This is a genomic window from Aeribacillus sp. JST-2, from assembly GCF_056032925.1.
The window spans coordinates 1-113,627 of sequence record NZ_JBVVUU010000010.1 but is presented as its reverse complement, the minus strand read 5'-3'; the positions used below and the strand labels follow the sequence as shown (position 1 = coordinate 113,627).

General features: G+C 41.2%; 114 protein-coding genes, 4 pseudogenes and 1 riboswitch. Of the genes and pseudogenes, 85 read left to right on the top strand and 33 right to left on the bottom strand.

Annotated features, from left to right (window positions below; all coding sequences use genetic code 11):
- The first annotated feature begins 122 nt into the window (after positions 1-122).
- The 13 genes from AC0KTX_RS07770 (at position 123) to AC0KTX_RS07710 (ending at position 18,363) form a co-directional block, all read left to right on the top strand.
- Positions 123-755 (top strand): SGNH/GDSL hydrolase family protein, encoded by a 633-nt coding sequence (locus tag AC0KTX_RS07770; RefSeq protein ID WP_474251644.1) that lies wholly within the window; start codon positions 123-125, stop codon positions 753-755.
- 352 nt (positions 756-1,107) lie between these two features.
- Positions 1,108-3,567, top strand: a complete 2,460-nt coding sequence (locus AC0KTX_RS07765) for a beta-mannosidase (RefSeq protein WP_474251643.1) — start codon at positions 1,108-1,110, stop codon at positions 3,565-3,567.
- A 14-nt stretch (positions 3,568-3,581) separates the two neighbouring features.
- Complete coding sequence (locus tag AC0KTX_RS07760) at positions 3,582-4,652, top strand: LacI family DNA-binding transcriptional regulator (protein ID WP_474251642.1); 1,071 nt, start codon at positions 3,582-3,584, stop codon at positions 4,650-4,652.
- A 533-nt stretch (positions 4,653-5,185) separates the two neighbouring features.
- Positions 5,186-6,070, top strand: a complete 885-nt coding sequence (locus tag AC0KTX_RS07755; RefSeq protein WP_474251641.1) for a carbohydrate ABC transporter permease — start codon at positions 5,186-5,188, stop codon at positions 6,068-6,070.
- Positions 6,071-6,160: 90 nt separating this feature from the next.
- On the top strand, positions 6,161-6,976 hold the full coding sequence (locus tag AC0KTX_RS07750) for a carbohydrate ABC transporter permease (protein WP_474251640.1): 816 nt from the start codon (positions 6,161-6,163) through the stop codon (positions 6,974-6,976).
- 46 nt (positions 6,977-7,022) lie between these two features.
- Positions 7,023-8,312: an ABC transporter substrate-binding protein gene (locus AC0KTX_RS07745; protein WP_474251639.1), complete on the top strand. Its 1,290-nt coding sequence runs from the start codon at positions 7,023-7,025 to the stop codon at positions 8,310-8,312.
- Between the two features lie 475 nt (positions 8,313-8,787).
- Complete coding sequence (locus AC0KTX_RS07740) at positions 8,788-11,793, top strand: EAL domain-containing protein (protein ID WP_474251638.1); 3,006 nt, start codon at positions 8,788-8,790, stop codon at positions 11,791-11,793.
- Positions 11,790-12,002, top strand: coding sequence for a hypothetical protein (locus AC0KTX_RS07735; RefSeq protein ID WP_474251637.1), 213 nt, complete (start codon positions 11,790-11,792; stop codon positions 12,000-12,002). The genes AC0KTX_RS07740 and AC0KTX_RS07735 overlap by 4 nt, the downstream gene beginning before the upstream one ends.
- A 245-nt stretch (positions 12,003-12,247) precedes the next feature.
- Positions 12,248-13,519: an ABC transporter substrate-binding protein gene (locus AC0KTX_RS07730; protein WP_474251636.1), complete on the top strand. Its 1,272-nt coding sequence runs from the start codon at positions 12,248-12,250 to the stop codon at positions 13,517-13,519.
- 82 nt (positions 13,520-13,601) lie between these two features.
- The gene (locus AC0KTX_RS07725) at positions 13,602-14,453 is read left to right on the top strand and encodes a carbohydrate ABC transporter permease (protein WP_474251635.1); all 852 of its coding nucleotides are present in this window, start codon (positions 13,602-13,604) and stop codon (positions 14,451-14,453) included.
- A gap of 38 nt (positions 14,454-14,491) precedes the next feature.
- Positions 14,492-15,298, top strand: a complete 807-nt coding sequence (locus AC0KTX_RS07720) for a carbohydrate ABC transporter permease (protein WP_474251634.1) — start codon at positions 14,492-14,494, stop codon at positions 15,296-15,298.
- Between the two features lie 72 nt (positions 15,299-15,370).
- The gene (locus AC0KTX_RS07715) at positions 15,371-17,446 is read left to right on the top strand and encodes a beta-galactosidase (protein ID WP_474251633.1); all 2,076 of its coding nucleotides are present in this window, start codon (positions 15,371-15,373) and stop codon (positions 17,444-17,446) included.
- An 86-nt stretch (positions 17,447-17,532) separates the two neighbouring features.
- A complete protein-coding gene (locus AC0KTX_RS07710; RefSeq protein ID WP_474251632.1) occupies positions 17,533-18,363 on the top strand; it encodes an AraC family transcriptional regulator in 831 nt (276 codons plus the stop codon).
- A 40-nt stretch (positions 18,364-18,403) separates the two neighbouring features.
- On the opposite strand, the gene AC0KTX_RS07705 is transcribed toward AC0KTX_RS07710, so the two are convergent.
- The 4 genes from AC0KTX_RS07705 to AC0KTX_RS07690 form a co-directional block, all read right to left on the bottom strand.
- Positions 18,404-18,739, bottom strand: a complete 336-nt coding sequence (locus AC0KTX_RS07705) for a hypothetical protein (protein WP_474251631.1) — start codon at positions 18,737-18,739, stop codon at positions 18,404-18,406.
- Positions 18,740-18,901: 162 nt separating this feature from the next.
- The gene (locus AC0KTX_RS07700) at positions 18,902-19,633 is read right to left on the bottom strand and encodes an amino acid ABC transporter ATP-binding protein (RefSeq protein WP_474251648.1); all 732 of its coding nucleotides are present in this window, start codon (positions 19,631-19,633) and stop codon (positions 18,902-18,904) included.
- A complete protein-coding gene (locus tag AC0KTX_RS07695) occupies positions 19,624-20,280 on the bottom strand; it encodes an amino acid ABC transporter permease (RefSeq protein ID WP_340882388.1) in 657 nt (218 codons plus the stop codon). Before AC0KTX_RS07695 ends, AC0KTX_RS07700 begins: the two co-directional genes overlap by 10 nt.
- 58 nt (positions 20,281-20,338) lie before the next feature.
- Entirely contained in the window at positions 20,339-21,160 is an 822-nt protein-coding gene (locus AC0KTX_RS07690; RefSeq protein ID WP_474251630.1) for a basic amino acid ABC transporter substrate-binding protein, read from the bottom strand.
- A gap of 305 nt (positions 21,161-21,465) precedes the next feature.
- Between AC0KTX_RS07690 and thiM the strand changes: the two genes are divergently transcribed.
- Both thiM and thiE read left to right on the top strand, forming a co-directional pair.
- Positions 21,466-22,272 (top strand): hydroxyethylthiazole kinase, encoded by an 807-nt coding sequence (thiM, locus tag AC0KTX_RS07685; RefSeq protein WP_339198067.1) that lies wholly within the window; start codon positions 21,466-21,468, stop codon positions 22,270-22,272.
- A 56-nt stretch (positions 22,273-22,328) separates the two neighbouring features.
- Positions 22,329-22,988, top strand: coding sequence for a thiamine phosphate synthase (thiE, locus tag AC0KTX_RS07680; RefSeq protein ID WP_474251629.1), 660 nt, complete (start codon positions 22,329-22,331; stop codon positions 22,986-22,988).
- 203 nt (positions 22,989-23,191) lie between these two features.
- On the opposite strand, the gene metE is transcribed toward thiE, so the two are convergent.
- Entirely contained in the window at positions 23,192-25,474 is a 2,283-nt protein-coding gene (gene metE / locus AC0KTX_RS07675) for a 5-methyltetrahydropteroyltriglutamate--homocysteine S-methyltransferase (RefSeq protein WP_474251628.1), read from the bottom strand.
- A 151-nt stretch (positions 25,475-25,625) separates the two neighbouring features.
- Positions 25,626-25,824, bottom strand: a riboswitch (cobalamin riboswitch).
- A 186-nt stretch (positions 25,825-26,010) separates the two neighbouring features.
- A complete protein-coding gene (locus AC0KTX_RS07670) occupies positions 26,011-27,597 on the bottom strand; it encodes a BCCT family transporter (RefSeq protein WP_339193631.1) in 1,587 nt (528 codons plus the stop codon).
- Between the two features lie 262 nt (positions 27,598-27,859).
- On the opposite strand from AC0KTX_RS07670, the gene nfsA reads away from it, so the two are divergent.
- From nfsA to AC0KTX_RS07640, 6 genes are all read left to right on the top strand, one after another.
- On the top strand, positions 27,860-28,609 hold the full coding sequence (gene nfsA, locus AC0KTX_RS07665) for an oxygen-insensitive NADPH nitroreductase (protein ID WP_339193629.1): 750 nt from the start codon (positions 27,860-27,862) through the stop codon (positions 28,607-28,609).
- A gap of 465 nt (positions 28,610-29,074) precedes the next feature.
- A complete protein-coding gene (gene qoxA / locus AC0KTX_RS07660; RefSeq protein WP_474251627.1) occupies positions 29,075-30,049 on the top strand; it encodes a cytochrome aa3 quinol oxidase subunit II in 975 nt (324 codons plus the stop codon).
- Between the two features lie 23 nt (positions 30,050-30,072).
- Complete coding sequence (gene qoxB, locus AC0KTX_RS07655) at positions 30,073-32,010, top strand: cytochrome aa3 quinol oxidase subunit I (protein ID WP_474251626.1); 1,938 nt, start codon at positions 30,073-30,075, stop codon at positions 32,008-32,010.
- 2 nt (positions 32,011-32,012) lie between these two features.
- On the top strand, positions 32,013-32,627 hold the full coding sequence (gene qoxC, locus AC0KTX_RS07650; RefSeq protein WP_474251625.1) for a cytochrome aa3 quinol oxidase subunit III: 615 nt from the start codon (positions 32,013-32,015) through the stop codon (positions 32,625-32,627).
- 1 nt (position 32,628) lies between these two features.
- Positions 32,629-32,940 carry a cytochrome aa3 quinol oxidase subunit IV gene (qoxD, locus tag AC0KTX_RS07645; RefSeq protein ID WP_474251624.1) on the top strand — a complete coding sequence of 104 codons (312 nt, stop codon included), beginning with the start codon at positions 32,629-32,631 and terminating at the stop codon, positions 32,938-32,940.
- 563 nt (positions 32,941-33,503) lie between these two features.
- A complete protein-coding gene (locus tag AC0KTX_RS07640) occupies positions 33,504-34,208 on the top strand; it encodes a TrmH family RNA methyltransferase (RefSeq protein WP_474251647.1) in 705 nt (234 codons plus the stop codon).
- 32 nt (positions 34,209-34,240) lie between these two features.
- Here the strand turns inward: AC0KTX_RS07640 and AC0KTX_RS07635 are convergent, their stop codons facing one another.
- Complete coding sequence (locus AC0KTX_RS07635) at positions 34,241-34,522, bottom strand: biotin/lipoyl attachment domain-containing protein (protein WP_474251623.1); 282 nt, start codon at positions 34,520-34,522, stop codon at positions 34,241-34,243.
- Positions 34,523-34,814: 292 nt separating this feature from the next.
- Between AC0KTX_RS07635 and AC0KTX_RS07630 the strand changes: the two genes are divergently transcribed.
- The 3 genes from AC0KTX_RS07630 to AC0KTX_RS07620 all read left to right on the top strand — a co-directional run bounded on the left by AC0KTX_RS07630 (position 34,815) and on the right by AC0KTX_RS07620 (position 37,895).
- Positions 34,815-35,615 carry a glycerophosphodiester phosphodiesterase gene (locus tag AC0KTX_RS07630; protein ID WP_474251622.1) on the top strand — a complete coding sequence of 267 codons (801 nt, stop codon included), beginning with the start codon at positions 34,815-34,817 and terminating at the stop codon, positions 35,613-35,615.
- A gap of 241 nt (positions 35,616-35,856) precedes the next feature.
- Entirely contained in the window at positions 35,857-36,408 is a 552-nt protein-coding gene (locus AC0KTX_RS07625; RefSeq protein ID WP_474251621.1) for a cysteine hydrolase family protein, read from the top strand.
- A 20-nt stretch (positions 36,409-36,428) separates the two neighbouring features.
- Positions 36,429-37,895: a nicotinate phosphoribosyltransferase gene (locus AC0KTX_RS07620; protein WP_474251620.1), complete on the top strand. Its 1,467-nt coding sequence runs from the start codon at positions 36,429-36,431 to the stop codon at positions 37,893-37,895.
- 53 nt (positions 37,896-37,948) lie between these two features.
- Here the strand turns inward: AC0KTX_RS07620 and AC0KTX_RS07615 are convergent, their stop codons facing one another.
- Positions 37,949-38,758: a bifunctional hydroxymethylpyrimidine kinase/phosphomethylpyrimidine kinase gene (locus AC0KTX_RS07615; protein WP_474251619.1), complete on the bottom strand. Its 810-nt coding sequence runs from the start codon at positions 38,756-38,758 to the stop codon at positions 37,949-37,951.
- A 165-nt stretch (positions 38,759-38,923) separates the two neighbouring features.
- Here AC0KTX_RS07615 and AC0KTX_RS07610 point away from each other — a divergent pair, with 165 nt between their 5' ends.
- Together AC0KTX_RS07610 and AC0KTX_RS07605 are read left to right on the top strand one after the other, a co-directional pair.
- Positions 38,924-39,496 carry a TetR/AcrR family transcriptional regulator gene (locus AC0KTX_RS07610; RefSeq protein ID WP_474251618.1) on the top strand — a complete coding sequence of 191 codons (573 nt, stop codon included), beginning with the start codon at positions 38,924-38,926 and terminating at the stop codon, positions 39,494-39,496.
- Positions 39,497-39,583: 87 nt separating this feature from the next.
- Positions 39,584-40,525: an NAD(P)H-binding protein gene (locus AC0KTX_RS07605; RefSeq protein WP_474251617.1), complete on the top strand. Its 942-nt coding sequence runs from the start codon at positions 39,584-39,586 to the stop codon at positions 40,523-40,525.
- 22 nt (positions 40,526-40,547) lie between these two features.
- On the opposite strand, the gene AC0KTX_RS07600 is transcribed toward AC0KTX_RS07605, so the two are convergent.
- Positions 40,548-41,171, bottom strand: coding sequence for a L,D-transpeptidase (locus AC0KTX_RS07600; protein WP_474251616.1), 624 nt, complete (start codon positions 41,169-41,171; stop codon positions 40,548-40,550).
- A 135-nt stretch (positions 41,172-41,306) separates the two neighbouring features.
- Between AC0KTX_RS07600 and AC0KTX_RS07595 the strand changes: the two genes are divergently transcribed.
- Positions 41,307-41,561, top strand: coding sequence for a hypothetical protein (locus AC0KTX_RS07595; protein ID WP_474251615.1), 255 nt, complete (start codon positions 41,307-41,309; stop codon positions 41,559-41,561).
- Positions 41,562-41,580: 19 nt separating this feature from the next.
- Here the strand turns inward: AC0KTX_RS07595 and AC0KTX_RS07590 are convergent, their stop codons facing one another.
- On the bottom strand, positions 41,581-42,459 hold the full coding sequence (locus tag AC0KTX_RS07590; RefSeq protein ID WP_474251614.1) for a helix-turn-helix domain-containing protein: 879 nt from the start codon (positions 42,457-42,459) through the stop codon (positions 41,581-41,583).
- Positions 42,460-42,678: 219 nt separating this feature from the next.
- Between AC0KTX_RS07590 and AC0KTX_RS07585 the strand changes: the two genes are divergently transcribed.
- The 4 genes from AC0KTX_RS07585 to AC0KTX_RS07570 all read left to right on the top strand — a co-directional run bounded on the left by AC0KTX_RS07585 (position 42,679) and on the right by AC0KTX_RS07570 (position 47,239).
- Entirely contained in the window at positions 42,679-43,857 is a 1,179-nt protein-coding gene (locus AC0KTX_RS07585; RefSeq protein ID WP_474251613.1) for a galactokinase, read from the top strand.
- Positions 43,858-43,859: 2 nt separating this feature from the next.
- A complete protein-coding gene (gene galE, locus AC0KTX_RS07580) occupies positions 43,860-44,852 on the top strand; it encodes a UDP-glucose 4-epimerase GalE (protein WP_474251612.1) in 993 nt (330 codons plus the stop codon).
- Between the two features lie 14 nt (positions 44,853-44,866).
- Complete coding sequence (gene galT / locus AC0KTX_RS07575) at positions 44,867-46,384, top strand: UDP-glucose--hexose-1-phosphate uridylyltransferase (protein WP_474251611.1); 1,518 nt, start codon at positions 44,867-44,869, stop codon at positions 46,382-46,384.
- A 171-nt stretch (positions 46,385-46,555) separates the two neighbouring features.
- Positions 46,556-47,239, top strand: coding sequence for a uracil-DNA glycosylase (locus tag AC0KTX_RS07570; protein ID WP_474251610.1), 684 nt, complete (start codon positions 46,556-46,558; stop codon positions 47,237-47,239).
- 64 nt (positions 47,240-47,303) lie between these two features.
- Here AC0KTX_RS07570 and speE (AC0KTX_RS07565) read toward each other — a convergent pair whose 3' ends face one another.
- Positions 47,304-48,152 carry a polyamine aminopropyltransferase gene (gene speE / locus AC0KTX_RS07565; RefSeq protein ID WP_474251609.1) on the bottom strand — a complete coding sequence of 283 codons (849 nt, stop codon included), beginning with the start codon at positions 48,150-48,152 and terminating at the stop codon, positions 47,304-47,306.
- Between the two features lie 145 nt (positions 48,153-48,297).
- On the opposite strand from speE (AC0KTX_RS07565), the gene AC0KTX_RS07560 reads away from it, so the two are divergent.
- The 5 genes from AC0KTX_RS07560 (at position 48,298) to AC0KTX_RS07540 (ending at position 51,543) form a co-directional block, all read left to right on the top strand.
- Positions 48,298-48,612 carry a YwdI family protein gene (locus tag AC0KTX_RS07560; RefSeq protein WP_474251608.1) on the top strand — a complete coding sequence of 105 codons (315 nt, stop codon included), beginning with the start codon at positions 48,298-48,300 and terminating at the stop codon, positions 48,610-48,612.
- A 117-nt stretch (positions 48,613-48,729) separates the two neighbouring features.
- Positions 48,730-49,101, top strand: a complete 372-nt coding sequence (locus AC0KTX_RS07555) for a DUF423 domain-containing protein (protein ID WP_474251607.1) — start codon at positions 48,730-48,732, stop codon at positions 49,099-49,101.
- A 172-nt stretch (positions 49,102-49,273) separates the two neighbouring features.
- Positions 49,274-49,417 carry a cytochrome c oxidase subunit 2A gene (locus AC0KTX_RS07550; RefSeq protein ID WP_474251606.1) on the top strand — a complete coding sequence of 48 codons (144 nt, stop codon included), beginning with the start codon at positions 49,274-49,276 and terminating at the stop codon, positions 49,415-49,417.
- A gap of 15 nt (positions 49,418-49,432) precedes the next feature.
- The gene (locus AC0KTX_RS07545; RefSeq protein WP_474251605.1) at positions 49,433-49,906 is read left to right on the top strand and encodes a cytochrome c oxidase subunit II; all 474 of its coding nucleotides are present in this window, start codon (positions 49,433-49,435) and stop codon (positions 49,904-49,906) included.
- The gene (locus AC0KTX_RS07540) at positions 49,903-51,543 is read left to right on the top strand and encodes a b(o/a)3-type cytochrome-c oxidase subunit 1 (RefSeq protein ID WP_474251604.1); all 1,641 of its coding nucleotides are present in this window, start codon (positions 49,903-49,905) and stop codon (positions 51,541-51,543) included. The genes AC0KTX_RS07545 and AC0KTX_RS07540 overlap by 4 nt, the downstream gene beginning before the upstream one ends.
- A 52-nt stretch (positions 51,544-51,595) precedes the next feature.
- Here the strand turns inward: AC0KTX_RS07540 and AC0KTX_RS07535 are convergent.
- A pseudogene (locus AC0KTX_RS07535) lies at positions 51,596-51,838 on the bottom strand (P-loop NTPase family protein); the annotation flags it as partial.
- Between the two features lie 313 nt (positions 51,839-52,151).
- Between AC0KTX_RS07535 and AC0KTX_RS07530 the strand changes: the two are divergent.
- Both AC0KTX_RS07530 and lepB read left to right on the top strand, forming a co-directional pair.
- On the top strand, positions 52,152-52,532 hold the full coding sequence (locus AC0KTX_RS07530; RefSeq protein ID WP_474251603.1) for an MmcQ/YjbR family DNA-binding protein: 381 nt from the start codon (positions 52,152-52,154) through the stop codon (positions 52,530-52,532).
- Positions 52,533-52,573: 41 nt separating this feature from the next.
- Positions 52,574-53,112: pseudogene (lepB, locus tag AC0KTX_RS07525) on the top strand (signal peptidase I).
- Between the two features lie 228 nt (positions 53,113-53,340).
- On the opposite strand, the gene AC0KTX_RS07520 reads toward lepB, so the two are convergent.
- From AC0KTX_RS07520 to hemQ, 4 genes are all read right to left on the bottom strand, one after another.
- The gene (locus tag AC0KTX_RS07520) at positions 53,341-54,288 is read right to left on the bottom strand and encodes an L-lactate dehydrogenase (protein WP_474251602.1); all 948 of its coding nucleotides are present in this window, start codon (positions 54,286-54,288) and stop codon (positions 53,341-53,343) included.
- A gap of 116 nt (positions 54,289-54,404) precedes the next feature.
- Entirely contained in the window at positions 54,405-54,848 is a 444-nt protein-coding gene (gene gerQ, locus AC0KTX_RS07515) for a spore coat protein GerQ (protein WP_474251601.1), read from the bottom strand.
- 12 nt (positions 54,849-54,860) lie between these two features.
- Positions 54,861-55,298: a cell wall hydrolase gene (locus tag AC0KTX_RS07510; RefSeq protein WP_474251600.1), complete on the bottom strand. Its 438-nt coding sequence runs from the start codon at positions 55,296-55,298 to the stop codon at positions 54,861-54,863.
- A 445-nt stretch (positions 55,299-55,743) separates the two neighbouring features.
- The gene (gene hemQ, locus AC0KTX_RS07505; RefSeq protein ID WP_474251599.1) at positions 55,744-56,511 is read right to left on the bottom strand and encodes a hydrogen peroxide-dependent heme synthase; all 768 of its coding nucleotides are present in this window, start codon (positions 56,509-56,511) and stop codon (positions 55,744-55,746) included.
- A gap of 219 nt (positions 56,512-56,730) precedes the next feature.
- Here hemQ and pta point away from each other — a divergent pair, with 219 nt between their 5' ends.
- Positions 56,731-57,705, top strand: a complete 975-nt coding sequence (gene pta / locus AC0KTX_RS07500; protein WP_474251598.1) for a phosphate acetyltransferase — start codon at positions 56,731-56,733, stop codon at positions 57,703-57,705.
- Between the two features lie 288 nt (positions 57,706-57,993).
- Here the strand turns inward: pta and AC0KTX_RS07495 are convergent, their stop codons facing one another.
- Both AC0KTX_RS07495 and AC0KTX_RS07490 read right to left on the bottom strand, forming a co-directional pair.
- Positions 57,994-58,515, bottom strand: a complete 522-nt coding sequence (locus tag AC0KTX_RS07495) for a YwhD family protein (protein WP_474251597.1) — start codon at positions 58,513-58,515, stop codon at positions 57,994-57,996.
- Between the two features lie 15 nt (positions 58,516-58,530).
- Positions 58,531-59,193: a site-2 protease family protein gene (locus AC0KTX_RS07490; RefSeq protein ID WP_474251596.1), complete on the bottom strand. Its 663-nt coding sequence runs from the start codon at positions 59,191-59,193 to the stop codon at positions 58,531-58,533.
- Positions 59,194-59,285: 92 nt separating this feature from the next.
- Between AC0KTX_RS07490 and AC0KTX_RS07485 the strand changes: the two genes are divergently transcribed.
- Positions 59,286-59,471 carry a 2-hydroxymuconate tautomerase gene (locus AC0KTX_RS07485; RefSeq protein WP_474251595.1) on the top strand — a complete coding sequence of 62 codons (186 nt, stop codon included), beginning with the start codon at positions 59,286-59,288 and terminating at the stop codon, positions 59,469-59,471.
- A 156-nt stretch (positions 59,472-59,627) separates the two neighbouring features.
- Here AC0KTX_RS07485 and AC0KTX_RS07480 read toward each other — a convergent pair whose 3' ends face one another.
- From AC0KTX_RS07480 to AC0KTX_RS07470, 3 genes are all read right to left on the bottom strand, one after another.
- Positions 59,628-60,137: a YwgA family protein gene (locus tag AC0KTX_RS07480; protein WP_474251594.1), complete on the bottom strand. Its 510-nt coding sequence runs from the start codon at positions 60,135-60,137 to the stop codon at positions 59,628-59,630.
- A gap of 13 nt (positions 60,138-60,150) precedes the next feature.
- On the bottom strand, positions 60,151-61,467 hold the full coding sequence (locus tag AC0KTX_RS07475) for an HD domain-containing protein (protein ID WP_474251593.1): 1,317 nt from the start codon (positions 61,465-61,467) through the stop codon (positions 60,151-60,153).
- Between the two features lie 129 nt (positions 61,468-61,596).
- Positions 61,597-61,821 (bottom strand): YuzB family protein, encoded by a 225-nt coding sequence (locus AC0KTX_RS07470; protein ID WP_474251592.1) that lies wholly within the window; start codon positions 61,819-61,821, stop codon positions 61,597-61,599.
- 311 nt (positions 61,822-62,132) lie between these two features.
- Here AC0KTX_RS07470 and AC0KTX_RS07465 point away from each other — a divergent pair, with 311 nt between their 5' ends.
- Positions 62,133-62,804: an RsfA family transcriptional regulator gene (locus AC0KTX_RS07465; RefSeq protein WP_474251591.1), complete on the top strand. Its 672-nt coding sequence runs from the start codon at positions 62,133-62,135 to the stop codon at positions 62,802-62,804.
- A 172-nt stretch (positions 62,805-62,976) separates the two neighbouring features.
- Here AC0KTX_RS07465 and AC0KTX_RS07460 read toward each other — a convergent pair.
- The 4 genes and pseudogenes from AC0KTX_RS07460 to AC0KTX_RS07445 form a co-directional block, all read right to left on the bottom strand.
- Positions 62,977-63,549: pseudogene (locus tag AC0KTX_RS07460) on the bottom strand (PH domain-containing protein).
- A 15-nt stretch (positions 63,550-63,564) separates the two neighbouring features.
- Complete coding sequence (gene lipL, locus AC0KTX_RS07455) at positions 63,565-64,401, bottom strand: octanoyl-[GcvH]:protein N-octanoyltransferase (protein WP_474251590.1); 837 nt, start codon at positions 64,399-64,401, stop codon at positions 63,565-63,567.
- Positions 64,402-64,434: 33 nt separating this feature from the next.
- Positions 64,435-64,563: a hypothetical protein gene (locus AC0KTX_RS07450; RefSeq protein WP_474251589.1), complete on the bottom strand. Its 129-nt coding sequence runs from the start codon at positions 64,561-64,563 to the stop codon at positions 64,435-64,437.
- On the bottom strand, positions 64,554-66,623 hold the full coding sequence (locus tag AC0KTX_RS07445) for a transglycosylase domain-containing protein (RefSeq protein ID WP_474251588.1): 2,070 nt from the start codon (positions 66,621-66,623) through the stop codon (positions 64,554-64,556). The genes AC0KTX_RS07450 and AC0KTX_RS07445 overlap by 10 nt, the downstream gene beginning before the upstream one ends.
- Positions 66,624-66,821: 198 nt before the next feature.
- On the opposite strand from AC0KTX_RS07445, the gene speE (AC0KTX_RS07440) reads away from it, so the two are divergent.
- The 4 genes from speE (AC0KTX_RS07440) (at position 66,822) to argS (ending at position 70,827) form a co-directional block, all read left to right on the top strand.
- Positions 66,822-67,652: a spermidine synthase gene (gene speE, locus AC0KTX_RS07440; RefSeq protein WP_474251587.1), complete on the top strand. Its 831-nt coding sequence runs from the start codon at positions 66,822-66,824 to the stop codon at positions 67,650-67,652.
- 27 nt (positions 67,653-67,679) lie between these two features.
- Positions 67,680-68,561, top strand: a complete 882-nt coding sequence (gene speB, locus AC0KTX_RS07435; RefSeq protein ID WP_474251586.1) for an agmatinase — start codon at positions 67,680-67,682, stop codon at positions 68,559-68,561.
- 168 nt (positions 68,562-68,729) lie between these two features.
- On the top strand, positions 68,730-69,173 hold the full coding sequence (locus AC0KTX_RS07430) for a YwiB family protein (protein WP_474251585.1): 444 nt from the start codon (positions 68,730-68,732) through the stop codon (positions 69,171-69,173).
- Positions 69,157-70,827, top strand: a complete 1,671-nt coding sequence (argS, locus tag AC0KTX_RS07425; RefSeq protein ID WP_474251584.1) for an arginine--tRNA ligase — start codon at positions 69,157-69,159, stop codon at positions 70,825-70,827. Before AC0KTX_RS07430 ends, argS begins: the two co-directional genes overlap by 17 nt.
- A gap of 62 nt (positions 70,828-70,889) precedes the next feature.
- Here the strand turns inward: argS and AC0KTX_RS07420 are convergent.
- Positions 70,890-71,084, bottom strand: a pseudogene (locus tag AC0KTX_RS07420) (IS3 family transposase); the annotation flags it as partial.
- A gap of 97 nt (positions 71,085-71,181) precedes the next feature.
- Here AC0KTX_RS07420 and AC0KTX_RS07415 point away from each other — a divergent pair.
- The gene (locus AC0KTX_RS07415; RefSeq protein ID WP_474251583.1) at positions 71,182-71,703 is read left to right on the top strand and encodes a peptidoglycan-binding domain-containing protein; all 522 of its coding nucleotides are present in this window, start codon (positions 71,182-71,184) and stop codon (positions 71,701-71,703) included.
- A 14-nt stretch (positions 71,704-71,717) separates the two neighbouring features.
- On the opposite strand, the gene AC0KTX_RS07410 is transcribed toward AC0KTX_RS07415, so the two are convergent.
- Together AC0KTX_RS07410 and AC0KTX_RS07405 are read right to left on the bottom strand one after the other, a co-directional pair.
- The gene (locus AC0KTX_RS07410; protein WP_474251582.1) at positions 71,718-72,596 is read right to left on the bottom strand and encodes a hypothetical protein; all 879 of its coding nucleotides are present in this window, start codon (positions 72,594-72,596) and stop codon (positions 71,718-71,720) included.
- On the bottom strand, positions 72,586-73,110 hold the full coding sequence (locus AC0KTX_RS07405; RefSeq protein WP_474251581.1) for an RNA polymerase sigma factor: 525 nt from the start codon (positions 73,108-73,110) through the stop codon (positions 72,586-72,588). The genes AC0KTX_RS07410 and AC0KTX_RS07405 overlap by 11 nt, the downstream gene beginning before the upstream one ends.
- Positions 73,111-73,339: 229 nt before the next feature.
- On the opposite strand from AC0KTX_RS07405, the gene AC0KTX_RS07400 reads away from it, so the two are divergent.
- The 3 genes from AC0KTX_RS07400 to AC0KTX_RS07390 all read left to right on the top strand — a co-directional run bounded on the left by AC0KTX_RS07400 (position 73,340) and on the right by AC0KTX_RS07390 (position 78,099).
- Complete coding sequence (locus AC0KTX_RS07400; protein ID WP_474251580.1) at positions 73,340-75,454, top strand: (Fe-S)-binding protein; 2,115 nt, start codon at positions 73,340-73,342, stop codon at positions 75,452-75,454.
- A 266-nt stretch (positions 75,455-75,720) separates the two neighbouring features.
- Positions 75,721-76,272 carry a DNA-directed RNA polymerase subunit delta gene (gene rpoE / locus AC0KTX_RS07395; RefSeq protein ID WP_474251579.1) on the top strand — a complete coding sequence of 184 codons (552 nt, stop codon included), beginning with the start codon at positions 75,721-75,723 and terminating at the stop codon, positions 76,270-76,272.
- A 225-nt stretch (positions 76,273-76,497) separates the two neighbouring features.
- Positions 76,498-78,099 carry a CTP synthase gene (locus tag AC0KTX_RS07390; protein WP_474251578.1) on the top strand — a complete coding sequence of 534 codons (1,602 nt, stop codon included), beginning with the start codon at positions 76,498-76,500 and terminating at the stop codon, positions 78,097-78,099.
- 217 nt (positions 78,100-78,316) lie between these two features.
- Here the strand turns inward: AC0KTX_RS07390 and AC0KTX_RS07385 are convergent, their stop codons facing one another.
- A complete protein-coding gene (locus tag AC0KTX_RS07385) occupies positions 78,317-78,841 on the bottom strand; it encodes a DUF2529 domain-containing protein (RefSeq protein WP_474251577.1) in 525 nt (174 codons plus the stop codon).
- 155 nt (positions 78,842-78,996) lie between these two features.
- On the opposite strand from AC0KTX_RS07385, the gene AC0KTX_RS07380 reads away from it, so the two are divergent.
- The 9 genes from AC0KTX_RS07380 (at position 78,997) to AC0KTX_RS07340 (ending at position 86,825) form a co-directional block, all read left to right on the top strand.
- Complete coding sequence (locus AC0KTX_RS07380; RefSeq protein ID WP_474251576.1) at positions 78,997-79,371, top strand: response regulator; 375 nt, start codon at positions 78,997-78,999, stop codon at positions 79,369-79,371.
- A 165-nt stretch (positions 79,372-79,536) separates the two neighbouring features.
- On the top strand, positions 79,537-80,397 hold the full coding sequence (locus tag AC0KTX_RS07375; protein ID WP_474251575.1) for a class II fructose-bisphosphate aldolase: 861 nt from the start codon (positions 79,537-79,539) through the stop codon (positions 80,395-80,397).
- A gap of 99 nt (positions 80,398-80,496) precedes the next feature.
- Entirely contained in the window at positions 80,497-81,138 is a 642-nt protein-coding gene (gene fsa, locus AC0KTX_RS07370) for a fructose-6-phosphate aldolase (protein ID WP_474251574.1), read from the top strand.
- Positions 81,139-81,349: 211 nt separating this feature from the next.
- Positions 81,350-82,639 (top strand): UDP-N-acetylglucosamine 1-carboxyvinyltransferase, encoded by a 1,290-nt coding sequence (locus AC0KTX_RS07365; protein ID WP_474251573.1) that lies wholly within the window; start codon positions 81,350-81,352, stop codon positions 82,637-82,639.
- Between the two features lie 31 nt (positions 82,640-82,670).
- The gene (gene glpX, locus AC0KTX_RS07360; RefSeq protein ID WP_474251572.1) at positions 82,671-83,636 is read left to right on the top strand and encodes a class II fructose-bisphosphatase; all 966 of its coding nucleotides are present in this window, start codon (positions 82,671-82,673) and stop codon (positions 83,634-83,636) included.
- A gap of 349 nt (positions 83,637-83,985) precedes the next feature.
- On the top strand, positions 83,986-85,263 hold the full coding sequence (gene rho / locus AC0KTX_RS07355) for a transcription termination factor Rho (RefSeq protein ID WP_474251571.1): 1,278 nt from the start codon (positions 83,986-83,988) through the stop codon (positions 85,261-85,263).
- Positions 85,264-85,406: 143 nt separating this feature from the next.
- Positions 85,407-85,607 carry a 50S ribosomal protein L31 gene (rpmE, locus tag AC0KTX_RS07350; protein ID WP_474251570.1) on the top strand — a complete coding sequence of 67 codons (201 nt, stop codon included), beginning with the start codon at positions 85,407-85,409 and terminating at the stop codon, positions 85,605-85,607.
- Between the two features lie 98 nt (positions 85,608-85,705).
- Positions 85,706-86,278: a thymidine kinase gene (locus AC0KTX_RS07345; RefSeq protein WP_474251569.1), complete on the top strand. Its 573-nt coding sequence runs from the start codon at positions 85,706-85,708 to the stop codon at positions 86,276-86,278.
- Positions 86,279-86,402: 124 nt separating this feature from the next.
- Positions 86,403-86,825 (top strand): hypothetical protein, encoded by a 423-nt coding sequence (locus tag AC0KTX_RS07340; RefSeq protein WP_474251568.1) that lies wholly within the window; start codon positions 86,403-86,405, stop codon positions 86,823-86,825.
- A gap of 25 nt (positions 86,826-86,850) precedes the next feature.
- Here the strand turns inward: AC0KTX_RS07340 and AC0KTX_RS07335 are convergent, their stop codons facing one another.
- Both AC0KTX_RS07335 and gloA2 read right to left on the bottom strand, forming a co-directional pair.
- Positions 86,851-87,357 (bottom strand): MerR family transcriptional regulator, encoded by a 507-nt coding sequence (locus tag AC0KTX_RS07335; RefSeq protein ID WP_474251567.1) that lies wholly within the window; start codon positions 87,355-87,357, stop codon positions 86,851-86,853.
- Between the two features lie 199 nt (positions 87,358-87,556).
- Positions 87,557-87,946: an SMU1112c/YaeR family gloxylase I-like metalloprotein gene (gene gloA2 / locus AC0KTX_RS07330; RefSeq protein ID WP_474251566.1), complete on the bottom strand. Its 390-nt coding sequence runs from the start codon at positions 87,944-87,946 to the stop codon at positions 87,557-87,559.
- Positions 87,947-88,130: 184 nt separating this feature from the next.
- Here gloA2 and prfA point away from each other — a divergent pair, with 184 nt between their 5' ends.
- The 25 genes from prfA to AC0KTX_RS07205 all read left to right on the top strand — a co-directional run bounded on the left by prfA (position 88,131) and on the right by AC0KTX_RS07205 (position 109,252).
- Positions 88,131-89,201: a peptide chain release factor 1 gene (gene prfA / locus AC0KTX_RS07325; protein ID WP_474251565.1), complete on the top strand. Its 1,071-nt coding sequence runs from the start codon at positions 88,131-88,133 to the stop codon at positions 89,199-89,201.
- 3 nt (positions 89,202-89,204) lie between these two features.
- Positions 89,205-90,065 carry a peptide chain release factor N(5)-glutamine methyltransferase gene (gene prmC, locus AC0KTX_RS07320; protein WP_474251564.1) on the top strand — a complete coding sequence of 287 codons (861 nt, stop codon included), beginning with the start codon at positions 89,205-89,207 and terminating at the stop codon, positions 90,063-90,065.
- 115 nt (positions 90,066-90,180) lie between these two features.
- The gene (gene spoIIR / locus AC0KTX_RS07315; protein WP_474251563.1) at positions 90,181-90,816 is read left to right on the top strand and encodes a stage II sporulation protein R; all 636 of its coding nucleotides are present in this window, start codon (positions 90,181-90,183) and stop codon (positions 90,814-90,816) included.
- 408 nt (positions 90,817-91,224) lie between these two features.
- Complete coding sequence (locus tag AC0KTX_RS07310) at positions 91,225-92,265, top strand: L-threonylcarbamoyladenylate synthase (RefSeq protein ID WP_474251562.1); 1,041 nt, start codon at positions 91,225-91,227, stop codon at positions 92,263-92,265.
- 213 nt (positions 92,266-92,478) lie between these two features.
- On the top strand, positions 92,479-93,024 hold the full coding sequence (locus AC0KTX_RS07305) for a manganese efflux pump MntP (RefSeq protein WP_474251561.1): 546 nt from the start codon (positions 92,479-92,481) through the stop codon (positions 93,022-93,024).
- Positions 93,025-93,180: 156 nt separating this feature from the next.
- A complete protein-coding gene (locus tag AC0KTX_RS07300) occupies positions 93,181-93,639 on the top strand; it encodes a low molecular weight protein arginine phosphatase (RefSeq protein ID WP_474251560.1) in 459 nt (152 codons plus the stop codon).
- Positions 93,640-93,657: 18 nt separating this feature from the next.
- A complete protein-coding gene (locus AC0KTX_RS07295; protein ID WP_474251559.1) occupies positions 93,658-94,953 on the top strand; it encodes a methyl-accepting chemotaxis protein in 1,296 nt (431 codons plus the stop codon).
- Positions 94,954-94,968: 15 nt separating this feature from the next.
- Positions 94,969-95,415, top strand: coding sequence for a ribose 5-phosphate isomerase B (gene rpiB, locus AC0KTX_RS07290; protein WP_474251558.1), 447 nt, complete (start codon positions 94,969-94,971; stop codon positions 95,413-95,415).
- A gap of 11 nt (positions 95,416-95,426) precedes the next feature.
- Positions 95,427-95,975 (top strand): TIGR01440 family protein, encoded by a 549-nt coding sequence (locus AC0KTX_RS07285; protein ID WP_474251557.1) that lies wholly within the window; start codon positions 95,427-95,429, stop codon positions 95,973-95,975.
- Positions 95,976-96,447: 472 nt separating this feature from the next.
- Entirely contained in the window at positions 96,448-97,695 is a 1,248-nt protein-coding gene (locus AC0KTX_RS07280) for a serine hydroxymethyltransferase (RefSeq protein ID WP_474251556.1), read from the top strand.
- A 213-nt stretch (positions 97,696-97,908) separates the two neighbouring features.
- Positions 97,909-98,538, top strand: a complete 630-nt coding sequence (gene upp, locus AC0KTX_RS07275) for a uracil phosphoribosyltransferase (protein WP_474251555.1) — start codon at positions 97,909-97,911, stop codon at positions 98,536-98,538.
- A 266-nt stretch (positions 98,539-98,804) separates the two neighbouring features.
- Entirely contained in the window at positions 98,805-99,026 is a 222-nt protein-coding gene (locus AC0KTX_RS07270) for an AtpZ/AtpI family protein (protein ID WP_474251554.1), read from the top strand.
- Between the two features lie 9 nt (positions 99,027-99,035).
- The gene (locus AC0KTX_RS07265; RefSeq protein WP_474251553.1) at positions 99,036-99,419 is read left to right on the top strand and encodes an ATP synthase subunit I; all 384 of its coding nucleotides are present in this window, start codon (positions 99,036-99,038) and stop codon (positions 99,417-99,419) included.
- Between the two features lie 6 nt (positions 99,420-99,425).
- On the top strand, positions 99,426-100,136 hold the full coding sequence (atpB, locus tag AC0KTX_RS07260) for a F0F1 ATP synthase subunit A (protein ID WP_474251552.1): 711 nt from the start codon (positions 99,426-99,428) through the stop codon (positions 100,134-100,136).
- Positions 100,137-100,204: 68 nt separating this feature from the next.
- Positions 100,205-100,411, top strand: a complete 207-nt coding sequence (gene atpE, locus AC0KTX_RS07255) for a F0F1 ATP synthase subunit C (protein WP_474251551.1) — start codon at positions 100,205-100,207, stop codon at positions 100,409-100,411.
- 235 nt (positions 100,412-100,646) lie between these two features.
- Entirely contained in the window at positions 100,647-101,111 is a 465-nt protein-coding gene (atpF, locus tag AC0KTX_RS07250; RefSeq protein ID WP_474251646.1) for a F0F1 ATP synthase subunit B, read from the top strand.
- Positions 101,108-101,647 (top strand): F0F1 ATP synthase subunit delta, encoded by a 540-nt coding sequence (locus AC0KTX_RS07245; RefSeq protein ID WP_474251550.1) that lies wholly within the window; start codon positions 101,108-101,110, stop codon positions 101,645-101,647. Before atpF ends, AC0KTX_RS07245 begins: the two co-directional genes overlap by 4 nt.
- Positions 101,648-101,662: 15 nt before the next feature.
- A complete protein-coding gene (atpA, locus tag AC0KTX_RS07240; RefSeq protein ID WP_474251549.1) occupies positions 101,663-103,171 on the top strand; it encodes a F0F1 ATP synthase subunit alpha in 1,509 nt (502 codons plus the stop codon).
- Between the two features lie 77 nt (positions 103,172-103,248).
- Positions 103,249-104,106, top strand: a complete 858-nt coding sequence (gene atpG, locus AC0KTX_RS07235) for an ATP synthase F1 subunit gamma (RefSeq protein ID WP_474251548.1) — start codon at positions 103,249-103,251, stop codon at positions 104,104-104,106.
- 36 nt (positions 104,107-104,142) lie between these two features.
- Positions 104,143-105,561 carry a F0F1 ATP synthase subunit beta gene (gene atpD / locus AC0KTX_RS07230; protein ID WP_474251547.1) on the top strand — a complete coding sequence of 473 codons (1,419 nt, stop codon included), beginning with the start codon at positions 104,143-104,145 and terminating at the stop codon, positions 105,559-105,561.
- Between the two features lie 25 nt (positions 105,562-105,586).
- The gene (locus AC0KTX_RS07225; protein ID WP_474251546.1) at positions 105,587-105,994 is read left to right on the top strand and encodes a F0F1 ATP synthase subunit epsilon; all 408 of its coding nucleotides are present in this window, start codon (positions 105,587-105,589) and stop codon (positions 105,992-105,994) included.
- A gap of 306 nt (positions 105,995-106,300) precedes the next feature.
- Positions 106,301-106,534 (top strand): DUF1146 family protein, encoded by a 234-nt coding sequence (locus tag AC0KTX_RS07220; RefSeq protein ID WP_474251545.1) that lies wholly within the window; start codon positions 106,301-106,303, stop codon positions 106,532-106,534.
- 139 nt (positions 106,535-106,673) lie between these two features.
- Positions 106,674-107,402, top strand: a complete 729-nt coding sequence (locus tag AC0KTX_RS07215) for a YwmB family TATA-box binding protein (RefSeq protein ID WP_474251544.1) — start codon at positions 106,674-106,676, stop codon at positions 107,400-107,402.
- 32 nt (positions 107,403-107,434) lie between these two features.
- On the top strand, positions 107,435-108,745 hold the full coding sequence (gene murA / locus AC0KTX_RS07210; RefSeq protein ID WP_474251543.1) for a UDP-N-acetylglucosamine 1-carboxyvinyltransferase: 1,311 nt from the start codon (positions 107,435-107,437) through the stop codon (positions 108,743-108,745).
- Positions 108,746-108,886: 141 nt separating this feature from the next.
- A complete protein-coding gene (locus tag AC0KTX_RS07205) occupies positions 108,887-109,252 on the top strand; it encodes a VOC family protein (RefSeq protein ID WP_474251542.1) in 366 nt (121 codons plus the stop codon).
- Positions 109,253-109,630: 378 nt separating this feature from the next.
- Here AC0KTX_RS07205 and AC0KTX_RS07200 read toward each other — a convergent pair whose 3' ends face one another.
- A complete protein-coding gene (locus AC0KTX_RS07200) occupies positions 109,631-110,176 on the bottom strand; it encodes a GNAT family N-acetyltransferase (protein WP_474251541.1) in 546 nt (181 codons plus the stop codon).
- A gap of 202 nt (positions 110,177-110,378) precedes the next feature.
- Between AC0KTX_RS07200 and spoIID the strand changes: the two genes are divergently transcribed.
- On the top strand, positions 110,379-111,389 hold the full coding sequence (gene spoIID / locus AC0KTX_RS07195) for a stage II sporulation protein D (protein WP_474251645.1): 1,011 nt from the start codon (positions 110,379-110,381) through the stop codon (positions 111,387-111,389).
- Positions 111,390-111,531: 142 nt separating this feature from the next.
- Here the strand turns inward: spoIID and AC0KTX_RS07190 are convergent, their stop codons facing one another.
- Positions 111,532-111,972 carry a VanZ family protein gene (locus AC0KTX_RS07190; RefSeq protein ID WP_474251540.1) on the bottom strand — a complete coding sequence of 147 codons (441 nt, stop codon included), beginning with the start codon at positions 111,970-111,972 and terminating at the stop codon, positions 111,532-111,534.
- A 124-nt stretch (positions 111,973-112,096) separates the two neighbouring features.
- On the opposite strand from AC0KTX_RS07190, the gene AC0KTX_RS07185 reads away from it, so the two are divergent.
- Positions 112,097-113,008, top strand: a complete 912-nt coding sequence (locus AC0KTX_RS07185; protein WP_474251539.1) for a peptidoglycan DD-metalloendopeptidase family protein — start codon at positions 112,097-112,099, stop codon at positions 113,006-113,008.
- The last annotated feature ends 619 nt before the right edge of the window (positions 113,009-113,627 follow it).

Below are 113,627 nucleotides of genomic sequence, written 5' to 3'. Positions count from 1 at the left end.
CAAATGAATAAATGGTTGGCCACTATACCTAATTATATCAAGCAATGCTTAAATATTTCTGTGTGCGAAAGTTGAGTTTATAATTAAAAAAAATAAATGTTTTGATAACAGGGGGAAGGAAAATGAAGTTTCAACGCAGCGACCGCATTGTCTTTATTGGGGATAGCATCACGGAATGGGGGAGATGGGAAGATCCGGAAGGAATCGGAACCGGATATGTCCGGCTGATTCATGATTATCTTGTCAGCTGTGATCCAAAAAATTTCCCTGAAGTGGTCAACCGGGGTGTCGGCGGAGACCGAATTACTGATTTGCTCTCGAGATGGGAAGAGGATGTCATTCAGCAAAATCCTGATTATGTTTCAGTATCGATTGGGATTAATGATGTTTGGCGGCAGTTCGATCATCCAGAAATGGAACAAGTGTACCCTGAACAGTTTGCGGAAATTTACGAACAATTGCTGACGCGAACAATTAAAAAAACTGGTGCCAAGTTGATCTTAATGGAGCCGACCATTATTGGAGAGGACATTCGATCAAAAAGCAACCAAAAGTTGGTTTCTTATGTTGAAATTGTTGGCAAAATGGCCGAGAGGTTTCAAGCTGTTCTCGTTCCAACGCACAGTAAGTTTATCTCTTTTTTAAAAGCAAATACAGGGAAAAAGGTAACAACGGATGGGGTGCATATGAATTCTTTAGGGAATATGCTGATGGCGCATACGTGGATCAAAGCGGTTGAATCAGCTGATCAATAAACGGTGCCGGATGATGATCCCATTTCTTGAACAAAAGGAGTTTCTTATACTATATAAAATGCTTAAAACGTTAATTTCTTCTATATAGTTTTGTAGCAAACCTTGAAAAGGTCTTCCAAAAATTGAAAGATTTTTATGCACTCCGCTTGCGGATCAAATTCCTGTTTCGTGCTGACCGACAACGAAAGCAATGTTTTGACGCGGTTTCATCCAGCAGTGCAAAGAATCATCAGGAGCAAATGAAGTGTCCATTTTGGGCGCTTTTTTTCTTTACGAATAAGAAGAAATATTGTATTGTTAGTATATATATAAAATATTATCATAACAAAAATAACAAATTTGAGGTGAGATGATGGAAAAAATTTGTTTAAACGGCAGTTGGCAAATGAAAGAACAATCCGGCCAAGAATGGATAAATGCCACTGTTCCGGGATCAGTGATGAACGATTTGCTTGCAAACGGCTTCATTGAGGATCCTTTTTATCGGGACAACGAGGATCAAGCTTATGACATTTCATCCAAAAACTATCAATATATGCGGCAATTTGAGTTGCATGATGCCATTTTCAAATGTGATAAAGTAGCGCTCGTTTGCGAAGGAATCGATACGATCTCAGAAATCTATATCAACGATCAGTTGATTGGCAAAACAAACAATATGCACAGCAGGTACGAATTTGACGTGAAACCATTTTTGAAAGCGGGTACAAATAAGATATCGGTTACGCTTTTTTCGCCCATTCACTATATTCAAGAAAAGCAGGCAAAAGAACCGCTTTGGGGAGTGGCGGATGCGATTGAAGGCTATCCGCATATCCGCAAAGCCCACTATATGTTCGGTTGGGACTGGGGGCCGAAAATACCGGATCTCGGAATTTGGCGGAGCATTTATATAAAAGGCTGGAACGTTGCTCGAATAGATGATGTGTATGTGTCGCAGAAACATGAAAACGGGGAAGTCGATCTCGATGTCTGCGTCCGGATCGAAAAATGGCAAGAGACTGAACTGTCAGTTGAGGTTTCCATTACAAATCCTAATGGCGAGGTGGTGACAAAGGAAAAGGCATTTGCAGGAGAAGAAGAGCATATTGCGTTTCATATAGAAAATCCACAGCTTTGGTGGCCGAACGGGTATGGGGATCAACCGCTTTATAAGGTAAATGTATCGATTTTATATGATGGCAATAAAATCGATCAAAAAACGTTTTCCATAGGGCTTCGCTCGATTACCGTCCGGCATGAGCCAGATGAATGGGGGAAATCATTTGAATTTGTTGTCAACGGCATCTCGATCTTCGCCATGGGCGCCAACTATATACCTGAAGACAATCTTATCACGCGAAATACACCGAAAAAAACGGAGCGCTTGATCAAAGATTGTATTGAAGCCAACTTCAACATGATCCGTGTTTGGGGAGGAGGCTATTATCCGGATGACTACTTCTACGATTTGTGCGACCGTTATGGATTAATTGTCTGGCAAGATTTTATGTTTGCCTGCAGTGTTTATCAATTGACGGATGAATTTAAAGAATCTGTTAAAAAGGAAGCGATCGACAATACCAAACGCATTCGCCATCATGCATGTTTAGGTATTTGGTGCGGTAATAATGAAATTGAAGAAGCATGGGCTAACTGGGGATTGCCCAATAAACCGAAATTGAAAACCGATTACATTAAACTGTTTGAAGTGATATTGGCTGAGATTGTGAAAGAATTGGATCCGCAAACATTTTATTGGCCGTCCTCTCCATCATCAGGCGGGGGGTTTGACGAGCCCAATAATGAAAAGGCCGGAGATGTTCATTATTGGCAAGTATGGCATGGGCTTAAGCCGTTTACCGAATATCGCAAATTTCAATTTCGCTTTTGTTCCGAATTTGGATTTCAGTCGTTCCCATCTGTAAAAACAGTTAAAACGTTCACCTTGCCGGAAGATCGCAACATTTTCTCGTATGTTATGGAAAAACATCAAAAAAATGGAGCGGCAAACGGAAAAATTTTGTTTTATTTATCCGAAAACTTTTTATATCCGAAAGATTTCTCATCTTTAATATACGCCTCCCAGTTATTGCAAGCGGAAGCGATCAAATACGGTGTTGAACATTGGCGAAGAAACCGCGGACGTTCTATGGGATCTTTGTACTGGCAATTAAACGACTGCTGGCCTGTTGCTTCGTGGTCAAGCATTGACAACTGCGGACGATGGAAAGCGCTTCATTATTTTGCCAAAAAATTTTACGCTCCTGTCTTACTTTCGGTTTGCGAGGAAGGGACGGCTGCTGACATCTTTGTAACGAACGATACACTTAAACGAGTCGTCGGCCGCATCGAGTGGAAGCTTCGGACAAACACTTCAGTAGTGCTGCGACAAGGAACGGTTGATTGCGAAGTGGATCCATTATCTGCGAAAAAATGTGAGGCCTTATCCTTTGCTGACATTTTAACAGCAGACAAAATGAGGGAAACTTATTTGGAGTGCACGCTTTGGATCGATGGGGAAAAACATTCTTCCACAACCATCCTTTTTACCAAGCCGAAGCATTTCCGCTTTGTGAATCCAAATCTCAAATGGCGTGTCCGTGAGGAACAAGACCAATATGTGATTGAGATAGAAGCAGAAAACGGCTTTGCCAAATATGTTGAATTGGATTTAAAAGAGGCGGACTGCAAGTTCAGTGACAACTATTTTGATCTTTCGAAAGGGGAAGCCCGTTCCATTATTGTTTTCAAATCAAGTTTAAGCGAAAATATAAATATCGATCAATTTGCAGAACAGTTAAGTGTTCGCAGTATATATGACATCGCTTAAATTTGGAGGCGCTTATGGCGAAAAGAGTAACGATGCAGCAAATTGCAGACTATTTAGGTGTATCGAAATATGTTGTCTCGAAAGCTTTGTCAGGAAAACCGGGAGTCAATGCTGAAACTCGTAAGCGGGTCATTGAGGCTGCTTCCCAGCTCGGCTATTTTGCCCAAAAAACGAACAAAGCCCCGTCCATTGAATTGCAGGATGTTGAAACGTCCGTTAAGAAAGGAGACAGGGAGATTGTTTTAGTATTGATGCCGAACGTCCGTTTCCAAACAAGACAATCCACTTATTGGGGCGCCATTGTAGACGGAATTGCGGACGCATTGGAAAAAACGAAGCTCGGCATGGTGCTGCTCACGGAAAACAATGTGGAAAGCCTTTCAAAAGTATTGAATCCGGAATATTTTCTCGGTGTCATTACGGTCGGTCTTGTGGAAGCTCCTCTTTTAGTTGAAATTCATAAAATGGGAATTCCGTTCGTTATGATTGATTACGAAGATCCGCTGTTTCCTTGCGACACGATTTTCAACAATAATTTTGACAGCAGTTTTCAATTAGCCAACCATTTAATTGGCCTTGGCCACCGAAACATTCAATTTGTCGGCGACATTCATTATTCAAGGAGCTTTTACGACCGATGGAGCGGTTTAAGAAGTTCGATGGAGGAAAACGACATTCAAACGGAATTTGATCCTGAGTTAATGGCTGTCAATTTTGTTGAGATAGAACAACAGTTTTCCGATTGGCTCCGCAGATGTCCGAGGCAAAACATGCCGACAGCTTTCTTCTGCGCCAATGATGTAATTGCTGTCAGTGTCATTACTGTTTTAGCGAGAAACGGAATTGGCGTGCCGGATGATGTTTCTGTGACAGGATTTGATAATAAGGAAATAACATACAACATGAAGCCGACGGTTACCACTGTGCATGTGGAAAAAGAAAATTTAGGCAAACGGGCGGTTGAAGTTTTATTGAGAAGAATGCGCGAAAAGGAAGCGCCTTTTGAAAAAATTTTAATATCAGGCTCATTGCTTTTAAGAGAATCAACAGCGCCGCCGAGAGAACCTAAGGTGCAAAACAAATAATTTATTGAATGACACTACCAGATCAGTGTTCGAACATAAAAACACAGCCTTTTCCTTATTTCCAAAGGGGAAGGCTGTGTTTTTTTATCGGTTGCCTGATTATTAAGTAATTTTTTAATTTAGCTGGCAAAGGCAATTATAAACCGTGCAAAGATTTGACTTAGTACCTTTCCTGAATTTGTTTAGTTATCGTATTGTTGCTAACACTAAAATATCAATTGACAAGAAAGCGCTATCAATATATAATTTCCTCATAAGGTTATCGTTAACTTAATATAATGAAGGGAGAAAGGTTAATGAAAAGAAGATTATATCTTAGTTTTTAAATAACAAGTGCTAATTTGTCGGAACATATGGAATATGTGGGGGAAAACAGAATATACAATGCTGCCTATTTAGTTGCTGGATTAGAAAGCGTTATCTTTTTTCGTAAAAGTATGTCTATTATTAACGCTGTTAATGTCTCTATTGAAGGAAGATACATGCAGCCCATTCAAATAAAAGAACAGACTTTCTGGGAAGGTGAGGGGGACGTGAGCAGAACGAGAACACATTTGTTTTATATGTTTATTTCTCCGTGGCTGCTTGGATTTTTTGCATTCACAGCGGGACCGATGATTTATTCTCTTTATATGTCTTTTACAGAATTTTCTGGTATTGGCAAAGCAAGCTGGGTTGGATGGGATAATTACAAAAAACTTTTTTTTGATGATCCACTTTTTTGGCAATCGCTATGGAACACAATTTATTATACGTTTATCAGTGTGCCGCTTACGTTAGTAGTTGGGTATTTATTAGCTGTTCTGTTAAACACAAAAGTAAAGTTTATGGGGCTGTACAGAACGATCTTTTATTTGCCTTCCATTGTTCCGGTAGTGGCAAGTTCTTTATTGTGGATTCTCATTTTTCAACCGGATTTTGGCATTGCTAACGCCATCTTGTCATTCTTTCATTTGCCGACATCTAATTGGCTTTTAAGTGAAACGATGGTCAAACCTGCACTCATTATTATGAGTATATGGGGAGCCGGCGGCGGCATGGTTATTTATCTGGCGGGATTGCAAAATGTTCCCCCTGCCTTGTATGAAGCCGCAGAACTTGATGGTGCAAGTAAATTAAGGAAATTTTGGCATATCACTATTCCGATGACATCGAATGTAATTTTTTTTAATTTAATCATGGGATTCATAGGAGCATTTCAAATATTTACACAAGCCTATGTTGTGAGCGACGGAAATGGAGGGCCAAACTATAAATCGTTATTCTATGTTTTCTATTTATATCAAGAAGCATTCCAAAATTTCGAAATGGGGTATGCCTCTGCTTTAGCTTGGATTTTGTTTATTATTATTCTGGTGTTTACTTTCATTTTATTTAGAGTGTTTGGCCAAAAAGTATATTACGAATTTGACGAATAAAAGCGCAAAGGAGGGCTGATGGAAATGCAGCTGGCGGAAGCGAAACAGGTCGTTCAACCCCAAAAGCTCCGAAGTTTAAAGAGGGGAAGGATGATTGAAAGAATTGTTATTTACATACTGTTAATATCCTTGTCCATCGTTTTTATCTTCCCCTTTTTGTGGTTAATGAGTACATCTCTTAAACCTGAAAATGAAGCAATGGTTTTCCCGCCGTCATTATTGCCTAAAGTTTGGGATTGGGAGAATTATAAAGAAGTTTTTGAAATCGTCCCTTTTGCAAAATATTATATGAATTCACTAATTGTCACCATAATGGGAGTGTTGGGAACCGTTCTTTCCTCGACGATCGTTGCTTACGGATTTGCGCGCATTAAAGGAAAGGGACAAAATTTTTGGTTTGCTATTTTACTAGCGACAATGATGTTGCCTCCGCAGGTAACGATGATACCTGTTTACATTATTTTTTCAAAATTAGGATGGGTCAATACGTTTATGCCACTCATAGTTCCTGCGTTTTTTGGCAATGCGTATTATATCTTTTTATTGCGCCAATTTTTTAAAACAATCCCGAAGGAACTAGAGGAATCAGCGTTTTTGGATGGATGCGGGCCGCTGGGAATTTTCTGGAGAATTGTCATCCCACTATCGATACCAGCTGTGATAACAGTAGCATTATTAAGTTTTATGGGGTTTTGGAATGACTTCTTAAACCCATTGATTTATTTGAACGATGAAGAAAAATTTACACTAGCTATAGGTATTTTGCAGTTTAAAGGGGCGCTCATTGTTTCATGGGGTCCAATGATGGCAGCAAGCGCACTCATTCTTTTGCCTATGATCTTGATCTTTTTCATTGGCCAAAAATACTTTGTCAAGGGAATCGCTACGACAGGTTTAAAAGGATGATATTGAAAAGCAATGGATAAAACGAGCATAGTAGGAGGAGTGCAAAGTGAAAAAGAAAGGAAATTATCTAAATATTTTGAGTATTTGTTTATTGATTGTTTTGGCTGCAATGTTAGGAGGATGCGCCGGCAATACAAGTTCTGGCGGGGGAAAAGGCAACGAAAAAAATATAACTTTAAGAATATTAATATGGAATAACAATCCTGAAGGAACAAAGCTAGAGCAAACCATTTTAAAGGAGTTTGAGAAAGAAAACCCCGGTGTAAAGGTCAAAACCGTTTATGCACCTTATGATAAATTTAATGAAAAGTTTTTAACGATGACATCAGGCGGGGATCAACCAGATTTAACATGGATTCAACCAAGTGCTTTCGGAGAATTTGTAGATAAAGGCGTTTTAGTAGATCTATCAGACAGAGTGAAGGCAGAGATTAATAAAGATGAGCTATTGCCAAACATCTTAGAACTTGGGCAAGTGGATGGAAAACAATATGCGTTAATTCGTGATGCTTCAGCTTTCCAAATTGGGTATAACAAAGATTTGTTTGATGAAGCAGGTGTGCCTTATCCAAAAGATGATTGGACATGGGAAGATTTTCTGGAAACAGCAGAAAAACTGACAAAAGTGGAAAAGGGAAAAACAGTGCAATTCGGTTTTGAGAACTTCTATACTCCTGAATTATTGACTACGAACGGCGGAGGATATGTCAGTGCGGATGGCAAAAAAGTAATGATTGACAGCCCTGAGTCTATTGAAGCGATTGAATTTGGCCGGGATCTTATTCATAAATATCACGTTCAACCAACATCAGCGCAATCGCAAGGATTATCTAATATGTTTTTATCCGGAAAAGCAGCTATGAAATTGATGGGGCCTTGGGATTGGGCAGATACAGCGAAAAATGCGAATTTTGAATGGGATGTTGTTCCATTGCCAGCAGGAAAAGCAGGAAATGTCGCCAACGCTGCTTATCTTCCAATTGGGATTGGCAAAGATACAAAACATCTAGAAGAAGCTTGGGAGCTGCTGAAGTTTTTAACTTACGGCAAAGGGCAAGATCTGCAGCTAAAAACCATTTCCGCAGTGTCTGTATTAAAACGCAACGCAGATAAAATCACGGAAATGAAAAATGCACCGGCGAACGCCAATTCATTAGCAAATACTTTAATGGAAGGCAAAACAGTGTTAAATGCCCCTTATATTCCGAAATACTCTGATATGCAAAATAAAATTCAAACCGTCATCGATAATATTAACTTGAAAAACGTTAAAGATGTTGAAGGGGAATTAAAGAAAATTGCAGAAAAAATACGAAAAGAATACAATCTGCAATAAAAAAATTGAAGGAGTCGATCATTGCTGCAGCAATGGAAAAATCCTCCTCAAAAAGGATGAGGGGGATGATGCCCGCTTATTTTTTTAGTGAAAAGGCAATTCTTGGAAGAAATCGATATACTCTGAAGTTTCGTTTCATCAACCAAATAGCATCAAAAGTATTGCTACAGCAAACGCTTCGGCATTGTTTTTGTCGACTATCGCAATCTTGAACCATCAAAAAGAACAGTTTTTATTGGTATAAAAAGTTGATAGAAAATCATTGGTTTGAATATTAATTGGAAGCAGGGCTTGAGGTTTTTTCAAGCCTATTTTTATTTGCTGTTCCAATGAAAAATAAAATCCTGTAAAATGACGAAAATAAGTAAAAAAGTACTAATATAATACAAAATTCGACAATATTTCGACATTTTTTTAAAAAAAATGCTATAATTATAGGACGATGAACACTTATATCGGATGGGAGTGTTAGCCTATGCCGCATTTTTTAAGAAAGAGGTTGATAGATGAGGGGAGAAAGAAGAGTTTTACAAGATTTTTTGTAGACGAGGAAAATAATGATTACTTATCATTAGATACATTTATCTCCATACTTGAGAATCATCCCAATGCATTTATCATTTTTGACCGCAAAGGGAGGACAGTCGGCTATAACCAGAAGGCTGCTGACTTTTTTGGCAACGTATTTGCCAAGGAACCGATGCCATTCTTTCAGCAGCTGTTTGATCACAAAATATTGAAAAAATCAACTTACTATTTTAAGGAAGCTTTGAAGGGAAGGCCCCAGCATTTCCATACAACCGCCATGGCCCATGACGGGACATATTTGGATATTCAAATTACTTTTGTTCCTGTAGTATTAAATGACCGAGTAAGTTGTGTGGCAGGGATATTTCGGAAAATGAACGAAACGGATAACATATTTGCCGCCATTCGGCAACTGAATAGCGATTTTTCTGAAATTCATGAGCATGTCAGCATTGGATTGGTTGAGTATGACATTGAGTACGATATTTTAACATGCTCTGATCAAGTATATGAAATGTTGGCGATTATGGATGAAGAAGAAAAACGAAACTTTACTTTTAGCAAATTGCTGAAATATGTTCATTATCACGATCGTTCTTTATTTCAAGAAGAATATAAAAAAATTATTCAGACGGGGCAAAGTTTTTCCATGACTTGGCGAATGGTCAGAGCGGATGGAGAGGAGAGGGTGGTCTTCGGACAAGGAATTCCCCAAGATTTTTTTAAATCAAAACCGACAAAAATTATCTGGTTTTTAGCGGATTTAACAGAAAAAATGCATTTGGAAAAACAAGTAGTGGAATTGAACGAGAAAATTGAACAAATTACGAAAAACTTAGATGTATGCTTATGGTCGGTGGATGTTCAAAACAATAAAGTGCTGTTTTGCTCGGATGTTGTGACGAAAATATATGGACGGGACAGTGAATTTTTCCGCAGCAATCCGGATTATTGGAAGTCCTGTATCCATCGGGATGATCTGGACAGCGTTCTCTCCAATCATGAGGTTTTATTAAAAGGAGAAATTCTTCAGCATGAATATCGCATCGTTCACCCTGACGGAAAAGTGATTTGGGTTTTAGACTACTCCTTTCCGAAGTTAAATGAGAAAGGGGAGCTCGTCAGCATCGAAAAAATGGTGGTTGACATTACAAAGGCAAAGGAAAATGAACTGAAGGTTGACCGCCAGAAACATTATGATGCACTGACAAATTTGCCGAACCAGCAATCCCTCATGAATGACCTCAGCAAATGGATTGAATCTTATGGGGAAAAAAGTGAAATCTTTGCGGTTTTTTGCATGGATTTGGATAATTTTAAGCGAATCAATAATTCTTTGGGGCGATTCGCGGGGGATGCCATTTTAAAGAAAATCGCAAATCGAATTGAAAAGATGGTCGAGGGCAAGGGGAATGTTTATAGATTGGTCGGCGACGAGTTTGTTTTTCTGTTGAACTTGGGCAATGACAAAGAATTGTATCATGAATTTGCACAAGAAATTTTAAACACGGTCGCTGTTCCAATTAATATAGAAGATCATGAATTATATATCACCGCAAGCATTGGCATTTGTTTTTTCCCGGCTGACGGCCAAGACCGCAAAACCTTGCTTTCCAATGCCGATATCGCCCTCTATAAAGCAAAGCAACTGGACAAAAACACCTATCAAGTTTATGTGCCGTCAATCGGCATCTCGGCTTTCAAACAGCTTTCGTTGGAGAAAGAGCTGAGGAAAGCGCTGAAAAATAATGAATTGTTTATTGAATATCAGCCCCGCGTTGATGCAAAATCTTTCCGTGTAGTGGGAGCGGAAGCGCTCGTTCGCTGGAAGCATCCTGATTGGGGAGTGGTCTCGCCTTATGAATTCATCCCGATTGCCGAAGAAGTCGAGTTGATTAACGAAATTGGCGATTGGATTATTGGGCAAGTTTGCCAGCAGCTGAAAAGCTGGATAGAAAAGAAGCTTAATGTGCAAGTGATTTCCATCAATATTTCACCGAAGAGATTTTTGAGAAAAGGCTTTTATGAAACGCTGCGAAATGCGGTGGCTGAGGCAAACATCCGGCCCTCTTTGCTTGAAATTGAAATAACAGAGCGGTCGCTCCTGCAATCGGAAGACCTTGTTCATAAACAATTGCAAAAAATAAAAGAGTTCGGGGTTCGGGTGGCGCTGGACGATTTCGGCAGCGGCTTTACTTCCTTGAATAACATAAAAAACTTCCCGATTGATACAGTAAAAATTGACAAATCATTTATCCAGCATTTAACATCGGAGCAAAACGATCAAGTGATAACGAAATCGATTATTGATATTGCCCACGGGTTAAATATGAAGGTTGTTGGAGAAGGGGTTGAAACGAAAGAACAATTGTCTCTTCTGCAAAAATACCAATGTGATGAAATTCAAGGTTATTTATTTAGCCGGCCTCTCTCAAACCTTGAAATGGAAGAAGTTTTTCGGAAACGTCAACTTGATCCGGTCGATGGAGTCCATAACTTTGATGGTCAAGGCGATCGGCGGGGATATTTCCGTATTCAGTTTCCTCAACCGTTATTGACAAACTTGACCATTGTCAAATTTAACCATAAACCGGTCAATGTCGGGAGAACGGAAGGGCTGTTAATCAATATCGGTCCGGGAGGCCTCTGTCTGATGAGCCATCTGCGCTTGCCGGTGCACGATGGAGTGGTTTACCAATTTGAAGTCAACATCATGCAAAAAACCGTTGTTTTATTGGGGATAATTGTATGGTCGAAAGAGGTTGAGGAGAATATTTTCCAATATGGAGTCAAATTCCATATTTCTGATACTGAGCGGGATCATTTAACATCTTTGCTCAATCATTTCAGTATTCAAATTAAGAGGAAAACGTATTTTGACGAAAAACATATGATCAATGAAGATCCTTCCCGTTACATTAAGAAAAAGTTTTTGTTAAAACGGAAGTATTGAAAACACTTGGGAAAAAGCAGCCGGATAGCAAACCCGAAAAAAATGGATCGCCAAAAAACACCTTTGCTGCCTGTTTTCCTAAACCTCAACAGGAGACAGGCAGTTTTTTAAAGCTTCAAATAAGACAAGAAGAACGTAAAACACATGATTTTTTCCAAAATCCTTTCGTTCCATCAAAAAATAAAATGTTGGATTTGTTTCAGAAATAGCTTTTGCATATAAGATATAGGATAGACTGATGTTGTTTCAGTCTATCCTATATTTTTTATAAAAAGTTATTGGATTTGTTGACATATTCTTCTTTTTAGGAATTCACCGCATTCATAATAAAGTTTCATATTTTTATATTTTTAAATAAAATTTTTATATTATTTTGCCTTTGAAACCGTTTTATAATCTTCCTAAATAATCAATTTTGTGTTATTTTTATCATTATTTTGTGAGGGGGATTATGATGAAAAAGCTATTTAGTTTAGTATTCATACTCATTTTTTCCTTAGTTTTTTCTGGTTGTTCCGGCGGTTCAAGCTCGGGAAGCAATAAAGAGAAGACAGGCGGAGAAGTTACCATTTGGGCTACAAACATTAATGTGCCTGTTTTGAAAAAGGCAGCGGAAGAATATAAAAAAGATCATCCGGATTTTCAATTAAATGTTGTTGAAATGGCTAATGATGATATACGTTCAAAAGTTATCACAGGACTCCAAGCTGGCGGTCAAGGGCTGCCTGATGCCGCATTGTTAGTGGATGATGGAATACAAGGTTATTTAGATAAATTTGAAGAATCTTTTGTCAACTTATCAGACAAAGGTTTTGATGATCATGCCAAAGATTTCCCGAAATATAAATTGGATAGTGTAACAAAAGATGGGAAAATTTACGCAATGCCTTTTGATGCGGGTCCTGTAGGGGTTTTTTATAGAAAGGATATTTTTGAAAAAGCAGGTGTTGACGGAACCAAAATTGAAAATTGGGATGATTTTCTGGCGGCCGGTAAGAAAATTAAAGAAAAAACAGGCGCTGCCATGTTAAGCTATGACACGAATGATTCCACCGTTTATACCATTTTGTTAAGCCAGCAAGGATTAGGCTATTTTGATGAAAACGGAAATACAACGCTAGGATCTGCGGAAAGCATTAAAGTTTCAACTTTGCTGCAAGACTTGGCTAAAAATGATTTGCTCCTGGGAACTCCTGGCTGGAATGCTTGGGTTGCATCATTGTCTGAAGGGAAAACAGCCACAGCGATTGCTGGCGCTTGGTTGATTGGGACGCTTCAACAACAAATGCCGGATCTGGCTGGCAAATGGGATGTGATGATGCTGCCGGCATTTGAGAATGGCGGCAGCAGATATGCCAATCAAGGCGGTAGTTCCTTTGCAATATTCAGCCAAAGCAAGAATATTGACGAAACTTATAAATTCTTGGAGTACTTTACAACAAATTTTGAAATGCAAGAATTAGCGATGGAAGGCGGACTATTCCCGAGTTATCTACCAGTTTATGAGTCTGAATTATTTTCAAAACCTGTGCAATATTTTAATAATCAACCGGTATGGAAAGTATTTGCAGATGCAATGGACAAAATTCCGTCTGTCCAATACTCAGAAAACGATGCAGTAGCGCGTGATGAAGTGATTAAATCACAGGCGGAAGTAGTGAATGGCACAGATGTTAAAGATTCGCTAGAAAAAGCAAAAAATCGGGTTGAAAATCGGATTAAGTAATTTGTTGGATGGTTGATAAGAGGTTTTTTATAACCTCTTATGAACTATTCTTTATTTTTAGACTTTTGGGGGGATCATGACAATGGTTCGCAACAAACAAATACCATACATTTTTTTAGCCCCAGCATTATTATTGTTTGTTTGTTTTACAATATATCCAACTTTAGCTTCTTTTATTTTAAGTTTTCAAACACTGCAGGATGGGGAATACATTTTCGCAGGATTTAAAAACTATGTTCGTTTATTAAATGATACCGTATTTTTAAAAGCATTAATGAATACATTTATTATCTTGATTGTTCAAGTACCTATCATGCTTATACTTGCATTAATACTGGCAAACGCACTAAACAGCCAGCTGCTAAAATTCCGCGGTTTTTTTCGGGTTGGATTTTTTATGCCTGCTGTCACATCACTGGTGGCTTATTCCATTTTGTTTTCCATCATGTTGCAAGATTCAGGGATCATCAATCAATTTTTAAGTATATTTGGCATCGATAAAATTAAATGGCTATCTGACCCATTTTGGGCAAAAGTCTCCATTATTCTTGCCATGACTTGGCGATGGACAGGATATAATATGGTGATTTATTTAGCGGCGATGCAAAATATTCCTGAAGAAATTTATGAAGCAGCTTCCATTGATGGGGCAGGAAAGATCAGAAAGTTTTTCAATATTACGATACCCCAATTAAAACCCGTTATATTATTTACGGCCATTATTTCGACCATTTCAACTTTACAGTTGTTTGATGAGCCTTATAACTTAACCAAAGGTGGGCCGGCGGATGCAACAATGACTCTCGGTTTATATATTTATCTGAACGGTTTTGAATATTTTGATTTTGGTTATGCATCTGCCATTGCCTATGTTGTGGTGATAATGGTGGCAATATTGTCTTACCTTCAACTAAAGGTTACAGGAGATGAATAAACATGCAAATGACAAATCGTCATCCCAAGGGTCATTTGATGAATAAATTCATGTTATATATCCCTCTATTCATAATGTGGGTCGTATCAATATTTCCGTTTTACTGGATGTTCGTTGGTTCAACAAACCATACGAGCAAAATGTTCACAAACCCGCCCACTTTAGTTTTTGGGGATCAGTTATTAACAAATGTAAAGAATCTAAATGCTTCTATTGATATTGGAAGAGTTTTATTTAATTCACTGTTTGTCTCTTTAGTTTATGTTGTTTTAGCCCTTTTTGTTTGTACTTTGGCTGCTTATGCGCTTTCAAAGTTTCAATTTAAAGGCAGAAAGTTTATTTTTCTCATGTTCATGTTGTCGATGATGATTCCGTATCAGGCCACAATTATACCGCTGTTTCAGTTGTTATCAAATGCACATTTATTAAATACTTATTTTGCCTTAATTGCTCCGCAAATTTGTTATCCTTTTGCCATATTTTTGATGAGACAAAATTTTTTGTCATTTCCAACTTCGCTTATCGAAGCGGCAAGAATAGATGGAGCAGGAGAATTCCGCATTTTTTTCAAAATTGTTTTGCCATCCATGAAACCGGCATTAGCGGCAACGGCGATCTACTTATTTATGATGCAATGGAATAATTTTATGTGGCCGTTGATTGCCACAACATCTAGTGAAATGTATACATTTCCAGTTGCATTATCCAGTTTGATCGGCTTTTCCATTATCGATTATGGGCAAGTGATGGCAGGAATAACGATTGCAACGATTCCAATCATCATATTCTTCTTAGTGCTACAGAAACAATTCATTGCCGGGATGTTAGGAAGCGCAGTGAAGTAATGACAGTTTAAAACAAAAGTTGTTGGATGTCGAAAAAAAGAAACGAAGATCGTTTATAAGGAGAATGGTAAGATGGGAGAAAAAAATTTTAGGAAAGTAGAGGGTTTTTTGCATGGCGGGGATTATAACCCTGATCAATGGCTCCATACCCCGGAAATTATACAGGAAGATTATAGATTAATGAAACTGGCAAATTGCAATACGTTCTCACTGAGTATATTTGCCTGGAGCGCATTGGAGCCTGAGGAAGGGAAGTATCAATTTGAATGGCTCGATCAAATTATGGATGATCTTGCAAAACATGGAATGAATGTGATTTTGGCAACGCCCAGCGGGGCAAGGCCTGCATGGTTATCGCAAAAATATCCGGAAGTTCTTCGAGTCGAAAAAAATAGACAAAGGAATCTTCATGGGAAAAGACATAACCATTGCTTCACTTCGCCAATCTATCGTGAAAAAACGCAAAACATAAATCGAATGCTTGCCGAACGATACAAAAATCATCCCGCTCTGATTATGTGGCATGTTTCAAATGAATACAGCGGGGAATGCCATTGTGAACTCTGCCAAGAAGCATTTCGAAACTGGTTGAAGAAAAAATATGATCACGATCTGAATGCCTTGAATAAAGCATGGTGGACAAGTTTTTGGAGCCACACTTTTACAGATTGGTCGCAAATTGAATCGCCAGCTCCCCACGGAGAAGACAGCGTACACGGCCACAATTTGGACTGGAAACGATTTGTAACCGATCAAACCATTGATTTTTATTTGAATGAAATTAAACCTTTAAGGGAAATCACTCCCGATATTCCGATTACAACAAACTTTATGGGAAGCTATCCGCACATGGGGCCGTTTAAAGAATTAAATTACGATAAATTTGGAAAAGAAGTTGATATTGTTAGTTGGGATAGTTATCCTGCCTGGCACAATGATTATCAAACAACGTCTGATCTTGCCGCAGATGTTGCGTTTGTTCACGATATTTACCGATCTTTAAAAGATGGCCAGCCATTTTTAATTATGGAAAATACTCCAAGCATGGTCAATTGGCAGGATGTCAACAAACCGAAAAAGCCCGGGATGCATCAGTTATCATCTGTTCAATCGATCGCTCACGGTTCAGATTCTATTTTATATTTTCAATGGCGGAAAAGCAGGGGCTCTTTTGAGAAGTTTCATGGAGCTGTTGTTGACCACTGTGGGCATGAAAACACTCGTGTCTTCAGAGAAGTAGCTGGGGTCGGGCGAATATTAAATAAAATATCGGCTATTGCTGGTACAACGGTCAATCCCGAAGTGGCCGTCATTTATGATTGGGAAAATCAGTGGGCAATCGATGAGGCCCAATCCCTGAAAAAAAATGCAAAAAAATATGTTGAAACTTGTCAAAGTCATTATAAATCGTTTTGGAAAAAAGGCATCCCGGTTGATGTTATTTCGATGGATAAAGACTTTTCCAAGTATAAGATTGTAATTGCTCCAATGTTATATATGGTACGTCCGGGGGTTGCGGAGAGATTGGAAAAATTCGTCTCCGAAGGCGGCACTCTCGTCACGACTTATTGGAGTGGAGTGGTGGATGAAAATGATTTATGCTTTTTAGGGGGATTTCCGGGTCCTTTACGCAAACTATTAGGAATTTGGGTAGAAGAAATGGATGTTCTTTACGACTCCGAAAGGAATGAAGTTTACGATCTCAACCTAAATGGCCAGCAAATGTCGCATTCTTATCAAACGTACGATTTTTGTGAAGTGATTCATCCGGAAACTGCAGAAGTACTTGCAAAGTATAAATCCGATTACTACGAGGATATGCCTGCTCTAACAGTCAACCGTTTTGGAAAGGGAAAAGCTTATTATATAGCATCGAGAAATGAACAAAAGTTTCAGGATGATTTTTATAACCAATTAATCATGGAACAAAATGTCTCTCCTGTTTTGTCTGTTGATTTGCCGGACGGCATCAATGTCCAAAAAAGAACGGATGGAACAGATGAATATATTTTTATCATGAATTTTTCCGAAAAAACACAGAAACTCACTTTACCTGATGGTGAGAAATATTTCGATCTTTTAAGCGGGAACGATATTTCAGGGAAAATTTCATTGCAAAAGTACGGTTTCTTCATTTTAAAAAAATAACCAAAAAAAAGAACCTGTTTCCAATAGTGTTTCACAGGTTCTTTTTTTATAATTGAGGTTGAAAGAGAAAGAAGGTGTTTATGCTTATGGAACAAACCAAAAAAAGATACACATTTTCAACCCACGAGAAACCGCTCCCTTTATTTATTGAAAGTATAGGCTTTAATCCGCAAGAGGAGGATTTTGCCAGACCAGAAGGTTATCCATATTACCATTGGCTGCAAACCATTGCCGGAGAAGGGTGTTTTTCCTTTAATGGAGAAGAATATTTATTAAGTCCCGGGAAAGGAATTTTTTTAACTCCTTTTACACCGCATTCATACTATACAACCGGGGAAAAATGGTCGACATTATATGTAACATTTGGAGGAGCTGCCGTCAATGAAATTCTAGATTCATTAGAAATTCATTATTCCGCCCTTTATGCGGAGACGAAAGAAAATTGTTTTTCCGATTTAATTATCAAGATGATGCATAAAGTTGAGGAAAATTCTGAATTTTCCCGATTGGAATTATCAGAGGATTTATACCGTTTTATCATGATGTTAAAAAAATCCGGAAAAGCTGCAAAACAACCATCAATTTCTAATTATTACAAAATGATCAAAATGACGGTTGATTGGTTGGAGAAGCATTATTCCGATGATATCGGGTTAAAAGATATAGCAGAATACGCCGGTGTAAGCTCACAATATTTAAATTCTCTATTTCGTGAAACTTTTCATACGAGTCCCTATTCGTTTTTAATACAACTGAGAATACGTGAAGCGAAAAGAATATTGCTTGCAAACCCCGAACTTTCTTTAAAAGAAGTAGCCCACTTGGTTGGGTTTAAAGACCCCAGTCATTTTGGAGCAACATTTAAAAGAATAGAGAAAATGACTCCGAAAAAATATAGAAAATTATTTAAGGTATAAAAGATGAAGGAGATGATGTAAAAAGCATTATCTTTCATATTTACTCTTCAAGAGCTCTTTTCATTTGTACAATCTTTGTACTAATGATGTTATTGCACATTGGAACATGCCGTTTTAAGAAAGGAACGATATGGTCAACATATTCTTCGACTTTTTTTTGCGAATTGGATTCGGGAATGTTTAATACAAATAGTGCAAAGACATTCGTTTCAAGGGATCCATTCTTATAATTTTTTTCCGGCTTTGAAACAGAAATAATTTTTTCAACTTTTATATCAGTTTGTAAATTTAGCAGTAAATCATTCACATATTGCTCATAGTTTTGTTCACTTTTCAGTCGTATAATGCATTCAGCATATGTGATTACTTCAATCATATATTGACCGACTCCTTTTATTTCCTACTGCTTCTACTACCCATTAGTATATCACCGTTGCATATGGGAAGAAAATTATTTTCACGTTTTTCTTCTTACTCCTGGATAAGAAAAGAAAAAGATCAATGACGGGACAAGAATATGCCCATCAATTGATCCATTTTACGCCAGCACCTTGCTTAAAAATGCTTTTGTCCGTTCGTGTTGGGGGTTGCCGAACAGCTCTTCTGGAGCGTTTTCTTCAATAATATAGCCGCCATCCATGAATAGGACCCGGTCGCTAACTTCTTTGGCAAATCCGATTTCGTGTGTTACGACAATCATTGTCATTCCTTCGTTTGCCAATTCTTTCATGACATTCAGCACTTCACCGACCATTTCCGGATCAAGGGCGGAAGTTGGTTCGTCAAAAAGCATGACTTTTGGATTCATCGCCAACGCTCTGGCGATGGCCACCCTCTGTTTTTGCCCGCCTGATAATTCGTCAGGGTAGCTGTCGGCTTTTTCACTGAGCCCGACTTTTTTTAGCAGTGAAATCCCTCTTTCAATTGCTTCCTTTTCAGAAACTCCCTTTACTTTGACAGGTGCCAATATAATATTCTCAATTACTGTTTTGTGGGGAAATAAGTTAAACTGCTGGAATACCATGCCAACCTCTTGGCGCACTTTATTCATGTCCACGTGTGGATCGGTAATATCTTGTCCGTCGATGATAACTTGTCCTGAAGTAATGTCCTCGAGCTTGTTTAAACAGCGGAGAAACGTACTCTTCCCTGAACCGGAAGGGCCGATAACGCAGACAACTTCTTTTTCTTTAATGTCGACGCTGATATCTTTCAATACTTCTACTTTTCCAAAGTTCTTTTTTAAATGCTTCACCTGAATCATCCGGATTTTGTTCTCCTTTCAACAAAGCTCAACACCTTGCTTAAAGACAATGTCAGCACAAGATAAATAAGGGCGACGGTGAGGTACGGCTCCCATACAATATAATATTGCCCTTGCATTGCCCGTCCCCAATACATCAGTTCTGGAGTAGCAATAATCGCTGCAATCGACGATTCTTTAATAAGGACGACAAATTCGTTGCCAAGAGGCGGGATCATCCGTTTTGTCGCCTGCGGCAAAATAACGTAGCGCATCGCCTGTTTATGGCTCATGCCAAGCGATCTTGCCGCTTCCATCTGACCTTTGTCGATCGATTGAATGCCTGCCCGAAAAATTTCCGCTATATAGGCGGCGGAATTTAAAGAAAGTGCAACAATGGCAGCAATAACTCCATTTGTATCGCCGATTATCAGCGGTACGAGGCCAAAGTGGACAAGCAGCATTTGCACAAAAAGAGGCGTCCCTCGGAAAAATGTAACATACCATGTAAAGGGCAAGCGAATGTAAGGATTTTGCGCGATTTTCCCGATGCCGATGAAAAGACCTAAAACAGTGCCGATGGCGATCGCCGCAAGAGAAAGTCCAATTGTGACGAGCATTCCTTGGAAGAAAAAGGGCGCATATTCAGCTATCAGATCAAAACGAAAATTCATACATATATCTCCCCGCATGCATTGCCGGACAAGCAAAATGCCGGCGAAATGCTAAAAATTATTGCTGATTTTTTAATATATCGATATCTGGTTCTACACCAAACCATTTTTGGTAAATTTCACTGTACGTTCCGTTTTCCAATATTGTATTGATCGCTTTGTCAAGCTCTGCTTTCAATTTGCTTCCTTTCGGGAACATCAAACCGTAATATTCCGAATCAAAGTTTTCCGGATCTTTAATGGCTTTTAATTTTTTGTCAGGATTGTTTTTAATATATTCGTTGACAACGGCGTTGTCGGCCACAACAGCATCGGCGCCTCCGTTAAGCAGCTCCATGATCGCAAGAACGTTGTCTTCAAATTTTTTAACCGTTCCATCGCCGCCAAGTATTTTTTCGGCAGCGGTCTGGCCGGTTGTGCCATTTTGGACGGCAACCGTTTTTCCTTTCAGATCAAGCGCATTTTGAATATCGCTGTCTTCGGGAACTAAAATCATAAGTGTTGATTCAAAATATGGAACCGAAAAATCATATGTTTGTTTGCGGTCTTCTGTAATGGACACAGAAGAAGCTGCCAAGTCGGCTTGTTTGCCTTGAACTTCTGCAAACATTGGATCCCATCCGGTATGCTTGATGTCTACATCATATCCGGCCTCTTTCGCCACTGCGTTGATAAAATCGATATCAAAGCCGACAACTTCACCTTTGTCCATATATTCAAACGGTGCGTATGCCGCGTTTGTCACTACTTTCAATGTTTTTTTCTCATCATTGCCGGCTGCATCGTTTTTGCCGGAATTGTTCGATCCGCAAGCGGAAAGCATAAACAGCAAAGTTGCCATAGCCGCGAAGGCTATTATTTTTCTCAAATATTGATTCATGTTGTACCTCCTAAAAAAAAATATAGAAAACAAATTTTTGAAGATCCTTTCAACTTTATTCTGAAACATTATAAATGAACATGTATATTCTTTCAACAATTTGGATAATGATTCATACACATTTTTTATATGAAATGATTTACAATCCATTTTGATAATATAGTATTATAACATAATTTAACCACCGAAACTGCAGCGTGCCGATAAAAGTTTTGCATCTGATATAATGTCCTTAACAGCGTTTTGCTTTCGGGAAAAATGCTGCAAATAAGCGTTTTTTTTCCGATGTTGGAAGGAGTGAGATGATGAATATTGAAATGTTAGGTTCCGCACTGGAGAAGGTGCGCAGCCAAAATCCTCTTGTTCATAATATTACAAATGTCGTTGTCACCAATTTTACAGCAAATGGTTTGTTGGCGATTGGGGCTTCACCGGTAATGGCATATGCAAAGGAAGAAGTGGCGGATATGGCGAAAATAGCCGGCGCACTCGTCTTAAATATCGGGACGTTAACAAGTGATGTCGTGGAAGCGATGATACTTGCGGGAAAATCGGCAAACGAAAACGGCGTACCGGTCATTTTAGACCCTGTTGGCGCTGGCGCCACACCTTACCGGACAGAAGCTGCCCAACAAATATTAAAAGAGGTTCGTGTTTCCATCGTTCGCGGAAATGCGCCTGAAATTGCCAATGTTATCGGCGAAAAGCTCCAAATGAAAGGAGTGGATGCCGTTGGTTCAGCTGCCGATCCAGTTTTATTGGCTGAGAAAGCGGCAAAGCAGTTAAACGCTGTTGTCGTCATAACCGGGAAAGAAGACGTGGCGACAGATGGCCAAACGACATATCAAGTCCAGAACGGACATCCGATTTTAACAAAAGTAACGGGCACAGGCTGTCTGTTATCATCCATTATCGGCGCTTTTTCCGCAGTTGAACAAGATTTGCTCGTTGCCTCAGTGGCAAGCCTTGTCTCTTATGGTGTGGCGGCGGAAATAGCATACAGTGTGACAGAAGGCAGGGGACCGGGAAGCTTTCAAATCGAGTTTTTGAATCAATTGGAAAAAGTGACAAGCGACGACTTGAAGAAAAGGGGTTCATTTTGCCGAAAATAAGGGGCCAATGTTTTCAGCAATTTTTTTGGAAAATCTCAATACGCAGGTGATGGATTATGCCGAAAGTGACAGCAGATGAACTGCGAAAGCTTTTAAAAGTGTATTTTATTATGGGCAGTGTAAATTGCAAGAAAAATCCTCTTGATGTGCTTGAAGAAGCGATCGCGGGGGGGATCACCATCTTCCAGTACCGCGAAAAAGGAGCAGGCGCATTAACGGGCGAGGACAAGCTAAAGCTCGGAAAAGAACTGCAAAAAATATGCCAAAAACATCAAATTCCTTTTATTGTAAACGATGATGTTGATCTGGCTTTGAAACTTGATGCGGATGGCGTTCATATCGGTCAGGAGGATGAATCAGCCGAAATTGTCCGCCAAAAAATTGGCGATAAAATTTTAGGAGTGTCGGCTCATACGTTTGAGGAAGCGGAAAGAGCCATTGCGCAAGGCGCAGACTATATCGGCGTCGGCCCCATTTTTTCGACGAAGACGAAAGAAGACGCCAAAAAAGCGCAAGGTCCGCAAATCATTTTCAGCATGCGCAACCAAGGCATTGCGATTCCGATCGTCGGCATCGGCGGCATCAACAGTGAAAATGCCGGACAAGTCGTTGCAAACGGAGCCGACGGCGTCGCCGTCATATCCGCCATAAGTTATGCGGACGATGTCAAGAAGAGTGCGGCAAAATTGAAGCAGACTGTAGAATCATTTTTTTAGGAACAATCATTCGCAAATGGCGTGCAAAATCAAAAGAGGCGCCTAAATCCGGGCGCCTTTTGTTTATGTTTGGAGAAAACTGTGTTCAATGATGGTTGCGCTATTTTTCATACAGCGAAAGTCATCGTTGAATTGTGCGGTCTTTATCCTTTCTAAGGAACATCTGAAACGGTGTCAGCAAATGTACCTTTTGCTTAATAGGATCAAATTTGTTTTGCGGCGATGGCTTGCCGATACGCTTTTGTCGCTTCCACCATGATTTTGAGTGCATTGACAGTTTCGGTGACCGCTCTTGTTTTTAAACCACAATCAGGATTCACCCAGAACTGATGTACATCGAGCACTTTTAATGCACGGTCGATATTTTCGGTTATTTCTTGGACGGAAGGTATACGCGGGCTGTGGATGTCATAAACGCCCAAACCGATTTCCCGTTTATATTGGTACTTTTCAAAAGCATGAACAAGTTCTCCGTGGCTGCGGGACGATTCAATCGAGATAACGTCTGCATCAAGCTTATCGATCGCTTCCATCATATCTTCAAACTGGGAATAGCACATATGAGTATGAATTTGTGTTTCCGGTTTGACGGAGCTGGTGGCAAGTTTGAAAGCTTCGACGGCGTTTTCGATGTATTGATTTTGCTTCGATCTTTTTAACGGCAGCCCTTCACGGATAGCAGGTTCATCAACTTGAATCATTCCTATGCCGTTTTTCTCCAGAGCTAATACTTCTTCGCGGATGGCAAGGGCAATCTGGCGAAGAACGTCCGCATAGCTAATGTCATCACGGACAAAAGACCAGTTTAAGATGGTGACAGGTCCAGTCAGCATTCCTTTTACAGGTTTGTCCGTCAATGATTGGGCATAGACGCTTTCTTTGACGGTCATCGGCTGATCAAAGGCAACGTCGCCATAAATGATCGGCGGTCTGACGCAGCGCGAACCGTAAGATTGCACCCAGCCGTTTTTGGTAACAGCAATTCCTATTAGTTTTTCTCCGAAATATTCCACCATGTCCGTTCGTTCAAATTCCCCGTGGACCAATACATCAAGTTCAAGCTGTTCCTGAATATCAATCCATTTTTTGATTTCATCTTTGATGATAGACTCATATTGCTCGTTTGTGTATTCGCCTTTCCGCCATTTTAAACGGGTTTGGCGGATTTCTTTCGTTTGCGGAAAGCTGCCGATCGTTGTTGTCGGTAGAATTGGCAAGTTCCATCTATTTTTATGCAGCTTGCGCCGAACAGAAAAGTCCACACGGTTCGTCGGGTAGGATTCAATCTTGGCGGCTGCCTCTTGCACGTTTCGGTTTGTCCGAAAATCAGAATTCATAAATTGCGTGTAATAACGGTCATCGTATCGTAAATCGCTTATACTTAATTCACCTTTTGCATATTGTGTCAGCTGATGGACTTCACTTAATTTTTCGTCTGCAAAGGAGAGAGCATTTTTTAAAATTTCCGGCAATTCGTGTTCATTTTTTACGGTAACCGGCACATGGAGCAAGCTGCAGGAAGGTTGAATGATCAATCGATCAACATCAACATGCTGAGCGAGAAAATCAATTTTGCTTGCTTTTTCTTCTAATGATGCCCTCCATATGTTACGGCCGCTGATTAAACCGGCAGCCAATATTTTGTCTTTTGGAAACCCGAATTTTTGGATGTTTGCACTGTTGGCTCCCCCATCATGTACAAAATCAAGACCGATAGCAGCAACAGGCAATGAAACGATATGTTGATAGTGAGAAAGACTTTCAAAATAAGTTTGCAACAGTATGTTCAAAGATGGATTCGCTTCGTGAAAAGCTTCATACACTTCTTTAAACAACGGAATCAATGACTCATCAATTTCCTGAACGAGAACAGGCTCATCGATTTGCACCCACTTTGCGCCTGCTTGATGCAACTCTGTCAACAATTGAATATAAACTGGGATGAAAGCAGATAAATGCTTATAAAAATCTCGTTTTTCATATTTTTTCGCCAGCATTAAAAAAGTAATCGGCCCTAAAACAACAGGTTTTGTCTCAATATTTAGTTCGTCTTTTGCTTCATTGTAAAGCTTGAGCAGACGGTTTTCCAAAAAAGCAGGCGGCTTATTTTCCAGTTCCGGAACGATATAATGATAATTTGTATCAAACCATTTTGTCATTTCTAAAGCCTCGGCTTCTTCGGATCCCCTTGCCATTGCGAAATATGTTTTGATGGAACGGGGATCCATATGCTGGAACCTCGAAGGAATATATCCAAACATGAAAGCAGTATCGAGAACGTGGTCATAAAACGAAAAATCTCCTACGGGAATCAGCTCAATTCCGCTTTCATGCTGTTTCTTTAAGTTGGAAAGACGGATCTTTTTCAACGTTTCCAGTAAGCTGCTTTCAGAAATGTCTCCATTCCAAAATAATTCCAAAGCTTTTTTCCATTCCCGGCGTTCGCCAATTCGCGGATAGCCAAGATTTGAACTAATGGCTGCCATTACGAAAACCTCCCATTTGATTTTTGCTCAACACAATAAAAAAGCCCTCTTTACGCTAATAAAAGAGGGACTGGATATCCTAGCTCGTGTTGAGGCACCCAAATGGTTTCAACATGAACATGGCTTCTCACTCCTCCCTATGACGCGTAGGTCGTAGTGCATACAACAGGCAGGTCTCCTGACTTAGGTTCAACGCTTTTGATCTCCTTCCCATTTCTCTGGCAGAAACAGTGGCTGATGATCAAAAGCTCCCCATCACAGTGGCGCGACCGTGTTGGAATTTCACCAAACTTCCCTTTTAAGCGCATATTGCGGCTGCAATATGACGCACCTGTTGCTGGTACACATATGAAACTATAATTATCAGAATAGAGGATTTTTTTTTATTTTTCAACACCACATTTGCAATTAAAAAGAGAAATTTTTTAGGAAAGTAGATGGCTTGCGATTTCTTCCGCTTTACATGACAAAAACCCGCCAGAACATAAAGGTTTTCTGCGGGTCTTTACAGCGGTTGGGATTTTTCCGGAAAACAGTTATTTCGAGAGAAGGTTTCTTTTCACGCCTTTCTTTTTAGGATACATTTTAAATAATTGAGATTTACTGGAATAAAAATCTTGGTTTGCCGCTTTGATAAAAGAACCGGCTAAAAGGACAAAAATAAACAACAAAGGGAAACCGCCAATAATGCTAACAGTCTGCAATGTGGACAATCCGCCGAGGTACATTAAAATAAGCGGCAAAACGGAAAGAGCAAAAGCCCAAAATAAACGGTTCCATCGCAAAGGTTCATCGGCAACTTCTTTTTGGACAACAGATGCTAAAATATAAGAGCTTGAATCAAACGTTGTTGCTAAAAAGATCACGGCAAGCACAGTAAATACGGCAATCACAATGTTGCTTAACGGCAATTGTTTCAATATTCCGATAATGGCTGCTGATCCGCCATGTTCATCTAATGTAGCTGTTACATGGTATTGGCCTGTCAGTTCTAAAAATAATCCAAAGTTTCCTAAAATCCCAAAAAAGAGAATGCAGCCGAGCGTTCCATATACTACTGTTCCGAGCGTCATTTCGCGGACAGTGCGTCCTTTTGAAATTTTAGCGACGAACAAGCCGACAAATGGAGCGTACACGAGCCACCAAGCCCAATAAAATACCGTCCATGATTCCGGAAAGCCTGTTCGTTCAAACGGTCCTAAACTGTTAAAAGGTTCAGTCCATAAAGACATCCGCATGTAATGATCAAGCATGATGCCGATGCTGTTGACGGCCGTTTCCGCCAGAAAGACGGTCGGGCCGGCAAGGAAGACAAACACCAACAATAATACGGCAAGCCATAGGTTGATGTCGCTCAAAATTTTAATGCCTTTCCGCAAACCGGAGTAAGCGCTTGCTGCGAAGATCAATGTACAAATAAGCAAAACCACTGTTTGGAGTGTCATCGAAGGTTCGATGCCGGAAAGTTCATGAATTCCTTCTGTAATGAGCGGCGTCCCTAAAGCGAGTGTCGTTCCAGCTCCGCCCAGCAAACCAAACATAAACAAGACATCAATGATTTTGCCTATTGGTCCATCTGCTTTTTTGCCAATGAGAGGCCGGCACGCTTCGCTTACTTTTAACACCGGTTTTTTCTTTACATAATAGAAATAGCTGATTGGCAGGGCAGGGAGGCAATAGATGGCCCATGCCGTCGGTCCCCAATGAAAAATTCCATATGCGGCCGCCCATTCAACGGCTTCTTTTGATCTAGGTTCGATGCCAAATGGAGGTCCCGTATAGTAGTAAGCCCATTCAATCGTTCCCCAATAAAGAACACTTGATCCAATTCCAGCGCAAAAAAGCATAGCTGCCCAAGATAATGTCGGAAACTCAGCCTTTTCTAAAGGATCCCCCAGTTTGATTTTTCCGTATCGGCTAAAAGAAACATAAAGAATAAAAATCAATACTGCTGCACCCATGATTAAATACAATATTCCAAATTTTTGTGTTAAAAAGCTGCTGGCAGCTAATACAATGGCTTCGCCTTGTTCAGGGAATACTGCTAATGGAGCGGCTACAATTAACAGCAAAAGCAGCGCCCCGATAAAGGTCGGCCAATCCATAATGTTTCGATTCTTCATCAAATCCCCCTTTAAAAAAGATTACATTTTATTATATCTTTAAACAAAATTGATAGAAAGTTTGATTTTTCAGATTAATTTGTCGTAATAAGCTTTTTTATTCAATTTATTTTATTTTTTATAAGAAATCCTTATAAATGCTCTCGATTACGGCCAAATCCTTACGTTTCACATTTTGCTTGGCCGAAAAACAAAATCGATGAAATGGGCGTCTAAAAAAGTTAAACTTTGAGAAAAGAATATAAAAGAAAGGATGATGATGATGAATAAAGTGATCGAAACCATTTTAAACCATCGATCCGTTCGAAAATTTGAAGATCGGCCGCTTACGGATGAACAAATACGCTTAATTGTGGAATGTGCCCAATCGGCCTCGACTTCAAGTTACATACAAGCTTACTCAATCATTGGGGTGAAAAATCCGGAAACGAAAAAAAAACTTGCGGAACTGGCGGGGAACCAAGACTATGTGGAAAAAAGCGGCCATTTATTTGTTTTTTGCGCAGATCTGCACCGGCACGAACTAATAGGCGAAATGGAAGATAAAGACGTGACGGTATCCTTGGAAAGCACAGAAAAATTTATGGTTGCGCTTATTGATGCGGCATTGGCCGCGCAAAATGCTGCATTAGCCGCTGAGTCCATGGGGCTTGGCATTTGTTATATTGGCGGAATTCGCAACAATTTAGAGGATGTTTCGGCGCTGCTAAAAGTTCCTGATCGGGTCATCCCGCTTTTTGCCATAACGGTCGGCTATCCGGCCGTTGATACCGGAAAAAAACCCCGATTGCCTTTACATCATGTTTATCATGAGGAAGAATATGAGCAAAACGAAGAAATATATAAACAGGGGCTTCTTGAATATAATCAAATAGTATCCAAATATTATGAAAAACGTACAAATGGTGTCCGCAAAGATACTTGGACAGGGCAAATGGCTCGCGCTCTTTCAAATCCGGTGAGAATGTATATGAAACAATTTGTGGAAAGAAAAGGCTATAACTTAAAATAATATGAACAGTTTCTTGCCAAGTTGTCTCTGTTGCGGTATGGACAAATTGTTTGATGAAATAAATGGAAATCAATTTTGGGAACATGGAAACAATGAGATTATCCGCTTTTGTTAAAAATGGATAGATTTAGAAATTAGCTGATTTTCCGATCGTATAGTATGTAGAAAACAAAAAGACCGATGTGTGCGAATAGAAAAACCGGGCGTTGATGTTTTTCGCCCGGTTTTCCTATGCGTCTATTAGCAATAGAGGCAATCATTCCTTTCGATTCACATGATTTCCTGTTTTGTGTCAGATTGATGGCGATTTTTTTACAAAATTTTAATCTTTTATTGACTGTTTATTGAATTCAAGTTTTTTTACATAAATTTGTGATAAAGTTCACTTACAACAGATGATTTTTGTTTCAAAGTGAATGGTTGACGTTTTTTGGCACATTTTTGAAAATCCTAGGGGGGATCACAATGCCGGCCAAACCAAGTTGGCTGAAGTTGGTTATGAAAGTTTTGCCATTATCCGTTTTGCTCCTGCTATCAGGATGCAGCGAACGGTTTGTCTTATTAAATCCAAAGGGGCCGGTAGCGGCTGTTCAAAAAGATTTAATCCTTTGGTCTGTTGGATTTATGCTTTTGATTATTGTCGTCATTTTTTCATTGTTTGCGATTATTTTGTGGAAATACAGGGAAAGACCTGACAATATGGATTATGAACCGCCCGAACAGCATGGGAATACAGTGCTTGAAATTGTTTGGACGGCGATTCCTGTGTTGATTGTCATTGCTTTGGCGATTCCAACGATAAAAGCGACATTTGAACTTGAAAAACCGCCTAAGGAATCAAGAGGTGTGGAGCCTATTGTCATCCATGCAACAGCAGCAGATTGGAAATGGATTTTCAGCTACCCGGAGGAAAATATCGAAACGGTTAATTATGTCAACATTCCAAAAGATGTTCCGGTGGAATTTAAATTAACAGCTGTTGGCGGGATGAGCGCTTTGTGGATTCCGGAGTTGGGCGGACAAAAATATAATATGGCTGGAATGGGAATGACTCTTTATTTGGAAGCTGACCATGTCGGTACGTTTAAAGGGCGAAATTCAAACTTTACAGGAGAAGGATTTGCTCATCAAACATTTGATGTCAATGCAATGGAAAAAGAAGATTTTTATAAATGGGTGAAAGAAACACAAGCATCTGCTCCATTGCTGACGAAAAAACAATTTAACGAAATCATCCAAGTCGGTGTTTTAAAAGATCAATTGACTTTTTCGGGAACGCATTTGGCGTGGGTCGATTTTGCGAAACAAGGCGAACATTTAGAAAATATGCCCGCGAAAGAAAAGCACGGCACGATAAAATTGGAGGAAGTTGAACAGAAAGATGATTCTGACCATCAAGATAACCGTGAACAAGAAAACCATCAACACCATGGACATTAATCGAAAGGAAGGAGGAACGGGCTGTGAAATGGGATGAATTTTTTGTTACCGGCGAACCCCTTATCTATATGGCGGATGCAGCCATTGTATTAACGATCATTGGAATTGTTTTTGTACTAACTTACTTTAAAAAATGGAAATGGCTTTGGAAAGAGTGGTTAACAACTGTTGACCATAAAAAGATCGGGATCATGTACATTATTTCCGCTGTGTTAATGCTTTTCCGAGGGGGCGTAGACGCACTTTTAATGCGCGCCCAATTGACAGTGCCTAACAATACGTTTTTAGATTCACAGCATTATAATGAAATTTTCACTACACATGGAACGATTATGATCTTATTTATGGCAATGCCGTTCATATTCGGGCTTATGAATATTGCGGTTCCTCTGCAAATTGGAGCAAGAGATGTGGCGTTTCCGTATTTGAACGCTCTCAGCTTCTGGACGTTTTTCTTTGGCGCTTTGCTGTTCAACATTTCATTTGTGATCGGCGGTTCACCTGATGCAGGGTGGACGGCATATATGCCTCTTGCCGGAAATGAACTCAGCCCGGGGCCAGGGCAAAACTATTATTTGTTGGGATTGCAAATTTCAGGGATTGGCTCCTTAATCTCCGGCATTAACTTCATTGTCACGATTTTGAAAATGAGAGCGCCGGGAATGACGTTGATGCGTATGCCGATGTTTACTTGGTCAACGCTGATTACATCGATTTTGATTGTTTTTGCCTTTCCGGTATTAACGGTCGCCCTTGCCTTGATGACATTGGACAGAATATTTGGTACACACTTTTTTACGCTTTCAGGTGAGGGTATGCCAATGCATTGGGCGAACCTTTTCTGGATCTGGGGGCATCCGGAAGTGTACATTGCCATTTTGCCAGCGTTTGGAGTTTTTTCAGAAGTTGTCTCAACTTTTGCGAGAAAACGTCTTTTCGGCTATACGGCCATGGTTTGGTCGATGGTGGCGATTTCCGTTTTAAGCATGCTCGTTTGGGTGCACCACTTTTTCACGATGGGTTCAGGCGCTCCGGTTAATGCGTTTTTCTCTGTGTCCACGATGGCGATTGCCATACCGACAGGGGTAAAAATCTTTAACTGGCTCTTTACCCTTTATAAGGGACGGATTAAGTTGACATCTGCAATGCTATGGTCTTTGGCGTTTATCCCGACTTTCGTCATCGGCGGGGTTACAGGCGTAATGCTTTCGATGGCTGCGGCTGATTACCAATATCATAATACGTATTTTCTTGTCGCCCATTTTCATAACACGTTAATTTGCGGTACGGTCTTTGCTGTTTTTGCCGCGCTTCACTATTGGTACCCGAAAATGTTTGGCGTCATTTTAAATGAAAAGCTTGGCAAAATTACGTTCTGGTTTTTCATGCTTGGCTTTAATGTCTGTTTCTTGCCGCAATATGTATTAGGATTTATGGGCATGCCAAGAAGAATTTACACATATCCAGCAGATGCCGGCTGGACGGAATTAAACGTCATTTCGACAATTGGCGCTGTTATGATGGGAATTGGTTTTATCTTCCTGTGCATTAATGTTGTGTACACGTACTTTAAAGGCGAACGGGATCTCACAGGCGATCCTTGGGACGGCCGCACTTTAGAGTGGTCCATTTCTTCTCCCGCACCACATTACAACTTTGCAGTAACACCGGAAGTGAAAGGTCTTGATGCTTGGTGGTTGATGAAGAAGGAGCGGAAAGAAGGAAAAGCAGAAGAGCCTGAATACAAACCCATTCATATGCCATCAAATTCGGGGCGGCCTTTCATCATGTCTGTCTTCCTCTTTATAGCGGGATTTGGTTTAGTTTTTGAATGGATGTCTGTTGCCATCATCGGTCTGATCGGCGTCATCATCTGCATGATTTTGCGTTCTTTTGAGTACGATGATGGGTACCATGTGCCGGTCGAAGAAATTCAACAAACGGAAGCAAGGAGGGAGTAAAAATGGCGGAAATGGCTCAAAAACATGCGAATGTTCCGCTAGAGTATTCAACGAAACAAAATCAATTAAATATTTTAGGTTTTTGGATTTTTCTTGGAGCGGAATTTGCTCTGTTTGCCACCCTCTTTGCTACGTATCTAGTGCTCGTCCCCAGAACGGCGGGCGGACCGGGGCCGGAGGAACTGTATGAGTTGAAAACGGTTTTGATTGAAACGTTTCTTCTGCTTACAAGTAGCTTTACCTGCGGCCTTGCCGTCTATGAAATGCGAAGAGGCAAAAAGACGGGGATGATCGGTTGGTTGATTGTCACTATTTTATTAGGCGCCGGCTTTTTGTACTTTGAAATCGAGGAGTTTATTTTGTATGCTGTGCATGAAGGAGCAACAATGCAAACAAGTGCGTTCCTTTCATCCTTCTTCACGCTTGTTGGAACGCATGGTATTCATGTAACGATCGGGATATTTTGGATAATATTTATTATTTTGCAAGTGATGAAAAGAGGTCTTAATGCGGATACAGCAAGAAAAGTGTTCATTTCTAGTCTGTACTGGCATTTCCTTGATGTTATTTGGATTTTTCTCTTCACACTCGTCTATTTGACAGGGATGGTGAGTTAACATGGCACGAACACAAAACGAGAAAGGATTTCCTTGGAAGCATGTCTTCGGGTTTTTGTTGTCAATTGTCTTGACTTTGTTGGCGGTCTGGATTGCATTTTCATCCGGCCTGCCTGCAAAAACGATTATTGCGTTGATTGTCATACTAGCGTTCTGCCAGGCGTTTATTCAGCTAGTATTGTTTATGCACATGAATGAGGGGGCAAGTGGGTCTTGGCAGGCGACAATGATTTATTATGGAATTTATATAGCTATTGTCATTGTGGCCGGGTCCATTTGGGTTATGACATTTGGACATCAGCATCATCATTAATAGCAAAAAAGAACTGTTTATTAGGAGCTTTAAGGAAAGACCACGGAATTCACCAATGAATGTCTGTGGTCTTTTTTTGCCGCATAGCGCCCTTTTTCGTGAAAGGGCTGTCTAAAAAGCTCGAAATTAACAAGGACAAGAAAAATAACATGGTTTTTCTTTGTCTTAGGAGTAATTTGGGAAATGGAATATTTCATCCATTTCAATAGGTTGTGAGTCATCGCTTTTTTAGTGATATCAAATTGTTTATAATGTGGACAAATTTATTCACAATTGTTGATAAAATGATCATATATATTGTAGGGAACAGATGTGCTAACACGAAATGTGGATATTGTTTGTGGACATGTGGATAAACCATGTGGAAAACTTGTTTATAAAAGGGGATTGTTTGTGAATATTGAGGGAAACTACTGTCAAAAAAGATCATGAATACGACAATTAAGAGACTATTTGTGGATAAATTATGTGTCAACATTTCAGAGTAGATTTTTTGTCAACAAAAAGTATAATGGACTAGGATAGCCATTCTTACGCCATCGGTTGCTATGTAAAGGAGTGTGATCCAAAAAGTGGCTCAACAAGCAATTGTGGAAACATTGCTGGCAGAGGGAATCGTTATGGAAGACGATCTCGAAGTTCTGGAAATGATTGTTCCAGGGAGATTGCATCGTTTGTATAATGTTTTAGCAGAGAGAACCCGCTACATTTCCATTCTGTTAGAAGCCGTTGATGATGGACACAATCAAGCTGCCGTTCTACGTTCTGCTGAGGCGTTTGGCGTCCAAGATATCACCGTTGTAACTGGAAGGGCGCCTTTTCAACCGCATGAATTAATTACGAAAAGTGCAGATAAATGGTTGACGATCCGCCGTCAACCGGATATACGGACTGCCATCAACCATTTAAAAAAGAAGGGTTATCAAGTATTTGCCAGTCATTTAAGTGAACAAGCGGTTCCACTTGAACAACTTGATGTCAATCGACCTACTGTCCTTATTTTTGGGAATGAGCATAGCGGTGTTTCCGAAGATGCGGTTCGTTATGCGGACGGAACATTTGTCATTCCAATGAAAGGATTTGTGCAAAGTCTCAATATTTCTGTTGCTGCAGCTTTATCCATAAAATTTTTAACAGATAAAGCAAGGAGAATGGCCGGCGGCAAGTACTACTTGACAGTGGAAGAAAAGAGGGAGATTTTTCGGGAGTGGATGCTCAAATCTTTAAACAGACGGCTGCGAACGATAATTGGCAATCGCTGCAATTAACGACCCCTCTTTCTCTCGGGGTCATATCTCCTTCAATCGCTCCCAGTCACCAACAGATCATCATCGATATAGGCAAGCACTGTACCTGGAATGACCCGGTCTCCTTCGCTAACAGTGAATTTCTCGATGATTCCGCTAATGCCAACGCTGATTTGCACGACAGCACCATCATCGGTTTGAATGGCTAAAAGCGGCTCCCATTCATAAATTCGATTTTTTGCTTTTGTCATAATTTTTTTTACAATTCCATCAAACGGACTCGTCACAATTTCTTTATTTCCCCATGTTTTTGTCATAACATCCTTTCTAATCATTCAATCACTCTCCTTAAATTATGGATTTGAATTACCCTTCAATCAAAGACGAAAAATGACATTGGAACAAAAGACGAGCAGCAGCATGTTCATGATGGGGTGTAATGTGCAATGGATGGAATGATGAAAGTATATTTTGAGACTATTTTTCTATATTCTAAATATTATTCTATTCATTTTTAAAATATCCTGCAAATAAAATGTGTTTTTTTAAAAAATGTTCAAAATGTTTTCAAACCATTACATATCCATTATACAAAGATACCAAAAAAATAAAGATGGAGTGATGAAAATGCTGCGTTATTTCCGTTATTCTATTCACCGCATCTTATATAATATTTTGGCAGCTCCCAAAAGGTTGGAGAAAATATTGGTTGTTGCGCATCGGGGGGCATCAGGATATGCTCCGGAAAATACGCTGGCATCTTTTGATCTGGCCGTCGAGATGGGAGCGGATTTTTTAGAATTGGATGTACGGTTGACAAAAGATGGACGCTTTGCTGTTATACACGATGAAAAGGTTGATCGGACGACAAACGGCAGAGGTTATGTCAAAGACTTTTTGTATGAAGATTTGAAAAAGCTTGATGCCGGGTCTTGGTTTTCCCAAAAGTTCTCCGGGCAAACAATTCCTTCTTTAACCGATGTATTGAATCGATATAGAGGAAAAATTAAATTTTTAATAGAGGTGAAGGATCCCTCCAAGCAGCTGGGGATTGCCAATAAATTGGCTAAAGAACTTGTTTTGCACAAAATGGATAATTCCGGTCAGATGGAGGTCATTGTCCAATCGTTTGATATTGCCTTTTTAAAGCAATTCAACCGCCTCCTGCCCAATGTTCCGCTCGGAGTGCTGATCAGCTACAAACATGGTTTGACAGCGGAAAAACAGCTTAAAGACTTTTCGTCTTTTGCCTCTTATATTAATCCCAATAAAATGCTTGTTACCCGTAAATTTGTTCGTAAAATTCATCAACACGGTTTAAAAATCATGCCTTATACAGCACGGGACAAAAAAACGATCCAACATTTGCGAGCGATGAACGTTGACGGCATCATTACGGACTATCCGGATTATTTAACAGGAGACTAAACGGAGTGATGGCGGATAAGGTTTGCTATAGATTGTTAGCTTGCATGTCTGCCTGTCTAAGAAGGAAAGAGGTTGCAAACCATTGGTGATATTATTGAATGGTTGTTTAGAAAGGAGTACAATACGATTAGTTCCTTATAAGGGGGGTTATTCCGGCAAAACAGATAACACTTTCTGCCTTCAGTTTTGCGCAGTGGTTTAGGGTGGAAGTATTTGATCGAGGATGAGGGGGAGTGGCGGTATGGCTTTAAAAGCATTGATTAATATCGATTATACATTTGATTTTGTTGCGGATGAAGGGGCTTTATCTTGCGGAAAACCCGGCCAAGAGATTGAAAACGAGATTGTGGGCATTACAAATCAGTTTATAGAAAATGGCGATCTTGTTGTGTTTGCGGTTGATGTTCATGAAAAAGACAATCCGTACCATCCGGAAACAAAGCTTTTTCCTCCGCATAATATCCGAAACACCGCCGGACGCCGATTATACGGAAAGCTTCAAAATACATATGAAACGCATAAAAACCGGGAAAATGTATTTTTTCTCGATAAAACAAGATATTCGGCATTTGCCGGGACATCCTTGGAGCTTATATTGCGGGAGAGAGGCATTCAAGAGCTTCATTTGGTCGGCGTTTGCACGGATATTTGCGTCTTGCATACAGCGATTGACGCTTACAATAAAGGGTTTCAAATCGTTATTTATGAAAATGCAGTTGCCAGTTTTAACGAAGCAGGGCATCATTGGGCTCTCCAACACTTTGAAAATACATTAGGAGCAAGAGTGATATAATAATCTGGGGGTTTTTTCACATGGAGACATATAAAGATAACGGACTCGCTCTTCATACCGATTTATACCAGATCAACATGGTGGAATCGTATTGGAGGGATGGCGTCCATCAGAAAAAAGCGGTCTTTGAATTGTTTTTTCGCAAGCTGCCTTTTGGGAGCGGTTATGGAATTTTTGCAGGCTTGGAGCGGATTATTGAGTTTATTCAGAATTTTCGTTTTACGGAAGAAGACCTTGCGTATTTGAAAGAACAGCTAAACTATCAAGAGGATTTTATTGAATATTTGGCCAATCTTCGTTTTACAGGAACGATTCGTTCGATGCAGGAAGGCGAGCTTGTATTTGGCAATGAACCGATCATCCGTGTTGAAGCGCCGCTCGGGGAAGCGCAGCTGATTGAAACGGCACTGTTAAATATTGTGAATTATCAAACGCTCATCGCAACAAAAGCTTCCAGAATCAAACAAATTATTGGTGATGAAGCGGCACTCGAGTTTGGGACAAGAAGGGCTCATGAAATGGATGCGGCTATTTGGGGCACACGTGCAGCCTATATTGCCGGCTTTGAAGGAACGAGCAATGTCAGAGCAGGAAAAATCTTTGGCATTCCCGTATCAGGAACACATGCACATGCTTTTGTACAAGCGTATCGGGATGAGTATGTCGCTTTTTGCAAATATGCGCAAACTCATAAAAATTGCGTTTTTTTAGTGGATACTTATGACACGCTCCGCTCCGGAGTTCCGAATGCGATTCGGGTAGCGAAAGAATTCGGGGACAGCATTAATTTTATCGGTATTCGGATTGATAGCGGCGATTTAGCTTATTTATCCAAAAAGGCGAGAAAAATGCTTGATGATGCCGGTTTTCATGATGCAAAAATCATTGCTTCCAGCGATCTCGATGAACATACGATTGTCAATCTAAAGGCTGAAGGGGCAAAAATTGATGTTTGGGGAATTGGGACAAAGCTGATTACCGCTTATGACCAACCCGCATTGGGAGCGGTTTATAAACTGGTGGCGATTGAAGGGGAAAATGGAGAACTTATGGATACGATAAAAATTTCCTCCAACCCCGAAAAAGTCACAACGCCTGGTTTGAAAAATGTATATCGCATCATTAATAATCATGATCACAAGGCAGAGGGGGATTATATTACACTGCAATTCGAACGGCCTGAACAAGAAAAAAGGCTGAAAATGTTCCATCCCGTCCATACATTTATCAAAAAATATGTAACAAATTTTACGGCAAAGGATTTGCATCACGACATTTTTGTTGACGGCAAGCTCATCTATCAATCTCCGCCATTGGAAGAAATACGCCGATATGTAAAAGAGAACCTAGCGCTTTTATGGGATGAATATAAACGTATCTTAAATCCGGCCGAATACCCAGTCGATTTAAGCCAGTTGTGTTGGGAAAACAAAATGAGAAATATTGAGGAAGTCAAACGAAAAGTGGATCAATTGGATGTGGATTGAATGAAGCCGAACGAAAAGATCGCCATCTGTGTATCTTATCGTTCGGCTTTCTATTATTCATATAATCTTAATGCTGCATGGCATGTCGGGCCGACGAATTCATTTAATGGGAATGAATGGCGAAGAGCTGCTGTAATAAATTTTTTTGCCGAATAAACGGCTTGTTTCACAGATTTTCCTTTCGCCAATTCTGCGGTGATGGCGCTTGAAAACGTACAGCCGGCTCCATGTGTATACGTAGTGTTGATTCGTTCGTCTTCTAACAATTCAATCTCTTTGCCGTCATATAGTACATCAATGGCATATTTGTGCTCCAATTTTCCTCCGCCTTTTACTAAAACATATTGTGCACCAAGGTTGTGGATGATTTTGGCCGCTTCTTTCATTTGCTCGACAGTTTGAATCGAGCCAAGCCCGCTCAACTGGCCTGCTTCGAAAAGATTCGGCGTTATGATTGTCGCGACAGGTGTCAGAAATTTGCGAATCGCATCTGCATGATCAGGATAGAGCACTTCATCGGCTCCTTTACATACCATGACAGGGTCAATGACAACATTTTGCAATCCGTATTTTTTGATGGTTTTTGCAGCAAGCTCAACAATTTTTGCCGTTGGAAGCATGCCGGTTTTCATCGCATCTACACCGATTCCCTCAATAATTGTCGCAAGTTGCGCTTTGATCGTGTCGATTTTAATCGGAAAAACTTGATGCTGCCAGCCGTTATGAGGATCCATCGCAACAATTGTTGTAATGGCGGTCATCCCATAGACTCCATATTCCTGAAACGTTTTTAAATCAGCCTGTAAACCGGCGCCGCCGCTGGAATCTGATCCGGCAATCGTTAATGCTTTTTTCATCGACAACTCGTCCCCTCCATCCTGCTGTGAAAATCCTATAAAAACATTATAGCAGGTTATCGATGGAGGAAAGAAATTTTGCATAAGACATTGCCGAAATCTAGAGTAGGGTATAAAATAAAATTAACCGTTGGTTAATAAACAGATGTTGCGAACGGAGGAAAGCAGGAAATGGCGCCTAGAAAAGCGGACATTGAATTAACGAAAGAAGCGATCATGAATGCCGCCCGGGAGCTCTTTGTTGAAAAAGGCTATGATCATGTTTCTATGCGGTCGATTGCCAATGAATTACATTGCACCCATGGCGCGATTTATTACCATTTTCAAAATAAAGCAGAGCTGTTTTACAAAATTGTGCAAGCGGATTTTCAATTTTTAGATCGGTTATTAGAAAAAACGCTGCAGGCATCATACGCTTCCAAGGAAGAAGCGCTGAAAACGATCTTGTTAAAGTTTATTGAATTCGGGCTTACATATAAAAACCATTATAAGTTGATGTTTTTAACAAAAAATTTGGAACTTGATATGTTGAAGGAGCAGGAGCCAAATAAGTCATATGAACGTTTTGCACAAGCTGTTTTTCAGTTTGCCCCAAATAAAGTCAACCCAACAGTCATTTGGTGCCTGTTTCTTGCATTAAGCGGTTTTGTAACAAAATATGTTCAAACCGACGCAACATATGAAGATATGGAAGGACTGGCTAAACAATATGTTGCTTTTCTTATTAAAGGATTTATTGAATAAATGCGTATTGATCAACACTTCAAGCCGGGAGAGGCTCTTGCACATTTTATTAACCGATGGTTAATTTTTTGAATGGAGGTAAAAAAGGTGAAAAAAGCGGTCGTATTAGGTGCAACAGGCGGAATGGGTTATCATTTGGTGAACGAATTGGCGACTAAAGAGAATGTAGAGGTGGTCGCTTTCGCCCGCAATGAAGAAAAAATGAAAAAACGGTTTGCTCCTTTAAGCAGCAACATCAACATGATGGCTGGAGATGCGCTCGATCAATCGAGCATCATCCGAGCATGTGAAGGAGCGGAATGGATTTTCCATGCCATCAACATCCCCTATCCGGAGTGGGAACGGAATCTTCCGCTTATCATGCAAAATGTGATAGCTGCCGCAAAAAAGGAAAAAGCAAAGCTTGTTGTCGTTGACAACATTTATGCATATGGCCGGTCAAACGGCAAAAAAATATCAGAATCAGAGCAAAAAAATCCCCATACAAAAAAGGGGAAAATAAGGTTGCGCTTGGCTGAAATGGTGGAAAAGAGCGGAGCGGACTATTTAATCGCTCATTTTCCTGATTTTTACGGGCCTAACGGGAAAAAAACTTTGCTGAATTATACTTTTCAAAAGGTTATTCAAAATAAACCATCTCAGTTTATCGGAGACTTAAATATACCGAGGGAATATATTTTCTTGCCGGACGGCGCCAAAGCGCTGGTAAAACTTGCGCTGCGGGATGATACGTATTGCGAGCACTGGAATATCCCCGGCTCGGGAACGATTAAAGGCCATGAAATAATTGCAATTTTGCGGGCAAAACTTCAATATACAAAGAAAGTCCGTACGATTACAAAAACAATGATTTCATTTTTAGGATTTTTCAGCCCGATGATGAAGGAAATGGTAGAAATGATGTATTTAACAGAAGAACCTGTTGTTTTATCAGGTGAAAAATTTGAATCAAGAATTGGTCCGTTGCCGAAGACCTCTTATGAACACGGGATCTTGGCAACGATTGAATATATGAAACATCGGGAATAACTTCTTCGGAGCTGCGATGTTGTTATCGTTTGATGAAAGCGCCGAGCGGAGAATACAATTTTTCTGGCGATTTGTTGACTTCTTCTCTGGCAAATAAAACTCTGCCGTTGCGAATGATGACTGGGATCCCCTGTTCAGAATAATAGCCGTTTTCTTTTGCAATTGTTTCAAAGCTTTTATCTGAACGTATGATTATCACTGGGGTGTACAAATCTACTTGATCAAAAAGCCAGCGAATTTCTTCGTTGTGCATGCGGACGCAGCCGCTGCTTGCATACGTTCCAATAGAGCGGGGATTGTTATTGCCGTGAATGGCAAAATTGTTTCCGTAATAGCCTAGAGCATCAAGTCCTAACCAGCGATCCCCCAGCGGATTTTTTGGGTCTCCGCCGGGGATTTGTTCTTTGTAATACGGGCGGTTCTTAATTTTCCAGACAATCGGGAAAATCCCTTCAGGGGTTAAGGAGGAATTTTTCCCGGTGGCAACTGAAAATTCTCTCACGATTGTCCCATTTTGAAAAAAAGCTAATTTGTTTGTGTTTTTATTAATGATAATCAGCTGCCTTGCTGCGTTTTCCTCCGCTGTGGCGTGGAATGAAAAGGAGGAAAATAGAACTAAGACAAACAAAATTGCAACTTTTCGCATTTTTCTTTTCCTTTCCCATTATGTCTTTCTGTTCCATAAACCAGCTTATGTCCGTTAATAAAAAATATTCAACATCACGGACGAAACTTTTCAACACTCTTAAATTTTCGTATGATTATGAATGGGTGAATCGGTATGGGAAACAAAGTTGATAAGTTGTATGATGAAATATACGGAAAGATTGCTGAATATCACGAGAATGTCAACCAGTTTCTTGCACAAATGGATGAAAATGAATCCTCTGTGACAGAAGAAGAAAAGGAGAAGATTGAGCGGATGGAACTGGCTCTGCAAATCTCGAGGGATATACTCGAAAATATTATGACCCCCGGAACGACGATGACCATTATGCATAAAAAAGGCTCGTTTACCATCCGCATTGATGAATGACCACTTTGTTGCAAACGTTTCAAATAAAATCTTTTGGCTGCATGTGCTTTTCTCCTTTGCGAAATTGGGTAGGGGAACAACCGACAGCCTTTTGGAAAACTTTGTTCAAGTAATTAGCGTTTCGGTATCCGACGAATTTTGCAATGTCTTCCACTGAATATTTCGTGTTCTCTAAAAGATCCATTGCTTTTTCCAAGCGAATGTTCGTTAAATATTGGATCGGCGTCTTTCCTGTGCTTTTTTTAAAAACCCTTGTAAAATGATAGCGTGATAAACCGGAAGCGGCAGCCATATCATCAGGTCCAATATTGGACTGGAAATGATTTTTGGCGTAAAGAACTGCCCTTACAATGCTTTCGGGCCATGTCTTCATTTCCTTATCGACTGTTGATAAATGTTGATATAGTTCCATTATAAACTGATAGGCCAGGCTTGAGGCCTTAAATGCGTTTGTGATCTTTTTCCTTTCCGCCTCGTCATAAATTTGCTTCAGTAATTGAATGGTTGATGATTCGGGATGAAAATACAGCACCTGTTCCGATTTTTTGCGTACGGTTCCCCAGCATCGGTCCGCTTCTTTTCCGCATAATGTTATATAGATAAATTCCCATTGCCCGCTGTCTTTCGGAAGAAAATAACGATAATTGCTAGGACTTGAAACGATAAATGCATATCCAGGCGAGACTTTATACTGCTTGCCGTTGATCTCAATCAATCCATACCCTGAAAGGGTGTATTGAAAAATGCATTTATCGATGTCTTTTCGTTCAATTCCGTTCCAATGATAAATTTGCGATTTTTGTTCGTCCCAGCCAACAGACCAAATTTGGGCGACTTCTTGCGTAATCGGGTCAGAAAAACGAAAAGCAAAATGACCGAATCGTTTTTCCTTTGCCACTCTTTCTGTCTCCTTTCGTTGAAAGCAAAAAATCACAGACAAAAAAGTTCCTCGATAAGGGTTCTTTATACCATTATAATCTTTCATAATGAGAGATGAGCAAAAAAGTGCTATTTTGTGCAAATGAATTTACCATTGTGCTTTTTTTTGCCCATTTATATAATGAAGACAAAAGATCAACATGAATGCGTTTCCAACATTTTTGTAAGGAGGATCAAAATGTACAATGAGTTAGTTAATAAATTTAAGAAAGTATTTGCAGATGGTGGAACACCGCGTGTATTCTTTGCGCCCGGCCGTGTCAATCTTATCGGCGAGCATACGGATTATAATGGCGGGCATGTATTTCCGTGCGCTTTAGATGTTGGAACATATGCGGTAGCCCAATTGAGGGAGGATCAAAAAGTCCGTTTATACTCCATGAACTTTGAGGAAATTGGCATCGTTGAATTTCTTTTGCAAGAAGATTTGGTTTATGAAAAGGCTCACGACTGGGCGAACTATCCAAAAGGAGTGTTGAAGGAATTTGCCGATCGGGGCTGGGGTGTCAATAAAGGGGTTGATGTTCTATATTACGGCAATATTCCGAACGGAGCCGGCCTTTCTTCTTCCGCCTCGATTGAACTGGCAACGGCCGTTATGCTGAACGAGTTATTTGAAATAAATGCCGATACACTTGAACTTGTCAAGCTGTCCCAACATGTGGAAAATGAGTTTATCGGTGTCAATTGCGGAATACTGGATCAATTTTCTATTGGCATGGGGAAAAAGGACAGCGCCGTTCTTTTAAATTGCCAAACTCTTGAATATCAATACAGCCCGCTGAAGCTGGAGGATGCGGTGATCATCATCGCCAACACAAACAAGCGGAGACAACTCGGGGAATCAAAATATAATGAACGCCGCAGCGAATGCGAAAGAGCTTTAAAAGATTTGCAAAAAGTTTTGAATATATCATCATTAGGAGAATTGACACCGGAACAATTTGAGCAGCACAAACACTTGATCGAAGATGAAACGTGCAGAAAGCGGGCAAAACATGCCGTTTATGAAAACGCGAGAACGTTGAAAGCAGTTGAATATTTAAATAATGGCAATATCGAACAATTTGGTAAACTAATGAATGAATCGCATGTCTCCCTGCGAGACGACTATGAAGTGACGGGAAAAGAACTAGACTCGCTTGTTCAAGCTGCTTGGGAGACAAATGGAGTGATCGGATCGCGCATGACCGGTGCAGGATTCGGGGGATGTACAGTCAGCATTGTGAAAAAGGATGCGGTCGAAACATTTAAAAAGCAGGTAGGAGAAAGATACACGAAAGAGACGGGCCTTGTGGCTGATTTTTATGTTGTCAACGTTGGCGACGGGGCGCGTGAAATCAAAAGGGAGGTATAAAAATGGCAATTTTAGTATGCGGAGGAGCCGGCTATATCGGCAGCCATGCGGTGGCGGAATTGTTGAATAGAGGGGAAGAGGTTGTCGTTGTCGATAATTTGCAAAAAGGGCATAAACAAGCTGTGCTTACTGGTGCGAAATTTTATGAAGGAGATTTGCGGGATAAAAATTTCCTCACCAATGTTTTTCAAGAAAATGAAATCGAGGCCGTTATGCATTTTGCAGCGGATTCCCTCGTTGGCGAAAGCGTCCAGGATCCGCTGAAATATTATGACAACAATGTATATGGAGCAGTTTGCCTCCTTGACATTATGAACAAGTTCGATGTCAAAAAAATTGTTTTTTCCTCGACGGCTGCAACATATGGTGAACCGAAAAACATCCCGATCTTGGAGACGGATCCGACGGAACCGACAAATCCTTATGGCGAGACTAAGCTTGCGATTGAAAAAATGCTGAAATGGGCGGACAAGGCATACGGCATCAAATATATAGCGCTTCGGTATTTCAATGTGGCAGGAGCCCACATGGAAGGAATCTTAGGCGAGGATCATCATCCTGAGACGCACCTCATCCCGATTATTTTGCAAGTGGCGTTGAACAAACGTGATCATATTGACGTCTTCGGTGATGATTACGACACACATGACGGCACATGCATTCGCGATTACATTCATGTAATGGATTTGGTCGAGGCTCATATTTTAGCCATTCAACAATTGCGTCAAACTCATGCAAGTGACGTTTATAACCTTGGCAACGGCAACGGCTTTACTGTCAAGGAAGTGATTGAAGCGGCCAGAGAAGTTACGGGGCACCCGATACCGGCGAAGATTGCTCCTAGGAGAGCGGGGGATCCGGCGAAATTGGTCGCTTCCAGTGAAAAAGCAATGAAAAAATTGGGATGGAAGCCCCGTTACGCCGATATTCACACGATCATTGAAAGTGCATGGAAATGGTTCCAGGAACATCCGGACGGCTATGATAAAGAATGAGAAAGGTGATCTAAATGGCGATCAACATTTTTTGCGAAATCGAACGCCTTTTGCAATATGGTCTTAAAAAAAATCTTATTACAAAGTGGGATATTCCGCTTGTCCGCAATAAGCTGCTGGAAGTGCTTGATCTTGATGATTATGAATTTTCTTCGCCGCCGGACGAAGATCTGTCATCTCCTGTCCCAATTCTTGAAAAGATGGTGGATTGGGCGGTTGATAACGGCCGTCTTGAGGCTCATACCGTCACGTATCGGGATTTGCTGGATACAAAGCTGATGGGGTGCTTTCTTCCTTCGCAAACGGAAATTATTCGCAGCTTTTATGAGAAGCTGGAGAAGGAAGGACCTGAAAAAGCAACAACGGCTTTTTATCAATTATGCCAACATTCCCATTACATTCGCACTGACCGCATTGCCAAAAATGAAAGCTGGCTGGCAGATACGGATTACGGCAAGCTCGTCATCACGATTAATTTATCCAAGCCTGAAAAAGATCCTAAAGCGATCGCTGCGGCTAAAAATATGAAGCAAACAGGCTATCCCAAATGCCTTCTTTGTGTGGAAAACGTCGGATACAGGGGCAGGGTCAACCATCCGGCAAGGCAAAATCACCGCATTATTCCCGTAACGCTGGTGGGTGAACAATGGTATTTTCAATTTTCGCCTTACGTTTACTATAACGAACATTGCATTGTCTTGAAAGAAACGCATGAGCCGATGAAAATCTCGAAAACGACGTTTGATCGCCTGTTGGAATTTGTCGAACAATTTCCGCATTATTTCATAGGTTCCAATGCTGATCTTCCGATTGTAGGCGGTTCGATTTTAAGTCATGACCACTTTCAAGGGGGAAATTATGAATTTCCAATGGCGAAAGCCGAAATGGAACATTTTTTTCGATTGGAAAAGTTTCCGGATATAAAGGCAGGTATTGTCAAATGGCCTTTATCGGTCATCCGTTTGCAAGCTGGCGACCGCCATCACCTGTCTGAAGCAGCAAACCATATTTTAACTGCTTGGAAAAAGTATAGCGATGAAACTGTCGGGATTTATGCCTTTACGGCCAATGAGCCGCACAACACGATCACGCCGATTGCTAGAAAGAGGGGAGAATGGTTTGAAATCGATCTCGTTTTGCGCAATAACCGTACAAACGATGAGCACCCCCTCGGCATTTTCCATCCCCATGCAGAAGTCCATCACATTAAAAAAGAAAACATTGGCCTTATTGAGGTCATGGGGTTGGCGGTTCTCCCGGGTCGGCTGAAAAAAGAGATGCGCCTTTTGTCGGGAGCATTGACAAAGGATAATTGGCAGCAGGAAATTGCTCAAAACGACGAAATAAAGAAACATCTCGATTGGGCAAAAAAAATAAAAAGCAAACATCCGAAGCTTTCAACCGAAAATGTGGATCAAATTTTGCGGGAAGAAATCGGTCAGGTTTTTGCGGTAATATTGGAGCATTGCGGCGTGTTTAAGCGGGACAAAAAAGGCCAAGAAGCGTTTGCCCGTTTTCTGCGTACATTGTAAAAATCGGGGCTTTTCGCCCCTTTTTTTATTTCCCGGAAAATAATTTGTTCCATGTGGAACATTTTGTTGAAAATGAACGATTGTCGGCCGCTTTTGACAAATAATGACGATTCATTTTAAGATAAAAAATAGTTTCGAAGTTTAAAAGGGTCGGGAAGGTGTAAACAGGAAATGAAGCAAATCTTAAAAAATGACTGGTGGGAGCTTCTGAAAGAGGAGTTCGAAAAGCCGTATTACAAAGAACTCCGGGTATTTTTAAAGGAGGAATATGCACACCATACCATTTATCCAGACATGTATGACATTTTTAATGCTCTCCATTATACACCTTATAAAAAAGTAAAGGTGGTCATTTTGGGACAAGATCCGTATCATGGCCCGAATCAAGCGCATGGGTTAAGTTTTTCCGTGAAGCCGGGTGTTGCCCAGCCGCCTTCTTTAAAAAATATTTTTTTAGAACTTGAGCAAGATCTTGGCTGCAGGCCTCCAAAACACGGCCATCTAGTCAAATGGGCAAAACAAGGTGTTTTGTTGTTAAACACTGTGCTGACAGTCAGACGCGGAATGGCCAATTCCCATAGCGGAAAGGGATGGGAGCTGTTTACGGATGAAGTCATACGCTGTTTAAACAAACGGGAGCTTCCGGTCGTCTTCATTTTATGGGGAAGGCACGCGCAAGCAAAGAAAGAAATGATTGATGCTGATAAACACTATATCATCGAATCTCCCCATCCGTCACCGTTTTCTGCAAACAGGGGCTTTTTTGGCAGCAGGCCTTTTTCCAAAGCAAATCAATTTTTAAAGTCCATCGGATTAGAAGAAATTGACTGGTGCATCAGTGATGATGATATATGATGGCTGTCTGCCTGCGTTTAAGTGAAAAGTGAACTAACAGGAAAAGGGCGCCTTTCAGCGCCCTTTATTTCAATGCTTGCTGTAAAAATTCAGGAAGTTGAAAGCATCCCTCGAGAATGGCCTCATTTACATATTTTGTATCCTTTGAAAAATTGGCTGCATTTACGTTTTCATATTTTTTCGAACCAATTGTAAAGCTCCATAGGCCTCCCGGATAGGTGGGAACAACAGCTGTGTAGAGTTTTGTAATTGGGAATAAAGATTGAATATGGCCATAAGAGCGTTTTAAAACATCCAAATGAAAAATAGGAGATTGACTTTGGCATACCATGAGGCCGTCGTCTTTTAACGCTTTGTGTAAGTTGGCGTAAAAATCTTTTGAAAACAACTGCTCCGCCGGTCCGATTGGATCAGACGAATCAACGATGATCACATCGTATTCACCGTTTTTGTTTTCAACATATTTTACACCGTCAATAAATAAAAAGTTAACGCGCGGATCGTTTAAGTTTCCTGACACTTCAGGCAAATGCTCTTTGCATGCGGAAACAACAAGCTCATCAATTTCTACCATATCGATTTCCTTGACTGTATTATATTTACACACTTCTCTGGCAACACCGCAATCCCCGCCGCCGATAATCAGCACTTTTTCAGGGTTGGGATGAATGTTGAGAGGGACGTGTGAAATCATTTCATTATAGATGTGCCCGTCAATTGAAGTGGTTTGCACAACACCGTCTAAAACAAGCATCCGGCCAAAATCATATGAATCCAGCACCATGACGTGTTGATACGGCGATTGCGCGGAATAAAGAATTTCTTTTATTCTGTAGCTGATTTTCAAGTTTTCTCTTTCATCTTCCGTTAACCAAAGATCGCCGTTGATTGTTTGCAAATATTGATTGTTCATCTGCCAGCCTCCTTGTGCACAAAAATTCCCTCCCTATTGTAACAAGTTTGTAATGGAAAGTGAATCAATGCGAACAGATTGCGATTTGCTCCAGAATTCAATATGATAAAAAAAGCACAGATATTTTTGTGAGGGGCGATCTGTTTTGAATATACCGGTTTCGGCCATGATTGTAAAAATGGAAGAAGAGTTAAGAAAGGCAAAAGGGGCGGAATCGGCTCATGAGTTAAAAGCGCGTATTCTCGTTGTCCGTTCCCTTTGCGATGTTATTTTGGATCAAGAGGACAAATCAGCCGATATTAAAGCGGAAAAGGGTATTGGACGTGGAGATGAAATCACCCCGCTTGAACTGGAAAAAATGATGGGAATTTTTCCGAAAAAAGACGATGACAGGCTACAGGTTAAAGAACGTTTTTTGGAAGAAGAGGATGCGAATGGAGAATCAATTTTTGATTTCTAAAAACACTTCGAGCTGATTGGAATAATTGTGAAAACATTGTGGCATCGCGACTCCATTCATTTAAAAACATGGTTTGATCAGGTAAGATGAAAATAAAAATGGAAAAAGGTGAAGAAGATGAAAATCTTTTTTATTCTTGGAGCCACCGGCGCTTTTTTGTCCGTAGCTTTAGGAGCTTTCGGCGCCCACGGTTTAGAGGGGAAAATTCCGCAAAAATATTTGGAGACATGGCAAACAGGTGTACAATATCAAATGTTCCATTCTATTGGCCTCATTGCTGCTGCTTTTTTCTTGCAGCACCATCCGCAAGCAGGGCAGGCCGTATGGGCCGGATGGCTGATGCTCATCGGCATTCTTTTGTTTTCCGGCAGCCTTTATCTTCTAAGTGTGACGCAAATCAAAGTGCTCGGGGCAATTACACCGCTTGGCGGCGTTTCCTTTTTAATCGCATGGCTGCTCCTCATTTTGGCAGCGGTTAAATATATGTAATTTGTAAAACGTCTGTTCACTGTTCAGTGGACAGACGTTTTTATTTGGAAAAAAACTGAAAGTTCAACAGACTGTCAAAAAGTAGCAACGATCATGTGATTTTTGTCACAGATTCACGATAGTAACTCATCTAAAATTTTTTAAAAAAGAGGAAGAAAGGCTGGTGTGACTATTGGCTTACTTAAAAAAGGAACAGGAGAAAGAGGCGAAGCATGAAACTTCGTTATCCGGCACTTTTGTTTCCGTTCTTTTGTTGGCAGCTTTTTTAGTTCTCTCTTGGTTTGGGGTTTATTCCTTGTTTATTCAACGATTGTAAAGGAAGGTGTTCATCATGCATATGCACAAGCTGGAGAAGATTTGGCTCGTCATTGGCACAGCGACACTTGTGATGTTTTTAACAATTGTAGGTATTAGCGCATTTGCCCAAGGCCATCATCCACCAAGCGATAAAACCGTATTAGATCCAGAAAAAGTCGATTCAACAAAACCCTTTGATCAACCGGGTCTAAGAAAAATTGGCGAAAATGAATACGAACTGGTTTTAATTTCCCAAGCTTTTTCCTTTCTTCCCAATGAGATCAAAATCCCTGAAGGGGCAAAAGTCCATATTGTGGTAACAAGCAAGGATGTTGTACATGGACTTGAGATCGTTGGAACAAATGTCAATATGATGGTGACACCTGGACATGTGAATTCCCACACTTACACATTTAAAAAATCCGGAAGCTATTTAGTGATTTGCAACGAATACTGTGGTGCTGGCCATCAGATGATGAGCACGAAAATAGAGGTGACTGAAACATGAAAAGCGGAACGATTCATCAAAACGACGGGAAACTGGCTCTCGCACATATAGCAGTTGCCTATACAGCCTTGTTTTTAGGAGCAATTGCCGGCTTGCTTCAAGCTTTCGTTCGCAGTGGAACGCTCGAACTGCCTGCAGGTATTGGCTACTATCAATTGTTGACCGCTCATGGAGTGTTGTTGGCACTCGTATTTACAACATTTTTTATTATAGGTTTTTTATATGCTTCCATGAGCCGGACGACAGGCGAATTAATCACAATTGCCAAAAAAGCGGGTTGGATAGGTTTTTGGCTCATGACCATTGGGACGGCTATTACAACGGTGATGATTTTATTAAATAAAGCAACGGTGCTGTACACTTTCTATGCTCCATTGAAAGCTTCACCATGGTTTTATATCGGCCTTACGCTTGTAGTTGTTGGCAGCTGGGTGAGCGGATTCGGCATGTTTCGCCAATATGCTGTTTGGAAAAAGGAAAACGACGGAAAAACTTCACCTCTATTAAGCTTTATGGCGGTTGCAACAATGATTTTATGGTTAATTGCAACTCTCGGGGTGGCCATAACGGTCTTATTCCAATTTATTCCTTGGTCATTTGGTTTAACCGATAAAATCAATGTGCTGTTAAGCCGTACATTGTTTTGGTATTTTGGCCATCCGCTTGTTTATTTCTGGCTTTTGCCAACTTACATGGTCTGGTATGTCATCATACCTAAAATCATTGGCGGGAAAATTTTCAGCGATTCGCTTGCCAGATTAGCATTCGTCCTGTTTATCCTTTTCTCTATACCAGTGGGATTCCATCATCAAATATTGGAATCCGGGATTGATCCGTTTTGGAAATTCTTACAGATCGTATTGACGTTTATGGTGATCATTCCGTCGTTAATGACAGCTTTCGCTTTGTTTGCAACTTTTGAAATGAGCGGAAGAGAAAAAGGCGCCCGCGGATTGTTTGGCTGGGTCAAAAGGCTTCCATGGTCGGATGTCCGTTTTTTTGCGCCATTTATGGGAATGCTCATCTTTATACCCGGCGGCGCCGGTGGAATCATTAATGCCAGCAACCAAATGAACCAAGTCGTTCATAATACCCTGTGGGTGACCGGCCATTTTCACTTAACGGTGGCAACGACTGTGGCATTGACATTTTTTGGCGTCTCCTATTGGCTGATCCCGCATTTAACAGGAAGAACATTGACGCCTCGATTAAATAAATTAGGGATGATTCAGACGGTTTTCTGGTGTGTCGGCATGCTTCTCATGTCCGGTGCGATGCATACAGTCGGTCTTTTTGGAGCTCCAAGAAGAACGGCCTACACAACGTATGGGGATCATCCGCAAGCATTGGAATGGCTGTCTTACCAAACCATCATGGCGGTTGGCGGGGCGATCTTATTCGTAGCCATCTTAATGATCCTTTTTATTGTCGTTCGCTTGGCGACAACTGCTCCAAAAGGAACGGAAGAGTTTCCTGTCGGTGAAGTCCGCGACGATGCGGAAAAAACGCCATTATTGCTTGAGAACTGGAAAGTATGGATCGGTCTTTCAGTGATTCTTATTGCGATTGCCTACACAATTCCACTCATTGATATAATCGAAAATGCGCCAAGTTCACCCGGATTCAAGTTTTGGTAAAAAGAGGGTGTCCCAAAAGAATCAAATTTGGGACACCCTCTTCTTTCTATGATTAGTTTCTTAATTTTAGTTTTTGGTTTTCAATGACATATATACGATCTGCTGCACGTTCAATAAACCTGCGATCATGTGATACGAGGATAACAGTTCCTTCATATCCTTTTAAAAAACGTTCTAACGCTTCAATACAAAAAACATCCAAAAAAATTATCGGCTCATCTAAAATCAGTATATTGTATCTTCCCAAAAACAGTTGACACAATACTAGACGGATCGCTTCGCCACCGCTTAAATCGAAGAAAGTGTCCCTGAGTTTAGCTTCTATCCTCTTTCATAAATACCCGCTGTTTCTTCCGCCATCTTCCATACGAATGCCCTAGCTTACTGTTGTTGATCTGCCGATGATGAAACATCTTGAATTGATAGCCATCGTTTTTATGATCAATGCCGGTACCTTGATCACTACCGTCTATAAGATTCTTTTCCATATCATCAGTTCAGCTAAGTTTAGCTAAAATGGCTATTTATCCAAAAGGGTTATGTAGAAAAAAGGAAAAGAGACAAAATGTGTAGAATAAAAAATTATCTTAAAGAAGAGAGGTTATACAATGGACGAACTAAAGATTAAATCTTATTGCCTCAATCTTCCTAGCTCCGTTCATGATTATCAAACAGATTGGGAAGCTGATCGATATCTAGTGGGAGACAAAATATTTGCGATTATAGGATGTGATCCGAAAGGGAAGCCTATCATTACATTAAAATGCGATCCATATCGTTCCGAAGAATTGAGGGAAACATACAATGGAATCATTCCTGGATACTATATGAATAAGACGCATTGGATCTCCATATATTTTGATTCGAACGTTCCTGATGAAATATTGGAAAACTTGATTTTTCATTCGTATGAACTAGTCTTTCAAAAATTGCCTAAAAAAATACAAAGGCAAATCAAACAGGAAGCTTTGGAAAATAACAATACTTGAAATGGAGAAAAAATATAAAACTGATTTTTGCAAAGGGATGGATGAGAAAATTAACAGGAAATAAAAGGAAATATCCATTGCTTGAATGGTCGGCATCTATTATTATTGCTGTTTTAATAGCGGCAATTGTTCGTTCTTTCCTTTTCACTTCCACTGTGGAAACCAACTTTAAGCAGCCAAGACCGGATGATTGTATCGAAATAGGTACACCAAAAAGATTTGATATTATCGTTTTTCATGCTAAGGAAAATCAAAATTATATTAAGCGGGTCATAGGATTGCCCGGAGATAAAATCGAATATAAAAATGACGTATTATATATTAAAGGAAAAGCATATGAGGAAAAATATTTAAACAAATATAAAGAAAAAATTAAAGAACAATTTGGCAAAGATACACTTCTTACTGACGATTTCACTGTAAAAAGTTTATGGGGTTATGAAAGGGTGCCAAAAGACACTTTATTAATAGACGCATTAGTAAAGATAGCCGTCATATTGGAGTCATACCAATGAAAGAAGTGGTGGGTAATGCAAAATTTATTTTTTGGCCGCTAACTGATGCTAAAATGATCAAATAACATCCACCAATCCAATAAAAGATACGGAATGTTCTTTTGTATGGCTGCCAGCTGCACTGTCCAAGGATGGTATTAAAATCGCTATTTAAAGCATGATCTTGATTTAGGAAGTTTTTAACACAAGAGCAGAAGGAAGATAAGAAGAGGATCTCCCATACAGAACTTTCTTTGTACGCTAAAAAGAGAAACCGGACGCTTTTTTACGCCCGGTTTTTTTAACTGTAAACATCAAAAAAATGGCTTCATCGTCTTTTTCAGCACTTCAACAGAATGGGCGAATTGCATGCTTTCTTCTTCGTTTAAAGGCAGCTCAATGACTTTTTGTATGCCATTTCTGTTGACAACCGCCGGAATGCCGATATAAATATCATCATGTCCGTATTCTCCGTTTAAATAAGCAGAAACGGTTAAAATGGAGTTTTCATTTTTCAATATCGCTTTTGTTAAACGGACAAGCCCTAGTGCAATTCCATAATAAGTGGCTCCTTTTTTGTTAATGATATGGTAGGCGGCTTCGCGTACGTTAACGAAAATATCTTCCATATCTTCTTTTTTGTAGTCGGGGTATTTCTCGATTAATTGGAGAACGGGAATGCCGCCGATATCAGCATGGCTCCAGACGGGCAGTTCGGTGTCGCCATGTTCGCCAATAATGTATGCATGAACATTTTTCGGGTCAATTTTAAAATAATCTCCTAGCAAATAACGGAATCTGGCTGTGTCTAAAATAGTGCCGGAACCGATGACCCGCTCTCTAGGAAATCCAGAAAACTTCCATGTTGCATATGTTAAAATATCAACTGGATTTGTTGCGATTAGGAAAATGCCATTAAACCCGCTGTCTGTAACATTTTTTACAATATTTTTAAAAATAGAGATGTTTTTTTCAACAAGATCCAATCGGGTTTCTCCCTTTTTTTGATTGGCTCCAGCACATATGACAACAATGTCGGCGTCTTTACAATCCGAATAATCTCCATACCAAATATTCATGTGAGATGGGGCGAATGGCATTCCGTGGTTTAAATCCATCGTATCACCGATTGCCTTTTCTTTGTTAACATCAATAAGCACCAACTCTTCTGCGACTGCTTGATTTAAGAGGGCGAAAGCATAGCTGGAACCGACAAGGCCTGTCCCGATTAATGCTACACGGTTAACCTGTTTGATAGCCATAGAAAATGCTCCTTTCTAATTTTGTGAAAAAGTTCACAAATATATTGTACACCAAATGGTGCTTGTATAGTTATGAAAATTTTTTGAAAAAATGAAAATCCCGCATAAAACGGGATTTATCTGGGAGAATAGGTTGCAAGACCGTAAGGATACGTATATTCGATTGGTTCATCAAATGTAACATAATTCAAATAAACCATCAAAAGCAGGTAGCGTCTTCCTGTTTGCGGATCGCTTAATATGAGATGATCCCTTCCGGCAGCCTCAATAACTCCCCGAAACACTTTTGCAGGCCATTGTGGATTATTTTCAAAGGTCATGTAAACGGTGGCCATTTTTCCTTTATTTAAACGCAATATATTTTCAATATACGACTCTTCAAGGGGCAGCATACCAGGTACATGCTGGCCGGCGGCTGCACCTCCTTGAGCGGGAGGAGAAGCTCCAATGACAGATCCGCTTGGTGCATAAAATCCATAGGGGTAAGTTGGCTGTACCGGGGGAGTTGACGGCGCCGAATAAACTTGCTGCTGCCGATTCGGTTGGCTTTTTTTGCTCAATTTAAACACCTCCTAATACCTGTATACACCTGGACAAACAGATTGGGCAGGAAAGTAAAAGCAATGGGATTTATATCTGCCTGCATTGTATTGGTTATACCATGTAGGGGGGCAATCGCCGACAGGTTTAAAAAACCATAAAGAAGTTTCAGCAGGATGATAACGGTTTCCATTAATCAATTTTCTTACTAAATTGATTTCGTTTTGCCTTGCCGCTTGATAAAAGTAACCTTTTTGAGTTGCTTCAAATCCGCCGGGGCTTTGGAAAACCATATGCCGGATAGTGCGGATGCCTCTAAAGTCCAAGCAATTGGCCAGAACGCGGTTTACCCCTACATTGCCGACGAGAAGCATTCCTAAATTTCCATCCCCCTCTGCTTCAGCCCGTATTAATCTTGCCAAAAGTTTTACTTCTTCTTCAGTATGTGGGTATAATAGCCATTGTTTCACCTTCCTTTTTCATGGAAAACGAAAAACCAACTTTTGATCGTTCATTTCAATGTATGTGAAGGAAAATTTTTTTATAACCGTTTGAAAAAAAAACGCAACCTTATAACAAATGTCATAAAGTTGCGTCCATTGCATGTGTGAATAAGTTATTGAAGTGCCCTCCATCTTATTACACACAATTTAATTGACAATTATAAAATTGTTGTAAGATAGCATAGTGAGCCTAGAGTAGGTCTTATTTTGGCATGGGAAAATTAATTTTAGGAAGAAGGAGCACCCCTTCCTCCTAAAATTAATTCACGGAATCCCCTTGACTAATCGTAAGAAAAATGAAGCAAGTGGAGAAAAAGCAGCTCGTTTTTCTCCACTTGCCTTTTTGTATGTTTCAATTTTTATCTGTGCCTGCTGCTTTCAGAATGTTGTGCGCTAATGCCACAATCTTTTTTTACACATGCAGAAAAGCTGCCACTTTTTCAGGCTGCAAAATGTTGCCGACGAAAAATGAACCAAATTCTCCGTAGCGGGCGCTTGCTTCATCAAAACGCATTTCATATACAAGTTTTTTAAATTGCAAGACGTCGTCTGAGAATAACGTGACGCCCCATTCCCAATCATCAAAACCGACTGATCCAGTAATGATTTGCTTCACTTTATCCCCGTACTTTCTGCCAATCATTCCGTGGCTTCTCATCAGGCTGCGCCGCTCTTCCATTGGCAGCATATACCAGTTGTCATTTCCTTGGCGCCGCTTGTCCATCGGATAAAAACAAATGTATTTTGTTTTTGGCAAAATCGGGTATAGCCGAGAGCGGACATAAGGATTTTGATATGGGTCGCCATCGCTGCCGCTTGCCAAATAGCTGCTTAATTCGACAACAGAAACATAAGAGTAAGCGGGAGCAGTGAATTCAGCGAGTTTTGTTTTGTTAAATTCCGTTTCGATTTCATTAAGTTCTTCCATCGTTGGCCGGAGAAGCATGATCATCAAGTCGGCCTTTTGCCCGACGATCGTATATAAAGCATGGCTTCCATTTCCTTCTTTTTCAGCAGCCGTCCATTTTTCCAATAAGTTTAGAAATTCATGAATTGCTTGTTGACGTTCATCACTCGACAAAGTTTTCCAAGCGCTCCAGTCAATGGAACGGAAATCGTGCAAACAGTACCAGCCATCAAGCGTTTCAACCGCTTCATTGGTGCGAAGTTCTTCGCTCATAATGACACCTCCATGTTCTAAAAGTTCATTTTTACTATACCACAGTTTATTTCGAAAAATCAGACCGCAAGCCTGTGACAATTATGTGAAATGAAAAAAAAATTTTCCGTGTAAACGTTCTAATGGCGGCTTTTGGTTTGAATTTATCCTTCAGAAGAGTATGCTAAAAGATGGATGAAGCACAATAAGATGAAGAAAAAATATAAAGGAGGAATGATTTTGGCGGATTTGTTTTCTGGACTGAAAAATAAAGTGCAGGGAAAAGAAGTGAAAATTGTTTTCCCTGAAGGGTTGGATGAGCGGATTTTAACGGCTGCAGCCCGGCTGAAAAAAGACAAATTAGTGCAGCCGATCTTAATTGGCGATGAAGCAAAAATTCAAGAAAAAGCAGTGCAATTAGGTGTATCCGTTAATGGGATTGAAGTGTATACCCCTTCTCATTATGAACAATTTGAAGAACTTGTTCAAGCGTTTGTAGAACGCCGGAAAGGGAAAGCGACAGAAGAGGACGCTCGGAAGCTTCTTTTGGATGAGAACTATTTTGGAACGATGCTAGTGTATACAAAGAAAGCGCACGGGCTTGTGAGCGGAGCTGCACATTCCACAGCTGATACAGTCCGCCCCGCATTGCAAATCATTAAAACAAAACAAGGGGTGAAAAAAACATCCGGAGTTTTCGTTATGGTCCGCGGGGAGGAAAAATACATTTTTGCAGATTGCGCCATCAATATTGCTCCTGACAGCCAAGATTTAGCCGAGATAGCCGTAGAAAGCGCAAATACGGCCAAAATGTTTGATATCGAACCCCGCATTGCCATGTTAAGTTTTTCAACGAAAGGATCGGCAAAATCGCCGGAAACAGAAAAAGTGGCGGACGCTGTGAAATTGGCAAAAGAATTGGCTCCGAATTTAGTTATAGACGGCGAATTCCAGTTTGATGCTGCGTTTGTACCGTCCGTTGCGGAAAAGAAAGCTCCCCATTCCATCATTAAAGGGGATGCCAATGTATTCATTTTCCCTAGCCTCGAGTCAGGAAACATCGGTTACAAAATTGCGCAGCGCCTCGGCGGTTTTGAAGCGATCGGCCCCATTCTCCAAGGCTTGAATGCACCGGTAAACGACTTATCGCGCGGTTGCAATGCTGAGGATGTTTACAAACTGGCAATTATTACTGCTTGTCAATCGCTTCAATAAAAAACTTTCAACCCCTTCGTAAGGAACAGAAAAGATTTTTGGTTTCCTGATGAAAGGGCATTTCTTTTCCAAACAAAATTGATTGCCTCAGGAGAGCGTTTGTGTAACATCTTACGGGAAATCGGCAACGTTTGTTATGCAGGAGAAAACGGAAGGGAATCATTCACGGAAGCAACATCCATGGAAAAAGCAGGGAATTTTGCCAAGAAAATCCCTGCTTATCGTTTTTATGTTCAGCCTATAAAATTTCCGTATAGCTTTAAGGGGAATGGTTCAAGGAAGGCAGATTTATTCTTCGTTTTCCGAAACAAGCAGACCTTTTTTTAATTCATCGCTGGAACGATCCCACATCCCCTGATCGTGATTGCGTAAAAATTGCGCCAGCACCTTTTTCGAACTGTCATCCATGTGATCGACAATAATATGCCGTTTCAATGATTTATCCATGCGATTGACATGTTCTGGCAATGATTTATAGCCGCGTCTTGCCTCACGGTCAACCGTCATATAACATGCCGCAACACCGGCATAATATGGACCTTCTTCTTTTCTGTCGATCGTAACCCAAACGAGCCAATATGGTTTTCCATTTGGGACATCTTCCTTCACATGAGTGAATTTGATGCCTCGCTCAACTTGGCTTCGAGCGTGCATCGCACCAATATCAACGAACGCTTCTTTTCCTTCAATATCAATCAGGACAGGAGAAACATTTTCCAAACTGAGTGTCCCGGCGCCAAAGCCGCGATGGCCGTCAGTCGGATCATTTTTAATGATTTGAAATTCCACCTTTTTCTTTTTTTCTGTCATGTCCAGTTTCCTCCTTTAAAAGAAAGGTTGCAAAATGGCATGGAAGAAAGCAACCACAATGCTGCTTCCCCACTCGAACCAAGGATGAATAATATATTGATCAAGAGGAGTCAAAACAATGATTAAAAAGATAAGCACTCCATAGTTTTCATATTGCGTGAGCTTTGCCCGAATATGCCTTGGTGATAAATCTTCAATGATCCGATAACCGTCAAGCGGCGGAAAAGGCAGCAAGTTAAAAATGAACAGCATGATATTTAAAGATATAAAAATGTTAAAGAATTGTTCAACCATGCTAACGGATTGATAGGAAAAGGCTGAAAATACATCGAAGGAAATGAAAATGTTCCAAATCAGGAAAGCAATAAAGGCGATTCCTGCGTTGCTTAAAGGCCCCGCAACGGAAACCAGCACACCGGCCAAACGTGGATTTTTAAAATAAAAACGGTTTACCGGAACAGGTCTTGCCCAGCCAAAACCGGCTAAAAAAATCAAAATAGTTCCGATCGGATCAAGATGAGAAATGGGGTTCAAAGTTAACCTTCCTTGATTTTTCGCTGTCGGATCCCCAAATTTGTATGCGACAAACGCGTGGGAAAACTCGTGCAGCGTAAAGCCTATGATCAATGCGATGACCACAAACGGAATGACGTTTAAATCGTAATATAAAAATGGCAAAAGGCGCCCTCCTATCTCAACAAACTATCCATCATCAAGTATACTATAGTTGGGAACAAAATACATTATCTATAGAAAAGAGGAGATATTTTATGCCGTATGTTACAGTAAAAATGTTGGAAGGCCGCACGGAGGAGCAAAAAAAGGCGCTCGTGGAAAAGGTAACGGAAGCTGTTTGCGAAACGACAGGAGCATCTAAAGAGAAAGTGGTTGTGTTTATCGAAGAAATGAGTAAAAACCATTACGCTGTCGGCGGCAAGCGGATGAGTGATAATTAAAAGCATGGTAAGACAGTTTTCATAAACTTATGTTTATTCTAACGATCAAAAAAGTGAAAGCTGCGAGCCGGCTCTTGCAGGCTCGCAGCGGCTTAATTATTGCCGGGGGAAAAAGCAGCCCTTCTGGATGACAGCCGGTTCGGAAAATCTGCAGCATCAGCTGCCGGTTTTTTTCTTGCGTAATTCCTCAATATATTGATAGGCGGATTCAATTTCTTCCTCTGTGTAGCGCTGCTTTTTTTTCAACGTAAAAACTTTTTCCTTCACTTCATCCTTGTCCAAGTGTTCAAAATATAAAATTGTGGAAACAAGTTCTAAAAAGCGGGCTGGCTTCTCATTTAAATCATTAATGAAGATGTCTAATTCCGGCATGTCCAAATGATAATGGCTTAAAAATTCCTCTCCGGATGCTGTAAGAGAATATTTATATTGATAATAACCGCCCTTCTTTTCCTTCACTTCATCGACAAAACCGAGATTGCAAAGCTCTTCAATGCGGAGAGTCAGCTCCTCCGAGTACGGGCCGTAAAAGTGAAACTGAAACTTCTCATAAAAAGGAAAATCAAGTTTTTTGGCGATATACATTATTTTTTGCAGTTTTTTCCGTCCGACAATTTCCTTTGAGACCGCCAAAACTTTCATTAGTTTTGCATGATCGGTTAACACGCCCTTCATCTCCTCATTTAAAATCTGTCGATCCCATTAAGAGTTGTAAAATACTTTGTTTTGCCCTTTGTTTCGTGGAAAAATCTTTTAAGAAATCAAGCGGAAAATATAATTTATGATCGGTTCTTCTTTTTCCCGTGATCGCATCGACAATTTCGGATTCCCTTGAAAGTTCCCGTATGTCTCCGTTCGGCATCAGCAAATGAATCGGCAGCCGTTCTTCCTCTTCGCCCGGACGGTAAAAATCGTAGGGGAGATCGGAAGAGGAATCAACGACTAAATAATATTCAGGATCTATTTCCGCTTTTTTAAATAAACTTGTCAGTTCCATCAGTTTCGTCCATTCTTCATTTGACGGTTGAAATTCAACATATTTAAACAGCCGCCTGTTTATAAATCTTTGGCAAAGATCGCTTAAAATCTTATCTTGTTCGTTCTGCCATGCCTGAAAATAGTATAAAATGATCGATTCATCGAGTTTTAAATAATCATCGACTGAGACCTTACCTTTAAAAATCGAATAAAAATGGACTGGCCCGGTTTGAAAAGGATAGCCGTTCTCAAATAAAGACTTCGCCCTGTGCAGAATTTTGGACAGTATCACTTCCGCACTTCTCGTAACAGGGTGGAAATAAACTTGCCAATACATTTGATATCGGCTCATTATGTAATCTTCCACTGCGTGCATGCCGCTGTATTTAATCACAACTTGGTCTTCTCTCGGCCTCATGACGCGCAAAATGCGTTCCATATCAAAATGGCCATACTGAACGCCGGTGTAAAAAGCATCCCTCTGTAAATAATCCATTCGGTCGGCGTCAATTTGGCTTGAAATGAGGCTGATGACCTGTTTGTTTTTGTATGTTTTGGCAATCACTTCCGCCACCTTTTTGGGGAAATCCGCTCCCACTTTGGAAAGCACCTTATTGATTTCCGTATTGCCTAAAATAATTTCTTGTGTAAAAACCTCGTGATCCAAATGGAAGACCTTTTCAAACGAATGTGAAAACGGCCCGTGCCCAACATCGTGCAAAAGGGCAGCGCATAAGCTCAACAGCCTTTCATCTTCGTTCCATTCAGGTCTCCCGCGAAACACATCGTCAACGATGCGGCGGACAATCTCGTAAACTCCCAGCGAATGGTTAAAACGGCTATGCTCGGCTCCATGAAAGGTGAAAAAGGTTGTTCCGAGCTGGCGGATCCTGCGCAATCGCTGAAATTCTTTCGTCTCGATCAGATCCCAAATGACTTTATCACGGACATGGATATAGCGGTGAACCGGATCCTTAAACACTTTTTCTTCCGACAGCTTTTCATTCGCATAAGCCATTTTTTTCCCTCTTCCGTTTAGACATGACTATATTATATCTCGTTTCAACCGCCGTGAACACCTGCTCTTTTTGAATTTTTCAGGAATAAAAAATCACCTGCTAAAGGAATGGCAGCTCGCAGGTGATGTTTATTTTTTTAGCTTTGATTTCACTTTTTCCAGCAATTCTTCCTCTGTTAAAGCGGCGACAGGACGATTATTGACAAAAACGAACGTCTTTTTTCTCCCCGGTCCGCAGTAAGACTGGCAGCCAATATCGATGGCGGCATCCGGATCTAATTGTTTTAATTTTGGTATTAGCGTTTTTAAGTTAGGTGCTTTGCAGTCGTCGCAAACGCGGAATTCATTAGCCATAATGTTTATGCAACCCTTTCTATAACATCAACACTATCCGGTAGTATACCTCGGAAAATGGTTGAAATCAAGTTAGGCAGCTTCTGAAAAGGATATATTGCTCCATCTGGGATATCTTCCAATTTAACCTCAGATCGACACGAGAAATATTTTGCACCCAGCGCTTGTGAACTTTCTTCTTCTTTTTCCTTTAGAGTGGTTTTACGGAAAAGTTAATAAAAATCTACTATCCTTGTATGTAAATTTAAAAATTTGGAAAAAATGAGGGTAGCAGGCAAAATAGTATTGAAGAATAAGGGAGTTGGAAAAGAGTGAAAAAAAGACAAGATGCTTGGACTGAAGAAAATGATTTGCTTTTGGCGGAAACCGTCTTGCGCCATGTGCGGGAAGGGAGCACACAATTAAACGCCTTTGAAGAGGTCGGCGATAAATTAAACCGCACATCAGCTGCTTGCGGCTTTCGCTGGAACGCTGTTGTCCGCCGCAAGTACGAGAAAGCTTTGCAGCTTGCCAAAAAGCAGCGGAAGCAGAGAATGAGAGCATTGGGCAAAGGGCAGGCGGCCAAGAAAAAATTGCTTTATTCGCCGCCTGAACCGTCGCCCAATGAGCTTTCCGATTTAAATTTAATGCCAACTTCAGAGACTACTAATCATCAAGAACAGGTTGTATCAACGGAATTAACGCTTGATCGGGTGATTGACTTTTTAAGAACGTATCAAGGCAGCAACACTCATGCGGAAGTATTAGAACAGGAAAACGAACGTTTGAAAAAAGAAAATGAAGAGCTGGTCAAGAAAAACGAAGAATTAGAAAAAAAGCTTGCTAAGCTTGAAGAACAATCGCAAACCGTTCAAGAAGATTATGAAACATTGATGAAGATCATGAATCGGGCAAGAAAGATGGTGCTGTTTGAAGAAGAAGAACGCCCGGCGACAAAATTCAAAATGGATCGCAACGGCAATCTTGAAAAAATGGCGGAATAGCCGAAAGGTCAAAGAAGTTGTCCGAAAAATGGTTTTTTCAGCCCAATCATGAAAAAAGTAAGACCAAAGAATGCTTTAAATCAACATTCTTTGGTCTTTTATTTGAAAACATGTGACACTAAAATGGGCTTTTCAGACAGCCCATTTGCGCATTTACTGGCGGATAAAAAGTTCAAACAAAGCCATAATCTTTTAAATTGTCCTGTTTCTTTGCAATCCATCAACCAATGAAGGATATTTCATTCATTTCTTTGCTGGGAGAGATTGTTTTCGTTCATGCGTGCATTTGTGAAGACGGAGGTGGACATTTGCGGGCTTTGCCTGGCAAAATCAATATAAGCGTCAGGGTCATTTGCGATTTCTTCTATTTTGACAAGCGTTTTATATAAATCTTTTAGTTCCTCCAAATATTTTTTATGGACATCAATGGAAAATGGCTGGCTGCCGATTTGAAACTTCATTTCCACATCTAAATCAATTGTTCCCGCTGTTTCCAGCATGACGTTTGAAATGCGGTGAAGATAGTAGTCGTAGCGTTTTAATGTGCGCTTTTTCTGACAGCCTTGTTCCATTAACATGGATCAATGCTTTGTTTATAAAACAATATTCGTCCGTCTGAAGTAAATTTTCTCTCCGTCTTCATGCAATACATAATCATCTGCTTCCGTTTTGTCATAGTCCTCAGGCTTGATGATGACAGTTCCGATGTCGCCCTTAAAACATCGGCGGCTTCTTTTTTAAACATGAAAAATCCCTTTTCTTAATTAACCTTGAATAAAAATTTTTCATTTCTTTCGACCATTCTCGCAAAATTTGTTTCCAATAATTCGAGTTCATATGGCGTCAGACTGGAACTATAGATGGCTCCGCCCTCCAATTTCAACGCTGCGTAAAGATCGCGAATTAAATGCTGAACGGTAACATTTGTTTTCAGCAATTCATTTAAAGAAGCCATCGTTTCTGGAATCACCTTTGGATATTCAAAATTTGCGGCTTCGCCTTTTACGGCCAGCTCATAAAAACGTTTAATGGTTTCGGCTCGGTCTGCTCCGCTTCCTGTTACACATATATAAATTTGAACGGCAACCCCTTTGCGGAGGCGGCGTTGGGAGATGCCGGCAAATTTTTTTCCTTCGATGCTGAGATCGTAGCTCCCTGGACAATACGAACCGGCAATTTCCCCTGCCTCAATTTCTGCTCCATATTGTTTCAGCATAAAGCGAATCAACTCCAGCATGGCATCATACCCGCGGTTAATATCGATACCTTTATCCTTTTCCGGAAGAATGAGCGAAATGTTTAAAATTCCTTCATCCAAAACAACTGCTAATCCCCCGGAATTTCGTACGATCACTTCGTATCCCTTTTCTGTCAAAAAATCGACACCATCTCTTAAATATGGGGTTCTCGTATCTTGTATGCCTAACACAATTGTATTTCTGTGCACCCACGTTCGAACGGTTGCGGGGGACAATCCGCCGCCGACAGATGTGCAAAGCGTATCATCATAGGCGAATGATTGTTTTGCGTCAAAATAGAGGCCTAATTGGGAATGGTCGATAATTCTCCATTCCGGCTGCATTAGTAATTCGTTCATTTACGCGGTAAATCCTTTCAGTCTTAAAATGATTTATTCTAGTATATCATAGAAAAACATTTCTTTTTCAAAAAGCGGCGCAGGCAATGTAAGCGCCTGCGCCAATGGATAGCAGCAACTTTTAACGATTGGGAGAAGTCTCTCAAGAAAGATTAAAGCCATGGTAGAAGCCTTCTGAAGAAAGGTTCATGTTTCGGATGCGGTCCATTTTCTTCCGGATCTTCCTTCTTTTTTTGGGCATGTTCCATGCATTTTCTTTTTGGTTCAGTCCCTTTCAAATAATAAGTGAGACGGGAGACAGGGCATCCTTCTGCAGCAAGCAACCCATTCGCCGGATCTACTTTGACCCCGACGACTCCGCCGGGCGGATCAAAAGGATGGACAGGTTTGTCTTTTAAAGCTTCTTCCATAAAAGTTGCCCAAATTTTTTTGGCATAGCTCCGTTCCTCGACTTTGTCGATCGTCTTCGCTTTGTCATAGCCGATCCACACACCAGCGACGAGCTGTGGGGTAAAACCGATCATCCAGCTGTCCGTTTTTGTTGTTCCCGATTTTCCAGCATACGGCCTAGATAGTTGATCGATAATGTTTTCACCGGTGACCGTTGTGTAGCTGTTTAAAGTCCTGTCAAACATGCCTGTCATTAAATGGGTCGTAATAAAAGCCGTCTGTTGGTTTAACACATATTCCTCTCTTCGCTTTTGCTCATACAAAACATTGCCGTTCTTATCGACAATTTTCCGAATCAGCGTCGGCTCCATTTTCTTGCCTCCATTGGCTAAAATCCCGTAGGCGTTGACCATATCAATGACTCTTACAGAAGCAGTGCCCAATGCTGATGAAGGGATTTTTGGGAAGCTTTCGCTGCCGATGCCGACGGATTGAGCCGTTTCGCTTAATTCATCCATTCCGATTAACAGGTGGGTTTTGACGGCGTAAATGTTATCTGAAAGCGCCAGAGCTTCTATTAATGTAATGTCTTCGTTGGCATAATAGCCGTTGTAATTATTGGGAGAATAAGTATTCCCTTCTTCCAAGCGGAACGTTGTCGGTTCGCTCTTTAACGTTGTCGACGGTGTAAATCCGTTCTCCAGCGCCTTATAGTATAGAAACGGTTTAATGGTAGACCCCGGCTGCCGTTTTGCTTGTGTTGCACGATTAAAAGGGCTCTGTTCATAATTGCGTCCGCCTATTAATGCTTTCACTTCACCTGTTTCCGGGTCGGTTGCGACAAAAGCAACTTGAATGTCGCTATTGCGATTGATGATATGCTGAACAGCTGATTCAGCCATTTTTTGCAGATGAGGATCAAACGTTGTATAAATTTTAAGCCCCATTGTTTCGATCAGTTTTTCATCGCCTTTTAAAATTTCCCTCACTTTTTTCATGACCTCGTCTTGAAAATACGGAGCCAGCCTTTCTTTCGTTTGAACATCACGTTTCGTTTGAAAATCCAGTTTTTCTTTTGATGCGAGCTCGGCCTCAGTTTTGGTAATATACCCTTCTTTTTCCATCATCAATAAGATGGTCTCTTGTCTTTCTTTGGCTAAATCAAAATTGACATATGGCGAGTAAGTGTGAGGGCCTTTTGGAATGCCGGCCAAAAGGGCGGCTTCTGCAAGGGATAATTCGTTTGCATGTTTGTTAAAATAATAACGGGAAGCAGCTTCGGCTCCATAAGCGCCATGACCGTAATAAATGGTATTTAAATATCCTTCCAAAATTTTCTTTTTGCTGTAATTCATTTCTAAACGAATCGTATAAAATGCCTCTTTTAATTTCCGCATCCACGTCTTATCAAAACCTAAATATAAATTGCGGGCGTATTGCTGAGTAATCGTGCTGGCTCCCTGAACTTTGGCCATTGCTTTTAAATCCGCAATGGCGGCGCCGGCAATCCTTTTATAATCAAATCCATGATGATCAAAAAAATTTTTGTCCTCGACCGCTATTGTTGCATCAATTAAATATGGGGAAATGTCATCCAACTTAACCCAGAAACGGCGCTCCCCGTGATGTTCCTCGCCGATCTTTGTGCCATCACTTGCATATATCACCGCCGATTCCGGCACAACCAAAGATGGAGCTCCTTGGGCTTTCGCCACAAGCAGGACAATGGAGATGCAAATGAATGCAAAAATGAAAATAAAAAAATGGATAAAAAACAATGCACGAATCGTTTTTATTGTTAAACGCATGCGCTTGGACGCGATTGCTTCCACGTTTTGTCACCTCTTCAACCGTCCGTTTTGTTATTCAGTATGAGGTGATTCATTGGTTTTTAAACGCACGGCTATGAAAAAATGAAATTTATTCTTTGCAATTTTGCTAGATTCCACTATACTTTTTTTGAGGTTTGTATCTTGTCTGTTCCATTTGGAAAACATAATGGAAATTACATGATGAAAGGAAGAGTTCACTTGGGAGGACTTTGGTATACTGAAAAGCAAACGGAACATTTTGGAATCACGATGAAGATTAAGCGGACTTTACATACAGAACAGACCGAGTTCCAAAAACTCGAAATGGTTGAAACAGAAGAATTTGGAAACATGCTTTTTTTAGACGGCATGGTGATGACATCGCAGCGAGATGAATTTGTCTACCACGAAATGGTTGCGCATGTTCCGCTGTTTACCCATCCGAATCCGGAATACGTGTTGGTTGTCGGCGGCGGGGACGGCGGCGTCATTCGTGAAGTGTTAAAGCATCCGAGTGTCAAAAAGGCAACGCTTGTTGAAATAGACGGGAAAGTGATCGAGTATTCCAAAAAATATTTGCCTGAAATTGCCGGAAAATTGGATGATGATCGTGTTGACGTAAAAGTGGATGATGGCTTTATGCATATTGCCAAAAGTGAAAATGAATATGACGTCATTATGGTTGATTCGACTGAACCTGTTGGACCGGCTGTTAACCTTTTTACAAAAGGGTTTTATGCTGGCATCGCCAACGCCTTGAAAGAGGACGGCGTCTTTGTCGCTCAAACGGACAACCCGTGGTTTAAGGCGGAACTCATCCGCAGCGTTTTTCATGATGTAAAAGAGATTTTTCCGATTACCCGCTTGTATACGGCTAATATTCCAACATACCCGAGCGGATTATGGACGTTCACCATCGGATCGAAAAAATACGATCCGCTGAAAGTGGCAGATGAGCGTTTTCATGAAATGGATACAAAGTATTATACGAAAGAAATCCATAAGGCTGCTTTTGTTCTTCCAAAATTTGTTTCCGATTTAATTAAATAGACTGTACTTATGTGTGGGGTGATGCCGATGCGTTTTGATGAAGCCTATTCAGGTAATGTTTTCATCAAAAGCCATCCTGATTTTGAGGAAAGTGAAGCTGTCATTTATGGAATGCCGATGGATTGGACGGTGAGCTTCAGACCCGGTTCTCGTTTCGGTCCCGCCCGGATCCGGGAAGTATCCGTCGGGTTGGAAGAATACAGCCCGTATTTGAAATGCGAGCTTGGGGAAGTGAAATATTATGATGCAGGCGATATTCCGCTTCCGTTCGGAAATGCTCAGCGCAGCATCGAGATGATTGAAGAGTTTGTTGATAAAATTTTGGATGCGGGAAAATTTCCCCTAGGAATCGGCGGCGAGCATCTCGTTACTTGGCCGGTCATAAAAGCAATGTATAAAAAATATCCGGATTTGGCTGTTATCCATATGGATGCCCATACTGACCTCCGGGAAGATTATGAAGGCGAGCCATTGTCGCATGCAACGCCGATCCGCAAGGTGAGCGACATGATCGGACCGGAAAATATTTTTTCCTTCGGCATTCGTTCCGGAATGAGAGAAGAGTTTGAATGGGCGGAAGAAGTTGGATTGTACATCGCCAAATTTGAAGTGCTCGAGCCATTGAAACAAGTCTTACCGAAGCTTGCCGGACGCCCTGTATATGTCACCATTGATATTGATGTGTTGGATCCGGCGCATGCACCAGGAACAGGGACGGTTGATGCAGGCGGGATTACGTCAAAAGAATTGCTTCAAGCAATTCATGAAATTGCCCTTTCGAAAGTAAACGTTGTTGGCGCTGATTTAGTCGAGGTAGCACCTGTTTATGATCATTCGGAACAAACAGCGAACACAGCGAGCAAACTGATTCGCGAAATGATTTTAGGCTTTGTTGCAAAGAAAAAGTAAACCGATTTTTTGGCCATAGTGCTTGCTGCTATGGCTTTTTATTATACGTTTCTCACAAAATACTCCGATATTTCCTTAAAAAATCGGCCAAACTTTTGCAAAAGCTTTAATCTAAGCAAATTTTCAACTAGAATAAAAAGTAAATTGCTTTTTAAAGGATGGAATGGCATGCGTATACCTGTCCAAATTATTGTGAAAAGCACGGTTTGTCATGATCAAGGTGAAGAGGAACATATTGAGTTTTCGACAACAGGGGAGTTTTTAAAAAAAGAGCAAGCTTTCTATCTTACGTATCAAGAAAGCCAAGAAGTGGGAAACATCAAAACAGTCATGAAAATAAGCGGCGGGCATCTGCTTCTCATTCGATCTGGCGCCGTGCACTCTAGACAACTTTTTCAAAAAGGAAAAAAAACGTACACCTATTATGAAACACCTTACGGAAGTTTGCGGCTAGCGGCAGAAACCAAACGGTTCCGCTGGCATACAGACGGAGAAAAACATGGTACACTAAATTTGGAATATTTGCTTGAAATCGAAGGGGATCAGGCGCATTTACACCGTTTGGCGATTCAATTCAAAAAGGAGGATGAAATGAATGAATATCGTCGATGAATTGAAGGAGCGGCTGAAGGAAGAAATAAAAGCTGCGGTTTTAAAAGCGAATCTGGCGGAAAAAGAACAAATTCCTGAAGTGATTATAGAGGTGCCGAAGGATAAAGCGCATGGTGATTATTCAACAAATATGGCGATGCAGCTTGCACGCATAGCGAAAAAAGCGCCGCGCAATATTGCTGAAGAACTTGTCGGCTATATCGACAAAACGAAAGCATCGATCAATAAGATTGATATCGCAGGACCGGGCTTCATCAATTTTTATATAAACCCTCAATACTTAACAAAGTTGATTCCCGAAATTATTGGAGCCGGTGAAAAATACGGCGAATCGAATGTAGGAAGGGGCCAAAAAGTCCAAGTTGAGTTCGTTTCCGCTAATCCGACTGGTGACCTTCATTTAGGACATGCGCGGGGAGCTGCGTTTGGCGACTCGCTTTGCAATATACTGGAAAAAGCCGGATATGACGTAACTCGGGAATATTATATCAATGACGCAGGTAACCAGATTCATAATTTGGCTCTGTCAGTAGAAGCCCGTTATTTAGAGGCGCTCGGAAAGGAGGCGGAAATGCCGGAGGACGGCTACTACGGGCAGGATATTATTGAAATTGGTAAAAAAATTGCCGAACAATATGGCGACAGCCTCCTTGAAAAAGATGAAAAGGACCGGCTGGAATTTTTCCGTAAACTCGGCCTTCAATATGAGTTGGATAAAATTAAGAAAGACTTGGAAGAATTTCGCGTTTCCTTTGACGTATGGTATTCGGAAACTTCACTTTATAAAAGCGGCAAAATTGATGAGGCGCTCGACATGCTTCGGAAAAACGGGCATGTTTATGAGCAAGACGGTGCGACATGGTTTCGTTCCACTGCATTTGGAGACGACAAAGACCGCGTTTTAATTAAAAAAGACGGTTCTTATACGTATTTGACGCCGGATATCGCCTACCATAAAGACAAATTGGACCGCGGTTTTGATAAGCTTATCAACATTTGGGGAGCCGATCACCACGGCTATATACCGAGAATGAAAGCAGCGATCCAAGCGCTTGGATACGACAAAGATACGCTTGAAGTGGAAATTATGCAAATGGTTAGCCTCTATAAAAACGGAGAAAAAGTGAAAATGTCCAAACGCACCGGAAAAGCTGTTACAATGCGCGAGTTGATCGAAGAAGTCGGTTTGGACGCCGTCCGTTACTTTTTCGCAATGAGAAGCGGCGACTCCCATATGGATTTTGATTTGGATTTAGCGGTATCAGAATCAAATGAAAATCCGGTTTACTATGCACAATACGCCCATGCTCGCGTATCAAGCATCCTTCGCCAAGGGAAAGAGCTGGGTTTGACTTATACGGAGGACTTGCCCTTAGATGAAATTCAATCCGAAAAAGAAATAGAGCTTTTGAAAAAACTCGGCGAATTTCCAAGCGTTGTCGCCGACGCTGCTGAAAAAAGAATCCCGCACCGCATTACCAATTATATTTTTGAACTGGCGTCCGCTCTTCATAGCTTCTATAATGCAGAAAAGGTGCTTGATCCAAGCAATGAGAAAAAGTCGAGAGCCCGCCTTGGTTTGATGAAAGCAACGCAAATCACGTTGAAAAATGCGCTGACATTGATTCATGTTTCCGCTCCGGAAAAAATGTAAAAAACCCAAATCCGAATTGAACTGCCCCCTGTCAAGTAGAAAATGGAAATAATAAAAATGAGTTAAGCGGCTTTCGCTCTATATTCTATAGGGCTAAGGCCGTTTAATCGTTTTTGATATCTGTCATGATTATAAAATTAGATATATTCTTCTATTGCTTGACAAAGCTCTTCGAATGTCTCGTATTTATTTAAATAATATTTTTCGCATTTGAGCGTGCCCCAATAAGATTCCATCGATCCATTATCAATACATCTTCGTTTTTTACATGAAAATAAAGAGGAAAAAGGAGTGAATTTGCCGTAATAGGAAATTGAAAAAATTTTAAAAATTTACAATAAGGGAGGGTGTTCAGTGACAATCGTTAAAAAAAGTATGGCGGTATTGTCGGCGATGTTTTTCGTATTATTTTTCATAAGCTTTCCGGCAGCAGCAGATGAAAAAACAGAATCATCATCTGTCCAATCTATGGCTATAGGAGGCGTGTATGCGAAAGCATACAGCTGTAATGGCCGATCGAACTGGACGAACACACTTTTCTCAGAAGGGGTAGGTTACAACTGGATTGCCGATACGGCTGTGAAAGGATTTGTCAAAAACGGCTATTCATATGGCGAAGTGCTCGGAGTCGTTTTAAACGATACAATTATTGATTACAGTTATTCCTATACGATCAAGTACGGAAGCACGGGTGCAAAAGTCAAAGCCGTGCAGCAGACTCTCAATTGCCTCGGCTATTCTGCCGGCACGGTCGATGGAATTTTTGGTTCGAAAACGGAAGCGGCAGTAAAAGCCTTTCAACGCGACGAAAGAATAGCGGTTGATGGCATTGTCGGAAAAAATACGTACTATCATTTGTCATTTGCCCGGCGATAAAGAAAGCGGCAGGTTTAACAGCCTGCCGCCGCATGATCAGTTCTGTTATCGATTATTTTGGCGCCCTTGGGAGGATCGACATGAAATAATTTGCTATTGGGGGCAATTTCGATTTCTTTTAGATCGCGAACCGTAAAATTTACAATTTTTTCTCCTTCTTGAATCACGACCGATCTTAACAACTGTCCAAATTTTTTATCAAACCAGTATTCTTCTTTATATTCGTTCGGAATGTTGACTTTAAATTTATCTACTGTGCGTCCGAAAAAGGTATCCGTCCCGATATATTGAACGTTGTTTTCCCCCGCATTGCGAAAAAGCCTAGCCTCATAATTTCCGAATTCCTCTGGCAGCGTTTCGATCGTAAACACGTTTTTTTGCTTGTTGTAGGAATACAAGTTTTTTTCAATCATAATTTCATAATTGCCTTTCCCATCCTCAATTCTGCTTTTGTCTCCTGTGCTGTAACTCTTTAAGATGATTCCGCTGTTCATTTCAATCACGGCATATAATGCTTTTTGTTTTCCGTTTTTTTCCGGGAGCGGTTCATTCATGTTGTCTATTTTTGCAAAAAGAAGAAAACTGATTGCCTGTTGGATAGAAGCGGAACCAGTCGGCGTCAGCGAGAAGCCGGCAGCAAGCAGCACAAATAGTAAGGCTGCCGCCAAAAGATGCTTCCGAAAATGAAATTTTCTTAATCGTTTCGGTTTCCTTTTAAGATGAACGTCTTCAGTAATAGCGATGATAGTTAAAGCTTCGTTCAACTGCTGAAATTCTTTTTTGTATTTTTGGCAGCTGGAACATTGATGGACATGATCTTCGAGGCTGCTGCGCTCTTTTTCGGTTAATAGATCGTATTGAAGAATCAAATCTTGAACTTGCTCACATTTCATTCTGAAAAATCCCCTTTTTTCTGAGGTAAGCCATCAGCTGCTTTCTCCCGCGGAAAATTTTCGTCTTTACTGTGTTGACAGGCAAATTCATTTTTTCGGAAATCTCGGTATAGGATAAACCCGTTTGCCGCAGCAGCAGGATTTTTTTTGTGTCAGGATCCATTTCGTTTAAAGCTGTTTTAACATATTGGATTGTTTGCTTCAAGATGGCCTCAGATTCAGGATTGCCATCAGGGCATTTTTGGAAATTTTGCTGCTGCTGGATATGGCTCAGCAAATCATGATTGCGCTGGATTTTCCGAAGATGATCTGTCGCTGTATTTTTCACAACAGTGGTGATCCAAGCCTGGAAATTGTCAGGCAGCTCATTCGTCTGAAAATATTTATAAATTTTTATGCAAACTTCTTGAACGATATCATCAACGAGAGAATCGTTTTTAACGGTTTTCTGAACCGTTCTTTTAATGTGATGGCGGTTTTCTTTGATTAAATCGACAATTTCAGTTACATCCATCTAAATGCTCTCCTCTTAAATAAGCTGACGAAGAAAAGGCGAAATTTGTTCTATTTAAAAAATAGTTTTTTGTGTATACGATTCAACTCAATATTGGTTTCTATTTCCATAAAACAAATTATAGGAATTGACTGAACGTTCATTCATTATATAATAAAAGTAAGAAACATCGGAAAATTCAGTCTTTTTCTAACGAGGAGCAGTTATTTTTTTGAATGGGGGAACGTGAATGAATGCGCTGTTATGGGTGAATTTTTTGGCGTTTTTGCTTGCAGCAGTCTATGCCATTTATTTGTTTATTTATTTAATTCTAACTAGGGTTGCTTATATTCGGCTCGGAAAAAAAACAGAATTGGACGGGAAGGTAAAAGATCGTCTGCAGCGGATATTAGTAAATGTATTCGGTCAAAGAAAGCTGTTAAAAGACAAGAAAATGGGTTGGGTGCACGTTATCTTTTTTTATGGTTTTATTCTCGTGCAGTTTGGTGCAATGGATTTTATGTTGAAAGGATTGTTTCCGGAAGCCCGACTCCCGTTTGGGCCGGCCTATCCGTTTTTCACCTTTTTTCAGGAAATCGTCACTCTTTTGATTTTGTTGGCCGTTTTGACAGCATTTTATCGCCGTTATATCGAAAAGCTTGTCCGCTTAAAAAGAGGGTTTCAGTCAGGCATCGTCCTCCTTTTGATCAGCGGATTGATGGTATCCGTTCTACTGGGAAACGGAATGCACCTCCTCTGGTATGATGATGAACCGGGGTGGAGTGAACCTGTTGCTTCTTCCGTTGCTTATCTGTTTCACTTCGTTGGAAAGACTGGTGCAGTGGTTGTTTTTTATATTTTATGGTGGATTCATTTGCTGATTTTCCTTACTTTCCTTGTGTATGTTCCTCAATCAAAGCATGCCCATTTAATAGCGGGGCCGACGAATGTCTATTTCAGCCGCCCGAATTCGGGGAAATTAACAAAAATTGATTTTGAAGATGAATCCGCCCAAGTATATGGTGTAAGCAAAATTGAAGACTTTAAGCAAAAACAGCTTCTCGATTTATATGCTTGTGTTGAATGCGGCCGGTGCACCCATTTTTGCCCTGCGACAGGCACTGGAAAAATGCTCTCGCCAATGGATTTAATCTTGAAGCTGCGTGATCATTTAACGGATAAAGGCGCTGCTATTACTGCAAAATCGCCTTGGGTTCCGGCCTTTGTTTTTCGGCATAAAAAAGGAAACCAGCTCGCTTTCAAAGCAAGACAAAAAGGAGTAAAGGAAACAGCGGCTGCCTTGGATGAACAAATAAGCCTTATTGGGGATGTGATTACAGAAGAAGAAATTTGGGCATGTACAACGTGCCGAAACTGTGAGGATCAATGCCCGGTGATGAACGAACATGTCGATAAAGTCATCGACCTTCGCCGATACCTTGTTTTAATGGAAGGAAAAATGAATCCTGATGCACAGAGAGCCATGCAAAACATTGACCGGCAAGGAAATCCTTGGGGGCTGAATCGGAAAGATCGAGAGAAATGGCGCAAATCCCGTGAGGATGTCAAAGTGCCGACAGTAAACGAGCTAGCCAAGAAGGGGGAAGAATTTGAATATTTATTTTGGGTCGGATCAATGGGATCTTATGATCATCGCAGCCAAAAAATTGCCCTATCTTTTGCAAGACTTTTAAATGCGGCGGGGATAACATTTGCCATTTTAGGAAATAAAGAAAAGAACTCAGGCGACACACCCCGGCGGCTAGGAAATGAGTTTTTGTTTCAGGAACTTGCTGCCAAAAACATAGCCGAGTTCAAAAAATATGGTGTAAAAAAGATCGTGACCATTGACCCTCATGCCTACAATATTTTTAAAAACGAGTATCCCGACTTTGGATTTGCAGCCGAAATTTATCACCATACTGAGCTGTTGGCAAAACTTTTAAAAGAAAAAAAGCTCGTTCCGAAATATGAAATCAAGGAAATAGTAACATTTCATGATTCATGTTATCTCGGCAGATATAATGGAGTATACGATCCTCCCCGTGAAATATTGGCGGCTATTCCCGGCGCAAAGCTTGCAGAAATGGAGCGCAACCGGGAATCTGGAATGTGCTGCGGTGCGGGAGGAGGGCTTATGTGGATGGAAGAAGATACAGGATCGCGCATCAATGTTGCCCGCACGGAACAAGCATTGGCTGTAAACCCGACCGTGATTAGCTCCGGATGTCCTTATTGTCTGACGATGCTTGCTGATGGCGTGAAAACAAAAGAAGCAGAGAATACAATGAAAACGTATGATGTTGCCGAGCTTTTGGAAAAATCAGTATTTGGCGAAGAAAATGCGAAAGAGATGATTTCATAAACGGCGCCTTATATAGGCGCCTTAAATCGATCAAAAAGGATTTATAAAAGGTAACGTCGAATTTTTCGGAGAACCATGAGAATTTTCATATAAACCAGTAGCATAAAGTTGCCAATTTTGTTTATAATGAATGGTATGCAAACATTTCATACTTGTACATACTTGAAAGGGACATGGCTTTATTTCGTACTTATTTTATTTTTTTAGTGGTTGTCCCTTTCATTTTTTAAATATAGATGAAAAGATCAGAAAGGGAGTGCCTGACCTTGAGTTTATCACAATACTCACAGGAACAGCTGAAGGAAATGTCAATGGTGGATGTCGCTTACTTAATTTTGTCAGAAAAAAAGCAAGCTTTATCGTTTGAAGAGTTGGTAAATGAAGTAACCCGTATCACAGGGCTTTCTGAAGAAGAAATTGGGGAACGCATCGCACAATTTTATACGGACTTAAACATAGACGGGAAATTTATATGTATAGGAGAAAACAGCTGGGGGATTAAAAGCTGGTATCCGCTTGATCAAATTGAAGAAGAAACGCAGCCGACTGTGAAAACGAAGAAGAAAAAGGTTAAGAAAATTTATGATGATGAAGACCTTGATGATTATGAAGATCTTGATGATGAAGATCTTGACTACGATGATCTCGATGACTATGAAGATGAGGAAGAACTGGAACTGGACGAAGGAGAAGATTTTGAGGATGAAGAAGACGAGGCATTTGAAGATGAGGATCTCATCGATGATAAGGATTATGATTTAGCTGACGATGATTTAGATGAAGATTTCGATCTTGATCGTGAAGAAGAAAACTTATAATGGCTCTTTACACTTAAACGATAAAATAAGGGTTGACTTTCATACGTTTCCTCGATAAAATTTTTTTTGGGCTCCTTAAAAGTACGGAAAACTTATTTTAATATATGAAAGCTCCCTTTCCGGGCAGGAAGGGAGCTTTCATATTTTTTTGAAGTCCTCTTCATATATTGATTTTTTCTGTAAAAATTATTTTTAGGATGGATTGCAACTGGAGGGAGTTTTTGCATGACCAAGTATATTTTTGTAACTGGCGGCGTTGTGTCATCTTTAGGTAAAGGAATTACAGCAGCTTCCCTTGGAAGGCTTCTCAAAAATCGTGGATTAAACGTCACGATTCAGAAATTTGATCCATATATTAACGTTGACCCTGGAACAATGAGCCCTTATCAACACGGTGAAGTGTTTGTTACAGATGACGGCGCTGAAACCGATCTTGACCTCGGCCACTACGAACGTTTTATAGATATTAATTTAAATAAATACAGCAATGTCACAACAGGCAAAATTTATTCGGCTGTGATAAAAAAAGAACGTCGGGGGGATTATTTAGGAGGAACAGTTCAAGTCATCCCTCATATTACAAATGAGATTAAAGAGCGTGTCTTTCGCGCTGGGAGAGAAACAAATGCTGATGTCGTGATAACAGAGATCGGCGGGACAGTGGGGGATATTGAGTCGCTGCCGTTTTTAGAAGCGATCCGGCAAATGAAAAACGAAGTTGGCCGCAATAACGTGATGTATATTCATTGTACCCTTGTTCCATACATTAAAGCGGCTGGGGAAATGAAAACGAAACCTACTCAGCATAGTGTAAAAGAATTGCGCTCATTGGGAATCCAGCCGAATGTCATTGTCGTGCGCACGGAAATGCCGATTTCACAAGAGATGAAAGAGAAAATTGCTTTGTTCTGTGATATTGAACCGAGAGCAGTGATCGAATGCCGTGATGCGGATATTTTATATAGTGTGCCGTTGGCGCTTCAAGAACAAAACCTCGATCAAATTGTATGCGATCATTTGCAGCTTCCATGCAAAGAGGCGGATATGTCGGAATGGATTGAACTTGTGAATAAAGTCCGCAATTTATCGAAAACAGTTCATATTGCATTGGTCGGCAAATATGTCGAGCTTCAAGATGCCTATATTTCCGTTGTGGAAGCATTAAAGCATGCGGGCTACGCATTTGATGCCGATGTCAATATCAGCTGGATCAATGCTGAACATGTGACAAAGGAAAATGTAAACGACTTTTTGAAAGATGTGGACGGTATTTTAGTGCCGGGAGGATTTGGCGATCGGGGAGTAGAAGGCAAAATTATTGCGGCGCAATATGCCCGTGAGCAAAAAGTGCCGTTCCTTGGAATTTGTCTTGGCATGCAGGTGGCTTCCATTGAGTATGCCCGAAACGTTTTGGGATTAAGAGAGGCAAATTCATCAGAGATTGACCCTGATACACCGTATCCGATCATAGACTTGCTGCCGGAGCAAAAAGAGATTGAGGATATGGGGGGCACGTTGCGGCTCGGCCTTTATCCTTGCAAGCTGGTTGAAGGGACAAAGGCTTATCAAGCGTATCAGGATGAAGTCATTTATGAACGGCATCGCCACCGGTACGAATTCAACAATGAATTCCGTCAACAGATGGAAGAAGCCGGTTTTGTGATTTCCGGTACAAGTCCTGATGGCCGCTTAGTGGAAATCATTGAATTAAAAGACCACCCTTGGTTTGTGGCTTCACAATTCCATCCGGAGTTTACCTCCCGTCCAACAAGACCTCAACCGCTTTTCCGCGAGTTTATCCGCACATCGCTTGAAAAGGGGAAATAGTTGTAAAGTTGTAAAATGAAAGGTTGTCCGAAGCCAAGTGTTCGGACAACCTTTTTTATCATCATCAAACAATTTTTTTGAAGCAGGTTTGATAAGAGGCCGGCAAGTACGAAAGCCTCCGACAAATAGTCGGGCACCCTTTGCCTGATCTATATGGTGAAAAACGCAGCACAATAACTTTGCCTGTTGGAGAAATGTTTCAAAAATGGAATGTTGGCTATGATTCTCCATACTCTTCTAAAATTTCTTGCATGATGAAAAAGAGGGAGTAATAAACATATAAAGATGTCATCAGCACCGGAAAGCCGATGCGGTGGCCGTCTTCCGTAGGGATGATCGGTTTTTTTAATTTTGAATCGATATGGACATCGACATGCTGTTCCAAACTTTCTTCTCCTTCTATGACAGCGGAAACACCGACAATTGGCACTCCCTTTTTTCCGAGATCTTTTGCAAGTTGAATGGCGTCCTCATCAGTGGAAAACGGAGTAAAAAGGAGAACCCTGTCCACTGTTGTGATTTCGTTAAGATCTTCCAACCGTTTTGCAGAAGGAAAAGGTTCCCGGCTCTTTTCAAGCTGAATGTCAATGCCGATAAGCTCCTGAAATCCTTTCACGTAAATTGCGCCTTCTCCGATGGCAGCTTGGGCTAAAAGTCTTGCGCCATCTTCCATATGCTCTTGCTCTTTTTCTTGAATTCTTTGGAAATACCCGATGAGTTGCGTAGTGAAAATTTTTTGCATTGTTTGCCACCTTCAGTAAAAATTCTATTTCTTCTATAACTTAATCATAAGCAATTTTGGAAAGGAAGCAAATGTTGCGGAAAATATGGCAGGATATTGCAATTTCTTCAAGAATTAATTAAGTAACAATAAATTGACTTTTAAGAGGTGTAAATATGGGGGCAAAAATTTTAATTGTCGATGATCAATATGGAATTCGGATCTTGTTAAATGAGGTTTTTCACAAGGAAGGCTACAAAACCTTTCAAGCAGCAAACGGTTTTCAAGCGTTGGAAATAGCACAAGATCATTCTCCGGATCTTGTCTTATTGGACATGAAGATTCCCGGCATGGACGGGATTGAAATTTTAAAAAGATTAAAAGCGAATGATCCGGATATTCGGGTGATTATTATGACGGCCTATGGAGAATTGGACATGATCCAAGAGGCGAAAAAATTGGGCGCATTGACTCATTTTGCAAAGCCGTTTGATATTGACGAATTGCGCGAAGCGGTCAGAAAATATTTGCCGATTCCGTCAAATGGTTAAAATGTTCTGTTTATTTATAAAGTTGCCGAAATCCTCATAAGTTGGTATTCTATTTATTGTGGAAAGCTGTTTGGCTATACATAGGGCATTTATGTTCCGGTCATGCTAACATTGATGGAGCTTTTCGCCTTTTGAAACTAGGCTTAAATTAAGGAGGATTTTCGCATGCCTTTAGTATCAATGACTGAAATGTTAAACCGCGCAAAAGAAAACGGCTATGCTGTAGGACAATTTAATTTAAACAATTTGGAGTTTACCCAGGCGATCCTGCAAGCCGCGGAAGAAGAAAAATCCCCTGTTATTCTTGGTGTTTCTGAGGGTGCTGGTCGTTATATGGGCGGTTTCAAAACCGTTGTCAATATGGTAAAAGGCTTAATGGAAGATTACAAAATTACAGTGCCGGTGGCTATTCATTTGGATCACGGTTCAAGCTTTGAGTCTTGTGCAAAAGCGATTCATGCCGGCTTTACATCCGTTATGATTGATGCTTCTCATCACCCGTTTGAAGAAAATGTGGCGCTAACTTCTAAAGTAGTTGAGCTTGCCCACTTCCATGGCATTTCCGTTGAAGCAGAATTAGGTGTTGTCGGAGGCCAAGAAGATGACGTTGTTGGCCAAGGAATCATCTATGCGGATCCGAATGAATGTGAACAGCTTGTCAAACAAACGGGCATTGATTGCTTGGCTCCTGCCTTAGGCTCCGTACACGGTCCATATAAAGGCGAACCGAAACTCGGATTCAAAGAAATGGAAGAAATCAGCAAGCGAACTGGTGTGCCTTTAGTACTGCACGGGGGCACGGGAATTCCAACAAAAGATATTCAAAAAGCTATCTCCCTTGGAACAGCCAAAATTAACGTCAATACAGAGAACCAAATTGCTTCTGCTAAACGTGTTCGTGAAGTTTTAGCGGAAAATCCTGAAATGTATGACCCTCGTAAATATTTGGGGCCTGCCCGAGAAGCTATTAAAGAAACAGTAATCGGCAAAATGCGTGAATTTGGCTCTTCTGGTCAAGCTAAATAATGGACAAGTGTTTTGGAAGCCGCCGTTGTTCTTCTGAAAATGGCGGTTTCAATTCCTTTTCGGAGAAAGCGGTCACAAATATCAAAAGGAGGTCTTTTTATGCTTTTTTTTATTGATACTGCCAATTTAGACGAAATTAAGGAAGCGCAATCATTAGGGGTTTTGGCCGGAGTAACGACAAATCCGAGTTTGGTGGCCAAAGAAAAAGGAGTAACATTTGAGGAGCGGCTAAAAGAAATCACAGAAATTGTTCCCGGCTCTGTAAGTGCTGAAGTTATTTCCACAAAAGCCGATGAAATGATTGAAGAAGGAAAAGAACTTGCAAAAATTGCGCCGAATATTACCATCAAAGTTCCAATGACACCTGACGGGTTAAAAGCGGTTAAAAAATTCTCAGAATTGGGAATTCACACAAATGTTACACTTATTTTCAGCGCCAACCAAGCTCTCTTAGCTGCACGAGCCGGCGCCACATATGTGTCGCCTTTTTTAGGACGGCTTGATGATATCGGCCATAACGGACCGGACCTCATTTCAGAAATTGCGCAAATTTTTGATATTCATGGTTTAGATACGAAAATTATTGCGGCATCGATTCGTCATCCTCAACATGTAACAGAGGCTGCACTTCGTGGAGCGCATATCGCAACCGTTCCGTACAAAGTGCTGATGCAGCTGTTCAAGCATCCATTGACAGATCAAGGAATTGAGAAATTTTTGGCCGATTGGAACAATCGATAACATTTAGGGGAGCTTTGTCTCCCCGCTTTATGAACCGTTTTTGCCGTGTTCAGCTTCCATGATGTACAATAAAGTTGTTTCTTGCCGTATGATTTTTTCTTCTAATGGTCACATTGGTTAAATAAGGAAGCTTTTCATTTCACAGTTTGTTAAAGAAAACTCGCGCTTCGTTTTCTTTGATAAACTGCCAATCGCAAGAAGGGAGACTATCATGGAAAAGTTAAATGTTGCAGGGGGGCATCCGCTGAAAGGAACAGTGAAAATCAGCGGTGCAAAAAACAGCGCGGTAGCATTGATTCCAGCAACTATTTTAGCCAATTCTGCCGTTACCATTGAAGGCTTGCCAGATATCTCTGATGTACATATTTTAGGGGATTTATTAGAGGAAATTGGGGGTCGGGTAACTTTTAAAGATCATGAAATTACAGTGGATCCGACCAACATGATCTCGATGCCGCTGCCAAACGGAAAAGTGAAAAAATTGAGGGCGTCTTACTATTTGATGGGGGCGATGCTTGGCCGATTTAAAAAAGCAGTCATCGGTCTGCCCGGAGGCTGCCATTTAGGCCCTAGACCAATCGACCAGCATATTAAGGGATTTCAAGCTTTAGGAGCCTCTGTCACGAATGAACAGGGGGCCATTTATTTAAGAGCGGAAGAGCTCAGGGGGGCAAGGATTTATCTAGATGTCGTCAGCGTTGGCGCCACCATTAATATCATGCTTGCAGCCGTTTTGGCAAAAGGCCGGACCATTATAGAAAATGCTGCAAAAGAACCTGAAATCATTGATGTTGCGACATTGCTTTCAAGCATGGGCGCCAAAATTAAGGGAGCAGGAACGGACGTTATTCGGATCGATGGGGTAGAAGAACTTTACGGCTGCCGTCATTCGATCATTCCAGATCGCATTGAAGCCGGGACATATATGATTATAGGGGCAGCTATGGCGAAAGAACTAATTCTTGACAATGTCATACCTGTCCACCTTGAATCTCTCATTGCCAAACTTCGTGAAATGGGAATCTATATCGAAACAAGCGATGATCAAATTTATCTTGCCAAAAAAAGCAGCCGCTTAAAACCTGTTGATATTAAAACTCTCGTATATCCGGGATTCCCTACGGATTTGCAGCAGCCTTTTACTGCGCTTTTAACGCAGGCGAATGGTACGAGCATGGTGACGGATACTATTTATTCATCTCGGTTTAAACACATTGACGAATTGAGGAGAATGGGGGCGCAGATCAAGGTGGAAGGGCGGTCGGCCATCATTACAGGCGCTGTCAAATTGCAAGGAGCGAAGGTGAAAGCAACCGATCTGAGAGCAGGCGCATCATTAGTGGCAGCCGGATTAATGGCTGACGGTATTACAGAAATTACCGGGCTGGAGCATATTGATAGAGGCTACAGTTGTTTGGAGGAGAAGCTTTCCAATATCGGCGCCAAAATTTGGCGTGAAAAAATGTCAGATGAAGAAATTCAGCAATTGCAAAATTCATAATTGCCAACTGGTTTAATAGGGGGGAAAACAAATGGAAAGAAGTTTATCAATGGAACTTGTGCGGGTAACAGAAGCGGCAGCCCTTGCTTCCGCCAGATGGATGGGACGGGGGAAAAAAGACGAAGCGGACGGGGCGGCAACATCAGCTATGAGAGCTGTCTTGGATACCATTCCGATGAAGGGAACCGTAGTGATCGGTGAAGGCGAGATGGATGAAGCGCCAATGCTGTATATTGGGGAAAAACTGGGGAACGGCTACGGGCCGAGGGTTGATGTAGCGGTGGATCCATTGGAAGGAACGAACATCGTTGCATCAGGAGGCTGGAATGCTCTTGCTGTGATTGCAGTCGCCGACCATGGCAACATGTTGCATGCACCAGATATGTATATGGACAAAATTGCAGTAGGTCCGGAAGCGGTTGGCTGCATCGATATCGAAGCGCCCATTGAAGACAATTTAAAGGCGGTGGCAAAAGCCAAAAATAAAAATATTGAAGATCTTGTGGCGACGGTGTTGAATCGGAAACGCCATGAGCACATCATCCACACGCTTCGTGAAGCCGGCGTTCGCATTAAATTGATCAATGATGGCGATGTAGCGGCAGCTATTAATACTGCTTTTGACCATACAGGTGTAGATATTTTGTTCGGATCCGGCGGAGCTCCAGAAGGAGTTCTTGCTGCTGTTGCTTTAAAATGTCTCGGCGGGGAAATTCAAGGCAAACTCCTGCCGCAAAATGACCAAGAGCTGGAACGGTGCAAAAAAATGGGCATTGACGTTAACAAAACGCTGCGCATGGATGACTTGGTTAAAGGAGACGATGCCATTTTCGCCGCTACAGGAGTAACAGATGGGGAACTGTTAAAAGGCGTGCAGTTTAAAAGTTCTGTTGCAACTACTCATTCACTTGTTATGCGGGCGAAATCCGGTACACTCCGATTCATAGATGGACGCCATTCCTTGAATAAAAAACCGAATTTGGTTATTGAATCCTAGTGGAAAGGGAGCGGATCCGCTCCCTTTTCACTGCAATTATTTCCTAAGCAGGTTTTAACAGAAACTTGGTAAAACGGAGAACCTAGACCACTCTTGTTTTCTGCTCCTTCTTCGTTATGCCGGGGCCGCAGTCTCTGCCGAATTTTTTATTGCAAAATGTATTGCGAAAAATAAAAAAATAAGGTACAAATAAAGAGACTGCAAATGCTTAAATTCTGCTTTCATGGCTTCCTGTATCCCTTCCTTCTTTACTATCCATTTGCCCTACATTTTCAACATCTACAATGGATGGAAGAAAATTAGTTTGTGTAATAATTTTTGAATACGGTAAGAAAAGTGTGGTGTATGTATGAGCGAAATTTCAATTTCAACGCTTGAAAATATGAAACTGAAAGAGCTGTATGAACTGGCTCGCGAATTTAAAATTTCTTATTACAGCAAATTAACAAAAAAAGAACTGATTTTCGCCATTTTGAAGGCAAACGCAGAACAAGAAGATCTTTTATTTATGGAAGGCGTTTTGGAAATCATTCCGTCTGAAGGGTTCGGTTTTTTACGCCCGATCAATTATTCGCCAAGCGCAGAGGATATTTACATATCTGCTTCGCAAATTCGCCGGTTTGATTTGCGAAACGGCGACAAAGTTTCGGGAAAAGTCCGCCCGCCAAAAGAAAATGAGCGGTATTACGGGCTGTTGCATGTAGAAGCGGTCAACGGGGATGACCCCGAGTCGGCAAAAGAACGTGTTCATTTTCCGGCATTAACGCCGCTTTATCCCGACAGGCAAATGAAATTGGAAACAGAGCCGGAAAATTTATCGACGCGAATCATGGATTTAATTACACCTGTCGGCTTTGGACAGCGCGGTTTAATAGTGGCGCCGCCGAAAGCGGGTAAAACAATGCTTTTAAAAGAAATCGCCAATTCGATCACAACCAATCATCCTGAAGCGGAGCTGATTGTGCTATTGATCGATGAACGGCCGGAAGAGGTAACGGATATTGAACGGTCGGTCAACGGGGATGTTGTAAGTTCAACGTTTGATGAAGTGCCTGAAAACCATATTAAAGTAGCGGAGCTCGTGCTTGAGAGAGCAATGCGACTTGTCGAGCATAAGAGGGATGTCGTCATTTTAATGGACAGCATCACCCGCCTTGCCCGTGCCTACAACCTAGTCATTCCTCCAAGCGGGCGCACTTTGTCAGGAGGCATCGATCCCGCTGCCTTCCACAGACCGAAACGCTTCTTTGGCGCAGCCCGCAATATTGAAGAAGGCGGAAGTTTGACGATTTTGGCTACTGCGCTTATTGATACCGGCTCGCGCATGGATGATGTCATTTACGAAGAATTTAAAGGAACAGGCAATATGGAGCTTCATCTTGACCGTTCTTTAGCGGAAAAAAGAATTTTTCCTGCCATTGATATTCGCCGATCCGGCACAAGAAAAGAAGAATTGTTAATTCCGAAAGATCATTTGGAAATGCTGTGGGCCATTCGCAAATCAATGTCAGATCAGGCTGATTTTGCGGATCGTTTCTTGAAAAAATTGAAAATGACCAAAACAAATGAAGAGTTTTTCGATATGCTTCGGGAAGAATGGAAAACAACCGGAACCAAAAGTTTTTAAACAGGTTGCAATTCCTTATTAATCTTGCTATAATTTTTTCATGTGTGTTAAAGAGAATTGAAGCGTGATATTCTCCGCACGTTTCTACAAATAGATAAACTCTGTTTCGGAATACGATTCAGGGCGCAAAGGAGTTGATAAGCATGAAACCGGGAATTCATCCGAATTATAAAAGAGTCATCGTGAAATGCGCATGCGGGAACGAATTTGAAAGCGGTTCTGTAAAAGATGAAGTGCGCGTTGAGATTTGTTCTGAATGCCATCCATTCTACACAGGCCGTCAAAAATTTGCTTCTGCAGCGGGACGAGTTGACAAATTCAACAAAAAATACGGTCTTAAATAATGATCGCTTTTTCGGGCAAAACAGGCAGATGAACGTTTCTGCCTGTTTTTTCACGTCTATTCAAATTTGCTTGCAGGAATACAAGGGGATATTTTCAAATGGCACAGTTATTTTTTAAATATGGTGCAATGAACAGCGGTAAATCAATTGAAATTTTAAAGGTAGCGCATAACTATGAAGAGCAAAATAAATCCGTTCTTATATTTACTTCAGGAATCGATACACGGGATGAAATCGGATATGTATCAAGCAGAATCGGTTTAAGAAGAAAAGCCATTCCGATTTTTGATGATACGGATGTTTATCAAATTGTGAAAGAATATCGACCAAAGCCTTACTGTGTGCTTGTCGACGAGGCTCAGTTTTTAAAAAAGGAACATGTTTTGCAGCTGGCTGATATCGTTGATTATTTAAATACTCCGGTGATGGCGTTTGGACTGAAGAACGACTTTAAAAATGATCTTTTCGAAGGAAGCCAATATTTGCTGTTGTACGCAGACAAAATTGAGGAAATGAAAACGATTTGCTGGTTTTGCGAAAGAAAGGCGACGATGAATTTAAGAATAGATGACAACGGGAAGCCGGTCTACTCAGGCGAGCAAATCCAAATCGGCGGAAACGATAAATATTATCCTGTCTGTCGCAGATGCCATGCGAATCCGCCGCTTTAATAAATGAAACAATATCGTCTTTCATTCAAACATTCTCCATCGGAATTTATTCGAGGCTTACAATATTTTCTATTAAAAAGACAATATCTGTTTGGGCACCTTAATAACAGGAGGTGCTTTTTTCATGAGATCGATCATCACGATTCTCTTGGCATTGTTTTTTTTAAACGGCTGCGGGACGGCCGACCAAATTTCGGACGACCGTTTGCTAAATCTTGATCACAACGGATCAACATTGATGAAAAAAGATTCCGGGAATGATGAATATGAAGTGGATCAATATACGCAAAACCCGAACGTTGATATCAGCCACAGCCCGCTCCGGATAAGCGAAGCGAGGGAACAAATCATCGAAGTATTGAAAATGGAAAAAGGATTGGAGCTTGAGTCGTTTTGGACAAACGGGAGCGAAGCATGGGCGATTGTTCAAACAACTGAAACATTGCCGGCATTCAAAAGAAAAAAGCGGGAACAGGAAATCAAGAGCAAATTGCAGCGGGCTTTGCCAAGATATGACGTAAATGTTCAATTAAAAACAAAAAAATAAAACTCGTTCCGGCCGAGCGGGTTTTTTATAAACCGAAAATGGAACTGAACCATGTTTTGTGAATCGGTTTCTTTTTGCGCGGTTGATGAACGATGAGAGGTTGGGCGTCATGGTGATTTTCCCGCTTCTCAAGTTCTGCGATTCTTTTCTCTAGTTGGCCGAGCCGGCTTGTAAGCTCCTCAATTTCATTTCTTTGCAGCAAAAGCTGATAAGAAACAACATCGTCAGCTTTTTTATTGATCAAATGCTCAAGCTCAGTTATTTTCTCAAAAGCTTTTTCCATCCATTCATTTGAAACGTGATCGCTGCCTCTTTTGGCCGTTTTTTTCTTTCTTACCTTTTCCTGTATTTCATTCATTGGAATTCCTTTTTGTAGTTGGCTGTGAATGTCTTCCAGCAAGGAGACGTCCTCATTACCAAACATATAGTGGCCAAGCTCGTTTCGCTCCATTGGAAGCTCCAATTGCTTAATCCATCGTTGAATCGTCTTCGGCGAAACGCCGATCTTTTTGGCAACAACAGAAGTATTCATCCAAACCCCTCTCCTTTACTCGAAAATGTTACTTTCATATTCCACTTTTTTTTAACGATACCTGCCTGTTTGACAAAACAAGTGGACGTTCGGCAAAGGTTCCGGAGAGTCGACAGAAGAGGGTTTGGCAATACCGATAGACTTTGCCGGTATATGATGACCGCTCCCACATGAGTCGGCCGGGCCAAACAGTACAGGTTCATGATTTTTCGTAAATTTCGAGAGGCAGCCCGTCAGGATCTTGGAAAAAAGTGAATTTCTTTTTTGTTATCGGATCGATGCGGACTTCCTCTGTCTCAATGCCTTTCTTCTTAAGTTTGTCCACCGCTTCATCAACATTATCAACTTCAAAAGCAAGATGCCTCAATCCGCAAGCTTCTGGTCTCGTCGGCCGCAAAGGCGGATTTGGAAAGGAAAAAAGCTCAATTTGGTATTGGCCGTTTACAGCCAGATCCAGCTTATAAGAATTTCTGTCCGCCCGATATGTTTCATGAATGATGGAAAAGCCCAGCTTATTTACATAAAAATTTTTTGACTGTTCATAATCGGAACATATAATCGCTACATGGTGGATGCGATTCCATTTCATGCCGTATCACCTTCTTTTTTATTCTCCGTAAATATCATACACAAAAATAGAAACTGCTTCGATAACTGACAGTTGTTTTTGACTGCCTTTACTTCCTATACTATAATTTAGGATGTTATAAAAGGAGGCGCCGTATGAGGCATGCCCATGCGGTTGCAACGATAAAATTTAGAGGTGAAGATCCGTGCTAGAACGTTTGCAAGCGGTAGAAGACCGATATCAGAAGTTAAACGAACTTTTAATGGATCCTGAAGTGGTAAATGATCCGAAAAAACTGCGCGATTATTCAAAAGAACAATCCGATCTTCAAGAAACGGTAGAAGCTTACCGAGAATATAAACGAGTAAAAGAACAGCTCGAAGATGCCAAAAGCATGCTGGAAGAAAAGCTTGATCCGGAAATGCGCGAGATGGTAAAAGAGGAACTGGACACCCTTGAAAAACGTGAAAACGAACTGATAGAACGATTAAAAATTTTATTGCTTCCGAAAGATCCAAATGATGAAAAGAACGTCATTATGGAAATCCGCGGAGCAGCTGGCGGCGAAGAGGCGGCGCTTTTTGCGGCAGACCTCTACCGCATGTATACACGGTATGCGGAAGATAAAGGCTGGAAAACGGAGGTAATGGAAGCCAATACGACAGGAACAGGCGGGTATAAAGAGATCATTTTTATGATTACCGGCAAGGGCGCTTACTCGAGGCTGAAATTTGAAAATGGCGCCCATCGCGTCCAACGGGTACCTGAGACGGAATCAGGCGGACGCATTCATACATCAACGGCAACGGTGGCTTGCTTGCCGGAAGCGGAAGAAGTGGAAGTGGAAATCAATGAAAAAGATATACGCGTCGACACATTTGCTTCAAGTGGCCCGGGGGGGCAAAGCGTCAACACGACGATGTCTGCCGTGCGTTTGACTCATATTCCGACTGGCATTGTTGTATCCTGCCAAGATGAAAAATCGCAAATTAAAAATAAAGAGAAAGCCATGAAAGTTTTAAGGGCGCGCATTCTGGACAAATATCGCCAAGAAGCGCAAGCGGAATATGACCAGAACCGAAAATTGGCTGTGGGCACCGGGGATCGCTCTGAGCGCATCCGCACCTACAACTTCCCGCAAAACAGAGTGACGGATCATCGCATCGGCCTCACGATACAAAAGCTTGATCTTGTTTTAGAAGGAAAACTGGATGAAATTATTGATGCCCTTATTTTGGAAGATCAAGCTAAAAAACTGCAATCACAAGGGGAGTAGACAATGCCGAAAATATTCGAAGCCCTCAAGTGGGCTTCTTCTTTTTTAAAGCAAGCGGGAAGGGATGAAAATGCCGGAGAATTGCTGCTTTTGCACCATACGGAGAAAAGCAGAGCCGCTTTGCTTGCAGATCTTAAAACGGATCTGGAAGAAGAAACATGGAATGCTTTTCGTCGTGATGTCATCAAACATAAAGAGGGAATGCCTGTCCAATACATTATTGGGTGGGAACAATTCTACGGGCGCCCATTCAAAGTGAACCGGCATGTGCTCATCCCAAGGCCTGAAACGGAAGAACTGGTGTACGGTGTGCTGAAACGCTCGGAACGTTTATTTTCTCAAAAACAACAAATAGATGTTGTCGATATCGGCACAGGGAGCGGAGCGATTGCGGTGACATTAGCGCTTGAAAATGAAAAGATGAGAGTAGCAGCCATCGATATTTCAAAGGAAGCGCTCGCAGTTGCAAAAGAAAACAGCGCAAAGCTCGGAGCGAAGGTCAGCTTTTACCATGGCGACTTGCTCAAGCCGATGGCGGAAAAGAAGAAAAAGCTGGATGTAATCGTTTCTAATCCTCCTTATATACCCGATGGCGAAATGAAGACGCTCTCAACGGTTGTGAAAGATTGGGAGCCTGTCAGTGCACTGGCGGGAGGTGTTGATGGCCTCGACTTTTATCGGCGGCTTGTTTCGGGAATTCCTCATCTTATTCGCAGCCCGGGCTTAATCGCGTTTGAGATTGGAACAGGCCAAGGAAATGATGTAAAGGAAATGCTTATTGAAGCACTTCCGGAAGCAAAAGTAGAAATTGAAAAAGATATAAACGGAAAAGAGAGAATGGTGTTTGCATCCATATCAAACTAAACGACAACGGAAAGCTTTGGTAAGCTTCTACAAAACTTTTAAACTTTTGAGAGTGAAAGATGTTTAAGAACTCTCCCTTCTGTCGATAATGACTGACGGAAGGGAGAGAGAAGCAATGAAAATGAAATTATTTGTAATATATATTTTTCTTTTGTTGTCAGGCTGTCTTGTCACAGCCTATCAAGAACCGACGAATGCGAAGGAAAACGAAGCGGTTGTCATTCCGGATCAAGCAATCCGTCTTAGGATTTTGGCGAACAGCGATTCCCCCGAGGATCAAGCGTTAAAACGGAAAATTCGCGATGCGGTCAATAAAGAAATAAATGGATGGGTTCGGGATTTAACATCCATTGAAGAGGCAAGAAACATCATCCGGTCGAGATTGCCGGAAGTCGAGCGGATTGTGGAAAAAATTCTCGAACAAGAAAACCATAATCAAACATTTAAAGTGGAATTTAAAAAAGCCGCCTTTCCAACAAAGCTTTATGGAAATTATCTCTATCCAGCCGGCAGCTACGAGGCGATCTTGATCACGATTGGAGAAGGCAAAGGTTCAAACTGGTGGTGCGTGTTATTTCCGCCGCTTTGCTTTGTCGACTTTTCAAACGGGGAAGCTGTTCAACAAGAAGAAAAGCAAGAGGAAAAGAAACAAGAGGATAAACAAGAGAATATATTTTGGAACAATGAAGATGATGAAGAAATGGAAGTCAAATTCTTTTTAGTTGAATGGTTTACTAATTTATTTTCTTAGAACTTTTATCGATTTAAGGGCAGGGGCGTGGGCAGAAGAGGAAGCTCCTTTCGTTTGAAAAAGGGGATTGGCAGTTGGCAGGCAAATGAATGTTTTGTCGGTTCGCCCGTTAGTTGTAAACGGATGTTTACAGCCAAGCTTCTATGTTCTTATCGTGCCACTTGCAAGCGCCGCCTCGTTTGGATAGAGGGAATGACTAATCATTTGCTACGGAAGCAATGGCAAAGTCAATTTTCCATAAAAGTGTGCCGTCTATGGTAAAATAAAGATGTGGGTTTGAAATAAAACACAAAATCCACAAACTTATCCACTAAAAACTGCAGCTTTATCCACAATTTGTGGATAAAGCTTGTTTCTTTTCAAGAAAAATGCACTCATTCATTCGGTATCATAAAGGAGTAGACTAAGATGAAAACGCAATATTGGCTTGTGGATCATTTATCCACAAATTTAAAAGATTGTCCACAGATTTTTCAAGCAGCTCAACTGCTGAAACAGAATGAAGTAGTTGCTTTTCCTACGGAGACCGTTTATGGACTTGGTGCGAATGCGAAAAGCGACGAGGCGGTGGCCAAAATATATGAAGCAAAAGGAAGACCGAGTGATAATCCGTTAATAATCCACATTTCTAAAAAAGAGCAGTTGAAAGAGCTTGTGGGTGATCACCCTGAATGGGTGGATCTGTTAATAGAACGGTTTTGGCCGGGGCCGCTTACACTTGTGCTGCCCAAAAAAGCCGGCCTTTCTGACATGGCTACAGCCGGTTTGCCGACTGTGGGAGTGCGTATGCCCAACCATCCGGTTGCATTGGCGCTCATCGAGGCGGCTGGTTTGCCGATTGCCGCTCCCAGTGCGAATCTTTCCGGAAAGCCAAGCCCGACATCGGCCAGACACGTTCTGGATGACCTGGATGGAAGAATTGCCGGTATCATTGATGGGGGAGTCACAGGAGTCGGTGTGGAATCAACCGTTCTTGACTGCTCGGAAGAGAACCCGGTCATTTTGCGTCCGGGAAGCATTACAAAACAGCAGCTGGAAGAATTGATTGGAAATGTACGTTTAGATCAAGCGCTTCTTGATCGACATGAGCTGCCGAAAGCCCCCGGCATGAAGTATGCCCATTATGCACCTGAGGCTCCTATGTTTATTGTGGAAGGCAGCAGCGAATTTCTTCAATCACTAGTTGCAAAAGAGAAAGAAAAAGGGAAAAGAGTCGGTGTCCTAACAACGGAGGAAAACGAAAGCTTTTATACAGCCGACAAAGTGATTGCCTGCGGAAAACGCAGCAATTTGCAAGCAGTCGCCAACTCGCTTTATCACTCATTGAGAAAGTTCAATGAAGATGAACTCGATGTGATATTCAGCGAATCCTTTCCACAAGAAGGAATCGGACAAGCCATTATGAACCGCTTATTAAAAGCTGCATCCCACCGGGTAATCAAGCAATAAATGTACTTTGATTTTGAAGCAAGTTGGCGAAGAAGTTTTGGAATGGACAATAGTGGCATGAAACAGTTTTGTTTGTGTTTCAAAAAAAGATTCCGAAGCCCGCAGAACAAATAATGAAAGCAGGAAATGGAGGCAACGATCCCGCTCGTCTTTGTCATAATATCTTTCGGACGTGCATATCGTTCTATATGCGTGTCCGGGGGAGGTTTTAGGATGATGGCGGAGTTGGTAACATTATTTATGATGGCTTTTGCTTTAGGAATGGACGCTTTTTCAGTCAGTCTAGGAATGGGGCTGATTCGCATGCGGCTGAAACAAATATTTCACATCGGTCTTTTGATTGGTTTGTTCCATATGTTTATGCCGCTTGCCGGAATGATTTTAGGCAAAGTGATGTCGGATAAATTCGGATTAGCGGCTCTATATGCAGGGGGGAGCCTGCTCATTATTTTAGGTGCGCAAATGATTTATTCTTCCTTCAGAAAAGAAGATTCGCCCTTGATCGCACCGGTCGGTTTAGGTTTGGTTTTGTTTGCATTAAGCGTCAGTCTAGATAGTTTTTCCGTCGGGCTGAGCCTAGGCATTTTCGGCGTGAAAATCATGTTGACAGTGATTTTATTCGGTTTCATGAGCATGGTGATGACATGGATCGGCCTGTTGATTGGCAAGCGTGTGCAAAATTGGTTCGGTACATACAGCGAAGCCCTCGGCGGCAGTATTTTGCTTCTGTTCGGCATTAAATTATTGTTTCCGATGTAAGACCAATATTTTTATAAAAAAGGTTCCCCTGAAAACAAAAAATTATGTGACTTTTCGCCGATATTAAAAATATATGCACTTCATCGTTTCCATTTTTTCAAACCTTTGGCTTATAATAAAAAGAGAAATTGGAGGGAGCTTGATAGAAAGGAGAAAGTGTTAGTGGCAAACATTTTATTTGTTTGTACTGGGAACACATGCCGAAGCCCGATGGCGGAAGCCCTGTTCAACCATTTGCGCAAAAGCGGGGATTTTCAAGTTCGTTCCGCAGGAATTTTTGCAACGGACGGACAAAATATTTCCGATCATGCGAAAAAGGTCCTAGAAGAGAAGGGCATCTCGGTGGATCATCAGGCAGCAAAACTTAAAGAAGAGGATATTCATTGGGCAACATATGTTTTGACAATGACGGAAAACCACAAAGAGGCGGTATGCCGGGTTTTCCCGAAAGCAGTTGATAAAACTTTTACCATCAGCGAATTTGCAGTCGGAAAAGATGAAGAACAATATGATATAATGGATCCATTTGGCGGATCTGTTGAAATGTACCGAAAAACACGAGATGAACTAGAACAAATCATATCAAAAATTATCAAAAAATTGGAAAATATGTAGAAGGAAGGGGCAAATTGTGTGGGAAGCCGAAAACGTTACAAATTCAGTATACGTTTAAAGCTCGTCTTATTAATAACGGTTGTTGCACTTATTACCTATTCAACAAGCGGATTTTTTATTTATATTGTATACGATTTTGTGAAACAATATATTGATCAGATGTCTTTTACGATTCTGACATTGGCGCTTGGCATCTTTTGGTCGGGAGTTTTAACGGCTATTGCGGCTGGATTTATTGTCACACCGCTCAAACGGTTGGAAAAGGCTGCTCTCCAAGCTGCTGACGGGGATATTTCGGTCAATGTCCCTGAAGCAAAATCTGATGATGAAATCAAGTCGTTAAGCCGCGCATTCAACGACATGCTCTTGAGCTTAAGGCATATGGTGCAAAACATTGAAATGAATTTTGAAAAAACAAATGAACAAGTGAAAAAAATACACGCAGCAACGGAAAAGGCGACGAAACAAGCGGAAAGTATATCATATACAATTAAAGAAATATCAACAGGTGCCGACCAGTCTGCCGCTTCCATACAAGAAACAGCAGAAGCGGTGGAAAATACGGTGGAACTGGCTGGAAGAGTAAAAGAAAAGGCCAATATGTCGGAAAAAATGTCAAACGATATGGTTCAATTGCTTGACCAAAGCAAAAAAATATTCCAATCTTTAATTGAAGGAATCCAATCGTTGGCTGAAAAAAATGAACAATCGATTTTAGCGGTGGAGCGCCTTGAAGAAAACGCGAAAAAAGTGGAGACCATCGTATCGCTTGTCGGGGACATAGCTGACCAAACGAATTTGCTGGCACTGAATGCCTCCATTGAAGCGGCAAGAGCAGGCGAGCATGGAAGGGGATTTGCGGTTGTTGCCGAAGAAGTCCGCAATCTTGCTGACGAAAGCGCGAAGGCTGTGCAAGGAATTTCCGAGTTGATCCACAATATTCAAGCAGAAGTGAACAACGTTGTGAACCAAATTGAAGACCAAGTTAAGACAGCAAGGGTCGAAGCGCAAAAAGGACAAGAAACGGAGAAAATATTTGCAAACATGTCCGAATCGATTGTACATGTTGCCGAAGCCGTCAAGGTGATCAGCGAGTTGATCGATCAACAGCAAAAAAGTATTGAACAGACCGGAGCGCAATCGGAAGAAGTGGCGGCCATTGCCGAGGAAACATCAGCAGGCGCCCAAGAAGTGGCAGCTTCCGTTCAGGATCAAGCCGAAAATATTGCCAATATTAATCAATTGACGAAAGATCTTGAGGCAAGCGCCGAGCAGCTGAAGAAAACCATTGATCGCTTTACGTATGAAATATAAGGAGGACAAACTCTGATGAGAGTCATTATTGCTTCCGATCATGGCGGAATACACATTCGTGAGGAAATCAAAGATTTGCTTGAAGAAATGAATATAGAATACGAAGATATCGGCTGTGATTGTGAAACGTCGGTCGATTACCCGGACTATGCATTGCCTGCTGCGGAAAGGGTGGCAAAGGGCGAGTTTGACCGCGGCATCTTAATTTGCGGAACAGGGATCGGCATGTCCATTGCAGCCAATAAAGTAAAAGGAATTCGCTGTGCGCTTGTCCATGATGTGTTCAGCGCGAAGGCAACCCGGGAACATAATGACAGCAACGTGCTGGCAATGGGGGAACGAGTCATTGGAGCGGGACTTGCACGCGAAATCGTCAAAACGTGGCTGACAACGGAATACTTGGGCGGGCGTCATGCACGGAGAGTCGGAAAAATTTCCAATTATGAAGAAAAGCATCTGTAAGGTGATCTGCCATGCCTGAATTACAAAAATGGCAAGAAGAGCTGCTGATGGTTTTATCTGATTTTCAAAAACAAGCGCCGATTCAAAAAGGTCAGCTGTTTGTCATTGGCTGCAGCACAAGCGAGGTCATCGGCAAAAAAATCGGAACTGCTGGGAATCGTGAGGTTGCGCAAATGATATACGGCGCTATAACAAGATTTCAGGAGCAAACGGGCGTAGAACTTGCTTTCCAATGCTGTGAACATTTAAATCGCGCACTTGTCGTTGAAAGGGAAACAGCCGCAAAACGGAATTTTGAAATAGTTTCTGTTATACCCGTTCCCAAAGCAGGTGGCTCCATGGCTGCTTTTGCCTATGAACAAATGAAAGACCCTGTAGTAGTTGAATTCATTCAGGCAGATGCAGGCATTGATATCGGCGATACACTGATCGGCATGCATTTAAAGCATGTAGCGGTTCCTGTCAGGGGATCATTAAAAACTGTAGGGCATGCGCATGTGACGATGGCTTATAGCCGTCCGAAGCTCATCGGCGGCGAGCGGGCCGTTTATAAAAAATAAAATAGAAGGCTGAATCCGAATGGCGGATTCGGTCTTTCTTTATTTGTGAATGGCTCAAGGCAACCTTTTGTAACGGATGCGGCGGAAAAGGCAGGCAATGAAAAAAACCGCCAAGTCAGCTAAGAAACTGGGTTATCTGTAAAAAACAGCAAGCATGAAGGAACAATGGCATATAGGGAACCTGAAAACGAATTGGAAAACCCTCGATAAAAAGCATAAAAGGGCCACATTTTCCAACAAAAAACGAATCATTTATGAAACCAGTTGATAAAGCGTTTCCAATCGGGGGTATTGAAGCAAATCCCGAATTATCTTGAAATAATTTTGAAAAAAGTTTGGAATGAATACGTTTACATTTAATAAAAAGGTTGCAAACAGGTTGTCATTACCGTTATTCTGATAATTAAGTGAACCGGCATGACGATTTTCGGTCGCCTGTGCCGTTACTGATGATAAGTTAGGGGGAAATGTCATGAAGTACATTCAACAGCAAGATCCGGAAGTATATGAAGCGATTCAGAACGAGTTAAAGCGCCAACGTTCAAAAATTGAATTGATAGCTTCGGAAAATTTTGTCAGTGAAGCTGTCATGGAAGCGCAAGGCTCGGTTTTAACGAACAAATATGCAGAAGGCTATCCGGGCCGCCGCTATTATGGAGGCTGCGAATTTGTCGATGTTGCTGAAGAATTGGCGCGCGAGCGGGCGAAAAAGATTTTTGGTGCCGAACATGTCAACGTTCAGCCGCACTCCGGCTCACAAGCCAACATGGCTGTTTATTATGCTGTTTTACAACAAGGCGATACAGTGCTTGGCATGAACCTGTCCCACGGCGGACATTTAACGCACGGAAGTCCTGTAAACTTTAGCGGTATGCAGTTTAACTTTGTTGAATATGGCGTCGATCCCGAGACTCATTTAATCGACTATGAAGAGGTTCGAAGAAAGGCTCTTGAGCATAAGCCGAAGATGATCGTAGCTGGAGCCAGCGCATATCCGCGCGAAATCGATTTTAAAAAATTCCGTGAGATAGCTGATGAAGTAGGAGCTTATTTAATGGTCGATATGGCTCATATTGCAGGGCTTGTTGCAACAGGACTGCATCAAAACCCGGTGCCGTATTCTCACTTCGTCACAACAACGACACATAAAACACTTCGCGGTCCACGGGGAGGAATGATTTTATGTAAAGAAGAATTTGCAAAACAAATCGATAAAATCATTTTTCCTGGCATTCAAGGCGGTCCATTAATGCATGTCATTGCGGCAAAAGCAGTAGCGCTAGGTGAAGCGTTAAAGGATGAATTTAAACAGTATACGCAGCATATTGTCGATAATGCCAAACGACTCGCAAAAAAATTAAAAGAAGAAGGATTAACTTTAGTTTCCGGGGGAACCGACAATCATTTAATTTTAGTTGATGTCCGCAACTTGCAGTTAACCGGAAAAGTTGCGGAAAAAGTACTTGATGATATCGGCATAACCGTCAACAAAAACGCAATCCCTTATGATCCGGAATCGCCATTTGTCACAAGCGGCATCCGCATTGGAACAGCAGCTGTGACAAGCCGTGGTTTTGGCTTGGAAGAAATGGATGAAATCGGATCGATCATCTCATCAGCACTTAAGTCGCATGATGATGCGGCAGCTTTGGAAAAAGCAAAAAAACGTGTTCAAGCTTTAACGGAAAAATTCCCGCTTTACCCTAACTATGAATATTAATAGTTTATAAATAGTGTTCGAAACGGCATGTTTCGGGCACTATTTTTTTATCTAATCGATCCAATCAAATCGTTTCCAATTCCCTGGTCCGGCCGTCCGCTTAAGGCAGGGAACCATATTTTTCTTGTTAAAATTCCCTGTTGCAAATGTTGAAACTTAGCTGTTTTTTCTGTAAAATCTATTGAGGCTAAACAGAAAAGGAGATGTGAAACATTGGGCAAAGTTTTTGTGTTTGACCACCCATTAATACAGCATAAACTTTCATATATTCGTGATAAAAAAACCGGCACAAAAGAGTTCCGCGAGCTCGTAGATGAAATCGCAACGTTGATGGCATTTGAAATTACGCGTGATCTTCCTTTGGAAGAAGTAGAAGTGGAAACGCCGGTAGGCACGGCGAAAACAAAAATCCTTTCCGGAAAAAAATTAGGCGTCATCCCAATCCTTCGAGCCGGTCTTGGAATGGTGGACGGCATATTAAAATTGATTCCAGCCGCAAAAGTCGGTCACATCGGTTTATACCGCGATCCGGAAACATTAAAGCCTGTTGAATATTATGTGAAGCTTCCTTCCGATGTGGAAGAGCGGGATTTTATTGTGGTAGATCCTATGTTGGCCACAGGGGGTTCGGCAGTTGAAGCGATCAATTGTTTAAAGAAACGAGGAGCCAAAAATATCCGTTTCATGTGCCTTGTTGCTGCTCCAGAAGGGGTTCAAGCGATGGAAAAAGCACATCCCGATGTTGATGTCTACATTGCGGCGCTTGACGAAAAATTAAATGATCACGGTTATATTGTACCTGGGCTGGGCGATGCGGGAGACCGCCTGTTTGGTACAAAATAAAAGGCGAACAAATTTATCGCCTTTTTTGTTTTCATCGTTCAACGGAGTTTGCACTGAAAATTTGTTTGATCACAAAAAGTTCAAATGTCAACAAATAATAAAATGTTTTTTGTGAACAATTTGTGATATTCAGCACAAATCAGCAACTTTTTATTGGCAAACAGATTGACATTGCCAAGTGCCTATTGTATGCTAAACGGGGTGGGATGATAAGGTTTTCAAGAGTCGGGAAATCCGATAAATTTTTCTTATAAAAAGGACAAAAAATGAAGCAGAAAAAACGTCATCCTTTAGGTGGATATGCTTTAATGTCCGGCATTGTTTCATATTTGGCTGGATCCATCCTCATCGGCATTTTTGCAGGGAGATGGCTGGACAAACAGTTACATACCGAGCCGATTTTTTTGATTATCGGCGTCCTCGTTGGACTGGCTGCAGGGGTAGCAGCAACTTTGAAACTGGTCCAAGACTATTTCTCGGGAGAATGATTGCCAATTATGGTTGATATTGAGAGTTTTTTTATCCGCAGCATAAAATATATATTGTTCTTACTCGCCATCTATATGTTGGCATGGGGATTTACTCCTTACCCTAAAGTTTTCCTCGGTCTTGCCCTTGGTACAAGCTTTAGCCTCTATAATTTATGGGTGTTTGTGCGTAAATTCAAACGAATCCAGCAAACATTGAAAGAAGGCCGTTCGGTTCGTTCACTCGGGACAGCATCCAGAATGGCGGCCGCAGGTTTAGCGGTAATAATCGCACTGAAATTCCCTGAATATTTCCATTTAATCGGTGTTGTTATTGGATTAATGACAATGTATGTTGTCATTATAATAAATTCCATTCTTAATATTTGCGGACAAGCTTGGGAAGAGAGGTGAAATTTGTTGGGTCACGAAGCTCCAATTGTTACATTTTTAGGTCTTCAATTTAATTTGTCAAACATCCTTATGATATTGGTAGCCAGTACAATCGTATTTATTCTTGCAGTGCTGTCCACCCGATCCCTATCAATGAAGCCGACAGGCATGCAAAACTTTATGGAGTGGGTCATCGACTTTGTTAAAAACATTATCAACAGCACGATGGACTGGCAGACAGGAGGGCGGTTCCTTGTATTGGGAGTTACGCTCATCATGTACATTTTTGTTTCCAATATGCTTGGATTGCCTTTCGCTATTGTCGTTGACCACGCACTATGGTGGAAATCGCCGACGGCAGATCCGACGATCACGTTGACACTAGCAGTTTTGGTGGTCGGCTTAACGCATTACTACGGCATCAAGTTGAAAGGATTTTCCGGTTACGGAAGCGACTATTTCAAACCGCTGCCGTTTCTATTCCCGTTAAAAATTATTGAAGAGTTTGCCAATACGCTGACGCTTGGTCTCCGTCTTTACGGAAACATTTATGCAGGGGAAATTTTGCTAAGCCTTCTTGTCGGTTTGGCAACAAGCAGTCCATTTGGCCTTATCGGATCTATTATTCCAATGATGGCATGGCAGGCGTTTAGCATTTTCGTTGGAGCCATCCAAGCCTTTATATTCACAATGTTAACAATGGTTTATATGGCGCATAAAGTAAGCCATGACCATTAATAATAAATTAGTTATGCTAACATATTATTAAAACAATATTTTGTACAAATAAAAGGAGGATCTATTTCATGAATTTTTTAGCAGCTGCAATTGCAATTGGTTTAGCGGCACTTGGTGCCGGTGTCGGTAACGGACTTATCGTATCTCGTACAGTTGAAGGAATTGCCCGCCAGCCAGAAGCTCGCGGAATGTTGCAAACAACAATGTTTATCGGGGTTGCGTTAGTTGAGGCGATTCCGATCATCGCGGTTGTTATCGCATTTATGGTCTTGTAATCAAAACATTTTGGCAAGGTTCGGACGAAACGTTTGAGCCGGTAAGAATGAAAAATTAAAGAAGGGAAAATGGCGAAGTTATGCAAACATCTTCGCCATTCCTTTATGTAATGAATGGAAGCACCACGTAAACGATAGATGTTTGACCAATGGAATGGACTCTTGAAGGGAGTGAAACAAAGCTGTGTTAACGTTTGATTTTGCACTTGGCGCCGGAGGTTTCGCTGCCGGTGATATGCTCGTCCAGCTAATTGTATTTTTAGTTTTGTTGGCATTGCTCAAAAAATATGCTTTTGGACCGCTTATGGGCGTTATGAAACAGCGTGAAGAATATATTGCGAATGAAATCAGCGCTGCTGAAGAAAAAAACGCTGAAGCGAAAAAGCTTGCTGAAGAACAGCGCGAACTTTTAAAACAAGCCCGCCTTGACGCACAACAATTGGTGGAAAATGCCAAAAAAGTAGGAGAGCAGCAAAAAGAAGAAATTATCAAGGCAGCACGTGCCGAAGCGGAGCGATTAAAAGAAGCGGCCAAAAAAGAAATCGAGCAGGAAAAAGAACAAGCTGTTGCACAATTGCGCAATCAAGTGGCATCATTATCCGTTCTTATTGCATCAAAAGTGATTGAGAAAGAATTGAACGAAGCTGAGCAGGAAAAATTGATTAACGACTACATTAAAGAGGTAGGAGAACAATTATGACAGGCGGAGTGGCAAAGCGATATGCGTCGGCTCTTTTTCAAATTGCAAAAGAAAAAAACGAATTGCCGCAATTTGAAGAAGAACTGCGGGCGGTAAAACAAGTGTTTACGGACAATCCGCAATTGCTGAAAATTTTAGAACATCCAAAAATTCCGCTGGAAAACAAAAAATCATTGGTGAAGGATGCGTTTTCTTCCGTGAGACCTGAAATCGCCAACACCATTCTTTTGTTGATCGACCGCCATCGCATCAGACTGATATCAGAGCTTGTGGACAGCTTTGTGGAGTTATCTAATGAAGAGCAGCAAACGGCCGGAGCAGTTGTTTACTCGGTTCGTCCGTTGAAAGAGGAAGAAAAGCAGGCTCTATCTGAGATATTTGCTCAAAAGGTCGGCAAAAAATCATTGAAAATTACAAACATTATTGATCAAAGCTTAATTGGCGGATTAAAGCTTCGCATCGGAAACCGGATTTTCGATGGAAGCATCAGCAGTAAGCTCGAACGCATCGGGCGCCAAATAGCGAAAAGTTCGTAGATAGGGGTGAAATACATGAGCATTAAAGCTGAAGAAATCAGTGCACTGATAAAAAAGCAAATTGAAAACTATCAGTCTGAAATAGAAGTTAGCGATGTCGGCACAGTCATTCAAGTAGGTGACGGCATTGCCCGCGCTCATGGCCTCGACAATGTCATGGCCGGAGAGCTTGTTGAATTTGCAAACGGCGTAATGGGAATGGCGCAAAACCTTGAAGAAAATAACGTCGGTATTGTTATTTTAGGACCTTATAAAGACATCCGCGAAGGCGACGAAGTGAAAAGAACGGGACGGATTATGGAAGTTCCTGTCGGCGAGGAGCTCATCGGCCGTGTAGTAAACCCGCTCGGACAGCCTGTTGACGGACTGGGTCCAATTGAAACAACGAAAACACGTCCAATCGAAAGCCCTGCTCCGGGAGTCATGGATCGTAAATCCGTTCATGAGCCGCTGCAAACGGGGATTAAGGCAATTGACGCCCTTATACCAATCGGCCGCGGACAACGCGAACTTATTATCGGTGACCGGCAAACAGGGAAAACACAAATTGCCATCGACACGATCATCAATCAAAAAGATGAAAACATGATTTGTATTTATGTGGCAATTGGCCAAAAAGAATCAACCGTCCGCAACGTTGTGGAAACACTCCGCAAACACGGTGCATTGGACTACACCATTGTTGTAACGGCATCCGCCTCACAACCGGCTCCATTGCTTTACTTGGCTCCGTATGCCGGTGTATCGATGGGTGAATATTTCATGTACCAAGGAAAACACGTCCTTGTCGTATATGATGACCTATCAAAGCAAGCTGCCGCTTACCGCGAACTTTCTCTTTTATTGCGCCGTCCACCGGGACGTGAAGCATACCCAGGGGATGTCTTTTACCTGCACTCACGCCTGTTAGAACGCGCTGCAAAACTCAGCGATGCAAAAGGCGGCGGATCCTTAACGGCATTGCCGTTCGTTGAAACCCAAGCAGGGGACATTTCAGCTTACATTCCTACAAATGTCATTTCGATTACAGACGGGCAAATTTTCTTGCAATCCGACTTGTTTTTCTCAGGTGTACGCCCAGCGGTGAACGCCGGTTTATCCGTCTCCCGCGTTGGTGGTGCGGCACAAATTAAAGCGATGAAAAAAGTTTCGGGAACTCTGCGGCTCGACCTTGCAGCATACCGTGAACTTGAGGCATTCGCTCAATTCGGTTCAGATCTTGATAAAGCAACGCAGGCAAAATTAAACCGCGGTATGCGGACAGTAGAAGTATTGAAACAAGGAATCAATAAGCCGATCCCGGTTGAAAAGCAAGTGATGATTCTTTATACGTTAACGAAAGGCTTTTTGGACGATATTCCTGTTGAAGATATTCGCCGTTTTGAAGAGGAATTTTATGCCTATTTAGATCAAAATGAAAAAGAACTTCTTGAAGAAATCCGTACGACAGGAAATCTTCCGGAAGATGAAAAAATGGAAAAGGCAATTAAAGGGTTCAAAAAAACATTCGCCGTATCTGAGTAATATATGAACAGGCTGTGAACAGGGACGGTTTTTCACAGCCCATGTTCGGCTATTTTAAAAAAAGGTGGTGAGAACCTTTGGCGTCGTTGCGCGATATTAAAACACGCATCAATTCGACAAAGAAGACAAGCCAAATTACAAAAGCGATGGAGATGGTTTCGGCTTCGAAACTCAATCGGGCGGAAAACAGCGCAAAAGCATTTGTGCCTTATATGGAAAAAATCCAAGAAGTTGTCGCAAACATCGCTCTTGGCAGCACGGACGCTAGCCATCCAATGCTCGAAAGTCGTCCGGTCAAAAAGACAGGATATGTTGTGATCACATCTGACCGCGGACTTGCCGGTGCGTTTAACAGCAACGTGTTGCGCGCTGTTTATCAAACGATCCAAGAACGGCACCGTTCGACTGATGAATATGCCGTGATTGCCATCGGGAAAGTTGGCCGCGATTTTTTCAAAAAACGTGGAATGCCTGTCGTTGATGAAATTGTCGGATTAGGCGATGATATCAACTTTGCAGATATTAAATCAATCGCCTCAAACACGGTCGGGCTTTTTGCGGATGGAAAATTAGATGAAATCTATTTATTTTACAACCATTTCGTCAGCGCCATTCAACAAGAGGTAACGGAGAAGAAGCTGCTCCCGCTCTCAGACATTGCGGCTAATCAAAAAATGACAACTTACGAATTTGAGCCCAATCAAGAGGACATTTTGGAAGTGCTTTTGCCGCAATACGCTGAAAGTTTAATATACGGTGCTTTGCTGGACAGTAAAGCAAGCGAGCATGCTGCAAGAATGACAGCGATGAAGAACGCAACGGATAATGCAAAAGAGCTGATCAACACGCTCACCTTATCCTATAACCGAGCGCGCCAAGCAGCGATCACGCAGGAAATTACCGAAATTGTTGGCGGCGCATCAGCGCTTGAATAGATCACGGAAACAGTACGTTAGGAGGGAAACAGGAACATGAAAGGACGCGTAGTTCAAGTAATGGGTCCGGTAGTGGACGTGAAATTTGAAAGCGGACATTTGCCGGAAATTTATAACGCCCTAAAAATTTCTCATAAAGCGCGCAATGAAAACGAAGTAGACATCGATTTAACGTTGGAAGTGGCGCTTCATTTGGGTGATGATACAGTACGGACGATCGCGATGGCTTCAACTGACGGCGTCATGCGCGGAATGGAAGTAGAAGATTTAGGTGCGCCGATTTCCGTGCCTGTCGGGGATGTGACATTAGGACGTGTATTTAATGTTTTAGGCGAAAATATCGACCTTGGTGATCCGATTCCGGCTGAAGCTCGTCGCGATCCAATTCATAAACCGGCGCCAAGCTTTGAACAGCTCTCAACACAGGTGGAAATTCTTGAAACGGGAATTAAAGTCGTTGACCTGCTTGCTCCTTACATTAAAGGCGGAAAAATCGGTTTGTTCGGCGGCGCAGGTGTAGGGAAAACGGTATTAATCCAAGAGTTAATCAATAACATTGCCCAAGAACACGGCGGTATTTCCGTTTTTGCCGGTGTTGGTGAACGCACCCGGGAAGGAAACGACCTGTATTTTGAAATGAAAGATTCCGGTGTTATCAACAAAACGGCGATGGTGTTCGGACAAATGAACGAGCCACCTGGTGCACGTATGCGTGTTGCATTGACAGGTTTGACGATGGCGGAATATTTCCGTGATGAACAAGGCCAAGATGTATTGTTCTTTATTGACAACATCTTCCGCTTTACACAAGCCGGTTCGGAAGTTTCCGCATTGCTTGGCCGCATGCCATCTGCCGTGGGATATCAACCGACGCTTGCGACAGAAATGGGACAATTGCAAGAGCGGATTACATCCACAAACGTAGGTTCTGTTACATCGATTCAGGCGATTTACGTGCCTGCTGACGACTATACGGACCCTGCACCGGCTACAACGTTCGCCCACTTAGATGCAACAACGAACCTTGAGCGTAAGCTTTCGGAAATGGGTATTTATCCAGCGGTCGATCCTCTTGCATCGACATCACGTGCGCTTTCACCGGAAATTGTTGGTGAAGAGCATTACAATGTTGCCCGCCAAGTTCAAGCAACATTGCAGCGATATCGGGAATTGCAAGACATCATTGCCATCTTAGGTATGGACGAGCTTTCAGATGAAGATAAACTGGTCGTTCATCGCGCTCGCCGAATTCAATTTTTCTTATCGCAAAACTTCCACGTAGCCGAACAATTTACTGGGCAACCTGGTTCTTACGTGCCGATCAAAGAAACTGTACGTGGATTTAAAGAAATTCTTGAAGGCAAATACGACCATATCCCTGAAGATGCGTTCCGCTTGGTGGGCACGATTGACGATGTCCTTGAAAGAGCGAAACAAATGGGTGTTGAAGTTTAATTTTGGGACCTAGGAGGATCTATATATGAAGACCATACAAGTCAGTGTTGTCACTCCCGATGGCCCAGTTTATGATGCGAAAGCAGAATTGGTCAGTGCCAAAGCTCAAAGCGGAGAGCTCGGAATATTGCCCGGCCATATTCCGATGGTCGCTCCGCTTGCAATCGGAGCGGTTCGGCTGAAAAACGGAAACAGCACAGAACTCGTGGCTGTCAGCGGAGGGTTTTTAGAAGTTCGGCCTGATAAAGTCACGATTTTGGCACAGGCGGCTGAAAAAGCAGAAGATATTGACATTGCTCGTGCAGAAGCAGCCAAACAACGCGCGGAGGAAAGGCTGCGCCACAAAGGACAGGATAATATAGATTTCAGACGGGCTGAGCTTGCACTCCAGCGTGCGGTTAACCGTTTAAATGTGGCGAAACGGAATGTGTGATCTCATTCTGATCGGTGTCCCAACTGCTATTTAGTTGGGACAATCTTTTTTGATCTTCGTACATCAGCAGCTTGTTTTTCGAATGTGAACGGAACGGGATTTTTTAAAAATATTGTTGTTTGCTGACGACAATCTTTCTGCAAAATTTTTAACCGAAGCTCTACGCCTTATGAAAAAAGGATCGTTGTTCATTTTTGGCAAACTTATGAAAAGAAAAAAAGGGAATCATGTTCAACGAAGATTTTTATATAATAAAAAGGGTTGAATAAGAAATAAACAAGTGCATATGAAAAAGGGGGCAGTTATGTGGACGGTCTCGGGCAGCAGGCGTTGATCAGCATCATTGTCAATTTGGTGCTGCTTTTTATTACTTGGAAAGCTTTGCAGGCTCTCAATCTTGAGAAGTTGATGAAAAAAGGGCGGGTTGCCGAGGCAAGGCTTCTGCTGATTTTATTAACGATTGCCATCGCTTCATCGGTGAGCAGATTTCTTTTAGATTACTTGTTTTGGTCTCAGCAGCTGCAATATTGGTTTTCGTAGTCAAAACACTCGAAAAAAGCTTCTGATGCATGAGAATCAAAAAATTTTCGCGCATACTTTGCAAAATCTTGACGACTTTTTCCACGTATGCCAAACCTCTTTCCGGCAAAACTTTTAATAAGGAAAGGGGAGAACGGCATTGAAAATCATTTATTATTTGTTAATAGCGATCATTTTATGCTTTTTTTTCTCAGCGGTTGGAAATGTCAATCAAACAAATGCGGAAAAAAACGATTTTCCCGTAGAGGAGATCATGGAACAACTGCGGAAGGAACATATTGCCATTGATGAATGGACAATTATGGCAAAATTTTCTTTCAAACAAAAACATGAAAACCCGAAACAATTGCGATCACAATTTCGTCAATTTAAATGGCTTTATGTGCAAAACGGTTCTTTTGCCAAATGGGATGGAACTTACCGAAACCAGCAAAAGAAGATTGTTGAAAAATTCCAGATCATAACACCAACAGATGAACCCTCCAAAACGATTGTTATATATCAGGCAACAGGCCGTTTTCGACCTGACAACTGGAAAACGATAAACCTTTACTTTGATCGGGAAATTTTCGACAAAATTCCAGGAAATCCGCTTTTTTTCACTTGTATCAAAGGCCATACAAGTGGTATTATGAAAGGTGTTTTGCGTTTAAAAACAAAAAAACTTTTAGAACAGTTTGATGCTAAACCGGTTGAAGAACTAAATGAAGAGACTTTTGTTTCCGTATCCGGTCTTACGAAAAAATGGAATCATTCAATTCCAACTCAAAATGGCAATATGAATATCCAAGTTGCGCTGAGAAGCGAAAGTTTGGGCGAAAATACTATTGTTACAGTAGGAACACCGATAATAACGACTGAATATTAATATAGAGAAAATGGGACGCGGAGGGGAATACTTTGGAAAAGATCATCGTCCGCGGCGGTCGAAAGTTAAACGGTACAGTAAAAGTAGAAGGTGCAAAAAATGCCGTTTTACCTGTTATCGCTGCATCTTTGTTAGCAAGTGAAGGAAAAAGTACAATTTATGATGTTCCGATGCTCTCCGATGTATTTACAATCAATGAAGTTTTACGATATTTGGGAGCAGACGTTCAATTTGACGGCAACCAAGTGGAAATTGATGCATCTGGAGAACTCTTAACAGAAGCACCATTTGAATATGTAAGAAAAATGCGCGCATCTGTGCTTGTAATGGGATCGCTCCTTGCCCGAAAAGGACGTGCACGTGTTGCATTGCCGGGAGGATGTGCCATCGGATCCCGTCCGATTGACCAGCATTTAAAGGGATTTGAAGCAATGGGGGCAACCATTAAAGTAGGAAACGGGTTTATTGATGCGGAAGTTGAAGGAAGACTTCAAGGGGCTAAAATTTACTTGGATTTTCCAAGTGTCGGTGCGACAGAAAACATCATGATGGCAGCGGCATTGGCAAAGGGAACGACCGTAATTGAAAACTGTGCAAAAGAACCCGAGATCGTCGACCTCGCAAACTTTATCAATAAAATGGGCGGAAATGTACGCGGAGCAGGTACAGGCACCATTCGCATAGAAGGCGCTGATCGTTTGCATGCCGCCCAGCATGCAATCATACCGGATCGCATTGAAGCCGGTACTTTTATGGTCGCTGCTGCGATTACAGGCGGGAACGTACTTGTAAAAGGAGCAGTTCCAGAACATTTAACTTCCTTGATCGCAAAGATGGAAGAAATGGGCATCACCATTATCGAAGAGGAAGACGGCATCCGCGTTATTGCCCCTGAACAATTGAAGGCCGTTGATATTAAAACGATGCCTCACCCGGGATTTCCAACAGATATGCAATCGCAAATGATGGCGCTTCTGCTTCGGGCAAACGGAACGAGCATGATCACGGAAACGGTATTTGAAAACCGCTTTATGCATGTCGAAGAGTTCCGCCGGATGAACGGAGACGTGAAAATTGAAGGCCGCTCCGTCATCATTAACGGCCCTGTTCAATTGCAGGGAGCGGAAGTAGCAGCTACTGATTTAAGGGCGGCAGCGGCTTTAATATTGGCCGGGCTTGCGGCCGAAGGCTATACACAAGTAACCGAGCTAAAACATCTTGATCGAGGGTATGTACGGTTTCATGAAAAGTTGAAAGCATTAGGCGCCGACATTGAGCGTGTGAACGAAGATGTACTAAGCGCATCTCTTGAAAAACAGGCAGTGACTGATTTGAAAGCATAAAAGTTAATGGCAGGGAGTTAGCGGCCGTCGTTAGCCCCCTTTACATACTCTTATAGTCTTTCGTTTGTTTTTTTATTTTATACACTCCCATTTGCCGGCTATGCCAAAAGAATGAAAGACTACGTACGAGGCGGTCATTCTGTGATCAGACAAATAGCAACCGTGGCGGTTTATGTGGACGACCAGCAAGCGGCCAAGAAGTTTTGGACGGAAAAAGTAGGTTTTGAAGTAGTGGCGGAGTTTCCAATGGGACCGTCTGCCTTTTGGCTTGAAGTGGCTCCAAAAGGAGCGCAAACACGGCTGGTGCTGTATCCGAAATCAATGATGAAAAACTGGAATGAATTGAAAGCTTCCATTGTATTTGAATGTGACAATGTAATGGAAGAATATGAGAAACTGAAAGCAAACGGTGTCGAATTTAAAGGGGAACCTCAAAAGATGCAATGGGGCACTTATGTGCAATTCAAGGACGAAGACGGCAATGAGTTTTTGTTGAAAAGTGAATGAAGTGACAATGTTTCAGAACCTCTTTTAAGACTGAGAAAAGGGGCACCTGTCGCTTAAAAAGAAGCACAGGTGCTTTTGTCATTCTTTCGTTGCGGAAATTTTTTCACAGAAAGCATGGAAATAGTCGGCAAACGGGACATAAAGCATAAAAAGGAATGAAAAATGGCAACCATGAAATTATTGGCTTTACCATACAACATGTACATGTTAGAAGTAAGTGCCATCTGAATATTTGATTTTTGATCTACTTGTTTACCATTCAACATGTACATGTGAGAAATTCCAATCAACATCGGGGATGGCCAAAAGATTTTGCCGTTTTTGGCAGAATGATTCAGCAGCTTTGTTCATATGTCCAAACATCATGATGGGCGGGTTTTAATATTCTTCTTTTAAAATACTGTACAATTTCACATCTATATATCGACCGTTATTAAATATTTTTTGGCGGTGCAAACCTTCGTAGCTCATCCCGCTTTTTATCATAACTCTTTCTGAAGCTATATTATCTTTGAAACACATTGCTTGAATGCGGTTAAGATGCAATGTTTCAAAACCGTATTTGATAATTTCCTTAACTGCTTCTGTCATAATCCCTTTCCCCCAATTATTTCGGGAAAGTGCGAACCCTATTTCAGCACTGTGATGGATTGGGTTCATGCTGGTAAAGCCAACAGTACCAATGAGTCGGTTGTTTTCTTTCAAGACGATTCCCCATGGAGCCGGTTTGTGATCTTGATAATTCTCAAGTATTGAAGCGATAAACGTTTCCGTATCTTCTATGTTTTTGTGAGCGTTCCAAGTAACATATTTAGCAACTTCTTCATCTGAGCAGTAGGCAAACATATCATAGGCATCTTCCATTGTTATTTTCCTCAGCAAAAGCCGCTCTGTTTCCAGTGTTGGAACACCTGCACTCCCCATCAGCATCCACCCCTTTGAAGGTTTTAAATAATGATACAATGCAAAATAAGAAAATGACAACATATTCTTTCTCCATTTTAATCGATACAAGAAATTCTGCCGCCTTCCTTTCGGGAGAATATGTCATAAAAGGTTGTCCACCCCCATAAACTTTACTGTACATGATCATTGAAATGGGGGCTGAAAAATGAAACGACTTAAGATGAAACAATTAAAGTCATTTTTGCTTGTTTTCGCAGCAATGTTTGTCATTATTCTCATGGTGCCGAGTTTGCTTGTGGCCCCGTTTGCTGAGAAGACGAAAGCGACACTTGGCGAAGAATTGGAGGCGAAAGAAACGACATTAGCGAAGTCAAAAGTATCCGTACCTGTTTATCGATCAGAAGCAAAGCAAATTGAACAAGTGCCGCTCGAAGAATATGTCGCCGGTGTAGTCGCTGCCGAAATGCCGGCTGAATTTGAAAAAGAAGCCCTAAAAGCACAAGCGTTGGCCGCAAGAACGTATATTGTGAAAGAATTGGTTACAGGCCAAAGTGTCGGTTCTCCGAAAGGAGCGGTCGTGACAGATACAGAACTTCATCAAGTCTTTAAAAGCGAGGACGAATTAAGAGAAATTTGGAAAAGTGATTTTGACTGGAAGATCAAAAAGATAAAAGAAGCGGTAAATGAGACAAGCGGACAAATTTTAACGTACGACAACAAGCCGATCGATGCTTCGTTTTTCTCAACAAGCAATGGATTTACCGAAAATTCAGAGGCGATCTGGCAAAGTTCGCTGCCGTATTTGAAGAGTGTTGAAAGTCCTTGGGATAAACGATCTGATAAATTTCTCGGAAGGAAAGTCTTTTCGGTGAAAGATTTTGAAAAGAAACTAGGAGTGAACATCAGCGAAGACGGTTCGGTCGGAAAAATCGTGGAAAGAACTCCTGGAAGGCGCGTCGCAAAAGTTGACATCAACGGGAAAGAGCTGACAGGAAGGGAAGTAAGAGAAAAGCTCGGCTTGAGATCTACGGATTTTTCGTGGACGCTTAAAGGAGACGAAATTATTGTCACAACAAAAGGATATGGACACGGCGTCGGCATGAGCCAGTACGGCGCCAACTTTATGGCTGAAGAAGGAAAAAATTATCAAGACATTGTGAAACATTATTATCAAGGAGTTCAAATATCCTCAGCCGAACAGTTTTTATCCAAATATTTGGCCCAGAAATAAAGATGCTTGAAAATTTTCATTGAATGGTTGCAGCTTTTATGCTGTCAGATCGGCCTTTTCGATGGCGAAACCCGCAGATTCACCAATGGTTTCTGCGGGTTTTTACTGGTGTTGTCATTTGAATTTTTTCTAAAGCTCCCTTTTAAGAAGGACGGGATTTTTTTATATTTATGAGCAAATCCAGAAATGTTTTCAATTTCGACTGATTCCGGGTAAAATAATAAATTTTAACGATATAGTAGGATGCGGAGACTCCGATGGCGTCTTTTACAAGATCAATCAATGTCATCGAACGCGATGGAACGAAATATTGATGAATCTCATCGCAAAGGCCGTATAAAAATGCGGTCACAGCCGCAGCAAGGCTTGTTTTTGCCGTTAATTTTTGATGAACAGCCAAAGCAAAAACAAACAGCCAATATAAAATCCCGAATTCAATTAGATGGAGCGATTCCTTTAATACATGATCGAAAGAAAAAGGTGTTTTGACAAACGTATCCGCCGGATAGCTGGATAAGAGCCAAATAATCCCCATATATACTAACGGTGCAATCGTAAACAGGAAAACGGCCAACTTTTTCATGATGCAAACTCCTTTAAAATAATTTTTTGATTGTACATATAAAAACAAAAATTGCAAAAAATATTTCTTTTGAATGTATAGAATTCCTCCAACTTGTTCACAATGGTTGCTGAGGTGATGAACAATGAGAGAGGAAGAAAAGAAACGTACTTCTCAAGTATCGAAGCTTCAACAGTTTTTCAGAAAAAAATGGGTATTTCCGGCAATCTATCTGCTTAGTGCAGCGATTATTTTAACAGCTGTTCTCTGGTATCAGGCAATCCAGCACAATGGCAAAGACCTGTCCAGCGATGAACCGAATGACGTTTCTTACAATGAAGAACCGTCAGTAGAAGTCAATCAATCGGTGGAGCATTTTAAAATGCCTGCGATTGATCCTGACGCTGTAAAGGTTGTGACAAACTTTTACGATTTTAACTCATCGGAAGAAGAACAAGAAGCAGCACTCGTTTTCTATGATAATACGTATCATCCGAGCAAAGGAATCGATATTGCCAGCCATGATGGCAAAGCGTTTGAAGTCACGGCATCGTTAAGCGGTACGGTGACAAAAGCCGAAAAAGATTCCCTTTTTGGATATGTCGTTGAAATCGAACACGAAAACGGTGTTGCCACTATTTATCAATCGCTTGCCGACACGAAAGTAAAAGCAGGCGACAAAGTGGAACAAGGCGAAATCATTGGGCAAGCAGGAAAAAATCAATTTAACAAAGATGCCGGAGTTCATGTTCATTTTGAAATCCGCAAAGACGGACAAGCTTATAATCCATTAACCTACTTGGATGAACCGATCACAAGTTTAACTGAAAAATCTGTTGAAGAGCAGTCCAACAGCGCGGCAGATGATCGTGCGAATACTGAAAATGGACAAACGACTTCTGAGGAAACAGCGCCATCAGATGAAAGACAGTCCGGCAATGATCAATCAGCCGATGAAACATCTGATGAAAATTCATCACAGTCAGATGACGAAAGCCGCAACAAATCTGAAACGGAAAATCAACAGGATACATCTCTCGAATCGAATAATGAATAAATATTGGAGCTGTCCGAAAAGTCATTGCCATTTGACTTTTGAGGCAGCTCCCATTTTTTGAAAAAAAGTACACAAAAACCTGTTCTGCTCTTTGGAGTAGGTCATTTTTTGTCTTTGCCTTCCATATTACATGAAAAACCAACTTCAATGTACCCCATTGGGTTTAGTCATTTTTTCACCCTAATCTTATAACCTTTAAAAGGTCAAGTCCTAATGTTTGTGTAAAAGGGGCTCCCAGTTCAGCAAACTTATATCTCCGGAAATAGAACCGCTGTGTATCCGCTTCTTTTTACACAAATTCCTAGACTTCATCCCTTTAAAACCTCAACCCGGTCATTAAATATTTTCCTTTTAAAGGATCACAATTTCAAGGCACTCTTTATTGGGATACTTGCCTTCAATACACTAGCATTGCAGTAATTAAATCTGATGATTCAAAATACTAAGAATGTTCAATTTTTTTATTGATTTCGAAACAAAAAAATCCTTTACAATGGAAGTACAGGTGGTTCCTGTCCAAATCCAATCGTAAAGGATAACCGTTATGGACAAGAATACACTAATTTCATCATTTGGTAAATGGGTTTCACCCATAAATATTCAAAAACTTAGCGAACAA

What these genes read in the sequence shown, in the direction of transcription:
- AC0KTX_RS07385 (WP_474251577.1), bottom strand. Translation starts at nt 78,841, where the DNA reads ATGCAAAAAATTTTCACTACGCAACTCATCGGGTATTTCCAAAGAATT.
- AC0KTX_RS07530 (WP_474251603.1), top strand. Translation starts at nt 52,152, where the DNA reads ATGGACGAACTAAAGATTAAATCTTATTGCCTCAATCTTCCTAGCTCC.
- AC0KTX_RS07625 (WP_474251621.1), top strand. Translation starts at nt 35,857, where the DNA reads ATGGCTTTAAAAGCATTGATTAATATCGATTATACATTTGATTTTGTT.
- hemQ (WP_474251599.1), bottom strand. Translation starts at nt 56,511, where the DNA reads ATGAGCGAAGAACTTCGCACCAATGAAGCGGTTGAAACGCTTGATGGC.
- gloA2 (WP_474251566.1), bottom strand. Translation starts at nt 87,946, where the DNA reads ATGAAATGGAATCGCATCCACCATGTAGCGATTATATGTTCCGATTAT.
- AC0KTX_RS07690 (WP_474251630.1), bottom strand. Translation starts at nt 21,160, where the DNA reads ATGAATCAATATTTGAGAAAAATAATAGCCTTCGCGGCTATGGCAACT.
- argS (WP_474251584.1), top strand. Translation starts at nt 69,157, where the DNA reads ATGAATATCGTCGATGAATTGAAGGAGCGGCTGAAGGAAGAAATAAAA.
- AC0KTX_RS07635 (WP_474251623.1), bottom strand. Translation starts at nt 34,522, where the DNA reads ATGATTAGAAAGGATGTTATGACAAAAACATGGGGAAATAAAGAAATT.
- AC0KTX_RS07710 (WP_474251632.1), top strand. Translation starts at nt 17,533, where the DNA reads ATGGAACAAACCAAAAAAAGATACACATTTTCAACCCACGAGAAACCG.
- AC0KTX_RS07190 (WP_474251540.1), bottom strand. Translation starts at nt 111,972, where the DNA reads ATGAAAAAGTTGGCCGTTTTCCTGTTTACGATTGCACCGTTAGTATAT.
- rpmE (WP_474251570.1), top strand. Translation starts at nt 85,407, where the DNA reads ATGAAACCGGGAATTCATCCGAATTATAAAAGAGTCATCGTGAAATGC.
- AC0KTX_RS07555 (WP_474251607.1), top strand. Translation starts at nt 48,730, where the DNA reads ATGAAAATCTTTTTTATTCTTGGAGCCACCGGCGCTTTTTTGTCCGTA.
- AC0KTX_RS07305 (WP_474251561.1), top strand. Translation starts at nt 92,479, where the DNA reads ATGATGGCGGAGTTGGTAACATTATTTATGATGGCTTTTGCTTTAGGA.
- AC0KTX_RS07520 (WP_474251602.1), bottom strand. Translation starts at nt 54,288, where the DNA reads ATGGCTATCAAACAGGTTAACCGTGTAGCATTAATCGGGACAGGCCTT.
- AC0KTX_RS07185 (WP_474251539.1), top strand. Translation starts at nt 112,097, where the DNA reads ATGAGAGAGGAAGAAAAGAAACGTACTTCTCAAGTATCGAAGCTTCAA.
- galE (WP_474251612.1), top strand. Translation starts at nt 43,860, where the DNA reads ATGGCAATTTTAGTATGCGGAGGAGCCGGCTATATCGGCAGCCATGCG.
- nfsA (WP_339193629.1), top strand. Translation starts at nt 27,860, where the DNA reads ATGAATAAAGTGATCGAAACCATTTTAAACCATCGATCCGTTCGAAAA.
- AC0KTX_RS07430 (WP_474251585.1), top strand. Translation starts at nt 68,730, where the DNA reads ATGCGTATACCTGTCCAAATTATTGTGAAAAGCACGGTTTGTCATGAT.
- metE (WP_474251628.1), bottom strand. Translation starts at nt 25,474, where the DNA reads ATGGCAGCCATTAGTTCAAATCTTGGCTATCCGCGAATTGGCGAACGC.
- fsa (WP_474251574.1), top strand. Translation starts at nt 80,497, where the DNA reads ATGCTTTTTTTTATTGATACTGCCAATTTAGACGAAATTAAGGAAGCG.
- AC0KTX_RS07540 (WP_474251604.1), top strand. Translation starts at nt 49,903, where the DNA reads ATGAAAAGCGGAACGATTCATCAAAACGACGGGAAACTGGCTCTCGCA.
- atpF (WP_474251646.1), top strand. Translation starts at nt 100,647, where the DNA reads ATGCTCGTCCAGCTAATTGTATTTTTAGTTTTGTTGGCATTGCTCAAA.
- AC0KTX_RS07375 (WP_474251575.1), top strand. Translation starts at nt 79,537, where the DNA reads ATGCCTTTAGTATCAATGACTGAAATGTTAAACCGCGCAAAAGAAAAC.
- AC0KTX_RS07630 (WP_474251622.1), top strand. Translation starts at nt 34,815, where the DNA reads ATGCTGCGTTATTTCCGTTATTCTATTCACCGCATCTTATATAATATT.
- AC0KTX_RS07335 (WP_474251567.1), bottom strand. Translation starts at nt 87,357, where the DNA reads ATGAATACTTCTGTTGTTGCCAAAAAGATCGGCGTTTCGCCGAAGACG.
- AC0KTX_RS07620 (WP_474251620.1), top strand. Translation starts at nt 36,429, where the DNA reads ATGGAGACATATAAAGATAACGGACTCGCTCTTCATACCGATTTATAC.
- qoxD (WP_474251624.1), top strand. Translation starts at nt 32,629, where the DNA reads ATGGCACGAACACAAAACGAGAAAGGATTTCCTTGGAAGCATGTCTTC.
- prmC (WP_474251564.1), top strand. Translation starts at nt 89,205, where the DNA reads ATGCCGAAAATATTCGAAGCCCTCAAGTGGGCTTCTTCTTTTTTAAAG.
- galT (WP_474251611.1), top strand. Translation starts at nt 44,867, where the DNA reads ATGGCGATCAACATTTTTTGCGAAATCGAACGCCTTTTGCAATATGGT.
- spoIIR (WP_474251563.1), top strand. Translation starts at nt 90,181, where the DNA reads ATGAAAATGAAATTATTTGTAATATATATTTTTCTTTTGTTGTCAGGC.
- AC0KTX_RS07705 (WP_474251631.1), bottom strand. Translation starts at nt 18,739, where the DNA reads ATGATTGAAGTAATCACATATGCTGAATGCATTATACGACTGAAAAGT.
- AC0KTX_RS07380 (WP_474251576.1), top strand. Translation starts at nt 78,997, where the DNA reads ATGGGGGCAAAAATTTTAATTGTCGATGATCAATATGGAATTCGGATC.
- AC0KTX_RS07245 (WP_474251550.1), top strand. Translation starts at nt 101,108, where the DNA reads ATGACAGGCGGAGTGGCAAAGCGATATGCGTCGGCTCTTTTTCAAATT.
- rho (WP_474251571.1), top strand. Translation starts at nt 83,986, where the DNA reads ATGAGCGAAATTTCAATTTCAACGCTTGAAAATATGAAACTGAAAGAG.
- speE (WP_474251609.1), bottom strand. Translation starts at nt 48,152, where the DNA reads ATGAACAATCAATATTTGCAAACAATCAACGGCGATCTTTGGTTAACG.
- AC0KTX_RS07470 (WP_474251592.1), bottom strand. Translation starts at nt 61,821, where the DNA reads ATGGCTAATGAATTCCGCGTTTGCGACGACTGCAAAGCACCTAACTTA.
- AC0KTX_RS07495 (WP_474251597.1), bottom strand. Translation starts at nt 58,515, where the DNA reads ATGACAGAAAAAAAGAAAAAGGTGGAATTTCAAATCATTAAAAATGAT.
- glpX (WP_474251572.1), top strand. Translation starts at nt 82,671, where the DNA reads ATGGAAAGAAGTTTATCAATGGAACTTGTGCGGGTAACAGAAGCGGCA.
- AC0KTX_RS07765 (WP_474251643.1), top strand. Translation starts at nt 1,108, where the DNA reads ATGGAAAAAATTTGTTTAAACGGCAGTTGGCAAATGAAAGAACAATCC.
- AC0KTX_RS07750 (WP_474251640.1), top strand. Translation starts at nt 6,161, where the DNA reads ATGATTGAAAGAATTGTTATTTACATACTGTTAATATCCTTGTCCATC.
- AC0KTX_RS07390 (WP_474251578.1), top strand. Translation starts at nt 76,498, where the DNA reads ATGACCAAGTATATTTTTGTAACTGGCGGCGTTGTGTCATCTTTAGGT.
- AC0KTX_RS07730 (WP_474251636.1), top strand. Translation starts at nt 12,248, where the DNA reads ATGAAAAAGCTATTTAGTTTAGTATTCATACTCATTTTTTCCTTAGTT.
- atpD (WP_474251547.1), top strand. Translation starts at nt 104,143, where the DNA reads ATGAAAGGACGCGTAGTTCAAGTAATGGGTCCGGTAGTGGACGTGAAA.
- AC0KTX_RS07270 (WP_474251554.1), top strand. Translation starts at nt 98,805, where the DNA reads ATGAAGCAGAAAAAACGTCATCCTTTAGGTGGATATGCTTTAATGTCC.
- AC0KTX_RS07695 (WP_340882388.1), bottom strand. Translation starts at nt 20,280, where the DNA reads ATGAATTTTCGTTTTGATCTGATAGCTGAATATGCGCCCTTTTTCTTC.
- AC0KTX_RS07720 (WP_474251634.1), top strand. Translation starts at nt 14,492, where the DNA reads ATGAATAAATTCATGTTATATATCCCTCTATTCATAATGTGGGTCGTA.
- AC0KTX_RS07740 (WP_474251638.1), top strand. Translation starts at nt 8,788, where the DNA reads ATGCCGCATTTTTTAAGAAAGAGGTTGATAGATGAGGGGAGAAAGAAG.
- AC0KTX_RS07600 (WP_474251616.1), bottom strand. Translation starts at nt 41,171, where the DNA reads ATGCGAAAAGTTGCAATTTTGTTTGTCTTAGTTCTATTTTCCTCCTTT.
- AC0KTX_RS07770 (WP_474251644.1), top strand. Translation starts at nt 123, where the DNA reads ATGAAGTTTCAACGCAGCGACCGCATTGTCTTTATTGGGGATAGCATC.
- AC0KTX_RS07610 (WP_474251618.1), top strand. Translation starts at nt 38,924, where the DNA reads ATGGCGCCTAGAAAAGCGGACATTGAATTAACGAAAGAAGCGATCATG.
- AC0KTX_RS07225 (WP_474251546.1), top strand. Translation starts at nt 105,587, where the DNA reads ATGAAGACCATACAAGTCAGTGTTGTCACTCCCGATGGCCCAGTTTAT.
- AC0KTX_RS07585 (WP_474251613.1), top strand. Translation starts at nt 42,679, where the DNA reads ATGTACAATGAGTTAGTTAATAAATTTAAGAAAGTATTTGCAGATGGT.
- AC0KTX_RS07485 (WP_474251595.1), top strand. Translation starts at nt 59,286, where the DNA reads ATGCCGTATGTTACAGTAAAAATGTTGGAAGGCCGCACGGAGGAGCAA.
- AC0KTX_RS07200 (WP_474251541.1), bottom strand. Translation starts at nt 110,176, where the DNA reads ATGGGGAGTGCAGGTGTTCCAACACTGGAAACAGAGCGGCTTTTGCTG.
- AC0KTX_RS07265 (WP_474251553.1), top strand. Translation starts at nt 99,036, where the DNA reads ATGGTTGATATTGAGAGTTTTTTTATCCGCAGCATAAAATATATATTG.
- AC0KTX_RS07345 (WP_474251569.1), top strand. Translation starts at nt 85,706, where the DNA reads ATGGCACAGTTATTTTTTAAATATGGTGCAATGAACAGCGGTAAATCA.
- thiM (WP_339198067.1), top strand. Translation starts at nt 21,466, where the DNA reads ATGAATATTGAAATGTTAGGTTCCGCACTGGAGAAGGTGCGCAGCCAA.
- AC0KTX_RS07280 (WP_474251556.1), top strand. Translation starts at nt 96,448, where the DNA reads ATGAAGTACATTCAACAGCAAGATCCGGAAGTATATGAAGCGATTCAG.
- rpiB (WP_474251558.1), top strand. Translation starts at nt 94,969, where the DNA reads ATGAGAGTCATTATTGCTTCCGATCATGGCGGAATACACATTCGTGAG.
- AC0KTX_RS07570 (WP_474251610.1), top strand. Translation starts at nt 46,556, where the DNA reads ATGAAGCAAATCTTAAAAAATGACTGGTGGGAGCTTCTGAAAGAGGAG.
- qoxA (WP_474251627.1), top strand. Translation starts at nt 29,075, where the DNA reads ATGCCGGCCAAACCAAGTTGGCTGAAGTTGGTTATGAAAGTTTTGCCA.
- AC0KTX_RS07760 (WP_474251642.1), top strand. Translation starts at nt 3,582, where the DNA reads ATGGCGAAAAGAGTAACGATGCAGCAAATTGCAGACTATTTAGGTGTA.
- AC0KTX_RS07400 (WP_474251580.1), top strand. Translation starts at nt 73,340, where the DNA reads ATGAATGCGCTGTTATGGGTGAATTTTTTGGCGTTTTTGCTTGCAGCA.
- AC0KTX_RS07595 (WP_474251615.1), top strand. Translation starts at nt 41,307, where the DNA reads ATGGGAAACAAAGTTGATAAGTTGTATGATGAAATATACGGAAAGATT.
- atpE (WP_474251551.1), top strand. Translation starts at nt 100,205, where the DNA reads ATGAATTTTTTAGCAGCTGCAATTGCAATTGGTTTAGCGGCACTTGGT.
- lipL (WP_474251590.1), bottom strand. Translation starts at nt 64,401, where the DNA reads ATGAACGAATTACTAATGCAGCCGGAATGGAGAATTATCGACCATTCC.
- AC0KTX_RS07285 (WP_474251557.1), top strand. Translation starts at nt 95,427, where the DNA reads ATGCCTGAATTACAAAAATGGCAAGAAGAGCTGCTGATGGTTTTATCT.
- AC0KTX_RS07310 (WP_474251562.1), top strand. Translation starts at nt 91,225, where the DNA reads ATGAAAACGCAATATTGGCTTGTGGATCATTTATCCACAAATTTAAAA.
- AC0KTX_RS07410 (WP_474251582.1), bottom strand. Translation starts at nt 72,596, where the DNA reads ATGAAATGTGAGCAAGTTCAAGATTTGATTCTTCAATACGATCTATTA.
- AC0KTX_RS07475 (WP_474251593.1), bottom strand. Translation starts at nt 61,467, where the DNA reads ATGGCTTATGCGAATGAAAAGCTGTCGGAAGAAAAAGTGTTTAAGGAT.
- atpA (WP_474251549.1), top strand. Translation starts at nt 101,663, where the DNA reads ATGAGCATTAAAGCTGAAGAAATCAGTGCACTGATAAAAAAGCAAATT.
- AC0KTX_RS07365 (WP_474251573.1), top strand. Translation starts at nt 81,350, where the DNA reads ATGGAAAAGTTAAATGTTGCAGGGGGGCATCCGCTGAAAGGAACAGTG.
- qoxC (WP_474251625.1), top strand. Translation starts at nt 32,013, where the DNA reads ATGGCGGAAATGGCTCAAAAACATGCGAATGTTCCGCTAGAGTATTCA.
- AC0KTX_RS07545 (WP_474251605.1), top strand. Translation starts at nt 49,433, where the DNA reads ATGCATATGCACAAGCTGGAGAAGATTTGGCTCGTCATTGGCACAGCG.
- AC0KTX_RS07725 (WP_474251635.1), top strand. Translation starts at nt 13,602, where the DNA reads ATGGTTCGCAACAAACAAATACCATACATTTTTTTAGCCCCAGCATTA.
- AC0KTX_RS07340 (WP_474251568.1), top strand. Translation starts at nt 86,403, where the DNA reads ATGAGATCGATCATCACGATTCTCTTGGCATTGTTTTTTTTAAACGGC.
- speB (WP_474251586.1), top strand. Translation starts at nt 67,680, where the DNA reads ATGCGTTTTGATGAAGCCTATTCAGGTAATGTTTTCATCAAAAGCCAT.
- AC0KTX_RS07405 (WP_474251581.1), bottom strand. Translation starts at nt 73,110, where the DNA reads ATGGATGTAACTGAAATTGTCGATTTAATCAAAGAAAACCGCCATCAC.
- spoIID (WP_474251645.1), top strand. Translation starts at nt 110,379, where the DNA reads ATGAAACAATTAAAGTCATTTTTGCTTGTTTTCGCAGCAATGTTTGTC.
- thiE (WP_474251629.1), top strand. Translation starts at nt 22,329, where the DNA reads ATGCCGAAAGTGACAGCAGATGAACTGCGAAAGCTTTTAAAAGTGTAT.
- AC0KTX_RS07670 (WP_339193631.1), bottom strand. Translation starts at nt 27,597, where the DNA reads ATGAAGAATCGAAACATTATGGATTGGCCGACCTTTATCGGGGCGCTG.
- AC0KTX_RS07450 (WP_474251589.1), bottom strand. Translation starts at nt 64,563, where the DNA reads ATGGCTTTAATCTTTCTTGAGAGACTTCTCCCAATCGTTAAAAGTTGC.
- AC0KTX_RS07715 (WP_474251633.1), top strand. Translation starts at nt 15,371, where the DNA reads ATGGGAGAAAAAAATTTTAGGAAAGTAGAGGGTTTTTTGCATGGCGGG.